Here is a 115343-nt window from a genome sequence, read left to right as displayed (position 1 = left end):
TATGCCTACTAGATTCTTTAAAGCCTAGAAGGAGAAAATATTTTAAATTTTAGCCTTATTAGCATAAAAGTTAAAGTTTAGCTTTACTAACTTTCCTTTTTTTAGTTTTTGATAGAGTCTTACTCCCTAATCTCTTGTTTGACCTTAAGTTGCTAGAAGGACTTTTTCTTTTAGCGTGAGCTTGACATCTTAAAATACACTCTAGTTACAAAGCCCAAACTGCCTATAAAATTAATCTGCTTACGTGTAGAACTAGTGCCCAAAGTAGTAAGCATAGTTTAAGGTTATATCGCTTCCGGGAAGTAAGGAGTTTGAGTTAACAAAGTAGTACTGAAACTCAGCTGATACACTTTGGTTGTTTTTTATGAAGTTTATCACTCCAAACTTAGCAGTTGGCATTATGCTAGCTGGCTCATCTACCCCAGCTTGCTGTCTAGCGATGCTACCTCTACCGGCGTTATTGTTACTATCAAGACTTCTTACAGATATACCAGTTCCTAAAAGATAGCCTATCTTTACAGTGCCATCACCTATATCAAAAAGCTGCATGAAAGTAAGGACTATAAAGTACTGTGGGGCATAAGTAGTAACAGAGGTTAGATTACTAGCTCCAACTCCACCAGTTGCCATAAACCCAACATAGCTAGAGTTACCGGGAGCAAAGTAAGCACCGCCTATTTTTAAGTTCATATCTAGCCCAGCAGATGAAGGCGAGTTTGGATTATTAGAGACATTTATACTACTACCAACTCCAGCACTAAGCACTAGTCTAAGACCATCAATGGGAAAGCGTCTATTAGTCTCACGGTTTGACTTAGGTATAAAGTCACTATCATCGTCATCAGTAGCGTCATTTAGAGCTAAGTCTTTGATACTAGAAGCCTTTATGGCTTTATGTGAAAGCACTTCTTTGTGCTGTGCTTTTTGACTTCTTTTAGGCGTGTGCTTTTTGGCAGTTATATCTTTTTTGATAGTGGTTTTTGGTGTAGTTTCAGCCCTAACCTCTCTTGCTAGGCTAAGACTACTTAAGGCAAGTATCATACTAAAAGCTATGGCAGTTTGTTTTATCATATGAGACCCTTTTCAAAAATAATTATTAGACTTTGAGACTTTATCATTATTGTATATATGTGCAAAATGTTTTTTGCCTTTTATGGTTCAAGTTGATACTTATAATGAATATATTTTTATACTTTAGATCTTATAGTATTTTAAAAACTATATAGTTAACCCATACTTGCCCTTCAAAGCCCACATTTAAGCTTTATAATAACCTTCCATAGGTATAATCTAACTCAAAATATCATAAGGCTTATTAAGATCAATGAAACACACAAGATACATATTTGTAACCGGAGGAGTTTTAAGCTCTCTTGGAAAGGGCATAACTTCTTCTTCTATAGGAACACTTTTAAAGCACGCTGGCTTTAGTGTATCCATACTTAAGATCGACCCTTACTTAAACATAGACCCGGGCACTATGAGCCCACTAGAACATGGAGAAGTTTTTGTAACTAAAGATGGCGCAGAAACAGATTTAGATATTGGGCACTATGAGAGGTTTTTAGATACTTCTTTTATAAAAGAAAATAATTTCACAACCGGACAAGTCTATCTTTCAGTTATAGAAAAAGAAAGAAAAGGAAACTATCTAGGTAAGACTATACAGATAGTTCCTCACATCACAGATGAGATAAAGCACAGAATAAAGGCTGCTAGTAAGGGTAAAGACTTTTTGATAGTTGAGCTTGGAGGCACAGTTGGAGATATAGAAGGTATGCCTTTTTTAGAATCTATACGCCAGCTAAAGCATGAACTTGGTGATGATGCTATAAGTATACATGTGACCTTAGTCCCTATGATCCATACTGCTGGTGGCGAGGTTAAGACTAAGCCAACCCAGCACAGCGTTCAAGAGCTTAGGCGTATAGGCATAAGCCCTCAGATAATAGTTGCAAGATGTGAAAAAGCCCTTGATTCTGAGATCAAAAAAAAGATAGCACTTTCTTGTGATGTAGCACATGTTATAAGTGCTTGGGATGCAGCAAGCATCTATCAGTGTCCACTTAACTTCATGCAAGAAAAGATACTTGATGCCATAGCACAAAGCTTTCACATGCCTAGCTTTAAGACTGATATAAGCGAGTGGGACTTGCTAGTTAAAAAGATACTAAGCCCAACAAAGAGCGTAAATATAGGCTTTGTAGGCAAGTATCTAAGCTTAAAAGAATCTTATAAGTCCTTGATAGAAGCACTAACTCACGCAGGGGCTAACTTAGACACTAAGATAAACATACAGTTTATAGATTCCGAAAAGCTAACTGATGCCAATATAGACGTACTTGATGGCGTGGATGCTATCTTAGTGCCGGGCGGTTTTGGAGAAAGAGGAGTTGAAGGCAAGCTTAGGGCTATAAAGTACGCAAGGACTAATGATGTAGTCTATCTTGGAATCTGCCTTGGCATGCAGCTAGCTATGATAGAGTATGCAAGGGATGTACTAGGTCTTAAAGATGCAAACTCTAGTGAGTTTGACCCTAACACAGCTAATAAAATCATCTACTTAATTGAAGAGTTTTTGGACAAAGAGGGCAAGCATCAGTTTAGGACACACAACTCTCCTCTTGGAGGCACTATGAGGCTAGGGGAGTATGAGTGTGAGTTAAAGCCCGGAAGTAAACTTGCTAAAGCTTACTTAGATTCAAAAAAGACAGTTTTTGAAAGACACCGCCATAGATATGAGGCAAACCCCGCGTATAAAGATAGGTTTGAAAAAGAAGGTCTTATAGTTAGTGGGAGCTGTGATGGACTTATAGAGGCTATAGAGCTAAAAGACCATAAATGGTTTGTTGGGGTGCAGTTTCACCCAGAGTTTACAAGTCGCTTGCAGAATCCTAATCACGTAATTTTAGAGTTTGTAAAACAGGCATTAAAAAATAAGCGCGTTTAAAGAAGGTTTATCATGGATAAAAATGTTAGACCTTCAGCCCAAGATCATAGTAGTACCTTTAAGACTAGCACTTTTAGTGCTAGCAACTCAAGTGATATATCTTTAAAAAGCAACTTAAACCCTAGCTTTTTGGATGAAGTGCCCACCCTTAAACATATAAATGACTTAAAAAGAATCTTAGATGGTAGAGTAGAGGACTTTGAGATAAACCATATATCTCAGATTCCAAGTCATCTTGAGATGAAAAATATCAAAGAAGCTTCAAAACTAGTCGCAGAATATATAAAACAAGATAAGCATATAATGATAGCTGGGGACTATGACGCAGATGGAATCTGTGCTAGTGCTATCATGCTTGATTTTTTCAAGTACATTGGCTATGAAAATGTCAGCTTTACTATACCAAATCGCTTTAAGCACGGCTATGGATTTTCTGAAGTCTTATTCTTAGAAGAGCTTGAAAACAATCCAGATATAGCCTTAATCATAACTGTGGATAATGGCGTTTCAAGTTTTGAAGCAGGAAAGCTTTGTGCTAGTAAAAATATACGTTTTATCATCACAGATCATCACACTTTGCATCAAGACGAAGATGGCAAAGAGCTAATACCACCTTGTGATTTTTTAATAAATCCTAAGCAAGAGACTTGCAACTTCCCTTATGAAGAAGTGTGTGGGTCGCTAGTTGCGTGGTACTTTACTAGAGGTATAGCTAGTAGTTTAGATATAAAGTTAGAGAATTGGCAAAGATCAAGCCTTGTATTTTTAGTAGGCATCTCTATCATCTCAGATGTTATGCCTCTTAATGCGCTAAATCACACTATATGTAACTATGCCATAAAGAGTTTTCATCATCAAAAAAGACCTTGCCTTGAGACCTTTAAAAGAGGCTTTTATATATCAAAGGCAGATTCTACGATGTTTGGCTTTAAGCTAGCCCCTCTTTTAAACTCAGCTGGCAGGATGGATGATGGTAAAGTGGCTTTGAAGTTTTTGCTAGCAAGGGATGAAAAAGAGGCTTACTACTACTTTAAGATTCTAAAAGATCTTAATCAAAAAAGAAAAGTCTTACAAGAAGAGGTCTTTCAAGAGGCTTGTGAGACTATGATAGAGACGCCTAATCTTATAATGGCAGTTGGTAAAGACTGGCATGAGGGCGTTATAGGTATAGTTGCAGGAAGATTAGCTGATAAGTACAAAAAGCCAGCCTTTGTTTTAACTAAGTCAAAGATTGAAGACTATAAAGGTAGTGGTAGAAGCTTTGAAAATGTAGACTTAATAGCAAGCGTGCAAAAGCTTTCTCATCTTTTAAACCGCTTTGGTGGTCATACCGGTGCAGTAGGACTTGCTTTGAAGTTTGAAAATGTACAAGCCTTTGTAGAAAGCTTTCAGCCAGTTTACTTTGAAAATAAAACTGAAACTAGCATCATAGGTAAGATCTCTCATAACCTTATAAACATGAACACCTTAAGGCTTTTAGATAAGTATGAGCCCTATGGTAACTCTAATACTATGCCTACATTTTATGCTGAGCTTTATATAAAGTCTTTTATCATGAAAAGTAAGTTTATAGAATTTCTTCTTTATAAAGGAGACTTGGAGTTTAAGGCTATGATGTTTGGGATAGAACAAAAGCCAAGGCATTTTGAGATAGGTGATATCTTGAGGTTTAGTTTTACTTTAAATCAAGATAGCTTTAATGAAAATAAAGTCGTACTTTTTATAAATAATCTATTTTAATGCCCTTTGTAAGAAGACTGCTAGATGTAAAAGAGCCTTGTAAAGCAAGCTTGTTTTTATCTAGGCTTTATGGGACTAATGAAGCTCAAAAGATACTTGATAGAGGGAGATTCTATCAAGATGGAGTTATTATAAGAAAGGGTATGGAGTTAAAAGCTAGCAAGGCTACTATGCTAGAGTTTGAGCCTATAGACCTTGGAATCTTGCCTTTTAGCGAGGGGCGATTTACTCCAGTTAAAGAGGGTGATACTAAAGATATAAACTTTATCATCTATAACAAACCACCTAATCTTTTAAGTCACCCAAAAAAGTTAGATTCCACTCCTAGCTTGCTAGACCAAGTGAAGTTTGATAACTTAGAGGCTAATCTCGCCCATAGGCTAGATTATGAGACAAGTGGCTTAGTGCTTTGTGGGAAGGATAAAAAAAGCGAAGTCTATCTTAAAAACCTCTTCCAAGAAGATAAGATATATAAGGAGTATGTAGCCTTAGTTAAAGGCAGTCTTACTAAGGCTTTTATCATAAATAAGGCTATAACTAATAGGGAGCATAGTGGCGATTTATGTGTTAGAGGTAGGGCTTATGATGGGGAAGTGCTAAGGTTTGATCCTTATGAGTATAGTAAAGAAGAGCTTTTTGGCTTAGCTAAGACTTTGACTTTAAAAGCTGAGATAAACGCTAAAGGGGCCTTAACTATAGTCTATCCGCTAAAGTGTAATAACCTTTTTACAAGGGTGCTTTTAGTGCCTTTAACTGGCAGAACCCATCAGCTTAGAATCCATCTAGCTTCCATAGGCTATAAGATAGTTAATGACTTTCTTTATGGCGTAAGTGATGAAGAGGCAAGAAAGTATCTTGATACAAAAGAAGTCTATCTTGATTCTAAGGCTAAGCCTAAGGCAAGGCTTATGCTGCACTCTTATAAGCTTGGGTTTGAAGGCTTAGAGTTTTGTGCTAAAGAGGATTTTTAAGAATCTATTTATAAAACTATAAGCTTAAAGTTATATAATTATAGTTCGTGTAAAAAACACACATACTTTCCTAATAGGTTGAGCGTAAGCTTTAAAAAGTATGGAGGAAAAAACCTTAACACAAGTTACAAGGAGAAATTATGGTAACAATGAAAGACTTACTAGAGTGCGGCGTACATTTTGGACATCAGACAAGAAGATGGAATCCAAAAATGAAAAAATATATCTTTGGTGTTAGAAAAAACATACACATCATAGACTTACAAAAAACTTTAAGATATTTTAGATACATCTACAACGTAGTAAGAGATGCTTCAGCCCAAGGCAAAAGCATAATGTTTGTGGGTACTAAAAAACAAGCAAGCGATACTATAAAAGAGTATGCTGAAAAAGTTGGCGCACCTTATGTAAACTACAGATGGCTTGGTGGTATGCTTACAAACTTTAGTACTATCAAAAAGTCAGTTAGAAAGTTAGAAGCCATAGAAGCTATGGAAGCAAGCGGGCAAATAGACTTACTAACTAAAAAAGAAAGACTTATGATAGAGCGTAAAAAAGATAAGTTAACTAAGTATCTTGGCGGTGTTAGACATATGAAAGCAGCCCCAGATATGATCTTAGTAATAGACGTAGTAAAAGAAAAAATCGCAGTTGCTGAAGCCAGAAGACTAGGTATGCCTGTAATTGCTTTACTTGATACTAACTGCGATCCTGATGTTGTTGACTTCCCAGTACCGGGCAATGATGATGCTATACGTTCTATCCAGCTTTTCTGCAAAGAGATGAGTGATGCCATCATTGAAGGTAGAGAGATGAGTGGTGAAAAAGATAAGCAAGAAGAAGATAGTGAAGTTGAAAGTGCATCTGAAGAGAAAGAAGCAACAAAAGAAGAAGAAACTTTAGTTTTAGACGCTATAGAAGAAAAACCACTTTAATAAAGGAAGCTGGATGGAAATTAGTGCAAAATTAGTAAAAGAGCTAAGAGATAAAACAGATGCTGGGATCATGGAGTGCAAAAGTGCTTTAAAAGAAGCCAGTGGTGATATAGAACAAGCCGTAGAGATACTTCGCAAGAAGGGTCTAAGCAAGGCTGGTAAAAAAGGCGATAGAGTAGCAAGTGAAGGCGTTATAGCTATGAAGATAGCACCTGATTTCAAAAAAGCTACTTTGATAGAGTTAAACTCAGAAACTGACTTCGTTGCTAAAAATGATGGTTTTAAAGACCTAGTGGCTAAAACTTTAGACCTAGTTTTTGAAAACTCAATCGATGATGTTAGCAAGCTTTTAACTCAGCAAATCGAAGGCATGAGCTATGAAGAGTATCTAAAAAGTAAGATTGCAACTATTGGTGAAAATATAGTTGTAAGAAGACTAAGAACTTTTACTTGCGATGCAAATCAAATAGTAAATGGTTACGTACATCACAACTTTAAACTAGGTGCCCTTATCAAGATAGAATCTCCCAAAGCTTCTGAGTTTATAGAAGTAGCTAAAGGTGTGGCTATGCATGCTGCTACTATGAAGCCAAGTTATCTATGTCCAAAATGCGTAAGCGATGAGGTTATAGCTAAGGAAACTGAGATAGCAAAAGAGTTGCTAGCAAAAGAAGGCAAGCCAGAAAATATGTGGGAAAAAATCCTACCGGGGAAAATCGCTAAGTTTTATGAAGAAGTTACTTTGCTAAAACAAAAATATATCTTAGATGATAAAAAAAGTATAGAAGCTTTTGTTAATGACTCTGCAAAAGCACTTCAAACTACTGCTAACATAGTTGACTTTGTAAGATTTGAACTAGGTGAAGGCATAGAGAAAAAAGTGGATAACTTTGCTGAAGAAGTTGCCGCACAAATGAAGTAGCGCCATTTAAGCTTTTATAAAACTAAGACTTTAAGAAGTCTTAGTTCTTCTTTCTTTTTTATTTACAATCCATTTCACTTTATAGTTTTTTAGTCTTTTATATTTAAATCAATCCTTATTAAATTTGACTTATTGATATCAAGAAATCTTGATAATATAAAAAGCTTACAAAACTTTTAAAGTGTAATATTATTTTAATTTTTATTGTTAATTCATAATATTAAAGGATAATTATTATTATTAATCTTATTTTAGTAAACTTTTATTTTACTAAAATAAGATTTTTCTTCACTTTTATTTTATAAAGTTCATATTTTTGTGACTATTTTAATATTTTTAAAGATAAATTCCAAAGTCTCCTTAACTTCTTACTTATAATAATTGCTAGCTAGTCTAGTGCTAGTATGCTTTATAGCAGGGTATGGTAGCCATTAGGCTATGCTAAAAATTTTTCAATGAGTGTTTTAATACATTACATTAACAAGGAGTAGGAAAATGAAAAAAGTAGTAATTTCTGTTTTGCTTGGTGCGTTTGCATGTGGCGCTTTAGCTTTTGGAGCTAACGCACAGATGGATATGCATGGCGATAAGTCTATGAATATGGATAAAAAAGAAATGCACATGGATAAAAAGTCTATGGACAAAAAAGACATGCATATGCACAAGTCTATGGAACACAAAAAGATGCATGAAAAAAAGAGCATGAGTAAAAAAGAAATACACATGGATAAAAAGTCTATGGATAAAAAAGACATGCATAAATCTATGTAGTAAGCTAGTCTCATAAAAGTATTTATCCCTAGAACTTTAAAGAGACTAACTTTAAAAGCGTCAAAACCCTTGCAAGCAACTAGCGTTAAGAACGTCTAGTTTTGCAAGGATGAAACATAATATCACTAGAGGTTTAATCTGTTTTATAAACCTACTTTTAATGCTTATAAATAGAAGTAAAAAAGCTTATATCTCTTTAAAAGTTTAAGATAATTTTAATTTTTAGTATATATTTTTTACTATTTTAAAGATGCAGTATTATTCTTTTATATAAAGTTTAGTTTTTATTTACTATTTAGATTCTTTTTCATTAACCAATCTAGCCTTAAAAGTATATTTTTATAGTCAAGATAAGATTTTTTGATAACCACTATTTTTTTAGTCGCCTTTTTGGAAAAAATTCTCACTTTCTTACATATAATACCCCCTAGACTACTACCACATGACAATTGTATAAACCTCTCTTGTTTACTGGTTTATGGGTTGTGTTTGGGCAACTTGCTGTGGTTAGCTTGTCTATATCTTGTTAAGTGGATGCCAAGAAGCATCCTTATTGCTTAGGAGTAATAAATGAAAAAAACAGTAATCTCTGTAGTGTTAAGTGTTATCGCATCTAGTGCTATAGCTTTCGCAGCTAATGCATCTGATATGCATGCTGATAAATCAATGGATATGCACGGTCATCACAAATCTATGTCTATGGGTAAAACTATGGAAATGGATGGCTTAAAAATTAAAGAAATAGACGGTTTAGCATCTCCGGAGAGTGTATTTGTAACTAAACATCACGTTTATGTAACTAACGTTGGTAAATTTGCTCCTATAGCAAAAGATGGCGACGGTTTTGTAAGCTTGCTTGATCATCATGGTAATATCATCCACAAAAAATGGATAACTGGACTAGATGGCCCTAAAGGTATGAATATGATAGGCGATACACTTTACATGGTAGATGTAGGTGTTATCAAAGGCTTTAACATCAAAACTAAAAAACAAGTTTTTAACCTACCAGTTAAAGGTTCAATCTTCCTAAACGACATAGCAGTTCTTAATGACCACACTTTACTAGTAAGTGATACTGGTACTGGTCTTATCTTAAAAGTAGACGTTAAAGCTAAAAAGTACAGCACTTTAGTTAAGATAGATTCAGCACTTGGCGGGCCTAATGGCTTAGTTCTTGATGGTGATGAGCTTTATATAGCTGGCTATGATGCAAGTGGTAAAAACGCAGCTAACCTTATGAAATACAACATGAAAACTCAAAAACTTGAAGTATTTAGTGGTGTAAAAGGTGAGCTAGATGGTCTTCAAAAAGAATCAAATGGAAGCTTCCTAGTAAGCGACTGGAATGGCTTGAACTTCACTTCTACTGATGGAAAACTTTACAGAGTACAACCAGATGGTAGTTATAAAGAGATCAAACTTCCAGTAAAACTTAGAGCACCAGCTGATATATTCTTACACCACGGTGTACTTTGGATACCAGAAATGCTAGGTAACAAAGTTTTAAGAATAGAAGGCATAGAGCACAAATAGTTTTTATAAAACTTTAGCACTTTAGCTAGATTTACCCTAAGTCCCTTAGCTTTAAGGGGCTTAGATCTTAGATACAACCTTTTTCTTCTTTTCTTTTATCCCAATTTTTAGAATCTATTTTTTCTTAAACTCATGCACTAAGAAATCTGAAGTATTAATTAAGTGATTAATTTTTATATGCAGATTGTAGTTTTATTACAAAGATATATTACATCATAGTTTGCTAAGGGCAAACTATGATGTAAGCGGATATGAAAGCTTCCCTAGCCTTAATAATCCTTTAGATTATTCATCCTTTTAAAAGACTTCTCATGCCACCTACTTTAAACCTCCAGTAAGCCTCTATAACATTTCGCTTTAAAAACATAGGACCCTTTCCCACATAAAACTTATTAGGTCCTGTGCCAATACCTATGGCAAAGTCTTCTCCAAGCGAGCAAATCATCCCCTTAGATACAAACTTAAACTCTGCTAGCATCTTGCCTTCTATGATATTACTAAACTCTCCAGCAAGATACTTGCCTTGCTGGATGGCAATTTGTGCGGTTGGAGGTAGGGGCTTACCCTCTTTGTCTTTCATAAAAGAGCAGTCTCCTACTACAAAGATATGGTTAAAGTTAGGGGCATTTAACGTTTTTGTGACTGCCACTTTGTCTCTAAAGCTTTCTAGGATTGGTGAGTTTCCTATGACTGCATTACCCCTTACACCAACTAGCCATATGGCAAGATCGCTTTTTATATTAACCTCACTGCCTTTATAGTCACAAGTGATAGAATCTTGCTTTATCTCTAGAATCTTATGTTCAGTTTTAAGCACTACACCTAACTCAACTAGCTTTTTTTTAGCCACGTCTATTAGCTGTTGCGGGAAGGCTGCTATGATATTTGGCATGGCTTCTATGCAGTAGATATTAATGCTATCTTTTGGTAAGTTTTTATCTTCGCAGACTTTTTGGGCTAGGGATGATACTAGCTCTACTCCACTAAAACCACCTCCACATATAGCGATATCTACCTTTTCGCCCTTACTTGCTTTTATCTTTAGTAGTGTAGTAAGGCGCTCTTTTATAGCTAAGGCTTCTTTGTAGTTGCCACAAGTCATGGAGTTTAACTCAGCGCCTTTAATATTAAAAAACTCGCTATTAAACCCAAGTCCTACTACTAGCTTATCAAAGCTATAAGTGCCATTTTTGGTTATGACCTCATTTTGCCTTATCTCAGTTACTGTGTCTACTATTAACTCTACTTCTTTTGGAAGGGCTTTATCTAGCATAACTATGGCGTTTTTGTCCATGTTTCCAACTGCGACTTCGTGCAAAAGTACTGAAAAATAATGATATGGGTTGTTAGTTATAAGTTGTATTTGCACTTGTTTTAGCAAAGTGTGATTTAAAGACTTGATAAAAGACAAGCTAGCATATCCTGCACCTAGTACTACAATCTTTAATTTATTATTATCCATAACTCCCTCTTTTTGCCTATGGCATATGTTAGATTTACGTAAGCTTACTGATTTTAGCGAGATAAAGAGGATAATTCAGTAAAATATAGCTTCAAATTTTATTTAATTATATAAACAACAAAAGATAGACATGCTAGTAATAAAAGCTAAAAATGAATTAATAACAGTGCTAAATAGCCTAAAAACAGGCACTAAAAAGATAGGTTTTATCCCCACCATGGGTGCTTTGCATCTAGGCCATGCAAGCTTGATAGCTCAAAGTAAGAAAGATAATGACATAAGTGTGGTTTCTATCTTTGTAAATCCTACACAGTTTTTACCACATGAAGATTTAAGCAAGTATCCTAGGCCACTAGAAGCTGACTTAGCAGTTTGCGAAAAGCTTGGGGTTGATGTGGTATTTTTACCAAGCGTAGAAGAGATGTATGAAAAAGACCCTATAAAAGTTAGTGCACCTAAGTTTATGGGCTATGTTTTTGAAGGCTTTCTTAGACCGGGGCACTTTGATGGCGTTTTGACCATCGTTTTAAAGTTCTTTAATCTCATCTTGCCAGATAATGCCTACTTTGGTAAAAAAGACGCCCAGCAGCTTTTAATGATACAAAAGATGGTAAAAAGTTTAAACCTCCCTATAAATGTAATAGGCATGCCACTAATTAGAGATAAAGATAATCTTGCCTTTAGCTCTAGAAACGTCTACTTAAGCAAAGAAGGAAGAAAAGACGCCCTTTGTTTATCAGCTGCACTTTTTACCATAGAAGAGAGGGTAAAAAAAGGCATAAAAGATGTAGAAGCCCTTAAAAAAGGTGCTTTGGAATCTTTAAGTGAGGTTTATGTTGAGTACTTTGAGTTTGTAGATAAAGAACTTCATATAACTACTAAGCTAGAAGATTCTATAGTTATAGCAGTTATTAGGGTAGAAAATATAAGGCTTTTAGATAATCTTTGGATAAGTGATATCATGGATAAAGGAAGGTGTGTTTGAAAAATCTTGCCTTAAAATATATACTGGTTATGATGTGCCTTATAGTAGGCTTAAGTGCTAAGTACAACTCTTTAAATGAAGCTTTGAAAAATGGCACTTCAAGGGGCGAGGCCATGGTCTATGGCAACTACATGAAGCTTTTTAGCGGGCAGGCTGGATTCTATAACGATAACAACTTTGGCACAAAAACCTATCTAGGTGATAACTCCTATGTGCTAAGTTCAGTTGGTCTTGGCTATACTTCAGGCTTTTTTTACAATATAAGGGCTGCTATATCTTTTATGGCTTTGCAGAGTTTTTATAACTCAGGACTTGGTGCAAAAAAAGACTTTGGAAGTGATAGCACTGTGATGCTTGGGCCTAGCTTTTTAGAGTACTTTGATGGTGATACTGCTATAAAAGCAGGGCGTTTTATGCCTCTTAATCCATTTATCAACCACTTAATAGATGGTATATGGGTTAGAAACGCTTCATTTAATAACCTATTACTTGAAGGGATGTATGCTAAAAGTTTTGGTCAAGTGTCTTATTATCAGATACAGCCCTTTACGGACTTAGGACGTTTTGGACTTTATAACTTAGGCGTTAGATACTATCTAAGTGACTCTCAAAATGATATTAAAAACTCAAGCTATGTATATGGCTTTTGGTTTTACTCACCATCTATCTTTAATATGTTTGGAGCAAGGCTGCACGCCTTTACTAGGTTTAATAACTCTAGCTTTTATGTAGGGTTAGATTCAGGGATCGCTGCTAGTATGAAGCCAAGTTTTAGCAGCCCCGGGTTTGATAGCTATCTAGCTGATGTAAAGCTTGCTACTGGCTTTAAGTGGATAGATTTTTCACTAGGCTATGCAAGAAATGGTAAAAATGGCCTTGCAAGCCTTAATCTTTTGGGTATAGGTAACTCTGTGCATGGTGGTTTTGAACAAAGCCTTAATAATGTCTTGCCATTTTTTATCTGGGGAGGCAGGGCTTTTAAAAGCGGGAGTAATGCAAACTTATTGTATGGAGTAGGGCAGGTTAAAGCCTTTTCAGATAAGCTTTCTTTATATCTAGTATATGGTGCTACATTTTTTGACTATGTGAGTAATGCTATATCTAAGCAGTATGTACAAAATGAGCTTGACTTAATGATAGATATGCAAATAGTTAGCAATGTCGGCTTTATCATCTATCTAAGTAGCACTCACTTAAGCAAGTCGCCACTTCCTAATACTTTTGAGGCAACTGGCGGCTTAAGGCTTAGCTTTTAAAAGCCTTTTAGCTAAAAACAAAGTAGCTTAAGCTAGCTTTAGATAAGAGGGGGGTTTCTTTCAAAGCTTGCAAGGCTTGCTACTTCTTTATCAGCCTTTAAAAGCCTTATAGCTTCTATATACTCTCCAACTCCCTTATCCCAAAGCATCCTAGCTATTAATAAAAAGTTTAGTTCACCTTCTGGCATAGAGCTAGGATAAAAGTGCTTTGTATCAACCCCTTCTCCATCTAGCTTAAAAGCCCTAGCTTCATCTATAAGCCTATGTTTTAAAAACTCCAATCTATCATCATCGTTTAAAAACCATACTTGTTTTGTGTGCTTTAAAGCTACTTTATACATCAAGCAAACTAGATTTTTTAAAATCTTTTTCTTAAAGCCTCCTTTTACAAAAACATAACCAAGCCCAGTGACCATAGAGATATGAGGTACTTTTAAAAGTCTTGAGGCAAGGGAGGCATAAATGACTGGCTTTATAGTGTAGTTAAAAACAAAGTCTGGTTTGTGGTCTTTTAAAAGCTTACATAAACTTAAAAGTAGCTTTAAGTCACTTAGTGGATTTAGCCCTTTGCTATTAACTTTTATCTCTATGCATCTTATGCCAAGGGCTTCTAGGCCTTCTGTAGTGGCATCTTTTGGGGCAAAGACTAGCACTTCATGACCTTCATCTATAAAGGATTTTAAGACTTCTTTTCTAAAGTTATACATGCCAAAACTAGTATTTGATATAAAAGCTAGTCTTTTTTTGCCACTTTTAAGACAAAACTTTCTTAGAGCTTTTTTGTAAGCATCTATTACAAAAGAGACTTCAAAGACTTTAGTAGCTAACTCTCTCCCACTCTCTCCCATCTGCTTTCTTTGAAGGCTAGTAAGTTTGATAAAAGCTTTTAGCCCTAGATATAAAGACTTGGCATCTTTTGGCTTAGTTAAGATTCCATTTTCTCCTATAGCAAAAGGCTTATCATCAAGCTTTAGCGTTGGTTTTATAGTATCTTTACAGCCACTTACATCAGTTGTAATGATAGGCTTTTGCATGGAGAGAGATTCTATTAAAACTCTTGGCAGACCTTCTTTATAAAAGCTAGGAAGCACGCAGCATGAAGATTTGGCTATAAAAGGGCGTACATCTTTACTTTCACCAAGATAGTTTACTAAGCCTTCTTTTTGCCACTTTAAAAGTGTCTCTAGAGATAAAGCACTTGGATTAGCGACATTAGCAGCACCTAGTAGATAAAAGTTTAGCTTTAAAGTTTTATCTTGCCTAGACTTAGGAGATAGGCTAGTAGATGCACATAAGTTAGACTGCGATGTTGGTGTGTTAGAGACTTTAGCTAACATCTAACATACCAGCTTTTGTGATTGTTTTCTACAAGACTTTAAGCAGCAAGTTGCATTAAAAACTGTGATGATGATGGATATAAAAAGCAAGGCTATAAATCCACTCTATATATAAAAGCTTTTGATAAAGAGAAGTGGTCTATGTTGTCAAGATTGACATTTGAAGGCACACCTTGGGCGATCTTAGTAAACTTTAAGTTTAGATGGGCAAGCTTATCTTGCAGGTGGGTTATTAGCACATCACTGCTTAAAGAAGGCGCAAAGGCAAAGATTATCTCTTCTATCTTTTCTTTTTCTATGCGTTTTATGAGCGCTTCGAAGTCAAAGTCTTTTATAGATTCTAAAACGCAGTACTTCCCAAAAAACTCTTTTAAACTTTCTATCAAAAAGATATCTTTTGGGTGGCCTACTATGCAAAGCTTGCCATTACTTCTCATAGAATCTACACATATATGGCAGACCTCTCCTTCTGAAAGACCCCCACAGATGTTGCACTTTCTAGTAGAGTGCAAGGCTTCATTGATACTTTCAGCTATATTCAGTCCTAATGCCACGTCATCTATACATAGCGTATAAGCCATCTTAAGGGCACTTTTTTTACCTATACTTGGTAGTTTGCTAAGTGCTTCTACTAGGTTTGAAAAAGAGTTTAGTTGTTTATCCATAGGCGCCATTCTATCAAAAAAGACTTCTTTTTTGATAGAATCTAAGGTTTAAAAATCCATATATTAAGGAAGATAATGTCTTCAGAGACTAGTTATTATGAGATATTAGAAGTAGAACAAGATGCAAGTGAAGAAGTCTTAAAAAAGAGTTATCGTAAGCTAGCACTAAAATATCACCCAGATAGAAATAAAGAGCATGATGCTGAAGAGCGTTTCAAGCTTATAAATGAAGCTTATGGAGTTTTAAGCGACCCAGAAAAAAGAGCCCTTTATGATAGATATGGTAAAGAAGGTATTAGCCAAGGTGCTGGCTTTAGTTCGTCTCAAGGTGGTTTTGGATCTATATTTGAAGATATATTTGGAGATCTTTTTGGAGGTAGTTTTGGCGGGTCAGCTAGAAAGGAAAAAGAGCACTTTTTATTTGAGTCTGACTTGCTTGTAGAGCTTGATGTAAGCTTTAAAGACGCTGTATTTGGTGCTAAAAAAACTATAAGAAATAAATACAAAAGCTACTGCAAAGCCTGCAGTGGCACTGGGGCAAAAGATGGCAAGCTAAAAACTTGTCCAACCTGTCAAGGAAGGGGCGTTATCTTTGCTAGGAATGGCTTTTTGCAGTTTCAGCAAACTTGTCATACTTGTCAAGGTAGTGGAAAAGTGCCTAGTGCTAAGTGTCCTAAGTGTCATGGAGAAGGCTTTGAGGTCTTAGAAGAGGACTTAGAGATAAGCATAAAAGCAGGAGTAGACACTGGGAATCAGCTAGTTTATAGAGGCAAAGGTAACTGTGTGAAAGAGGGCTTAAGGGGTGATTTGTACTTGCAAGTAAGGGTGGCAAAAGATGAGCACTTTATAAGGCATGGCAGTGACTTGTACTTGCAAATACCAGTCTTTTTTACAACTATAGTCTTAGGAGGGAGTATAAAGATACCTTCATTGCATGGTGAGCTAGAGCTAAAAGTCCCTCAAGGTGCGCAAAATGGTCATCAAGTAGTCTTTAGAGGTGAGGGTGTGCCTGATGTTCATAGTGGGGCTAAAGGCAGACTTATAGCTGAGCTTAAAGTCGAGTATCCAAAAAGCCTAACTGAAGAGCAAAAAGAGCTAGTCTTAAAGCTACAAGCCAGCTTTGGAGAGGCTAGTAAGCCTTATAAGTCAAGCTTTAAAAAGGCTTTTAAAAAGTTTTCTGACTGGGTTAAAAGGTGACTGTTTAAGAGAAAAAGCTAAGGTATTTTAAAAATGTGGAATCTAAAAATATCTGCTAGGTTTTATCGTGGGCGGTACCCATTTTTTGTAATGACTTAGCTTTTTAAGTTCCTATTTGTTTTTTTTAAGCGGAAGAGGGGGATGCTAAGATAAAGTGAAGTGGCTTGCTTTTTAACACTAAAGACTACATATTTGCCACAGGGCTAAACCCTTTGCAAATAACATAGCTTTTGGTAAAACACGTATTTTCAATCAAATATATATCATATAGTAATTGCTAGAAGGTATTTAGATAAGCGAAGCAATCAAGCTTTGAAAGTAAGTCTATTATTGAAAGTTTAGGCGATATCTTCTAGCTTTAAGCTAGGCTAGTTTGCTAACAAGTTTTAAGAGTGAAAGTTTTTTAAAAGAAGTAATAAGCTTCTTGGAATCTAAAAAGTCTAGATTCCAAAAAAAAGGACTGAGTGTTAGTTCTTACTTACCAAAGTAGTAAGCATAAGTTAGCATTATGTCAGAGCTATATGGGGCACCAGAGTTTTGTTGAAGGTAGGATACCCAGTCAAGTGAGAACTTTTGGTGGTTGTTAGCAAGGGCAGCTACGCCTACTTTTAGCGTAGGAAGTATGGTATAAGGTGTGCCACTACTATTAGAGTTTCTAACTGTCACACCAGCACCTACTGTATAACCCACTTTTGCGTACTCACCTGCTTGGAAGAGTTGTAAAAAGTCAAAGCTAAAGGCATACTGAGGAGTGTATGAGTTAGCAAAGTCTATATTTCTTACACCTATAGTAGAGTTAGCTTCTAGGCCTACTGTGCTGCCACCAGTTGCAGTTGAAAAGTAGGATATACCTGTTTTAAGCCCAAGGTTAAGACCAGAAGGTGGATTATTAATCGCATTTGGATCTGATGGTGATACACCTGCACCTATACCAACACCTAAAGTACCACCTAGCATGATTTTAAAGCCTTCTAAAGGTTTAGCGTTTTCTTTAGCTATAGCTGCATCTTTTGCAGCCTGCTCAGCACGTGCTTTTTCAGCCTTAAGTCTTTCAGCGCGAGCTTTATCCGCCCTTGCTTTTTCAGCACGGGCCTTATCTATACGTGCTTGTTCTGCCTTCGTAGCAGCTAGTGCAAATCCATTAAAACTAAGTATTAAGCTAGAAGCTAAAAGTATCTGTTTTACCATTTAAAATCCTTTTTTTTAAGTCTTTTGCGAGTTGCAATTTCGTTGTGGATATAATTGTGCCATCTTTTTTTTGGAAAATGTTTTAAGAATTTAAATAAAAAAATGAAAATAGTAAAAAAAAAGTTAATTTTTTGGAGATAATTAAACTTTACTTTCCTTTTTGAAAAATTTTATCTTGTTAAAATAGTTAAAAAAGGAAAGTAAAAGTTATTTATATGCTAGGAAGTTAAGCTAAAACCTAACTTTTAGCATATAAATTATATATAAATCATGATCGTTAAACTTGACCACTTTCATACATTGATCTAAGTTTTTTCTTTTCTTCACGCTTTTTAGCCTTAGCAAGCTCTTTTGCATGGTACTTTTTGATAGAAAAGCCAAAAAGCAAAGCAAGCTTAGGTGCCACAAACATCGAGCTGTAGGTACCAAACACAACTCCAACTAAAAGTGGGAGAGAAAAACCTATGATGATTTGTCCGCCAAAAATGTACAAAGTAAGCACAACAAGGAACATAGTTAGTGAAGTAAAAACTGTCCTTGAGAGGGTATTAGATATAGCTTCATTTATAGCGAGGTTTATATCATCAGTTTTTCCTTCTAGCATTTTCTCCCGTATCCGATCAAAGATGATTATGGTGTCATTAATCGAGTATCCTAGCAAGGTTAGCAAAGCTGCTATGACTTCAAGGTTTAAGTCTACATGAAAGACGATGACACTAGCAGCTGTTATAACTATATCATGCACTAGAGTTATGATGCTTGCTAGGGCAAAACGCCACTCATACCTAAAGCTTACATATGCCATCATGGCGATGGTTGCAAGACCTAAAGAAAGTATGGCACTTTTTGCAAGTTCATTACCCACTTTTGGGCCCACGCTGTCAAGCTTTCTTATATCAAAGCTTCCAGTATGGGCTAACTCTTTATGCAAGATTCCATCAAGGTCGTTCATCTTTACGCTTGCGTTATAAGGTAGCTTTATGATGACTTCTGTTTTGTTTCCAAACTCACTTACTTGAAAGTTATCAAATCTCTTGTCTTTATCAAGGGCTTTTCTTATCTCAGTTATAGGTGCTTCTTGTACGTTGTTATACTTTAACTGCGCCACACTTCCCCCAGCAAAGTCAACGCCCGGAGTAAAGCCTACGCCAAAAAAGAGCCATAGACAAATTATCACTAGTATTACAGATAAACTAAGACCGTACTTACTCCACTTGACAAAGTCAAAAACGGAGTGTTTTTTAAAGATTTCCATGTGCTACCTTTAGGTCTTTTTTATTTTGCTTGGTGAGTTCATTTTTTGTCTCATCTTTTTGTGAGGATTCAGGATGTAAAGTTATACCAAACCAGAAGTAAGTTCTATGGCTTCTAGCCATTTTCTCGCCTAACCATAAATAGATTCCATGAGTACCTATTATGGCTGTGATTATAGAAGCAAGGATACCTATACCTGTAGTTATGGCAAAGCCTTTTATAGCACCAGTTCCATAGATATATAAGAGTAAGGAAGCTATAAGAGAAGTTACGTTTGCATCAAAGATAGCCCTTGAAGCGTTCGCATAGCCCGTTTTGATGGAGTTTATAACCCCTAAGCCTTCTTTTAGTGCCTCCCGTATCCGCTCATTAATGATGATGTTAGCATCTACTGCCATACCAACAGTTAGCACTATACCAGCCATGCCCGGAAGCGTAAGCGTTGCCCCAAAGATAGCCATAACAGCAATTATTAAAAATAGATTTACTATCAAAGCTATACAAGCAAAAACACCAGCCATAGAGTAATAAGCTAGCATAAAGATAACAACTAGCACAAAGCCAGCTACTAAGGCTATAAAAGATGCCCTTATAGAATCTGCTCCAAGACTTGGCCCCACACTTCTTTTTTCTACTACGCTAACTGGCGCAGCAAGGGCACCACTTCTTAGAGTTATAGCTAAGTCGCTTGCTTGCTGCATAGTAAAGCCACCACTTATCTGACCAGTGCCTCCACCTATACGCTCTTGTATAACTGGGGCTGAGAAAACTTTGCCATCTAAGACTATAGCCATCCTCTTTTTTATATTATTAGCTGAAAAGTCAGCAAAGATCTTAGCACCCACGCTATTAAGCTGGAAGCTTACTACTGGTGATCCACTATCATGCCCTATCATAGCTTGGGCATCAGTTAGCATGGAGCCATCTATAATAGGTATGGCTTTAACTAAAAGCTTAGCTTGGCTTTGGTCGCTATAAGGAAGTATGGTATCTCCATAGCTTGTAGCCTCTGCCTCACTCATCTGTGCTACGCGTGGATTTCTATCCTCATCCACTGCCATTAACTCTAACTTTGCACTTCTTGATATTAGATCTATTAGCCTTTGTTGTTCGGCATTGGTTTTTATGCCGGGCATTTCAACAAGGATTTGATCTTCTCCTTGCCTTGAAACGCTAGGCTCACTTAGTCCAAACTTATCAAGTCTGTTTCTAATAGTAGCTATGGCTTGATCTAGTGCACTTTTTGCTGTCTTTAGTCTTTCTTCGTCACTTAAGGTTATGGCATAAGAGTTTGCATTTTTCTTAACTACTATGCCTTGTATATCACTAAGGATAGAATCTACTTTTTTAGATTCACTAGAATCTAAGATATTAAAAGTTAGTGAGTTGTTAGTTGTTTTAAGACCAGAGATTAGTACATTTTTATCTTTTGTTTGGAAGTTGATAGCACTTGCCATAGATGTATACTTACTTTTTATAGCAGCCTTAGTATCTACATTTAAAAGCAGACTTAAACCACCTTGTAGATCAAGCCCAAGAGTGATCTTAGGCATGTCTTTAAACTGATTACCCCCTTGGAAAAAAGAAGGTATGCTTAAGACTACACCTAAGATAGCAGCAATTATTAGAGTAAGAAGCCTATAGTTAAAAGGCTTCTTTTTAGCGGGTGAGTGAGGTTTTAGCTGTGCCATTTACTTGCGGTCTTCATCTTTAGATTCTACACTTTTAGAATCACTTGCTTCTTCTTCAAGCTTTTTAGCTTTAGCCTCTTTCTTTTCTTCTTTTTTCTCTTCTATGGTTGCTATTTTTTCTTCTATAGCTTTAGCCTCTTCTTCTTGGTGCTCTTTAGCACCTAGTTTGTGGTGTTCTCTTTTAGCTTCTTTTTTCTCAAGCTTTTTTTCCTCTTTGATTTTTTCTTTGTCTTTTGTAGGCTCAGAAGCACTTGGCAAGTCATTTATATCATCTATCTTTGAGGCAACGTACTCTCTAGCGACTTTTACTTTTGTGTCTTCGTTAAGTTTAACTGTGATGAAGTTTTCTTCTGCTTTTATTACTTCGCAGATAAATCCGCCATTAGTTATTATCTTATCTCCCTTTTTCAGATTATTAATCATCTCTTTATGTTTCTTTTGATTATTTCTTTGCGGCCTTATAATAAGGAAGTAGAAAATCAAAATGATGATTATTAGAGGTATGATTGAGGTGAGAAACTTAGTGTCCATAAAAGTCCTTTTTGGTGATGTAAGCTTTTATTCTATCAAATCTTAGTTTTGATTTTGTTATAAAAGTATAAAAATATAGCGCCAATTATTCCAGCGACGACTGAAGCTATAAGAATTGAAATCTTAGCTAGGTCTTTTGAATCTTCTGGGACAAAGGCTAGATTTGAGACAAATATAGACATAGTAAATCCAATGCCAGCTAGTATACCAGCCCCTAAGATGTGCATCCAAGATATGCCTGTTGGCCTTTTTGCTATGCCTAATTTTTCGCATAAAATAGTAGTTATGATGATACCAAGAGGCTTTCCTACCACAAGACCAAGCACTACACCTAAGAATATATGATCGATTCCAAGATTAAAGCTAGAGCTTATAGTAACTCCGGCATTTGCAAAGGCAAAAACTGGCATGATGAAGTAAGCAGACCAAGGTGCTATCATATGTTCTAGCCTTAAAAGTGGGCTTTGTACTTCTTTGGAAGTGTTTCTTAAGTCATGCAGGGCGTGATTTTTCTCATCATCTAAAAGCACAGAGTTGCTATCAGGGCTAATCTTAGCCGCTTCTTTTAACTTAAAACTAAAAAAGTTAAAGTCTTTTTTAGCAGTTGCAGGTATGCAAAAGGCAAGCACAACTGCGGCAATGGTTGCGTGTATATGGCTAAAATGTACACTAAACCATAAAAGCACGCCAAAGATTAGATACACAAAAAGGTTTTTAACACCGAGTCTGTTTATGATTATTAGTATGATAGTTATTATGACTGAGATTCCAAGCCAGATAAGATTTAAGTCATTAGTATAAAAGATGGCTATAACTAAGATAGCACCTAAGTCATCTGCTACTGCAAGGGTTACTAAAAAAAGCTTTAAGCTAGTAGGGACGTTTTTCCCTAGCATCATCATAACGCCTAAGGCAAAGGCTATATCTGTAGCCATTGGGATTCCAAAGCCATGATAACTACCTGTGCCCTTATTTAAAAAGAAGTAGATTAGACCCGGGGCTATCATACCGCCAATGGCTGCCATGACTGGAAAGGCCGCTTTTTTAAAGCCATTTAGCTCGCCAAAAAGTATTTCTTTTTTGATCTCAAGCCCTACCATAAGGAAGAAAAAGGCCATCAAAACGTCATTAACCCAGTGGTTTAAACTAAAGCCATAAAACACTCCATGAAAGGTTACTCCAAGGTCGCCTTCAAAGAACTCATGATATAAGTCTTTAGCAGGGGAGTTAGCAACAATCAGTGCTAAAACACCGCAGATGAATAAAAAAATACCGCCAAAAGATTCACTTGTTATAAAGTGATATAAAGCTCTTCTTAGTTTCATATTACTCCCTCTAGTCCTTAGAAATTGGGTTAACTTCTTTTTAATTTAGCATAAAGCCTATAGATTTGCTACTATCAAAGTTGCCATCTCTTTCATTTTGGATAGATTCTAAAAAGTCGCTTAGGCAAAATGTAGAATCTTTTCTCGCTGCAACTTTATAGGCTGTGTTTTTAACTATAAGGCTTATTTGCCCACCACTTAACTCATAAGCACTAAGCTCAGCTAAAAGTTCATCTTTGCTTTTATCAAACTTGGCATTTTTTGGAAGGTGAAGTTCCCAGATTTTTAGTCTGTTTTCCTTAGTTGGGCTGTCAAATCTTATCTTATAGTTAAAACGCCTTGAAAAAGCACTATCAAAACTATCTAGTAAGTTAGTAGTGGCAATTAGGATTCCATCAAACTTTTCAAGCTGCTCTAAGAAGATATTTTGCATTTGATTATGCATCTTATCTACTCCACTTAAGCCACCTCTTGCACTTAAGAACTGATCTGCTTCATCTAAAAGTAAGATAGGGCTTAGCTTTTTGTCTTGCTTTATGTAGTTGTACTCATCAAAAACACGCCTTACATTTTTTTCACTCTCTCCTACATACATTGATAGAATCTTAGAGCAATCTAGGCTTAGTAAGTCTCTATGAAGACTTTTTGCTAAGGCTTTTGCACTTAGGGTTTTACCTGTGCCACTTAGGCCATGAAAGAGTATGCGTGCGTTTATGCCTGATTTTTCTACTAGCTTCCAAGCTTTTAGCTTTTTGTGGATGTTAGCATCCATGTGCTCTACTAAGACATTTAACATCTCTTTAGTCTTAGCAGGCAAGATGACGTCTTCAAGACTTACTTTTGGCTTTATAATCTCAAAAAGATCATGGTTTTCTAGGCCTTCATAGCTTTTAGTTTTTATATTAACTATACGGTTATAGATGTTTCTATCTATACATAAGTCTTCTATTTGCGACTTTGTAGCACCTAGGCTTATAAAGTCAACTTCTACTAGTCCAAGACGCACTAGCTTATCATCTAGCATATTAGATATAAGTAGTTTTTCACCTTCGTTTTGCCCAAGTATATTTACTAGCTCCCAGATATAGTTTTGATTACCTTGGTCGTATTTAAGCTTAGTTAGCCCCAAAAGTAAAAGCCTTTCTTTTTCGTTTAGCTTAAACTCTTTTGCTATGCGGGGTAGCTCAAGTGGGATCTTAGTTAGCTTAAGTCTAGAATCTATTTGCTTTTTAAGACCTGTGACTAAGTTGTGCTTTGCGTTTCTAGTCTTAAAGATTAGATCTATTAGGCTAAATTCATCTTTTAAATATTCAAGATTATTTTTATAACCGCTATGAGGTAACTCAAAACTTGTGCCACCTTCAAGTAGTTTTAAAAAGCTATGACTTAAATAAAGCTCTTCTTTTAGCATGCTTAAAAGTGCTGCATTATTAGTGTTTACTATCCAGCCTAGATTCATTAGGGTTTGTAGGTCTTTTAAGTAAGGAAGCACTTCAGCGCCACTTGCTTTGTAGGTGTTAGTTACAAGCGTTAAAACACTTACTCCATCTATACCACTTAAATGCATCTGTAATAGCTTTCTTAAAATACTAGCTAGTGAGGCGTTACAGTTTAAGAACTTAAAAACTGTTGTTTTTGTTATATCATCTTCGGATAAGAACTCTAGCAAGTTGTTCATTATAGTTTTGCCTTTGTAAAAGTTGCTAATCTCTACTTCAAAGTAGATTAAGCTTTGAGTTTAAAGATTAAGATTATTCTAATGATAGAATCTTTTTGCTGATTTAATTTTTATGGAGAGGGATATTTGATAAAACTAATCTCTAAAATCTTATCTGTCCCAGCTAATGACTTTAAAATCCTAATTATAAGCTTTGCTTTTCTTTTTAGTATATTTTGTAGTTATAGTATCTTAAAACCACTTAGGGATGCTCTAGCCACAGTTGGGGCACTGCATGATATAAAGTGGCTTTTTATGGCGACTTTTATCTTTAGCTTAGTAGCAGTTTTTGCTGGGATGTACCTTAGTGCTAGAGTTAAAAGAGGGCACTATATAGTTATCATCTTTTTATTTTTTACATTAAATATATTTTTGTTTTATATCTTTTTTATAAATTATGGAGAGACACTTTGGGGGGCTAGGGTGTTTTTTGTCTGGGCTAGTGTTTTTAACCTCTTTGTTATATCTACTGGTTTTTTGCTTTTAGCTGATAGATTTGATAAAGAGACTTCAAAGCGCCTTTTTGGCATAGTCTTTGCCGGGGCGTCTTTAGGCTCTATTATAGGGGCACTTTTTACTTCCTTGCTTTCTAAAGTCTTAGGTTTAGAAAACCTCCTTTTAGTAAGTGCACTTTTATTATTAATGTCTGCTTTTTTATCTACTTTGATACTTAAAGGAGCAAAAAGCAAAGACTTAGTTATAAACCCTAAAAATCCTTTTAATGGAATCTCTTTAATCTTAAAGTCTAAGTATCTACTTTTAATAGCCGCTTTTATCCTTCTTACTACTGCTGCTAACACCTTTTTGTATTTAGAGCAAGCTAGAGTTGTAAAGCTAGCTTTTGCATCTCGCGAAGAAAGAGTAAGCGTTTTTGCTAATATAGATTTCATAGTCCAAACCCTAAGCTTGCTAATACAAATCTTTTTTACCGGCAAAGTTGCTAAGCGTTTAGGCATAAGCTTTTTACTAGTTATAGTGCCACTAATCCTTGCTTTTGGCTTTATAGTCATAGCTTTTACCCATCCTATCTTTTATATATTTGTAGTCTTTATGGTCATAAGAAGAGTTGGAGAGTATGCTTTTATAAAACCCGGCCGTGAGATGGCTTTTGTAGTTTTAAGTGAAGAAGAAAAGTATAGGACTAAAAGCTTTTTTGATACAGCCTTATATCGCTTTGGAGATATGGGAAGCTCATGGTTAGAATCTCTCCTTTCTCATATAGGTGTAAAAGTAGCCCTTTTTGGTGGGGCATTTTTATGTTTTGTCTGGGCGTATAATGCTTTTATGTTAAGTAGGTTTTATAAAAGGAAGTAGGGATATTTGGACTAAGTGTAGAAGTGCAAAAAAGAGGTATAAAAACTCTGCACTGCTAAAATTTATTAGTACAGAGTTAGAAAATAGCAAAAAGGATAGTTACTCAAAACTATCCATAAAAGCCTTGCAAGCAAGACTTTTTGATCTGCAGAGGTATTATATCTAGATAAGCTCAATAGTTACTTGTTTTACTTAGCAAAAGTACCGTTTTTCTTAAAAAAATAAACTTTTGTCTTATAAAATCATTATCTTTAAAATATTCATTTTTTCTAGTGCAAAGCTTAAAGAATTTTTTTATATCATCTATTGTGTATTGCCTCATGTGTTTGGATTTGCATATCTTGAAAAACAAAACTATTAAGCACAATATATCATTTACTACTTGATTTCGCATAAGATCTTTATCTAACTTCTCTTGCTTTGTTTTTAAAATATCAGCAAGTTCTTTTTTCAATACTTTTGTTGCTGTATATCTCTTTGATTTTAGGTTGTTTAGTATGCAGTTGTTGTGGGCACTTGCATTACGTATAATTCTTGCAGAGTAGGCTAATGCATAGTTTTTACTACGTTTCATCCCTATCTCCTTATAAAAAAAATCATAAAACTTCAAGAAGTCACCAAAGGTTAAAACCTCTAATAGATTCCATAGAGCCATATTTTCATTATATTTTTCTAGCAAATCTTTTATGTATGAGGAACCATGCTTTTTCTTTGCAATGTTATTTTTCACACTTTCATTAATTTCTAAAAATTTTTTAACTATTTTATATCCGTCTTCTTGATATTGTTTGCAAAAATCTTTATTTAACTCAGTTTTTAATATATGCTCACAATTAAGCCCAATTTTTAATATTAATTGTCTTAGTAGCATATCTAGAACAGAAAGTTCTACTAGGTAAGCAAAGTCTAAGTTTACATACGTGTTTTGTGCAGTTTTTTTATAGTTTTTAGAGTAAGCCTTTACTTTAAAGTAGTAGTTATTGTCTGATAAAAATTGTCTTGCTTTTTGGATATTAATATTTTCATTAAACGTTATCCCTTGATCTATCATGTGGTCAATTTGCTGTTGTATGTTTAACTTTGGTTTTTTGTTCATGCGGGTTTCACTTTATATTTGTTAAGTCTAGATTCTAACAAATCGTTATTTGCAAAGATGATTTCTATCAAAGATGGTTTATTGTTCGTGTTTTGTTGGCATGTAAATACATAGCAATAAGATTTTGATTTTTAGGAGCTTTTGTGTTAAGTCGCCTTTATAAGCAAACATAGCCTTTGATATAATTTTAAAATATTCAATCAATCACATATAAACTTAACGCACATAAGAAGGAAGGCTAGATGCAAGATTCTCAAACACAAGATTTAAATCCTTCACAAGACCTAAAACTCCCCTATGATAGAGACTGGGAAGCTAGGCTTATAAAGACTTGCGAGGAGCGGGGCTACTTTGAAGTAGAGGGTAATAAGCACTTGCAGGCATATCGTGCTAACTTGCCAAAGATTGAACAAAACTTTTGCATCATCATGCCCCCTCCTAATGTCACTGGAATCTTACACATTGGTCATAGCCTTACTTTTACGCTTCAAGATATCATCACCCGCTATAAAAGGATGGATGGCTACAAGATGCTTTGGCAGCCAGGACTTGATCACGCAGGCATAGCCACTCAAAACGTAGTAGAAAAGCAACTCCTAGCAAAAGGCATAAAAAAAGAAGATATAGGCAGGGAAGCTTTTATAAAAAAAGTGTGGGAGTGGAAAGAAGAAAGTGGAGGCAAGATCTTATCTCAGATGAGGACACTTGGCTTTAGTCCAGCTTTTAAAAGGACTCGCTTCACTATGGATGAAGGCCTTGCAAATGCTGTTAAAAAAACCTTTGTATCGTGGTTTGATAAAGGCCTTATCTATCAAGGTAATAGGATGATAAACTGGTGTACGCATGATGGCGCACTAAGTGATATAGAAGTGGACTATGTAGAAAGCGATTCTAAACTTTACTATATGAAGTACTTTTTTAAAGATAGTAAAGACTACTTAGTAGTAGCTACTACTAGGCCTGAGACCTTTTTTGGCGATACTGCAGTTATGGTTAATCCAGATGATGAAAGATATAAAGCGTGCATTGGCAAAAGTGTAGTGCTTCCACTAAGTGGTAAAGAGATAAAAGTTATAGCTGATACAAGTGTAGATTCTACTTTTGGGACAGGCTGTGTTAAAGTCACTCCTGCACATGATTTAAATGACTATGAAGTAGGGCTAAAACATAATCTTGAGTTTGTAGTCATCTTTGATGAAAAAGGAATCTTAAATGACTACGCCTTAAACTTTAAAGGCTTAGAGCGCCTAGAAGCAAGGGATAAGATAGTAGAAACGCTAGAAAAAAAAGGCTATATAGAAAAGATAGAAGACTATAAAAACTCAGTTGCTAAATGCTATAGATGTGGTAATACTATCGAGCCTTACATCTCTAAGCAGTGGTTTGTAAAGGCTGAGGCTGCTAGTCTTGCTATAAAACTTGTAGCAGAAAAACAAACTACATTCTTCCCGCCAAACTGGGAAAATAACTACAATGCATGGATGAGAGACTTAAGAGATTGGTGTATATCAAGACAGCTTTGGTGGGGTCATCAAATCCCTATTTTTTACTGTGATAGTTGTAATCATGTCTTTGCAAGTGAAGAGATTCCAAGTGCTTGTCCAAGGTGCTCTAGTGCTAAACTCCACCAAGACCCTGATGTATTAGATACATGGTTTAGCTCAGCCCTCTTTGCGCACTCAACGCTTGGCTGGGGTAATAAGGACTTTGGCAAAGGCACTTTGTGGCAAACTGATGACTTAGAAAACTTCCATCCTAATAGCCTTTTAATAACTGGCTTTGACATCCTTTTCTTTTGGGTAGCACGCATGCTACTAGCTAGTGCACAAAACCTAGGACAGATAGCCTTTAGACATATCTACTTGCATGCTTTAGTGCTTGATGAAAAAGGCTTTAAGATGAGTAAGTCTAAGGGTAATGTCATAGATCCTTTAGATATCGCTAAAACCTATAGTGCTGATATATTACGTTTTTCACTTAGTTATATGTGTGCCCAGGGGCGCGATGTAAGGATGAGTTTTAAACAGCTTGAAGTGACTAGAAACTTTACTAATAAACTAGTAAATGCTAAAAACTTTTTAGAGCTTTATGCCACGCAGCTAGATCCTAACTACTCTTTTAACCCTGAGCTTAAGGAGTATAAAACTAGTGTAGGAAGGTATATGAAGTCTCGCTTTAATCTTTGTGTAAAAGAGCTAAGAGAGGCTTTAGATACTTATAGATTTGATAGTGCAAGTAGTGTGATGTACCGCTTTTTGTGGAGTGAGTTTTGTGATGTTGGAATCGAGCTTGCTAAAGTTGAAAAAGAAAGCGTTTATGAGCTAGCTTGTATATTTTTAGATTCTATGAAGTTGCTTAATCCTTTCATGCCTTTTATTAGTGAGTATATCTATCAAAGCCTTTTAAAACATGATGTAGATTCTATGGACTGGGAATCTATAATGATTAAAAGCTTCCCTAAGGTAGAAAGTCAAGACTTAGATATAGAATCAAGTTTTGCTGTCTTACTTGATGTACTAACTACTTTAAGACGTCTAAAACTTAACTCTAAATCTAATAAAGCCTATGTAAAGCTAAGCAAACATGAAAAAGACTTTGAGTTTTTTAAACCCTTTTTATACAAGCTTACCAAGCTAGAAGTTATGCTAACAGATACCAAAGTACAAGGTTGTGTTGGTGATGTTGGGGTGTATTGTGAGTGCTTTATGGTCTTAGAAAAAGAAGACTTACTAAAACTAAAAGCAAACTTAGAATCTAAAAAAGTAAAGCTAGAAAAAGAAGTCTTAAAGTTAGAAAATATGCTTAAAAATCCCTCTTTTATCCAAAACGCAAAGCCAGAAGTGGTACAAAACTCAAAAGATAGTCTAGAATCAAATCTAGAGTTATTAAAAAAAGTAACCATAGAGTTACAAGGGTTATAATGAGTTTTGAAAATCACATAAAAGCATTAAAGAAAGCCAACCGATTTAGGTCTAAAAGAGTTATAAACCCAAAACTAAAAGACCTAGGGAGTAATGACTACTTAGGTCTAACTTCAAAAAAAAGCCTTTTTAAAAAGGCTTATAAACTATGCCTTAAAGAAGGTTTTAGCCAAAGTTTAAAACCTAGCTTGCAAGGCGAGCCTAGGGCTTCTATGCTAGTTAATGGTTACTACAGTTTGCACAAAAGATTAGAATCTTATCTCGCTAGGCTTCATAAAGCTAAAGCTTGTACTTTAGTGGGGTCTGGCTTTTTAGGGAACTTAAGTCTTTTTGATACTTTAGTGCGTAAAAATGATGTACTTTTTATAGATGAGAAGTATCACGCAAGTGGACTTTTTGTAACTGAAAAGCTAAAAAATGCCTATATCTTTTCACATAATGATGCTTATGACTTAAAGCTAAAAGTAAAAGAGTTTATGGAATCTAATCCTAACTTTAAGGGTGAGGTTTTTGTAGCTATTGAAGGGATTTACTCCATGGATGGAGATTTAGGCGATGTTAAAATCTTTGAATATGTAAGGGCTAAAAACTACTATATGATAGTTGATGAAGCCCATAGCATAGGGATTTTAGGAGATAAGCTTTTAGGTATCTTTGAACACTACCACTTAAAGTTAAGAGAAAAAGACATCATCCTTGGCACTTTAAGCAAGGCTTATGCAAGCTATGGGGCTTATATCTTAGGAAGTAAAGATGTGATAGATTTCTTATGCGCTAAGGCAAGAAGTATCATCTATACTACTTCACTTAGTCTTTTTGATACAGCCCTAGCCTTAGTTAATGTTAAATACATACATAAAAATGCAAGTCTTTTAAGATTAGAGATAGAAAAAAGACAAAGGCTACTAGAATCTATACTAGGCGTTAGGATAGATTCTTTAATCTTTATGTTTAAGTGTAAAGATATAGCCACGCTTTTAAGCTTGCAAAAAAAGCTAGAAAAAAAAGGCTTTTTTGTTGGGGCTATAAGACCACCAACTATTAGCACTCCTAGTCTTAGGATAAGTTTAAGACTAAAAACTACTATATTAAAAGGCTTCTTTTTGGACTTAAAAGAACTAAGTAAAAGCTTTTCAGTTAAGGCTGCATGATGGTACGTACACTTAAGATTATAGGCTATAGCATACTTACTATCATCATCATAGTAGTAATCGCTGCTGACATTTATGCTTATAAATTATATAAAGAGCTAAGCCCGCAAATTGATTCTATAGTTAACTACAACCCTCCAGAAGTAACACAAATCTATGATAGAAAAAATCGCCTTATAGCAAACATCTATGACACAGACTGTAATGCTAACTCAAGCAAGTATTGTGGTCAGTTTAGATTCTATGCAAAGTATGATGAGATACCCGGTCGTATGGTAGAGACGCTTTTAGCTGTTGAAGATACACTCTTTTTTGAACATGGCGGGGTTAATATAGATGCGATCTTAAGAGCTGGGCTTAAAAATATCATACATATGAGATATGCAGAAGGTGGTAGCACCTTAACCCAGCAGCTTGTGAAAAACATCCTTTTAAATAGAGAAAAAAACTTAGAGCGTAAGTTTAAAGAGATGCTTTTATCTATCAGGGTAGAGCAGGTTTTAACTAAGGAGCAAATCTTAGAGCGCTACTTAAACTCAATCTATTTTGGTTCAGGCTACTATGGGGTAAAAACTGCAGCACTTGGCTACTTTCATAAAGACTTAAAAGACTTAAGCTTAAAAGAGATGGCTATGCTTGCAGCCTTGCCAAAAAGCCCAGTTCACTATGACCCAACGCGCCATCTTGGAGAAAGCCTAAAAAGGGCTAATGTCATATTAGAACGCATGAAGTCTTTGGGCTGGATAAGTGAGGGTGAGTTTAGAGAAGGTATAAGTGAAATCCCAACAGTTTATAATCAAAATCTAACTAAAAACAAAGCACCTTACGTAGTAGATGAGGTTTTAAGAATCTTAAGTCCTAAGGTTAAAGACTTAAAAACTGGTGGTTATAAGATCTATTTAACACTTGATTTAGACTATCAAAACCTTGCACAAGCAAGCTTAAAAAAAGGCTATGAAAACATCATCTATAGACATATAGAAAAGGTAGCTAGCTATAGAAAACGCCATAAGTTAAAGCCTTTAAGCGATGAAGAGATAGCAGATATTAATGCAAGCTATCAAAACTTAAATGGTGCTTTTGTAGCTACTAACCCTCATACTGGAGAAGTCTTAGCCCTTGTTGGCGGTATAGATCACGCTAAAAGCCCTTTTAATAGGGCAACTCAAGCCAAACGTCAACTAGGCTCAGCTATAAAGCCTTTTATCTATCTAATGGCTTTAAATGCAGGCTACTCAACAGCAAGCCATGTGCCAGATGCTGCTAGACGCTTTGATGCAGGCGATGGCAAGATATGGCAGCCTAAAAACTACTCACGTGGCTTTTATGGCTTTGTGACCCTGCAGTATGCACTGCAGCACTCACTAAATATCTCAACTATAAATCTTTCTTCAGCAGTTGGGTTTAATAACATCTATAAAAATCTAACTGATTTTGGCTTTTATGGATTCCAAAAAGATCCTTCAGTAGTGCTTGGAAGTCTTTCTATCTCCCCACTAGAAGCCGCTAAACAATATAGCCTTTTTAGTAATGGAGGGGTTATAGTAGATACCTATCTAATAAGAAAGATAGTTGCAAAAGATGGTACTGTAAGGGAGTTTGTGCCTATTAGCAAAGACATTACAACTAAAGAGCAAGCCTACCTAGTAACTTCTATCTTAAAAGATGTGGTTCAAAGTGGCACTGGCAAAAGGGCTAGGGTTGAAGGTATAGATATAGCTGGGAAAACTGGCACTAGTAATGATATTAGAGATGCATGGTTTTCAGCCTTTACTCCAAGTGTACAGCTAATAGTTTGGTATGGACGTGATAATAATACTAGCATAGGATCTAATGACGCAGGAGGCGTGATAGCAGCACCAGTTGCTGGAAACTTTATAAAAAATCTCTTGCTTTTAGACCCTAGTATAGATAGGCGTTTTAAAAGGCCACAAGGCGTACACTCTGCTACGATAAATGGAGTGAAGTATGACTATACTAATATCTCACCACTCCCGCGTAATAATATAACTGATACAGATAAGGTCTTATTTTAAGTGCTAGCAAGTGAAGTAGTGCATATGGCTTGGATCTTTTAGGATGAAAAGGTTAATAAGTTACTGTCTAGAAAACCCAGTAGTTATCATGGTGGGCATGATATTTTTACTGCTTTTTGGTTACTTAAGCGTTATAAGGATGCCTTATGCACTTACACCAAAGATCTCTCGTCCAATCATCTCCATAACTACAACTTGGGCGGGGGCAACTCCTTATGAAGTAGAAAAAGAGATAGTCCAAAGACAAGAAAAGTATCTTAAAAATCTTCCTAATCTTTTAACCATGACTTCAAGCTCTAGGCAGAGTGCTGGCTCTATAGTGCTAGAGTTTAAGATAGGGACTAATACTAATGAGGCTTTTTTAGATGTAAGCTCTAAGCTTAATGAAGTTAGGGGCTATCCTAGTGATATAGATAGGCCAGTTATAAGACCTACTGGGGATGATGTAGCACCTATTGTGTTTATGTTTGCTAGGAGTTTAGATAAGTCTTCAATCCGTCATAAGTATCTTTTTTTGATGGATGATGTAGTTAAGTACTATGAAAGACTACCCGGGGTTGGAAGTGTGACAGTTTCAGGTGGCGTCCCACGTGAGATACACATAGCTTTAAATACTAACTCGCTAGCTTTTTATAATATTACTGTAGATGATGTAACTAAGGCCTTACAAGCACAAAACATCAACGTCTCAGCAGGCACTATAGACTATGCTCAAAGGACTTATAGAGTAAGGACTGTAGGGGTTTATGGAGATGTGCAAGATATATACAACACAGTTATAAAAGCAAGTGGTGCTAAGGTAGTAAGGCTAAAAGATATAGCTAGTGTTATAGATACTTTTGCTAAGCCAACTTCGCCAAATATCCATGATAATGACGAAACAGTAACTATGCTTATACGCCCTACAAATGATGGCTCAGTGCTAGAAGTAGTAAAAAGCGTTAAAGAGTTAACAGCTAAGTTAAATAAAGGAATCTTAAAAGATAATCATATAAAAATAGACCTTGGAAGAGATAGCTCTTCTTTCATACAAGATGCTATAAATCTAGTCAAAGAAAATGTCTTTGAAGGGATAATCCTTGCAGCCATTGTGCTTTATCTTTTTTTGCGAAGTATTTATACTGTCTTTGTTGTAAGTTTAATCATACCTCTTTCTATCCTTAGCTCTTTTATCATTTTAAACGCACTTGATAGGACATTAAATGTCATATTACTAGCTGGAGTTAGTTTTGCTATATCTATGATAATAGATTCTAGTATCGTGGTAGTTGAAAATATACACCGGCACCATAGTATGGGCAAAAGGATGTTTGAGGCTTGTAAGGATGGGGTTTCAGAAGTAGCTGGTGCACTTTTTGCAAGCACTGTAACAACTATTGCTATCTTTATACCTATCATCGGGCTAAAAGATGAGATGGGGCAGTTTTTTGTTGATATAGCCCTAGCTTCATCTTCAGCATTAATAATCTCTTTTATAGTTTGTCTTTTTGGACTGCCTATGCTTTATTACACCATGGCTAAGTACTTTTTGAAGAAGAAAAAAAAGACTAAGATCTTACAAAATAACGAAGTAGAAGAACTAGCGATAAATTCAAAATATAGATTCTATAACCCTAAGTGGCTTTTTGATACCATGCTTGGGATAGTTGGCAAGTTCTTGTTTAATATAATAGATTGGATATTAAGACTAGTTTTAAAAAATGTCTTTACAAGATTAGCTGTTATCATAGTTTTTTGTGTGTGCAGTGTTTTTATATCTATAAAAATCTTTCCTAAGCTTGATTATCTCCCTAAGGGCTCACAAAACTTTATCCTAGGCTATGTAAGCATACCTAATGGCTTAAGTTATGCTGAAAGACTAAAGATAACTGATGCAATATATAACTACAATAAGCCTTATTTGCAAGTAAATGGCTTTAAGGGCGATGATAAATACCCAGCCATAAAAGACTTTTTTGTAACTGCAAGTCCAACTTTAGTTGAGTTTTATGAGATATCAGCTGATCCAAAAAGGGCAAAAGATCTAATCCCACTTATGAGAGATACTATAAACTCCATACCCAATATCACAGGAACTGTAGTAGAGCAGGGTATGTTTAGTGCAAGCAGGATAAGTTCTAGTGTAGATGTAAACATCATAGGCTATGACTTAGATTCTATGATAGATAGCACTAGGGCTTTTATAAACCTAGCCCATAAGTATCTTCCGGGTGCTAGGATAAGAGCTATACCTAGCTTAGATTTAGGTAATAAAGAAATAACGCTTTATCCAAATGAGAGGGCTTTAAGTATAAATGGCCTTAGTGTAAAAAGCTTTGGCAATATAGTAGATGTGCTAATAGATGGGAAAAAAGTAGGTGACTTTAGAGATAACTATGGACGCTTAAGTGACATCATGCTAACTGCTAATCAAGAGGCAAAAAGTCCAGAAGATATGCTTTATACACAAATCTATACGCCTTCTAAAAGGATAGTGCCACTTAGCTCATTAGCTGATATTAAATACACTCAAGGAGTTTCTCAGATTCGCCACTATGAGCAAGAAAGAAACCTTCTAATCTCAATTAACCCAAGTGATAAGATGCCGCTTCAAAGCGTACTTGAAACCATAAGTGATAAGATAATCCCTGAGCTAAAAGCAAGTGGGGAGCTAGAAAACAACAAAGTAGTTTTTAGCGGTAATGCCAATAAGCTTTATAAGCTAGCAAGCGAGCTAGGCTATGGCTTTTTACTAGCACTTGGTATAACCTATCTCATACTTGCAGCCCTTTATGGAAACTTCATCTATCCTTTTATCATCATATTTACCGTGCCTTTTGCTGTTGCAGGTGGGCTTTTAGGGCTGTGGTTTGTAAATAAATATATAGCTGTGCAAAACCTTGATGTATTAACCATGCTAGGCTTTATCATACTAGTAGGATCAGTTGTTAATAACGCCATATTAATCGTCTATCAAAGCCTTATAAACTTAAAAGAGCATAAAATGGAGATATTTGCTAGTGTGTATGAAGCTACAAGATCACGCATCAGACCAATCTATATGGGCATGCTAACTACAGTCTTAGCACTCTTTCCTTTAATCTTTTCTAATGGGGCTGGAAGTGAGATATATAGAGGATTAGGTGCAGTTATCGCTGGTGGACTTTTAGTATCAACTATCATATCAGTTTTTGTGATTCCATCTTTATTATTATTTGTATTAAGGAAGCCAAATGACGAAGTTGCTTAAGTTTACTTTAGCTTTTTTACTACTTAGCATTTTAGGCTTGCAGTCTGCTTATGCTTTAAGTATGCAAAAGATGGTAGATATGGCACTGCATAATACTTATAAGCTAGAAGCCCAGCGCTACAAAGTAAAAAAAGCACAAAGTGATATTAAAAATGCCTATGCTTCATTTTTACCAAGTATAAACTTTGGCTATCTTTATAGCTATAACGCCCCACAAGATAGACTTGCTTACCAGCAAAACAACCTTCAACTTACCTCATCTTTTAATATCTTTAATGGCCTTAAAGACTACTATACTTTAATGATAGCTAAAAGCAACTATAAGCAAGAGCTTAATACCTTAGAATCTACTAAAAACGATCTTGTATTAATGACAAAGATTGCCTACTTAAAGGCTTTGGAAAACAGAGAAGCACTAACTATCTCAAAAGATTCCATAGACTTGCTAAACGTGCAGTTAAAGATAGCTAAGGAGTTTTATAAGCAGGGCGTTGCAGATAAAAGTGATGTTTTAAGCATACAAGTAAATATAGCTAATGCTGAGATTGAAAATCTCAAAACTAAGTCTGACTTAGATGCTAACTTAAACACCTTAAGAGTGCTAACTGGTGCACTTATAGACCCTTCAGTTTTAGAAGATATAACAGTTCCAACTTTCAATATAGATAGAGATGAGCTAATGAAAAATATCTATCAGCACAACATCTCATTGCAGCAATTTAACACAGGAGAAGAGCTTATAAGACAAAATATCAAGCTTTCAAGATCAGGCTACTATCCAAAGATAAATATTAACACTAGCAACTTTATAGCCCTAAGTGATAGCAGGGATAATAACATCTTACAAGCCGCGGCTAATCAAAACCAAGTAAGACTAAGCCTAACTTGGAACTTTTTAGATGCAACTAAAAGCTTTTATAACACTCAGGCTTTAAGTGCAGACTTGCTATCTTTAAACTCATCGAAAGTTGACTTAAAAGAAGATATCTTACTTCAAGCAACTAGTTTGATAAATGCACTTAATATCGCCAAAGCCCAGATTAACCTAGCTACTGTCGCCTTAGCCCAAGCCCAAGAAAACTACCGCATAGTTAGCAATAAGTACAAGCAGCAAGTTGCAAGGTATGTTGAGCTTTTAGATTCTGAGTTACTTTTGACTAATGCAAAGTCGCGCCTTAGCGTGGCAAAGTATGAATTAGCCATCAGCATAGCAAGAATTTATCACCTTGAAAACACCCAGTTTTAAGATATACTATCGACTTATATTTTTTGCAAAAGGATGTTCATGGCTACAGTTATAAGACTAACTAGAATGGGGAGAAAAAAGAAACCATTTTATAGGATAGTGGTTACAGATTCTAGAAAAAGAAGAGATGGTGGATGGATAGAATCTATAGGCTACTACAACCCTCTAACTGAACCAGCTAGCTTTAAGATAGATATGGAAAGATTTAACTACTGGAAAGGTGTTGGTGCTAAGATGAGTGAACGTATAGAGGCTTTAACTAAGCAAAAGTAGCTTTTAAGTGGTAGAAGACTTTTTAAAACACTACGCCCAAAAGATAGTTCAAAACAAGGATGCAGTGAGCATTCAAAAGACTATGAAAGATGTAGACTTTTGCGAGATACAGATATATGTCGCAAGCAGTGATGTTGGACGTCTGATTGGAAAAGATGGCAAGATGATAAGTGCTATAAAGACTTTTATCTCAGCTTGTAAGGCAAAAGATGGCATCAGCTATAAAGTAAGCGTACAAAGTAATACCTAGTCTATGTTACTTGTCTTAAAGCTTGGTGCAAGTGTTGGCGTAAAAGGTCTTATGCGTTTTACTTTAGCTAGCGACTTCCCAGAGTTTTTAAAACTAGGCAGGATCTTATACTCAAAAGCCCTTATCCCCTTTGAGATAAGCTATATAAACTTAGAAAAATCTCACATAGGCTTTAAAGATGTAAACTCTTTAGAATCTGCAAAACTTCTAACTAACACTGAGCTTTTTGCTAGTAAAAGTGAGAGTGAGAGTGAGTTAGTTTTAAAAGAGGATGAGTACTTTTATGATGATGTAGTTGGGCTAAGTGTGATAGAAGATTTTAAAGTGCTTGGCAGGGTTGTTGATATACAAAGGATTAATACAACTGACTATTTGCATGTTAGGACTGAGGAGGGCAAGATCTTTTTGCTACCTTATATAGATAGGTTTGTTTTAAAGATAGACTTGGAATCTAAAAGCCTTTTTAGCGTTGATGCAGTCTATTTGCTACCTTAAAAGACTTTAAAGTTCTTACTCAAAAGAAGCCAAGCCATGAAGTTTAGTTTTATAACCCTTTTCCCAGAGCTTATAGTGCCTTACTTTTCTTATAGCATCTTAGGTAGGGCTTGTGAGCTAGGACTTATAGAAGCTAACTATATTAATATAAGAGATTATGCGCTTAATCCATATAAAAAAGTTGATAGTGCTTTGGTTGGAGGAGGGGCTGGCATGGTCTTGCTTCCTAATCTTTTACATAGGGTTTTGGGCGAGGTTAAAGATTCTAGGATACTTTTCATGGCACCTTGTGGGGCACGTTTTAGTCAAAAAGATGCTAAACGCTTAAGCAAGTTTTCTCATATAAGCTTTGTGTGTGCAAGGTATGAAGGCTTTGATGAGAGAAATATAGAGCTTGATGCCCATGAGGTTTTTAGCTTGGGGGATTTTATACTAACTGGAGGTGAGCTAGCTGCTAGTGCTATGGCAGATAGTATAGCTAGGCAGGTAAAAGGAGTGCTTGGTAATGAGACTTCTTTAGAAGGTGAAAGCTTTGAAAACTCGCTTCTAGAAGCACCAAATTTTGCTGCGAGATTAGATAGTGCGGCTAATATGGATTCTAAAAAAAGCTTAGATTGTGATACTAAGCTAGATTTTTTTGATAAAGGAGGCGTCCCTTTAGAATATTTAAAGGGAAACCACGCTAAAATTGCGGATTTAAAACTAAAACTATCTGCTTTGAAGACTGCTTACTTCAGACCGGATTTACATCAAAATTAAGGACTACAAATGAAAAATCGCTACATTCAAGACTTTGAAAACGCCCAGTTACAAGGTAGAGATGTTCCTAGCTTTAAAGCTGGGGATACTTTAAAGGTGGGTATAAAGATAACAGAAGGTGATAAGACTAGGATACAAAACTTTGAAGGTATCTGCATAGCAGTACATGGAAACGGAGTTGATAAGACTTTTACTGTTAGAAAGATGTCAGCTAACAACATAGGCGTTGAGAAAATCTTCCCACTTTATAGTGACGCCCTAGAAAGTATAAAAGTGCTAAGAGTAGGACGCGTAAGAAGAGCTAAACTTTACTATCTAAGAGATAGAAAAGGTAAAGCAGCAAGGATAAAAGAGCTTAGAAAAGTAGTTACAGCCTAAGTTTATAATGCACAAAAAAGCAGCCGCTTTAGCTTATGATAAAGATAAAGATAGTAGTCCTAGGCTAGTTGCTAGTGGAGTAGGGCAGATAGCACAAGCGATAATCCAAAAGGCAGAAGAGTTTGATGTACCTTTGTTTAAAAACGAGGTTTTAGTTGACTCTTTAGTGCATATGGATCTTAACGCTAATGTTCCTCCAGAGCTTTATCAAGCAGTAGTTGAAGTCTTTGTATGGCTTCAAAATACTGAGAAAAACACTCAGATAAGTAGGCTTTAAAAAGAGATTCTGAAGCCTTTGCCTTTGAAAAGTTGTAATCTAACTTTTATAAGATTAGTTTTTTGTGATGTATGTATCATCACTAAAGTTTGATTTTTACAAAAGTTACCTTGCATGTAAATTTTAAGTGTAATTTATATGCAAAAAACTTGATTTTATTAAAATTAAAAAGTACAATTGTAATTCTTTTTTAAATTAATTCATGCGGGAATAGCTCAGTGGTAGAGCACAACCTTGCCAAGGTTGGGGCCGCGGGTTCGATCCCCGTTTCCCGCTCCAAGTTTTTGCCCAGATGGTGGAATGGTAGACACAAGGGACTTAAAATCCCTCGGACATTGCGTCCGTGCCGGTTCAAGTCCGGCTCCGGGCACCATTTTACCTAGTTGGATGGTGGCGACATAGCCAAGTGGTAAGGCATGGGCCTGCAAAGCCTTGATCCTCGGTTCGAATCCGAGTGTCGCCTCCAAATCTAAGTAATCTTTATTATTAAAAAATACTTTTTAGACTTTATGGTTCTTGTTCTTGTAAGAGGCTTTAAAGGCTTTTTATAGTTGTCGGGAGATGGCTGAGTGGTCGAAAGCGGCGGTCTTGAAAACCGTTGAAGGTAACACTTCCAGGGGTTCGAATCCCTTTCTCCCGGCCAGAAGCGATTTGTTAGATTTGCTTTTTGAAATCCTTTTATCTTTAAAGACTTACTTTAAAGATTTTATTTACTTTTTAATACTTTCTTAATGTTTACTGTACTTTTAGCTTTTATTTGTTTTGATGCAAAACTCTTAGCTAGATTACAATCCTCCAATAACGATTATGATGCTTAAGATATTAGCCTTAGGCTTAAGGTCTAATATCTTAAGGTTGCTTACGCCTTGTTTTATTTTAAATGTAAACTTAAATCCTTATTTATTAATTTTACTTTGCAGGCTTGCTTTTTTTTTTTTTTTGATTACAGTATCCAAATGATGTTGATTTAGCGTCATTAATTAATTTTAAAGGTTTATCTAATGAGAAAAAAGACCCTTCTAGGTGTGTTAGGTTTAGTAATAGCCCTAAGTTCTGCAGGTTATGCAAAAAGTGGTGTTTTTGTAGGTGGTAATCTAGGCTTACCTATAACAGCAGCTACTGATATCCCATCTTTAGTTCAGCCATTTATCCCAACAACTGGCGTAGGCTATACAGTAGGTGTCAATGTAGGTTATAAGCAAGATTTAACTACAGAAATGGGTTTAAAATACTATCTAAGCTATAACTTCTCTCAAAGTTTTGCTAGTAAAGCCATAGGACCTATAGAAAACAAAGCTGATATATTAAATCACTTAGTAGTTGCAAATGTAGACTACTTTTATGACTTTGATAAGATGTTTGGTGCTTATGTTGGTATAGGGCTAGGTTACTCTGACTATAGTGGGTCTTTTAATATAGCTAATATTGCTGACTTTGGTATAAGTGGCGGAAGCTTTGCTCTTCCTATAAATGTAGGCGTTAACTTCAATATAAATGAATCTAATACTATATCACTAGGTGCTAAGATACCAGTTCTTGGGACAGATGTAAACGTACTTGGTGCAACTGCACAAAAAGTGCAAGCTTTACAAAATGGTGGAGGGGAAAGTTCTTCTAGTTCAAGTACTACTACTGATGGCGAGCCAGCAGCATTGCAAGTTATAAAAGGTGGCACGCTTAGAAACTACATCATACAGCTTGGCTATACCTATACTTTCTAATACAAAGTAGGTATTTTTTATTTATAACTCCTTCCCTTATGTAGATATTGAAATGGCCACTAGTTTTAAGCTAGTGGTAGCTTTATATTTACACACTTAACTCTTTAAACATAGAATCAAACTTCCCACCCTACAACTGCACATAGCCTGCACCTGCTGCGATTAGATATCCAAAGATACAAGCACTTATAACTCCTATAAGACCGGGGATTATAAAGCTATGATTTATGACAAATCTTCCTATGTGCGTAGTACCTGACCTATCAAACTGTATGGCTGCTATATCGCTTGGATATATAGGCAAGATATAGTAGGCATAGCAAGCTGGAGCAAAGGCTACTATAAGACCGGGGTGTACTCCTATACCCAAAGCTACTGGCACAAAGGCAACTAGTGCTGCGGCTTGAGAGTTTATAAAGTAAGAGATGACAAAAAGCATGATGGCATAAGTCCAAGGATGGCTTATAATAACTCCCCCTAAGACATCTTTCATCATATCAAGGTGGACTGAAAACATAGTATTAGCCATCCAAGAGATTCCAAAGATAGCTACTAGTGCTATCATGCCCGACTTAAAGACGGCATTTTGTGAGATCTTATTAGCATCAGTTTTAGTAAACATTAATATACATGTCCCAGCTAGCAGCATAAAAATCTGGATGATATTAACCATACTCATGCTTTCTGCTTTACCGTGTACTTCAAAGACTGGTCTTAACTCCTTAAAGTAGCCAAGTATCGCAACTATGACTATAGCTCCCAAGAAGATCCACATAGCAGCCCACTGTCTTTTAGCAAGCTTTTTGCCAACTAGTGAGCTTTCTTTAGTATCGCCATAAAGGTGGGCTTTAAAGTCTGGATCTTTTAGTCTTTCTTGAAAGGCTTTATCTTTTTCTAAAGACTTGCCACGAAACATGGAATAGATTCCAACTATAAGCACTCCTATGTAAGTAGCAGGGATGGTGATTTTTAGTAAGTCTATGTAGCCATCAAAGCCTGCAAGATGGGACTTTGAAGCAAGTAAGAGACTAGTTAGGGTAACAACTGCTACACTTACTGGAGAGGCTAAGATTCCAAGTTGGGCTGAGATAGAGCTAGCTGCCATTGGGCGTTCGGGGCGGATGTTGTTTTTTATAGATATATCATAGATTATGGGCAAGACTGTATAAACGACGTGTCCAGTACCACAAAGCACAGTTAGAGTACAAGTTACAAGTGGAGCTAGTATGCTTATAAATCTAGGATTTTTACGCAAGATCTTTTCAGCTATCTGAAGCATAGCTTCTAAGCCTCCACTTGCTTGAAGCGTAGCTGAAGCACTAACTACTGCTAAGATAGTTAGCATAACTTCTATGGCTGGCTTATCTGGGGCTATCTTAAAACCAAAGGCAAATATAAAAAGTGCCACGCCTCCTAAAAGTCCTAGAGCCATACCACCTTTTTTAGCACCAAAAAAAAGACAGAGTATGACTATGATGATTTGGATGATGAGTTGTGTGCCCTCATTTAGACTAGTTAAAAAACTCATGGATGTTCCCTTCAAAAAACTAATATGCCTTAAAAATAGGAAGTAAGTATAAGACGTTTTTTATGATATGGATAGGCTTAAAGATAAAGTTTTTTTACTTATATACTTTGAATGTCAGACTAAAAGGTTACATAATGATAAAAATTATTAAGAAAATATTTTATTTTATTAGAAAAGTTTAGATTAAGCATTAAAGGTTAACTTTTTTATATCTAGTAGAATCAATTTTGTCTAAGAAATTTTTTACCTTCAAAAATACTTTTATATAGCTTAGGCTTAATAAAGTTAAATATTTTTTACTTTATTAATAAAAATTGATATTTTTTAATTATTCTTAACTATATTTTATATGTTAAATTAGCACAAGTGTTAGAATTTGTCATTGCATTTTTAACCAAATCAAAAAAAGGATTGAGAAGATGAGTATCTCAAGAAGAAATGTTTTAAAAGCTAGTGCTTTGTTTGCACTAGTACCACTAGCTCCAAGTTTACTAAGTGCTGCGGAAAAAAGTGAGCAGATGGCAAAAGTCATGAGTAAAGCCTCAGAGATGAAGTATGTAACTAGTCTAGTTAAAAACGGTGAAGTTATAACTGGTGCGCACTGGGGTATCTTAAAAGCAACCATCAAAAACGGCAAGATAGTATCTTCTCGTGGGGCTAATGAAGCTAAAGAAAAGATAAAAAATCCTCTCCAACATGTAGTAGGAGACCAAGTCTATGCTAAGTCACGTATCAAATACCCCATGGTTAGAAAGTCTTATCTAAAAGATCCTCATAATAATAAGCCTGAGCTTAGAGGTAAAGATGAATGGGTGCGTGTATCTTATAAAAAAGCAATAGAGCTTATAGCAAGTGCATTAAAAGAAACGAGGGAGAAAAAAGGTCCAGAAGCGATTTTTGCAGGAAGCTATGGCTGGAAAAGTAGCGGAAATATGCATAATGCCAGAATCTTACTTCAACGCTTTATGTCTATGAGTGGTGGTTTTACTGGAAGCACTGGGGACTACTCAACAGGTGCAGCACAAGTCATCATGCCTCACGTGATAGGGACTATAGAAGTTTATGATCAACAAACTGTTTTCCCTGTAGTGCTAAAAGATTCTAAAGTCATAGTTATCTGGGGAGCTAACCCTATGAGCACGCTTAGAAACGCTTGGACTGTAAGTGAAGGAAGCGGCTTAGAGTTTTTTAACAAGTTAAAAGATAGCGGCAAAAAGATAATCTTAATAGACCCTATAGGCAGTGAAACTGTAGAGTTTTTTAAAAGTGCTAAAGGTAGCAAGTGGATACAGCCAGTGCCTAACACAGACGTTGCTTTAATGCTTGGAATCATGCATACAATGTATATAACTAATAAGTATGATAAAAAGTTTCTTGATACCTACACTACTGGCTTTCCAAAGTTTTTAGACTATATGCTAGGCAAGAGTGATGGGGTAGTGAAAGATGCCACTTGGGCTAGTAATATAAGTGGTGTAGATATTAAGACTATAGAGTATCTTGCAAAAGAGATGTTTGAAAATAGAACTATGATAATGGCAGGCTGGGGTATGCAGCGTGCCCACCATGGCGAACAACCTCACTGGATGTTAGTAACGCTTGCTTCTATGATAGGACAAATAGGACTTCCAGGTGGTGGCTTTGGTTTTAGCTACCACTATGCTAATGGTGGTAATCCAGCAGCAAAAGCAGCTGTAATTGGCGGGATGAATCTGGGCAATACAAAAGGAGCAGAAAGTGGTGCTAGCTGGCTACTAAAAGGATCTACTGTTAGTTTCCCAGTAGCACGTATAGCAGATGCACTTTTAAACCCGGGCAAGACTTTAGAAGCTGATGGCAAAAAGATAAAGTATCCAAAAATTGATCTAATCTACTGGGTAGGTGGGAATCCATTCAGCCATCATCAAAATATAAATCATCTTATAAAAGCTTGGCAAAAACCTAGCCACGTTATAGTTCATGATCCTTTCTGGACTGCTACTGCAAGGCATGCAGATATAGTTATGCCAATAACTACTAGTTATGAAAGAGATGATATCTCTATGAGTGGGGACTACTCTAACCTTAATATAGTACCTATGAAAGCCCTTGTAAAAAGACAGTATGAAAGCGTGGATGACTATGAAGTCTTTAGCGACTTAGCAGTAAAACTTGGAATCTATGAACAATACACTGAAGGCAAAACTCCAAGAGAGTGGATAGAGCAGTTTTATAACACTGCTTTAAGTGCTGCTAAGCCTCAAGGTATCTCTATACCAGATTTTAAAACTTTCTGGGAGAAAAATGAGCCTTTAAGCTTTGAAGTGCCTGAAGAAAGCACTGAGTTTGTAAGATACTCTAACTTTAGAGATGACCCAATCTTAAATCCACTAGGAACTCCAAGCGGCAAGATAGAAATCACTTCAGAGACTATAGCTAATATGAACTATGATGACTGCAGGGCTTATCCTTCTTGGTTTGAACCAGCAGAGTGGCTAGGTATGAAAAATAAACCTGCAGAGTTCCACTTACTTAGTCCACATCCTGAGTTTAGACTTCACTCTCAGCTAAACAATACTAGCTTGCGTAAAAAGTATGCAGTAAGTGATAAAGAGCCAATCTGGATAAATGAAGAAGATGCCAAGACTAAAGGCATAAAAAATGGCGATGTAGTAAGGGTGTTTAACGCTAGAGGTGAAGTGCTAGCAGGAGCAAAAGTCACTAAGGAGATAAGGAAGGGTGTTTTAAAGCTAAATGAAGGTGCTTGGTATAACCCAGATAGCAAAGGGCTATGTAAAAATGGCTGTGCAAACGTGCTAACTATGGATATATCAACTTCAAAACTAGCTAATGGTAACTGCCCAAATACTGCCTTAGTTAACATAGAAAAGTATAAAGGTAAAGTAGAAAAAGTAGATATCTTTGAAGAGCCAAAAAATATGAAGGTTTAAAAACTTAAGCTTTTAAAGAATCTAAATATTATTAGTGCTACGCCTGCTTTGATATTACTTTGCTTAGCAGGCGATGCATTTTTATACTTTTAGATTCTATGGATTTATAGAATCTAAAAAGTGCTAAAAATAAGGCAGTTTTATTTTTATCCCACTTCTAGGTCACAAGGCGTCTACTTATCCCCCCTTCATTGATACTTTTAGGGGTAGGGGTGTGAAAAGATTAGAAAGCAATTAGATATTTTAGTATTTATCATATTTAGGGGCTTGCTTATATTTAGCAACTTATAGCCAATTAACACCTTATACAACCTCAAAGGTTTAATATAAGTAGCCACATTAACTAATGTCCTTATCTTTCGTTTAGGCAGTTTTTTTTAACTAATTTTTTAAAATCTTTTAATAATTAGTTAAATCTTTTTAACCTAAATCAATCAAAATTATATTTTTTCTCATTTTTTAACCACTCTTAATAATTTAAAATATCTCAAGTGCTAAAATACGCCCCAAGCATTACTATTTTCAATCAATTAAAAATTGGGAGTTTAACCATGAGTATTTCAAGAAGAAGTGTTTTAAAAGCCAGTGCTTTATTTGCACTAGTGCCATTAGCACCAAAACTTTTAAGTGCAGCTGAACAAAAAGAGCATATGGACAAAGTGATGAGCAAAGCCTCAGAGATGAAGTATGTAAGTAGTTTGGTAGAAAACGGAGAAGTTATAACTGGTGCGCACTGGGGTATCTTAAAAGCAACTATCAAACATGGCAAGATAGTTTCTTCAATAGGTTTAAATGACTCTAAAGAAAAAGTTAAAAATCCTCTTCAACATGTAGTAGGAGACCAAGTCTATGCTAAGTCTAGAATCAAGTATCCTATGGTTAGAAAGTCTTATCTAAAAGACCCTCATAACAGCAAACCTGAGCTTAGAGGTAAAGATGAGTGGGTGCGTGTATCTTATAAAAAAGCAATAGAGCTTATAGCAAGTGCAGTAAAAGAGACTAGAGAGAAAAAAGGTCCAGAAGCGATTTTTGCAGGAAGCTATGGCTGGAAAAGTAGCGGAAATATGCACAACTGCGTAGTTTTACTTCAAAGATATATGAGTATGGGTGGGGGCTTTACAGGTATAACAGCTGACTACTCAACAGGTGCAGCACAAGTTATGCTTCCTCACGTAGTAGGAACACTAGAAGTTTATAACCAACAAACTGTTTTTCCAGTGGTTATGGAAAACTCTAAAGTCGTAGTTATCTGGGGAGCTAACCCTATGGTAACTTTAAGGATAGCTTACTCAATAAGTGAAGGAAGTGGACTAGAGTTCTTTAATGACCTTAAAAATAGCAATAAGAAAATCATCCTTATAGACCCTATAAAAAGTGATACAGTACAGTTCTTTATGGATAGAAAAAATTCAACTTGGATAACTCCTATCCCTAACACAGACGTTGCTTTAATGCTTGGAATCATGCATACAATGTATACAACTAACAAGTATGATAAAAAATTCCTAGATACTTATACTACTGGTTTTGATAAATTTTTAGACTATATGTTAGGTAAAACTGATGGTGTGGTTAAAGATGCTAAATGGGCTAATTCAATATGTGGTATAGATGAAAAAACTATAAAAGACCTAGCTAAAACTATGTTTGAAAATAGAACTATGATAATGGCAGGCTGGGGTATGCAGCGTGCCCACCATGGTGAACAACCTCACTGGATGTTAGTAACGCTTGCTTCTATGATAGGTCAAATAGGACTTCCAGGTGGTGGCTTTGGTTTTAGCTACCACTATGCTAATGGTGGTAATCCAGCAGCAAAAGCAGCTGTAATTGGCGGGATGAACGTAGGTAAGGCTACTTCTGGTGGAGCAGCTTGGCTTCAAAAAGCTTCAGCTGTTAATATACCAGTTTCTAAAATCGCAGACTGCTTAGCAAACCCAGGAAAAGTTATAGATGCAAATGGCGGTAAAGTCAAATACCCTGATATAGACCTAATCTACTGGGTAGGTGGAAACCCTATCGGTCACCACCAAAATATAAACAACTATGTAAAAGTTTGGCAAAAACCTAGCCACGTTATAGTTCATGATCCTTTCTGGACTGCTACTGCAAGACATGCAGATATAGTTATGCCTACAACTACTAGTTATGAAAGAGATGACATCTCTATGAGTGGGGACTACTCTAACCTTAATATAGTACCTATGAAAGCCCTTGTAAAAAGACAACATGAAGCAAAAGACGACTATGAAGTCTTTAGTGACCTTGCAAAAGAAGCAGGATTTCATGAACAATACACTGAAGGCAAAACTCCAAGAGAGTGGATAGAGCAGTTTTACAACACAGCACTTAAGTCTGGAACACCTCAAGGTATAAAAATGCCAGATTTCAAAACTTTCTGGGATAAAAACATGCCTATAACTTTTGAAGTACCAGAAGAAGATAAAACTTATGTAAGATATGCGGACTTTAGAGATGATCCAATCTTAAACTCACTAGGAACTCCAAGTGGTAGGATAGAAATCTACTCAGAGACTGTAGCTAAGATGAACTATGATGACTGTCGTGGTTATCCTTCTTGGTTTGAGCCAGCAGAGTGGCTAGGTATGAAAAATAAACCTGCAGAGTTCCACCTACTTAGCCCACACCCAGAATATAGACTTCACTCTCAGCTAGCTAATACATCTTTACGCAACAAATATGCAGTAAGTGATAAAGAGCCAATCTGGATAAATGAAGAAGATGCCAAAGCTAAAGGTATAAAAAACGGTGATGTAGTAAGGGTGTTTAACGCTAGAGGTGAAGTGCTAGCAGGTGCAGTTGTTGGCAAACATGTTAGAAAAGGTGTTTTAAAACTAAGTGAAGGTGCTTGGTATAACCCAGATAGCAAAGGGCTATGTAAAAATGGCTGCGCAAACGTGCTAACTATGGATATATCAACTTCAAAACTAGCTAATGGTAACTGCCCAAATACTGCCCTAGTTAACATAGAAAAGTACAAAGGTAAAGTAGAAAAAGTAGATATCTTTGAAGAGCCAAAAAATATGAGAGAGTTTAGAATCTAAGCTTTTATAGCTCTCATGTAAGCTTGACTTTTTGCCATGTTTGCACTCGCAGGCATGGCAATCATATATTTTTGGATTCCATAAACTTATAAAATCTACCTTAGTTCATGGTATTGAGAGACTTAACTTTAATGCTATGTTAGAAAAAAATTAATCTAGAAGTTTTAATCTAATTTCTTACGCAAAAAGCTAAAGCCTTCAAGCTTGTAAGGAAGCCTTACTCGGTTTATATTGCCGCTATGTATCTCTTCTACAACTTTGCCATTTTCTAGTTCTATCTTAGGAAAGCTGATACTTTTAACTTCGCCACTTGGTGAGACTACTTCATAGCGTTCATCTTTAAATATCTTATCTTTACAAAGACAAAACTCCCCATCTTCACTAACTTGGGCGACTACTTGAAAGCTTCCTTCGCTGATAGCAGTTTCTACATTTTGCGTATCTAGTTTTTCAAAAGGTCGCTTTATTATATAGCCATCTGTAAAGCCACGATTTTTGAGAGTTAGTAGCTCACGCTCATAGCTTTTAGTATCTTGGAATCCTTTATAGTAGTCATCAATTGCCCTTCTATAAGTCCTAGTAGTGATACCTGCGTAGTACTCACTCTTAGTTCTACCTTCTATCTTTAAAGCATCAACCCCACCACTATCAAGGATCTCTTTTATATGGCTACTAAGGTTTAAATCCTTAGCATTAAAGATATGAGTGCCTATGCCTTCTTCTTCATGAAGACGCATCATGACGCCATTATCAGGATTTCTAACATAGTATTCATAATCAAATCTGCAGTCATTAGCACAGCTTCCACGATTAGGCACGCGCCCACTTTGAAGACTTGAGATTAAACAGCGTCCTGAAAAGGCATAGCACATAGACCCATGTATAAAGATCTCTATCTCTAGATCTGGCAGGGCTTTTTTTATCTCCATGCAGTCTTTTAAGCTTATCTCACGTGCTGCAACTATGCGTCTAACTCCAAGTTCATAAAAGACTTCAGCATCTAAGACATTTAAGACATTAGCTTGGGTTGAAAGATGTATGGGGATTTGTGGGGCTAGCTTTTTAGCTAGTCTTACAACACCGGGTGCTGCTATGATAAAGGCATCTGGATTAAGACTAGCCATCTCTATTATGTGCTTTTTTAAAAGCTCAAGTTGTGAGTTAAAAGGAAAGCCATTTAATGTTACATAGACTTTTTTACCCCTTGCGTGGGCGTAGTCTATACCTTCTTTAAAGCTTTCAAGTGTGAAGTCTTTTGTGGCTCTATTTCTTAGTGAAAAGTGACTTACCCCACCATAGACTGTATCAGCACCGTAGTTTATGGCTATCTTTAGCTTAGTAAGATTCCCAGCTGGGGCTAAAAGCTCTACTTTTTTATCTGTTTTAGAATCCATAATCTATTAACCTACTTATCATCTACTGAAACATAGACCTTGCTTAACTCTAAGTCTTTTAGCACGCTAACTACTTGCATGAAGTTTTCCACACTGCCATCTTTATCTGTGTTTAAGATGATATTAGTACTTTTATCAAGATTAGAAAGACTAGCTTTTAAGGCGTTTACATCTACTTCTTTATCATTAGCATAAATCTTGCCTTTTTTATCTATAGAGATAGTGAAGCTTTTATCATTACTGGTAGCACTAGAGCTAGCTTTTGCGTCTACTTTTGGGACGTTTAGTGAAACTTTTGGGTGCTGTACAAAGCTAGCTGAAGTTAAAACTATGACTAGTAAAACTAACATGATATCTATGAAAGGCACTAGGTTTAAGGAATCTATCTTTTTCATGAATGTTCACTTTTAGTTTGTGGTATTAGGTGCAAAGTAGTAGCCTTTAGGCTTGAAAAAGCGGTTGTTGTATATGACTTGGTTGTGCTTTATTGGCTCGCTAAAAAACTTATCTAAGTTGTTAACTTGTAAGTCTAAAAACATCTCTACACCTATATCAGTAGCGTAGTTTACCCAGTCATATTTAAGATCACCACTAAGCAAGCTAGTGTACTCCATAAGGGCATCATTAGTTTGACCTATGGCGTTAACTACTAAGAGGTTTTGTACATCTTCTGGCTGAGTTAGGGTTAAAAGCACAGGGTTGTAGTTAATCTGTGTTGAAAGAAAGTACTTAGGAGTGATGTTAAGCGTGCTAATTTGCGGGATGATAAGACCACTTTTTATAGCTGAGGTATTAAAAACTACCATGGAGTTATCAAGTATGGCTTCTTGGTCTTCTAAGCTTTGTTTATAGTTGGCTGCAAGCTTTGAAGTTATAGTGTCTTGATAGATGATACTTTTGTCATCTTTAGCTAGGGTGTTAGCTAGTATCATGCCTATGTAGCTATCATCGTTATAAGCTATTAGAGAGCTATCTTTAGCAAAGTTTGAGATTAGTTTTATCTGGGCGCTATAGTCTATACCACCAAAAACCATCTTCTTAGGCACGGAAAAATCTATCTGGTTGATATTGACAGTTGGCACATAAACTAGCCTATCTACATTGACGTTTTGTACTAAGGCTTTAACCCCACTTTGAGTAAGTATGGCTATAACATAGTCATAGTTTTGTGCTTTTAAGTCATCATAGGCTTTTATTAGGTTTTCTGGGCTTTCATCACTTGAGTTAAAGACCTTAAAGTTAAAGTCTATGCCACGTGATACAAGATAACTCATAACTACATCTGGAGTGGATACTGAGTAGCGACCTATTAACTTTTGGGGCATTAAAAGAGCTATGCGTAAAACCTTATCACTAAGTGTATCTTCGTGATATACAAAAGAATCTAAATAAGAGCTAGCGACTTTAAAATTTGCTTTTAAGGCGACATCGCTTGTGCCTTTATAGTAAGAAAGAAAGCTTAGATAAAGTTTTTTATTAAAAAGATCATGCATGCAGCTTGTATCACAGCTTGATTTCGCAGTGCTTAAGACCTCTTGGGTAGGTGGCAAAAGAGGTGAGATAATGTAGCTTTTAGCTTGCAAAAAGGCAAAAAGCATGATAAATACAACTAGCTTTTGCAACATTAGATCCTTTGCATTGATATAAGAGTAGATTCTAACAAAATATTAAAGTAATCCTTTTTCTCTTTCATCTAAATATAAATCACTTTGAGTGATATATTCACCTTCACTTAGTATGCAAGCACGCTCTATCACAGATAAAAGTTCTCTTATATTACCCGGCCAGCTGTACTCAAGCAGCCTAGCTTGTGCATCTTTACTTAGAATCTTAGTGCTAAAGTCGTAGTTTTTGCAGATATTTTCTATGTGATTTATAGCTATAGGAAGGATTTCTTCTTTTCTATCTTTTAAAAGTGGAATCTTAATAGGCACGGTTTGAAGTCTAAAAAAGAGATCTTCTCTAAACTCATGCTTATTAATCTTATCTTTTATGTCTGCATTAGTCGCTGAGATAAATCTCACATCTATCTTTATAGGCTTAGCACTTCCTAGTCTAGTTATCTCTTTTTCTTGCAAAGCACGAAGTAGCTTTGCTTGGAGGGCTAAAGGCATCTCACCTATCTCATCTAAAAAGATACTTCCTCCTTGGGCGCTTTCAAAAAGTCCTATCTTTTGACTACTAGCATCTGTAAAGGCACCTTTTTCAAAGCCAAAGAGTTCAGATTCTAAAAGGTTTTCTGGGATGCTTGCCATATTTAGTGCTACAAAAGGTGCAGTGCTTCTTTTTGAGTTTTCATGTATATAGCGCGCAAAGACTTCTTTGCCCACTCCACTAGCCCCTAAAAGCAATACACTAGCATCAGTCTTAGCCACTTTTAAGGCCATGTTTTTTGCTTCTTCTAAGGCAGGCGAGCTAGCTTTAAAAAAGTCTTTATTTTTAGAGAGGTTAAGCTTTTTTTTAGGAGTGCTTTTTTCAAACTCAACTAGCTTTTTAGTCCTATAAACTGCATCAAGCAAGTCTTTTGGCTCAAAAGGCTTTTGAAAGAAGTCTTTTACTCCTAGCCTTATAGATTCTATAGCCTTGTTCAAAGTGGCATTACCAGTTATAACTATGGCTTCATAACGCCCTTTTAGTTCAGATAAAAAAGTTAGCCCATCCATATGAGGCATATTTATATCTGTAATGACCAAAGAAAAGCTATCATCAAGAGCTTTTAGGGCATCTTTTGGGTTTTTAAAACTAACTATCTCTAAGTCTTTATAGTCTAGAAAGAAAAACTCTAGCCCCTTTCTCATGTTGATGTCATCTTCTACTATGGCTATTTTCATCTTTAGGCTCCTTTTGGTATGTCATCTAGTTTTGCCTTTTTGGCTTATAAAATACAAGCTCTAAGCTATCGTCATTAAAACTTGCTAGCACGTAAGAAGGCATAAGTCTTAGATGACTAAAAGCGCTTGTTTGGAAGTTGCTTGTAAGGTCATTAGTATTTATACTGGCTTCATTTTGCATTAAACACTTAAGCAAAGAATCTACATGGGCGTTTAAGATTCTATAAATCTCATAACTAACTTGCTTTTCTACAAAAGCTTCTTTTTGCAAGGGGCTAAACTCACCTGGCACGCTTATAGCAAAACTCCTTGCTTTAAAAGGCACACTGCATTTAAAAAGTGGCTTTAAGCCTTCTTTTAAGATGATAGGGACTAGGGGCTTAGAGACTTTTAAGTCTTGCCCTTTTGGGATGTAGTTAAGGGTAGTAAAGTCATAGCTTACTATGAACTCTTGGGGTTTAGAATCTGTTATAAAAACTATATCATCTGGCTTTTTTGTATCTTGTGTCAAATCTAGATCTTGCCTAGCGTGAAGTAGAGCTAAGCTAAGAAATGTCATAAGACACAAGATATAAAATCTCATCTAATTATCTTTTATACTCCAGTCAAAAAGAGTACTTTTTGCAAGTAGGTCATGTTTGTTTAGACTAAAAAATGCCAAATTGACATCTTGCTTGCTTTTTATGCTTAAGGTTAAGCCACTAGTATTGGGAAAGTTTCTAAAAGCTTGTGAGCTTGTCTCATCAAGTAAGCCAGTTACCTTAGCTAAAAATATCAGTGCATCTATGCTATCTTTGGCGTTTTTACTATAGGCTGCTTTTATGTTTTTAGAACTATCAGAGTTACCAAGGGCTCTTTCATAATCTAGTGCATTGGCATTAAACTTATCTATGAAGTTATCCGGTCTTATGATGTTATAAGCAAGTTCTAGAGAAAAAGGTGTGTTTTGGTTTATAGAGCTAAAGGCGTCTACTAAGTTGTCAAAGTTTTGCTTGAAAGTCACTTTGGAATCTATGGTGCTTGTTATATCGCCTTTTAATAGATCACATTTCATAGTGCCTATAGCGTCTTGGGCTTCAAAGTCTATCTTGCAAGTTACGTATTTTGGTTGAAGTGTTTTAAAAGCAGCCAAGGCTACTTTGTTGTTTTGAGTGGCATTAAATACTGAGTTTAGCCTAAAATCTAAAGTCATGTTTAAATCAGTGCTATCTCTTTTAGTTTGTAGTTTTATATTTCTAGATTCTAGTGTTTGGTTATCAAAGCCTAAAGTGATGCCTTTGCTAAAACACTCTATATTCCTAAAGCCACTGCATTTAAAGTCTGAGTACTCTAAGTCTATATTTTTTGCTTTTAGCTTAGTTTTAGTTTGGGCAAGTTTTGAGTTTATGGTAGCTTCACTTCTGTGAGATACATAAAAGTATGAAAACACTAAGGCAATTAATAACACTATGATGATTAGGACACCTACTAAGTTAAGTAAGATTCCTATTTTTCTAAACTTCATTGCAACTCTTCACGCACTAGGATGATTACTAGCTTGTATTCTAACACAGGTTATAATTAAGGTTTATTTAGATTATATGTAATGGCTAAAAGGCAGACTAACTTGAGAGATATAAATATAGCAGTAATTGGCGTAGGTGTAGTTGGTAAAAGTGTAGTAGATATACTACAAAAAAACAAAGATATATTAAAAGCAAGATGTGGGGCAAACCTTATCCCGCGTATTGGCATATCAAGAGATATAGAATCTAAAGAGCTAAAAGATCTAGGCATAAAGCTAAGCACTAATATAGATGATGCCTTTAAAGACCCTAGCATCGAGATAGTAGTAGAGCTTATAGGAGGAGTAGAGCTTCCTTATGAGATAGCCTTAAAGGCACTAAAAAGTGGTAAGGCCTTTGTAACTGCTAATAAAGCCATGCTTGCTTATCACAGATATGACCTAGAAAAGCAGTGTAAAAACTCAGCCATAGGCTTTGAAGCAAGCGTATGTGGTGGCATACCTATAATAAAGATTCTAAAAGATGGACTTGGGGCTAATCATATCCTTTCACTTAGTGGCATTATGAATGGCACAAGTAACTTCATCTTAAGCAAGATGAGTAAAGATGGCTTAGACTTTAAAGTAGCACTAAAGCAAGCACAGGAGTTAGGCTATGCTGAAGCTGACCCTACACTTGATATAAGTGGAGGTGATACAGCCCATAAGCTTTTAATTCTAGCAAGTATTGCTTATGGCATAAATGCTAGGTTTGAAGATATCTTAGTAGAAGGGATAGAAGAGATATCACAGGTTGATATTTTATTTGCCAAAGAGTTTGGTTACGTAATAAAGCTTTTAGGTATAGCTAAGAAAGAGGCTAATAGCGATGAGGTAGAACTTAGAGTGCATCCTTGCTTAGTCTTAGAAGATAAGCTTTTAGCAAAAGTAGATGATGCTATGAATGCTATAAGTGTAGTAGGTGATATGGTAGGAGAGACAGTTTATTATGGTGCTGGTGCGGGTGGGGCGCCAACTGCTAGTTCGGTTGTAAGTGATATCTTAGAGATAGCAAGAAGTAAAACTTCGCCTATGCTAGGTTATATGAGTTCTTATGAAAATAACTTAAAGCTTAAAGCTATAGAATCTATTTCTAGTAAGTACTATATAAGACTACATGTCATAGATAAGCCGGGCGTTTTAAGTGATATATCACTAGTTTTTGCTAAGCATCAAGTCTCTATTAGAACCCTTTTACAAAAAGAAAATCTAAGTGATGAGTGTGTGGATTCTAAGCCAAGTCACGCAACTCTTTTACTTTCAACCCATATCTGTGCTGAGCTAGATATACAAAAAGCACTTAAAGACATAGAAAGTTTAAGCTGCACGGTTTGTAAGCCTTATATGATAAGAATCTTGGGGTAGGTTTATTAAGATATAAGCTTAAGGAAGGAAAGTAACAAAGCCTACTAGTGTAAAAACTTAGCATTTTTGACATCTTGCTTTTAATACATCAAGAAAGTAAAATTTTTATTAAATGTTTAGTTTTTCCTAACATCTCTAGAAATTGCACTAAACTTACGAAATATTACAAGCCAAAACAAAAGAGGTTGAAGATATGAGATTTAATATCAAAGCAAAACAGATCTTACTTGTTGTCTTTTTACTAATCATAAGTCTAATCTACTGTGCGATGCTACTTACTAAGCATTTTAGTCTTTATAAGCAGTTATCTTTAGTGCCAGAAAATATTTACTATGCTAAGCAAGTATCAACTTTAGTGCATGATGTGCAAGTTGAAAGAGGGCTTGGTGGGATGTATGTGACTAATGCAAGTGATGCTACACAAAGGCCTTATGATGAACAAAAGACTAAAGTAGATGCTTCATTTGCCAACTTATTGGCTTTCATGGCAAATGATAATAGTGCACAAAGTAGCCAAGACATAGAGCTAGTAAAACAAGACTTTAACAGCATAAAGACTTTAAGAACTAAGATAAATGAAGGCTACTATGTAACTGAAACTGCTATAGCTGCCTACTCAGAAACTATAGATAAGCTAATAAGAATAGTAAATAGAAGCATAAGTAATAGCCTTATAGATGAGCGTATAAACTATGCTTTGCTTGGAGCTTATAACTTAGTATATGCAACTGAGGCTATGGGACTAGTTAGGGCTAATGTCGCTGGGGTTTTTGAGATAAATGAGCGCATGAATGTCGATCAATCAAATCTTACTTTTTCTAGCCTTGGGATCTTTAACTCTAGCCTTGCAAAAGCTATAGAATCTTTAAACTACTATAGTGCATTTAGAGGTTTAGACACACAAAATAGTGCGCAGTTTGCAGCCACAAAAGCTAAGATTGATGTCCTTTATCAAAAATCAGACTATGGCAAGTATGGACAAGATGCTAAAGAGTGGTTTAAGATCTCTAGTGCTTATATCAACTTTTTAAACTTAGAGATTAATAATATCTTGGATTTTTCGCTAACTCAGACTAAAGCCATAGTTAGAAATGAAGTTAACTCCATCATCTGGGTTATAGTCATAGCTGTTATAACTTTAATAATAGGTATAAGCCTAAGCGTATCTTTTATAAGAAGCTTTTCTAACTCGCTTAATAAGATACAAAGAGGGATATTTTCCTTCCTTGATTACGTAGGGCACAAAAAGAAAACTTTAGAAGAGATAAGGATTTACTCAAAAGATGAGTTTGGCGACTTAGCAAATGTCATAAATCAGTCCATATCTGGAGTAAGGATAAACTTAGAGCAAGATGAAAAACTAGTTAATGAGATAACTATCGCACTAGAGCAAGGAAGGCTTGGGAACTTCCAAGGCAAGCTAGTTGCAACTTCTAATAATGAACAAATCATGAAGCTTAAAGATAATCTATGTGAGTTTTTAAACCTTATAGGACAAAACTTCTCTTTAATCTCAAGCACTATGGAATCTTACTCACAAAACAACTTCTTATCCTCAGTTGCTTCTACAGGCTTAAAAGGAGGCTTTTTAGAACTGGCTATAAATCTAAACAAGCTAAGGGATACTATAGTCTTAAATCTAAACTCCAATCTACAAGTTTCAAACAACTTAGCACAGAAAGCTGAAAGCTTAAATGACGTCACAGCTAAGCTTAATGACTTAACAGCCAATCAAGCTAAAGCCATGGAAGATAGTGCAGGCAATATGAATAATATAAGTGCGTCTTTACAAAGTATAAATGAAAAAAGTGAAAACGTCCTAGCACAAAGTGAAGGCATAAAAAGCATTACTAAGATGATACATGACATAGCTGATCAGATAAATATCTTAGCACTTAATGCAGCCATAGAAGCAGCACGTGCAGGAGAGCATGGACGTGGATTTGCTGTTGTTGCTGATGAGGTTAGAAAGCTTGCTGAGAAAACTCAAAAGTCTTTAAATGAGATAGAAGGAAGTATATCTTTGCTATCTCAAAGTATAGATGAGATGTCTCAGTCTATCTCTACTCAAACTCACAGTGTCTTAGAGGTTAATAACGCCATAGCAAGCCTTCAGCATCAAGTAAAAGACACTTTAAGCATAGTAGATGAGTGCAGTGCTATAGGTAAAAATATAGATTCTGTTTCTAAAGTCATGATAGAAGATGTTAAAAAGAATAGGTTTTAAAAGCTAGTTTTTTAAAAGCTATTTTAAGTGATGCCATATTTCTATCAAAGCGGCTTCTTGCTTGTTTCGTGCTTGATAAAATGGCATTAAAAGATAAAGTCAGTGCAGACTTAGTCATTTTACTAGCGAGGGAAATAAGCTTTCATCTTTCCTTTGATTACGATAAAAGCAAGGCTTTCTTGAGATAGTTTTACTTACTTGTGAGACTTTTTAAAGAAAGGCTTTTTAAAAGCTAAGGGGAGTGAAGAGGGATTAAGCCCCTTTATTCTTCTCTCTCTTTCTCCCCCTTTTTTGTCTATTCCCTTTTTTCAAAAAAAAAAAAAAACCACGGGCTAAGCCTTGTCTTGAAAGAAAAAATATATAAATAATCATTTATAAAAAAAAGAAATTGTTTAGATATGGAATCTAAAAATTAGATTCCATAGAGGCAGAAAAGTTTTTTAAATATATGATTGGCGTGACTTTATATCAACGCCTAGCTTGTGAGAAGAAGTAGATTCCATTAAGCCATAGAATCTACTTTTATAAAAACTTACTACCTTGCAAAGCTAAGATAAGGATAGATAAGATTGATATAAGGCATGCCTATGACCATAAAGATGATTAGATAAAGCATGCCAAAAGTTATACCAAGACGCCAAAAGTCACTTGATTTAATATATCCGCTTGCATACCACACAGTAGTTGGCCCTGTAGTATAAGGTGCTAAGATTCCAACAAAGCCCATAGGTAGTACTAAAAAAAGCACAGTTTTTACTGGGTCAGTACCCGGGATGCTTTGAGCAAGTATTACAAAGATGGTCATAAAGGCAGTGGCAAAGGCTGTATTACTAGCAAAAAAGTAACGAAGAAAGCTAAAAAGAAGTAGTAGGCCAATGATGGCTACAAAAGGAGGGAAGCCTATAAAAAGATGATCAAACTTAGTTGATATCCACTCTATAAACCCTACATTTTTTAGCCCTCCTGCCATGGTGACTAAGGTAGCAAGCCAGACCATAACATTCCACGCGGGCTTGTTGGATAAGAAGTCATTCCAAGTGATAACTTTTAAGATAACCATGGCTATAGCAACTACTAGGGCTGTTGTAGTTGAGTGTATGTGAAAGTAGCTTCCACCTATCCAAAGAACTAAAGCCACTACTGATATAAGGAGCATGAAGTATTCTTCTTTTTTCATCTTGCCTACACTTTTTAACTCATCTTTTGCCCAAGTGACTATTTCAGGAGAGCCTTTTAGGGTAGGTGGGTAAAACCAGTAAACTAGCAAAGGAGTTAGTAAAAAAAGGATGATACTAACTGGTAACATGGCCACAAACCAGCTTAGCCAGTTAGGCACCACCATGCCAGCCTTACTTATAAAAGCTAGGGCTAGGGAGTTAGAAGAAGAAGCAGTTAGGAAGATAGAGCTACTTACGCAGCCTGCAGCACAAGCAGTATAGGCAAGATAGGAGCCTATCTTTCTAGGGTTATTTTCAGGCGTGCTATCAAACATAGGCGGTATGCTTGATATCATGGGGTACATGCTGCCACTTCTAGCGGCATTACTTGGGATGAAGGGCGCTAAGATTCCATCAATTATAGCTATGGCGTAGCCTAACCCTAAAGTCTTTTTACCAAGCTTGCTAACTAGATATAAAGATATACGCCTTCCTAATCCACTTTTAGTAAAGCCTATACCTATCATAAAAGCTGAAAAGATAAGCCAAACTACAGTGTTAGCAAAGCCGCTAAGTCCCCACTGTACTGCAGTTTGTGCGTTTACGTGTCCATACTCTGTGCCTACTGGTCCTATCTTAAAAAGTATGGCTATAGCTATGGTTATAAGGCTTAATAAGGCTGGGGCTATAGGCTCTAAGATAAGACCAACTATAAGTGCTATGAATAAGGCTAGATAGCCCCACGCATGCACGCTTAAGCCTTCTGGAGTTGGCAAGACAAAGATTACTATTCCTACTAGGATAGTTATGATCATTTTTATGATTTTTGATTTGGCGGATGCTTGCTTCATGCTAAAAGTTTTCCTTGTGTAAAAGTAGGGCGAAATAAGCCTTTAGTTAAAAGCTTATTTGTAGGTACTTAAGAATATTGGGCTTGCACTATAAGACATAGTTATGGAATGGATAAAAAACACTAGGTAGGATTCTACTTCTTGCTAGCTTTTATAGACTTTATTTTTTATTAAATATGACTTGAAAAGAGTAAAAAAGTTACATTTATATCTAAAGGATAGAATCTAGTGCTTAAGTTCATATGGGACTTTTAAGGGGCTTGGGGGGGGGTAGAATATGAGATTTGTAACTACAAAAAGCTAGGCTTTTTATAGTCTTAGATTCCATATTTACAAAACCTAGGCAAAAGTCTTAAGCAACATGTGCACTTATCCTTCTAGCAGCCTCGGCATCTTGCTTAGCTATAGTCTTAGCAAGGATGGCTGAGTAAAGTGGCTTACCACCAACAAACTGGGCAACTAGTGTGGCACCAAGGCAAGTAATTATCATAGGTAGTATTAGTTGATAGTTAGCAGTCATCTCTAAAACTAAAACTATCCCAGTAAGAGGTGCTCTAACAGAAGCTGCCATCAAAGCACCCATGCCAGCTATGGCAAACACACCTGCATCTAAGTGATAGCTAGGTAGCAAGTGCATAGAAACTAAGCCAAAAGCTGTGCCAAAGACTGTGCCAAGTGCTAGCATAGGAGCAAAGATCCCACCTGGTGCACCTGAAGAAAAACAAAGCACAGTTGTAAAAACCCTAATGATAAAGATGACTATTAAAAATAGCACGCTGTATTTGCCAGCTATAGCTAGTGGTACTATCTCAAAGCCTCCACCTACTACTTCAGGAAGTGCTAAGGTTAAAACTCCACAAAACCCACCTATAAAGCCTCCAAAGATTATCCATTTGATAGTGTTACCTTTGTGTATCTTTTGAAATAAGTCTTGGGCTTTAAGCACTATTGTGTTAAACACTGGGCCTATTAGACCAAAGATTATGCCAAGGATTAGATAAAGCCAAAGAGTATAAACAGGGGCATCTGAAAGTCTGCCTATCTCTATGATAGGGGCTTCGCCGTTGAAGTATCTAAAAACGACACTAGACATGATGACGCCTGTAAAAACTGCCCTTAGTGAGATGAAGTTGTAGTGAAACTGAGGGCGCATCTCTTCGATTATAAAAAGTATGCCAGCAAGGGGTGCATCAAAGGCAGCTGAAAGACCCGCTGCAGCACCAGTTGCAAGCAAAGTATGGCGGTCTTCTCCACCCTTAGCTCTAAAAAGGCTTAAGACCATGCGACCTAGATTGCCACCTATTTGTACGGTTGGGCCTTCTTTACCTAAGACCATGCCTGAGCCTAAAGTCCCAAGCCCTCCTATAAACTTAACTGGCAAAACACGCCACCATCTAACAGGGCGAAGCTCTGCTAGTGCACCTTCTATCTCTGGTATACCTGACCCTCCTGCTTCTTGTGCAAACTTCCTAACTAAAAAGTAGCCTATCATAGCAAGCACTGCAGAAAAGCAAAAAGCTACTATCCATATAGTTATGCTATCTTTTGCGAAGTGGTGGATAGAATCTACCCTCAAAGTCTGCACAAGGTGTAAGAGTTTGTTAAACGCAACTGATACTAAACCAGTTAGGATTCCTACAACAGCTGCCATTAATATAGTAGCAATGGGCGTGCTGCCACGTTGCAACATGCGGCGCATAACTACTTTTTTGCGAAGATCTGAGATGCTGTTTTCTTGTGGGCGGGTTTTCATAAACTTAGTGCTCCTAGTAACTTTGAGTAGTAACTTGAGCTAGGATTTGCTAAGCAAGATAGAAGGCAGATTCTATCTTTATGGAATCTAGATTCCATAAAGGTTTTTCATAACTTTTAACTCTTAGTTATAAACTCAAGTCAGACTTTGGATAATGCAAATATTTTGAGATGTTAAATAATGCCGATATGCCCGCTATGTTACTACCAAGATTTTAATTTATGCTTAAAGTTTGTCAATACTTTTTAGTTTTTGATAAAAGTTATTTATAAAGGGGCTAATGTAGGTAAAAGATGTTAACTTTTTTCGTGCTTTTTTTGAGTTTGGATATCAAGCTTTATCTCTAGGGTGATAATACGTAAAATATTAGCTTACTTAATATTGCTATGGTCTAAGATATAAAAGGCTTTTAAGAAAAAGCCTTTTATGTGTGAGTTGGGTATAAAACTTAGTTGTTTGTTGGCTGGATGGTGGCGTTACTTGGAGTGATGTCTTTTAGAAAATCTATTAGCTTATCTGCTAGGTTCATATAGATTTTAGAAGCTAAAGAGTCTGGACTATAGTAGCTTATAGGTCTTCCATCATCACTACTTGTAACGATGCTAGGCTGAAGTGGGATTCTAGCTACTACTTCAGTATCAAAGTTACTTGCTAGCTTATCACAGCCGCCACTTCCAAATATGTCATAGACTTTATTAGTATCTGGGCAGACAAAACCACTCATGTTTTCAACTACACCAAAGATAGGGATGTTTAGCTTTTTAAACATATCTAGGGCACGCGCACCATCATCTATAGCTACAGCTTGAGGTGTGCTTACATTGACACCTGCACTTACTGGGACATTTTGTGCTAAGGTAAGTTGTGCGTCTCCAGTACCCGGAGGCATGTCTATAACTAAGACATCTAACTCATCCCAAACTACATCTTTTAACATCTGTTCAATCGCCCTCATAACCATAGGCCCACGCCATATTAAGCTTTCAGCACTTTCATATAAAAGCCCTATACTCATAACTGAGATTCCAAGTGCTTGTATAGGAAGTAAGTTTTTACCATCTTCACTAACACCTGGCTGCATATCTTGTATACCCATCATTCTAGGGATATTAGGCCCATAGATATCAGCATCAAGCAAGCCAACTTTAAGTCCACTTTTAGCTAGGGAGATAGCAAGGTTTACACTAGTAGTGCTTTTACCAACGCCTCCCTTACCGCTACTTATCATGACAAAGTGCTTGATGGTTGGTGCTATATTTTTAGCACTAATTGGTGCTTTTGTCTCTTGCTTTAAAGAAGGCATCTTTATATCTATATTTGCATTTTCTATGCCTAGCTTATCAAGACCTGCTTTTATGCTATCTTCTAGCTCTTTTGCAACGGCTGGGTTAGATGAAGGTATCTCAACTCTCAAAGCAAGGCTATAGTCTTGCAAAGTGATATCTTTTACAAAGCCAAAACTCACTATATCTTTTTGGAATCCGGGATATATAATAGTTTTTAGTACGGCGAGTACTTGCTCTTGCGTTATCATTTAAATCCTTTAAAATTATGATCTTGTTTCATTTTATAATAATTTGTTCTATAAAAACATCAAAAAGAGTATCATAAACTACCTATAAATTAAAACTAAACAAGAGGGCTTTAAGTGATTTACTTACTAAAACATGGCAAAGATGATAGCCCTAAAGTTTGTTCTTTTTCACTTTTAAAGATAGCTTATCTAAAGGCTAATCTTGGCGATGTTAGGGAGTATGAGTACTTATTACTTACTTCAAAGTATGCACTCTTTTGGATTTTAGATTCTAATAATCTTGAATGTTTAAAGGGGCTAAAAATCTTAAGTGTAGGTAAAAAAACTAGCAAATTTTGCAAAGAGGCTGGCTTAAAAGTCTACTTTAGTGGGAGTGGTGGGATAAAAGAGCTAAAAGATGCCCTAAAAGATGGCCTAAAAGATAAAAGCATCTTATATCTAAGGGCTAGCAAGACTGCTTTTGATGCTAAGGAAGTGTTTAAGAAATCTAGGCTTAAAGAAGTAGTAGTTTATGAAAGTGTAAAAAGCCCTTTTTTTTATATAGCAGGCCTTAGAAAGCAAAGTCCGGTTTTAAAGCTTACTCCTTTAAATAGCCTTTTTAAAAAAGATAGTATTTTTATATTTAGTGCGCCAAGTCATTTTGAAAGTTTTTATAACGTCTTTGGATGGAGAAAAGACTTTTATGCTTTAGCAATTGGCACTACTACTTTTAGTGCTTTAAGTAAGTGTCTAAAAAGCAAAAGGGTGTTTTGTAAAAATGGTCTTAGTGAGTGTCTTAGCCTTGCTAGGGAGATAGAAACTAGTAGGGATTAGGAGATTAAATTTATAGATAGTTTTTTATATATTAATACTAGAAGTGTTTTAATAGTCATGCTAATCATGTATTTCTAGATTCTATATTCCAATGCTTTCTTTTTATACTTTTTCTAACTAAAACAAGCGTTTTGTTTTTAATCCATGATGCTTGCATGACATTTTGGGAGCACATAGGGTTGGTAAAGAAAAGATAGCTTGCTTTTATGTCATTGTCATAGATCATCAAAGACAAACTGTGGCAATAAAATAAAAATATAAAAGACTATGACTAAGCACAGAGTGCTAAAAAGCTTTTTGCTTTAAAGCACATGGCATAAGCCTTATGTTTAAAAAGTGGCGTTTTGTAGCACCTTATGACATCTTGGACAAAGGCTGTCTTCAGAAGTAGCGTTAAACTGCCAGCATCTTGGACATTTATGAAGACTGGCTTTATAAACCTTAAAGTTAAAGCCTTCTACTTCAAAGCTAAAAAGTGGCTCGCTTTTAACATCTTTAGAAAAATGAGAAGTCATCAAAAACCCTTCTAAATCACCCTCTGTATAGTTAGATTCTATACTTAACTCAAGGCTTGATTTCACTACTTTGTCTTTTTTAAGACCATCAACTCTTTCATTAAAAAGCATCCTAGCTTGCAGCAAGATATCAAGCTTAGTTCTTGTCTTTTCATCTAGAGTAAAGTTTAGTTCTTGCTTAGTTAGACTAAAGACATCAGTTGCATGATTTTTCACTAAAGGTGTTGCGTGAGTCAAGGCTTCATCAACAGTGTAGGTTAAAAACGGCGCTAGGGTAAAAAGCATACGCCTCGCTATAAGACACATAGTGCTTTGTATGGCTAGTCTTTTGTTAGAAGCTGGACTATCACAGTATAGGCTATCTTTGCACAAATCAAGATAGATACCACTTAGCTCTACTGTTATAAAAGCATTTAGAATCTGAAAAGCCTTTGAAAAGTCATAGTTTAAAAAGCTTTCCCATACGCTTTCAAAAGTGTCATTAGCCTTAGCTAGTATCCATCTATCTATATCGCTTAAGTGATTCATATGAAGTTCACTCAAGCCTTCAGTGTTAGCTAGTAAAAAGCGCAAAGTATTTCTTATCTTTAAGTAGTTATCGCTAACTTGCTTTAAGATGTTATTAGAGATTCTAATATCTCCTTGATAGTCAGATAAACCTACCCAAAGTCTTATTATCTCACTTCCTAAAGTCTTTGAAACAGTCTCTGGTGCTATGACATTACCCTTAGACTTACTCATCTTCTCGCCTTTTTCATCAAGGGTAAAGCCGTGAGTTAGTAGGGTTTTAAAAGGTGTGGTTCCTTTTAGTGCTGCACTTAGGATTAAAGAGCTTTGAAACCAGCCTCTATGTTGGTCGCTTCCTTCAAGGTAAAGATTAGCAGGATAGTTTCCTGCATCATATTTTTTATCTTGCGTAGCGTACCATACACTTCCACTATCAAACCATACATCAAGTATATGCATGCTTTTTTCTAAGTTAGGTGCTAAGTGCTTATAAGATTGCGGTAGTAAGTCTTTTGTCTCATAACTCCACCAAGCACTAGTTCCTTCTTTTTCAAAGATGGCTGCTATGTGATTAAGCACATTTAGATCTAAAAGGGCTTTTTTGGTGTCTTTTTCTATAAAAAAAGCTATAGGCACACCCCAAGATCTCTGCCTTGATATACACCAATCAGGCCTATTTTCTATCATAGTCCTTAGGCGATTTTCCCCACTAGCTGGGTAAAACTTAACATCATTTAAGGCATCAAGTGCTACTTGCCTTAAAGTCTTACCTTCCATAAAAGGCTCATCCATAAGTATAAACCACTGAGTAGTTGCTCTATAAATCACTGGCTTATTAGTACGCCAGCAGTGAGGGTAGGAGTGGGTTATCTCAGTGTGATTTAAAAGGCTAGTGCCTAAAAGCTCTAAGATTTTCTTTTCAGCTTTATAGATGTGAATGCCTACAAACTCATCTACTACATCATCTCTAAATAGTTTTAAAGACTTTACTTGAGTATCAAAGCAGCCAGTATCATCTACTGCCATGATAACTGGAAGCTTGTATCTTAAGCAGACATAGTAGTCATCTTCACCATGACCTGGGGCAGTGTGGACAGCACCTGTACCATCACCCATACTTACATGGCTTCCTAAAACCACTAGGCTTTCTCTATCATTTAGTGGATTGATAGCTTTTAGGTTTTCTAGCTCTTTGGAGTTAAACTCTTTTACTTTTGCACCTTTTAGGATTCCTTTTTCTAATAAGGCAGAGTAGAGTTTGCTAGCTACTATATAGCCATCTTCTGTGAGTGTATAGGCTTCATCTTCTGCTAAGGCTATAGCTTCATTGCTTGGCAGGGTCCAAGGCGTAGTAGTCCAGATGATAAAGCTTGCATCTTTACTAAGACCAAGTTTAGTCTTAGAAGTCTCATCTAGCTTAAAACTTACATAAACTGAGTTAGACTTTTTAGGCTTATACTCAACTTCAGCATCAGCTAAGGCACTTCTTGCAGCCCAACTCCAATAAATCGGCTTACTTCTTTGGGCTAGTAAGCCCTTTTGTGTAAGCTCTATTAGCACTTTATAGATATCAGATTCAAACTTATAGTCCATAGTTTTATAAGCATGTGCAAAGTTACCTATGATCCCAAGGCTTTTAAACTCTTCTTTTTGTATCTCTACGTATTTAGCAGCATGCTTTCTACAAAGCTCACGCATCTCTATCTTAGTAGCACTTTTTTTCTCTTCTTGCAGTGTGGTGTCTACTTTTTGCTCTATAGGCAAGCCGTGACAGTCCCAGCCCGGGGTGTACTTGATAGCTTCGCCATTAAAGTAGTGGATTTTCACTATGCAGTCTTTTAGAATCTTATTAAGTGCGTGACCTATGTGAAGATTCCCATTAGCATAAGGAGGGCCATCTATAATGTTAAAGCTAACTTTTGCTTCTTGTCTTAACTCTTGCATCCTATCATAGGCAAAACCATCCCACTTTTTATAGACTAAGGGTTCATTTTGAGGAAGACTTCCTTTCATAGGAAAGCTAGTCTTAGGTAGGATTAAACTATCTTTATAGTCGATTTTCTCACTCATAATTAGGCTTCTTCTTTTAGGATTTCTACTTTTTCTATGGTGTCACCTTGCTTTATGGAATCTAGCGTTTTAAGGCTAGCTTCATCATCTGGGTTTATGCGGCCAAAGGCGGTGTGTTCACCATCAAGATGAGGGCAAGGCACAAAGCAGATAAAAAACTGACTTCCGCCCGTATCACGTCCAGCGTGAGCCATAGAGATAGTGCCTCTTAGGTGTTTTACAGGATTACCTTTTAACTCACATTTAATCTTATAGCCAGGCCCTCCTGTGCCAGTGCCGTGAGGACAGCCACCTTGTGCCATGAAGCCTTGGATAACACGGTGAAATTTAAGATTATTATAAAAGCCTTTTTTTGCAAGGTCTGCAAAGTTAGCTACTGTGTTTGGTGCACTTTCAGGGAAAAGTTTTAGTTTTATAACACCTTTGTTTGTATATATGTTTGCAAATTGCAGTTCATTTAGTTCTTTTTCAGTAAGGTTGTATTCTTTTAAATCTTCCATAACTTAGCCTTTTAAAAATGTGATAAGATACAATTTTATCATAAAAGGGCGATATCAAAGCAGGCAAGACACGGCTTAATGATAGGTCAAAAGCTAGCAAATTTGCGACATTAAATACAAAGATAGGAAGCCATGAAAAAGTCTCTATTAGCACTAGTCATGTTAGGTGTAGCCTTTGGTGGGGAAAGCATCTTGCCTAAGTCTCATGACTTATTTTCCACGCCTAATGAAAACATTAAAAGAAGCTATGATTCTAAGCCTTTTGTAAAAGAAATCTTTACTACTAATAAAAACACTGCTAAGTCTTTATCTAAACCTAAAAGTGAAAATCCACTTGTGTACTCAGTAGTTGTGCTTAATGTCTTCTTTAAAAATGGCGTCCAAAAAAGAGGCTATGGAATCTTACTTCAAGATGGCTATGTGCTAAGCTCGGCTTCTTTGGTTAATGAAAGCGATAGCTTTGCTAAGACCATAAAAGCTAGGATGCAAGATGACGTAGCCCACTCTTTGATGTGTGTGGCGCGTTTTGAAACTGTGGCTAATGACTTAGATACTAACCTTAGCTTACTTGCACCAGTAGCTTACACTGATATAAACTGCCTTCCTAGAAGTGAAAGCTTTTATCATGAACGCATAAATGTAAAATATGGGCTTAATATAAGTAAATCTAGCCAAGATATCACTCTAGTAAAAGATGCAAGTAACAATAAAGATAGTAAAGATGATATAGCTCTTTATCCAGCTATCAGTTTAGATGATTCCTTATTTATGAAAAAAGAAGACTTTAAAGACTTGCTTAAAAAGCAAGATGCTTTATCCTTGCCACTTTTTGCAAAGGATGGGAACTTTTTAGGTCTACTAAGCAAGGCTAGTTATGGAGGTGAAAAAACTAGGCTAGTTAGTAACCAAAGTGTTTATAAGTTTGTCTGTGAAAGCACTAAGTTTAATCAAATCAAAAGTCCAAATATAAGCAGCCACTGCAGATGATAAAAAAAAGCCTGCTTTGTATAGCTTTACTACTTGTGCTAACTAAGCTTGGTGCAGCACCGTTTGATATAGGCTTAAAGCCTAGCCCTAGCACAGCATCTAGTGATACCTCTAGTAAGCCTGCTAGCCCTAAAGATTCTATAGACTTAGATACGCCAGCTAGTTCTAATCTTTTAGAATCTAGCAAGCCTTTAAAAGATAGCAAAGCCTTAGAATCTAGTAAGCCTTTAAAAGCTGATAGCATAGACTCTACTAAAACGCAGCCTATATTAGATAACTCTTCAAACTATGATGATATAACACAGCCTAGCATTACTAACTTAAAGCCTAGATCCATAATACAAAATGTCAATCAAAACCTATCTAAAGCCTTCATGCAAGAGGCTAATCCTTACAATATAGACTATGACAACCTAGACCCAAAGTACTATAAGTACATAAGATACTATGCTAAGTACTATGATAGCGATATAGCTAGGCTTATAACTGCAGTTGATGCAGGTGAGCTTAAAAGCGGCTTTTTTGTAGGTGGTAACTTAAACCTTAAGGCTAACAAACCGCTAAATGCAGGCTTAGAGCTAGTAGCGGGCTTTGTGAATCTAAAAGGGGGTGGTAGACTTGGGCTTTTTACTCCTAATGGCCCAGTTGGTTATAGGTTATATATAAACTATGTGCAAAACTTTGGTGCAGGCTATATAAGCTACTTTGGGGGTAATGCTGACTTGCTAGTACATCTTCCTTTTGCTTATAAAAAAGAGCAAGGCATAGAGCTAGCACTAGGCTTAGGACTTGGCAATATGCTAGCTAGTAGCACTAAAGATTCTAGCTTTAAGCTAGGTGGTAGTATAAATCTTGGCTTAATCTATGTCTTTAAAAAGCAAAGAATAGAGCTTGGCACTAAAGTGCTAGCACCTATTAACTTAACTAACTTTTCTACTTACTTTATAGTACCAAGCCTAGGATACTCCTATGTTTTCTAGACTAGATATCAAGGTAGTTTTAAGCCTTTTGGTCCTAGCTTCTTTAAGTGCTTCTTTTGGCGTGGAATCTAGCCTTAATACATCTAATGCCAATGTAGATAGTTTTATAAAAAACAGAGAAAATATAAATACCATAGCCCCAGATGATACTAACCAAAGATACAAGCTTCAAGGTGGGCTTTTTTCAAAGTATCAAGACCAAGATTCTATAGCTAAAAATGTAGATGCAGGTCTTAGTAAAACGCAAGTTTTTATAGGTGTGCTAACTGGAGTAACACTAACTAGTGTCAGGGATAATAAGCACGCCCTTCCTAATATCAACATAAAGCTAGGCTATCAAAACTTTTTAGGCACTTATGGCAACTACTTTGGCATAAGAGTATATGTGGATAATCTTTATGCTAGCAACTTACTTGATAAATTCTTCTCCTTGCCAAATCTTAGAGGCTTTGTAGATACTAGCTTAAATCTAGCCTCTATAAACCTAGACTTAATGGCAGATATACCACTAAGCAAACGCGTAAAAGGCGGCTTAAGTGCTGGCTATGGCATAGGTTATATGCAGTATAGTGATGAGTACTGGGACTCTTTAAAAGGCCTTAGTGCTAATGTCAACCTAGAAGCAAGCTTGCTGCTTTTTGATAGACATAGAATCTCTTTTAGGATAGGTAAGATCTTTTACTACTATGGGACCTTTGTCACAAGACGCTTAAGCGTAACTAGCGACTTTAGACAAGCAGACTTTGCCTCCCCATTAAATATAGACCTAGGATATAGCTATGCGTTTTAAGTTGATGTCTTTACTTTTAGTAAGTGCTAGCGTGGCTTTTGCAAGTGGAGTTAAAAATCTAGAATCTAGATTCTTAGTGGCTGATAGCTTTATAGACCCAAACCCTAGCACAGGAAGCTTTGATAATAGTGGGCTTAATGAAGATAGTCTTAATAAAAGTGATACCTCTAAGACACAAATCCAACCAGCCGCTATAAAAAGCCCTACTGCTTTAAGCCCTAGCGACCAAGGCAATGGCACAAAAAATATAGATGAAAACTTAAAAGCAAAGCCTCCTTTAGTGCAACGACTGCCAGTTAGTAATAATCCTCTAGAAGACTCTAAGATTAGCACGCCTACTAGCACTACTGGTAATGATTTTGTAAACATGACTAGCATTCCTTTTATGGGTGTAACTAAAGATAGCAAAGACTTGAAGCAACCAAGCCAAGCTAGCAAGCCTAGCACTGATACAAGTGATATGGAATCTAAAAGCGAGCTAGATAAAAAAGCATCTAGTAAAGCTAGTGTTAAAGAAAAGCCTAAAAAGCAAGAAGAGGGCGTAAAGATCCCAGAAAAAAGAGCAGAGAGGAAGGCACTTGAAGAAGAGTATAAGGCTAAACTTCAAAAAGATATAGAATCTTTTAAAAGTGATGAAGATAAAGATTATGAGGTTTTAAGCTTAGAGCAGGCTAGAAAGATTCACGAGCTTAAGAAAGAAAGATATATGCTAAGGGCACAAGTTTACTATAAAGACTTAGGTGTATTAGAGCAGCTTAAAGCTAAAGATAAAAGTGGCTACTACGTTGGCATAAGCTACCTTGCTAATCTTTCAAAGATAGCTAGTTTAGATTCTAACTTTTTGGGTTTAAATGTAGGCTATATAAGCTATATAACCCCAAGACAAGCCTTCTTTGCGGAAGTTAGAGGTTTTAGTAATCTTACTTTGGCTTCTAACTTTTATAGTATAGATTTACGTTTTGCTGCCTTGCAAGAAATAGGGCAAAGCTTTTTTGAAAGTAATGATGTAGGTATATATGGAGGGGTATCTTTAGGCAAAAACACTTTAGAAGACTTTACACCAAGTGCCTTTTTTGGACTTAGCATCCTAGTCTATAAGCATAATAGGATAAATCTAGAGTGGAGCGTGCCCTTCCTTAGCACAAGTGCTTCTTTTGATAGTCTTTATGCGACTAGCTACTCTTATAAGTTTTAGGAGGCTAGGGTGATAAGATATATCTTTATAGCACTAAGTTTGTTTGGAGCCCTTTATGCACTAAAGCCACAAAGCACACAAGAATCTAGTGCAACTAATGAGTTAACTACGGATATAGCTAAGCTAAAGCTAGAGCTTGGAAGTGACTATAAGCCAAGCCTTCCTCATGAGGTATATATAGACCCAAAAGATAACGACTTTGCCACTAGAAATGCCTTGCAGAAAATCTATGATGACGCTGATGCTAAAAGTGGCTTTTTTGTAGGTGCTAATATAGGCTTTGTTAATCTCTACACGCAAGATTCCAAAAAGCTAGCTATAGCTTCTCCATTTTTATTTGGCATGAAGGCTGGCTATCTAGGCTTTGTTAATCAGTACTTTGGTGCTAGGCTAACAGGCTTTATGAGTGCTTCTTTGCCACTAAGTGGTGTTAGTCTTTATAATGTAGGTAGTGGTGATAAAACACCAGCCTTAAGTGATGCCCAGCTAGAATCTTTTTATGCCTTAGCAGGTCTTAGTGCAGATGTACTTTTTGAGTTTCCACTAAACTATAACTATAAGCACTATCTTGGTGGCTTTGCAGGGATAAATATAGGCACGATGTATTATAGAACTTATGTTAACTACAAAGCACGTCCTTTTATCTGGGACTATAACTTCCAAGTGGACTACTCTTTTAATCTAGGCATCAGCCTAACTCTTTTTAATAAAAATAGAATCGAGTTTTACTACAACATCCCCTTTGCTTTCTTAGAGCTTCCGGGCTTTGCAAAGGCAGATAGTGCTTCAGAAGGTTCTACCTTTTATCGCTCTCCTGTTCTTTTTATCAGCTATAGCTATGTTTTTTAGTGATGTAGTTATATAAGGATATATCTCATAGGCGTTTTTAAGCTGTTGCATATTTTATATTTTTTTGTTTCATAAAACCCATATACTTTTAGTTCAAAGCACAGCATCTAGTAACTGCATCTATCGTAACAGTTTTTTCTAGAGTGGTGTTTATATCTGTTACTAGTAGTTGCTTAATCTTTTCACTTATAGATTCCAAAAAAGCTTAAGTTATAGACTAGATAGACTTAGTTTTGTATGCTTCATTTTTCTAGAATGATACATTTAGTTAATGATACTTTACCTATTTTAAAAAAGTTTTTATTTTTATATGCTATTTTTTATATTATTTGCTACTTTTTGCTTTATTCTCTATATTTTTCAATTTATAAAAGTAAATGCAGTATTAATATGGCATTTTTTTCGTTTTGTTTGTATAATGTTTACATTAATTATTAGAAGGAGTTTTAGTATGAAAGGCAACCTACTAAAGAGTAACAAAAAAGGCAAAATAGTAACTAGTGTAGTTCTTGGTGTGATGATAGGAGCTGGATTCTTACACGCTGCTGAAGATACTAGGTATACAAACCCAAAGGCTGATGAAAGGGTTAACGCTGAAAGTAACCTAAGTGCCCCAGTTAGAGAGTTTACTGAAAACCACGACGTGATAGAGGCTATAAGACAGTCTAAGTTCACAGGATTTGCCGCTGTTAGACAAGTCTCTGTTGGAGGAAATGACGCTAAGGGTAATGCTTGGCAAACTATGATAAAGCTAGATGCTACTTCAGCTAGACTTTATGGATTCCAAGCTCAAGTAGGTATCTATATGTCTCAAGGTACTACAGCTCCAGATAATAGCACTAGTGATGGTAGCGTACAAGGTTCTCGTGCTATAAGGTTTAATGGTGGAGGTGTAAGTGATGCCTTTAACTTTTCAAACATTAACTTTGGCTATCACCTAGATGCGGGTCCTTTAAAGTCTGAGATAGTACTAGGTCGTATGAATATGCGTAGTGCCTTAGTTAACCAAAGCACAGACTATGGTCTTGGTGGTATGTATAAAGGCGATCTTTCAGGCTTACAGTTCTCACTTGCCTACTATGATAGTTGGGTAACTGATAATATCTATAAGTCTTTACTAACTAGAAACTGGGATACAGCTACCAAAGCAGGTGCCACTCAGTTTGGTATAGGCAACAACCTTATCCGTGTATCAATTGCTAATAGTGGTAGCTTTGTAAAAGGTCTAAGCTTTGAAGCTACCTACTTAAAAGCAGTTCACTTAGTAGATATAGGCTATCTTGATGCTAGATATAAGCTAGGGTTTATGGAAGATAAAGCTAGCTTTGATGTTTATGGTCAGCTAGGCTATCTTTACCTAAATGATGGCGCGCAGTTCCAAGTAGGTGGGGCTACAGGTGATGCTGCTAATGCTAATAAGGAGTTGCTAAGTGGACCTATAGCAGGTCAAGCACAAAGTGTTGCTTGGGCTAAAAACGCTGGTCTTTATAACATCCAAGCTAACTTAAACTTCAACTTCTTAGAAAAACAAAGTGCTGGTGGTACTATAGGCTTCATGGGTAGCTTTGGGCAGGGCTATGGTGTGAGCCTTGCAAATGGTACATTTAAAACAGCTGGAAGCCTATGGCAAAGCTATACTACCTATCTAGAAGGTACTCACTTTACTGGAGCTGGTAGTAAAAAAGGAACTTCTATAAATGTAGCCTATGCTAAACTTCACTATGCACCTATCAAACCAGTAACTGTTGGTCTTGACTTAGCTTACATAAAAGGTAAAACTAACATGCCTTTACTTAAAAAAGCACAGGCTAATAGAGGTATAAGTAATGATCAGAAAACTTATCGTTACTCTTCTATAGATACTAATAACAAAGGTCTTTTTGAGATAACTCCAAGAGTAGTCTTTAAGTATAAAAAAGGTATAAGCTTTACAGCTGAGTACTCTCAAATACTTGGTGATATGCAGATGTGGAGAGCTTACTTTGAAGCAAGATTCACACTATAGAGTTTAGTTTAACTCCCTTGCATCAAACATCTAAAGGCAGACTTAGTCTGCCTTTAAGGCTTCTAAATACTTTTATCTTTATGATATAAATAGTCCTTACTATCATGTGCTTTTTACAAATACATAAAAACATCTTTTATAGAATCTAAAATACATTATTACCACGCTATCTTTTAGTCTCCTAGCATAGTCATAGTATAAATAGAAGTAAGTACCAAAACTATCCTAGGCCAATAGGGCTAATCATATATTCATATAAAATTTTTATTAGGCATTAAGGCGTAAGGCTTAGAGGTTGTATTAATATAGCTATGCCACATTGAAGGTTGTGCCTTTTTTTCATAATGACAGAAGCTAAGATTGCCATATTAAATTACACAACTTTAGCGTCAAGGCGTGGAAGCTAAGACTTAAACTAAGTTTATGCCTTCTTGATGCAAGGCTTAAAAAGGCCTTTTAGCTAGCTAAGCTTATACTTTGTTTCATCTTCTTTTAGCTTTGGTCTTTCTTTGGAGCTAGTTGTAGGAGGGTTTTTATAGATGTCCCAGTTTGTCATTATCACATCTGCTTTTCTTAAAAGTAGGTTATAAAACACTATGCTAGGGATGGCTACTATTAGCCCAAGTGCTGTAGCTTTTAGGGCTAGGGCAAGTCCACTCATGATGCTTATAGTGTCTATGTTTGCATTAGTCCCTATATTAAAAAAGGTTATCATTATCCCTACTACTGTACCTAGTAAGCCTACATAGGGGGCATTAGACCCAATAGTTGCAACTAGTGTTAGGCGTCTATGTAAGTCTAGCTCAAGCTCTCTTTTATCATCATAGTCATCAAGACGGATGATAGAGTAAAACCACACTCTTTCTATAGCTATGGCGATAACTACTATGCTTAGAAATCCCAAAAACGCTAGTATAGAGTAGTCTATGATATGAGCATAAACTATGATGTTTTGCATTTGGTTATATCCCTTTTGTTTAAGTTTTTACAGCAGCTTATATTCTACTAAGTATTTATATGTTCTTATCTATTTGTAGTCTTTCATAGCTTGGGCGGCTTCTTTATCAAGGGTCTTTTTCTTTAAAGTCTCTCTTTTGTCATACTCTTTTTTACCTCTAGCTAGTCCAAAGAGCATCTTAGCCTTGCCTTTTTTGTTAAAGTGGATTTGTAAGGGGACTAGGGCAAGTCCTTTGGTGCTTACAGATCCAAAAAGCTTATCTATCTCTTTTTTGTGTAAAAGTAGCTTTCTAGCCCTTTTTTCATCTGGCATAAAGTAGCGATTAGTAGTAGCAGAGTAGGTTATATGCATGTTAAAAACCCAAGCTTCATTATTTATGATTCTAATAAAGCTATCTTTTAAGTTGCACCTTCCAGCCCTTATGCCCTTTACTTCAGAGCCAACTAGCACAAGACCTGCTTCAAGGGTACTAAGGATAAAGTAGTCAAAGTTAGCTTTTTTATTTTTGATAACTTTTGTATTACTAGCTTGCATCACTTTGCCCTTTCTAGACTAAAAAAACTTGCGCCACTACCACTAAAGTAAACCTCTTTATACTCTTTTATAAGACTAGCTTTTATCTCTTTTAACTCAGGGTAGAGTTTTAAGGCTGGGGCTTCTAGGTCGTTTAGATTGGAGAAGCTTTTTAATATATAAGGAGATAGGTTAGTTTTGGAATCTAAGTCTAAGCTTTCATAGTCTTTTTTATCATGGCTAGAGTTTTTAAAAGAGTGATTAAACTCCTTATATACGCTTGCAGTGTTGCAAGATATGTGATTAGTATGGAGTTTTATCTTAAAGCTTGGTTCATGAAAGGGGCTTAGGATATCTCCAAAATTATAAGCATTAGCACTTAAAAAAAGATCTTTTTGCTTAAAGTCTACTAACTCAAACTTGCCAGCTTGAGTATAGATACAGATAAAAAAGCATACATCCATGCCCAAAGTCCTAGCGTGAGCTAGCAAAGTCTCATAAGGAAGCTTTAAGGCTTCAAGGTAGTTTAATGCTAGCAAAGTAAGGGCTGCGTTGATACTACCTCCACCAAGCCCAGCGCCAAAAGGTATGCACTTTTTAACAGCTATCTTGTAAGGCGGGATGTCATAGCTATCTTTTAGAAGTTTATAGGCTTTATAGATAAGATTAGATTCCATATCAAAGTTAAAGCCACTAAGACTAAAACTAGTATCTTTACTAAAACTTAAAGTATCAAAAATGCCATCAGTCACAAGGTGCATCCTAGAATCTATTTTGTGCAGTTTGGCTTTTTCATCAAAGCCAGTTACTTTAAGGCTTATGTTTACTTTTGGGTAGGCATAAAGCAGCAAGCTAGACATTAGCTTTTATGCCCTTTGCTTATCTGTGCCCCTAGTGCATTTAGGCTTTTTTCATCTTCTGGAGAAAGCGAGCTTGCTTTTTTGTTCTCACTACTTATGGCTTCTTTTAACTCAGCTCTTAGGATAAGGGTCTCTACTGGTGCATCAAAGCCTAGTTTTACGCTACCTCTATCTATACTTATGACTTTTAGTACTATGTCATCGCCTATGACTATACTTTCTTCTTGTTTTCTAGATAAAATTAGCATTTGCCTATCCTGTTTAATATATATCTAATCTCTTTGTTTTCCATTACTTCTATGAGACCAAAGCTTTTTCCAAAGTCTGCTAGGTAGATTCCAGCTTCTTTGTCTTCTAACTTGAACTTAGCGCCATTTAAGGCGAGATCTTCGTGACTAAAAAGCTTAATTGTAACATATGGCAGTGTCTTTTCTAAGTCTAGGGGCAAGAGTTTTATGTCTTGCTTGATGCCATAACTACTAGGCATATTTATACTTAGGCTTATAGGCTTATTGGTTTTAAGCTTACTTTCATAGCTAAGACTTCCCTCACTAAGGCGTTCTAGACTACAAAGGGCACCACTTACTTGTAATCTAGCACAGATTATCTCGCTTAGGCTTCTTATATAGCCTCCTTTGCTGACACTTACTTCAAAGCTTAAAAAAGGGTGCGTGTAGTTTAGTAGCTTTAAGTTAGAAACTTCCATACTAGCGGCTTTTAAGCTTACTTCTTTTCCTTCTCTGCTTAGTGCATAAGCTCTTTTGCCATCAACTAGCTTAGCACTAAAGCTAGGAGGAGTGTAGCTTAAAGTGCCATTTAACTCATGCAGTGTTTTTAAAACTAAGTCTTTTTTTAGCTTTTTTTCATCTTTTAAGCTAGTGATGTTTTCAGTATCTAAGCTCTTGCTTTCTAGTCCTAAAAAGATGGTGGCTTTATAGGTTTTAAAAGGCATTTCTATATGAGATAAGAATCTAGTATAAGAGTTAAAAGCAAGCAAAAGCTGCCCTTTGGCGAAAGGATCTAGTGTGCCACTAAAGCCTACTTTATCTATAGCAAAGCCTTCTTTATTTAAAGCTTTTTTGACAAGCTTTGCAAAGTAGAAACTTGAAATATTAGGCGGTTTATAAGCAAGGGCTAGCATTAATCTTAGCCTTTGTTAGTTTAGTATAGTTTTTAGTTTGGCTTTTCCTAACTCTACTGCTGGTTGATTGTAAGTGTTTATATCAAAGATGCAGCCAACGGCTGAAGTTAGCAGTTCATAGTACATTATAAGTGATCCTGCACTTTCTTCATTTAAGTGATCTAGCTCTATAGAATCTAAAGGGATGTTAGCTTCTTTTATGGTTTGCATGGTGGCGATTTGCTGGGCACTTAAAAGCTTTGCAAAAGAGATACCATTAACAAAGTTAGTATTTTCTAACTCTTTAAAGTTTATATCAGGTATGGAAGGCTCACTGTAGCTATCTTTATGTATGCCTAAAAAAGTCACAGTTTTATCTTTTAGCCCTTGAAGTATAAGCTGCAAGAATGAGTGCTGATCTATACTCCCTATAAGGCCAATAGGCGTAAGCCCTATATTTTTGCCATCTTTGTTTATCTTACCTAGGCTTTCACCCCAAAGTTGTGCATACCAAAGATTAAAATCGCTAAATGAACTTGAGTAGGAAAATAAGATATTGATTCTATAAGTGCTGGCGTGTTTGGCCATAAAGAGTGCTTTTTGTAGTATGTGCTCTTCGCGTCTTTCAAAAAAGTTAGTAGCCATAACTCTAGCGCCTCTTAAGATGGCATTAACATCATAGCCTAGCAGTTCTAAGGCTAAGATTCCAACACTACTTAAGACACAAAATCGCCCACCGATATTAGGCTTTATGCAGACATGTTCTACTTCGTGATTTTTAGCCCACTCATGAAGCTTTGAATCTTTATCAGTGATGACTAAAAGGCGTTGCTTGAGGTTTTTGTCAAGTAAAGAAAAGGTATGCACAGCATACTTCATAAGAGAGGTTGTCTCTATAGTAGTACCACTTTTAGATATGACTATAAAAAGTGTGCTTTGAAGCTTTATCTTTTTTATAGACTTTTTTATCTTAACTGGGTCAGTGTGTTCTAAAAACTTTAAAGAGATGTCTTTTCTATTAGGCAGGTGATAAAGCATATTATCTAGTGCTTTTATGCCAAGAGAGCTTCCACCTATGCCAATTATGACTATGTGGGAGAGAGTACTTAAGATGTTTGCATTTCTTTTAATATAAGCGGCTGTATCATCAAGGGCTTTGGTTTCAAAAGGTAAGTTATAGTAGCCAGTGATGTCAGTATCTTTTTCAGCTACTATCTTATCAAAGACAGAATCTAAGTCTTTTTTCTCATAACTCTCTGGAAAAAACTGCTTAAACCCTATCATCACTTAACCTTTTATCTATAAGCTTATATCTTATTGCTACTGCCTAAAAGTTCCATTCTTTCAACCATGACTTTTACCATAGCTTCTTGGGCAGGTGTAAAAAACTTTCTTAAATCAAACTGAGATCTATCATTGTTAGCTACTTTTCTAACTTCAGCCATGAAAGCTATCCTTAAGTCTGTGTCAGTATTAACTTTGTTGATACCGCCACGTACTGCTTCTTGCAGAAAAGAAAATGGCACTCCTTTACTATTACCAAGCTCGCCACCACTTTCTATAAAGCTTTCTCTTACGTAATCAGGTATAGCACTAGCACCGTGCAAAACTAATGGAATCTTAGTTAGCTCTTTTACCTTTTTTAGTCTTTCAAAGTCTAGCTTTGGCTCACCTTTAAACTTAAAAGCACCATGACTTGTGCCAATTGCCGGGGCTAAAAAGTCAACCTTGCTTTTTTCTACAAAAACCTTTGCTTCATCAGGATTGACTAAAACTGCATCTTTTTCATCAACTGATATATTATCCTCTATGCCCATCAAACGCCCAAGCTCAGCTTCTACACTTACGCCATAAGAGTGTGCCATATCCACTACTTTTGAAGTCATCTCTAAATTTTTATCAAAGTCATAGTGAGATGCATCTATCATAACTGAGCTAAAGCCTGCTTCTATGGCTTTTTTACAAGATTCAAAGCTAGTCCCATGATCAAGATGTAAGCTAACTGGTATGTGCGGATATCTTTGTGCTAGGGTTTGAACCATACTTACAGCGATATCTGCGCCCATATACTTTATAGCACCTTCACTTGCTTGTACAAATATAGGAGAGTTAGCGATATTTGCAGCAGTAAAGATGGCGTTAAGCATCTCAAAGTTTACAAAGTTAAAAGCACCCACGCCGTAGTTTTCTTTATTGGCCTTATCTAAGATCTCATGTCCAAATACCAACATTAAAAGTCCTTTTTAGTATGTAATTTTTGCACTATCGCGGAATTTTTTCACCTTGTCTTGAACGATTTGTTGAACTTTAACTTCTCTAAGATTGTGCATGATCTCGTTTTTAGCTTCATCAAAGCTTACAACTTCAGGTTTTTTAATAGAATCTAGATAGATGACATGGTAGCCAAACTGAGTTCTAACTGGAGTTTTAGTGTAAGTTTTAGGTTTCATATCTTTAACAGCATCTGCAAAGGCTGGCACCATACTGTTTAGGTTAAACTCACCTAAAGACCCACCATTTTGATATTGTTTTGAACTTGGGTCAATTGAAAGCTGGTTTGCTAGCTCTTTAAACTTATCTTCTACTTTAGTTTTAGGCTGTTTGTTTAGCTGATCTATGATGCTTTTAGCTTCTGCTTCAGTTGATACTAGGATATGTCTTGCTGTAGCTTTTTGTTCTTCAAATTTGGATTTATTATCATTGTAGAACTTTTTAGCTTCTGCTTCAGTTACAGCAGGTACTTTTTTAGCAACACTTGCTATCCAAAGTTGGACTAAAAGTTGACTAACGGCTTGTTTGTACTCTGGAGTTTCATCAAGCTTTTCTTTCTTGGCTTCATTTGATATTAAAACTGTGTCTATTAGTTGATCTAGGATTTTGCCTTGCTCTTGAGGGGATAGTGCATCGTAGTTAAATCTTGGATTTTGCTTTTTAATCATTTCAAAAATCTTATCATCTATAACAGTTCCATTAACTGTGGCAAGAGTTCTTGCAGTTGCAAAGTTTAAAGCTAGTGTCCCAGCCATGGCTAATGCTAGAGTGCATTTCAACATTTTGTTTTTCATATAGTCTGCTCCAAGGTGTTTTTAGAATTTAGATTCTAAATGATACAATACTTTAATGATGCAAAATTATGTTTTTGCTTCCTTTTAGACATACTTGGATGCGATTTTTATAAATTTTCATAATAAATCTTAAGGGAGACCATGAAACTCTTTTTACTAAAACAGTTGCTTGGGGCTGGGTTTATAGGTAGGACATTAAGTGATTTTTTCTCAAAAAAGATGCTGCTTTTAAACTTCATATCTTTTGTGATTTTAATCATAGTTTATGTTCTTAGTTTTATCATTTTGTATGAAAATTTTGATCACTTAGTTAATCTCTTCCCACAGTTTATAGTCTCTTACATGCACAGTAGTGGTAGTTTTAACGTCCTTACTCTTCTTTTAAAGCTTGTAGTTTGGATAGAGATAATATTAATTAGTGCTTTTGTGCTAGTTGTAGTAAATGTCATAATGTCTATGTTTTATACACCCATAATTGTAAGTCATATACATAAGACCTACTATAGTCATATCAAACTTACTCCTGCTTCTTTTGGCGATAGCACGCTTACTTCTATAAAAGTGCTAATTGCTAGCGTGGTAAAGCTTTGTATTATAGGGGCTATCTTTAGCTTGCTTCACTTTATAGGACTAGGATTTATAAGCGCTTTAGTTTTGCTTTATCTCTTTTTTAGATTCCAAGCCATAAATCTAAACTATGAAGTAGCCTTATCTTTGATGGATTCTAAAGACTGCAAGCAGTTTTTAAGGTTTAATGCCTTAGCACTTTTTTTCTTAAATATACCACTTTATATACTTAGTCTTATACCTATAGTTAACTCACTAACCGTCTCACTAAAAAGCCTTTTGATAGCCCATTATATGTTTTCAGCACTTGAGTTAAGATCACCTAAGGGTAAAAATGAAGAAGATGTTATAGATGTTGAGATATTAGAATCTTAGAGTAAGAAAGAAGGGTAAAAGCCTAAAAGTTTAGGCTTTTAAAAAGTAAAGCTTTAAAGCTTGCTATTTGGTTACTTCATTTGCAACAGTAGTTAAAAAAGTCTCTATGTTGTCTACTACTTTTTGATTTTTAAGATTATAGATTTTTTGTAACTTTTTCATATCATTGATAGCGATAAAAACTTGCCCTTTAGCATCTTGCCATATAGCCATTCTTAAAGGTAGTTCAAAAGCTATCTCTTGATTATCTTGCATTAAAAAAGTGCCCACTTTTGGATTCCCAAATATTACAACGCGAGTTGGGTTTAGCTCTAGTTTTACATCAACCGCGTTTTGTTTGTGGTCTATGTCTGCAAATATAGGTATATTTTTAGCCTTTAGGAAGTTTACTAAGGCGTTGTAAGTGTCTTCAAAGCTTTTATTACTTTTTTTAACTAGTAAGTCATACTTTGGAGTGAAGTCATTAGCCATAGCCATACCTTGCCATATAAATAGTCCTACGATTAGTGCTTTTAGCATTTTCATGTTATTAATCCTTAGTTGTGATGTAAATTTACCTCTTTTTTAAAGTGCTACTTTAAAGCTTAGGCTAATTTAAGCCATGATATCAAAACATCAATAATAATTCACAGCATTAGAAGTTAGGGCAAGGGTTTTTATAAAAATAAAGCTAGAAGTTAACATAATCTATCTTGATTGATGGTATAAACTATAAGAGTGACCCAGCCTTTTACAAGGCTAGATTCTATACATTAAATTAAGATTCAAAAAACTACATATGTGAAATCATAACATCAGCAAACTCAGAGCACTTAACTTCTTTTGCTCCATCCATCAATCTCGCAAAGTCATAAGTCACTTTTTTAGATTCTATAGACTTGATCATAGAATCAACTATCAGTTTTGCTGCTTCATGCCAACCCATATGTTTTAACATCATCTCAGCACTTAGTATTATAGAGCCCGGGTTAACTTTATCAAGTCCAGCGTACTTTGGAGCTGTGCCGTGTGTTGCTTCAAACATACCTACAGTATCATTTAGATTAGCCCCTGGTGCTATACCTATACCTCCTACCATAGCAGCTAGAGCGTCACTTATATAATCACCATTTAAATTCATAGTAGCTATGACATCATATTCTGCTGGGCGAAGTAAGATCTGTTGTAAAAAGGCATCAGCTATAACGTCTTTTACTACTATTTCTTTGCCAGTTTTTGGACTTTTAAACTTACACCATGGTCCTTTATCTATCTCAACTGCACCAAATTCTTTTTTAGCTAGTGCGTAACCCCATTTCATAAAAGCACCTTCAGTGTACTTCATGATATTACCTTTGTGTACTATCGTAACAGAATCTCTATCATTATCTATAGCGTACTGCAAGGCTTTTCTTACTAGTCTATCAGTGCCTTCTTTGCTTATAGGTTTGATGCCTATACCGCTAGTATTAGGGAATCTTATCTTAGTTACGCCCATGTCTTTTTCTAAGAAGTTGATTAGCTTTTTGACTTCTGGAGTACCTTCAGCAAACTCTATCCCAGCATAGATATCTTCGCTATTTTCACGGAATATCACCATATCAACCTTGCCCGGCTCTTTTACTGGACTTGGACTTCCATACCATCTAACTGGCCTTAGGCAGACATATAGATCCATAGTTTGTCTTAATGCCACATTCAAGCTTCTAAAGCCTTCGCCTATAGGAGTAGTTAGTGGTCCTTTTATAGATACCTTATAGTGGTTTAGTGCATCTATAGTATCTGGTAAAAGCCACTGCTCCATTGGAGTAAGAGACTTTTCGCCCTTAAACTTATTGAAACACTTTTCTCCCGCATACACTTCATACCAAGTGATCTTTTTAGTGCCTTTGTATGCTTTTTCTACTGCTGCATCTACCACTTTTATCATAGCTGGTGTGATGTCAACTCCGATTCCATCGCCTTCTATGAAAGGTATAACTGGGTTGTTTGGGACATTTAGCTTGCCACTAGAATCTACTGTTATAGTTTCGCCACTTGTAGGCTTTTGTAAAAATTTTGGACTATAGGTACTCATAAGTTCTCCTAAAAATAATATATGTCTTTAATTGTAACTGCAAAAGATATAAACTTGTTTAAAAAGGTTATGTTTTTGGGCTTTTTTTATCTTTAGCGTGTAGAATCAAGTTCAATTCAAATTTAAAGGCAATATGATGGGTACTGTAACTCTCACTAATAATGAAACACATGAAAGTTTTGATTTTGATCTAATAAAATGTACTAGAGGGCCAGACGCTATAGACTTTAGCAAACTTTATGAAAAAGCAAAGATTTTTTCCTATGATCCAGGTTATGGGTCAACTGCCGCCTGTGAAAGCACTATAAGTTATATAGATGGAGCAAAAGGTGAACTTTACTATAAAGGAATCCTAGTTCAAGACCTAGTTAATAAATACCACTTTACAGATATATGTAAATTTTTAATAAGTGATGATGACTTCTTGCCAAAGACTGCTGATGAATCTAAACTCTTTGACCTTGAGTTAAGACACAGAAGCTTTTTGCATAGAAGACTAAAAGATATATTTAATGTTTTCCCAGATAAAGCCCACCCTATGGCTGCTTTATCTGCCATAGTAAGCGTATTAGCAACTGTTTATCATGAGCACGTAAGACTTAATCTTCCAGATAGTGAAGAAGAAGATGCTTACCAAGTCATGGCAAGAAGGATAATAGCTAAGATTCCAACCATGGTTGCTTACTGCTATAGAAACTCAGTTGGCGCACCTTTTATAGATCCAGATATAACTAAACCTTATGTAGAAAACTTCTTATATATGTTAAGGGGCTATCCTTATGGCAGGTTGAAGCAGACTTTAAAAGGCGAAGAAGAGATAAGTCCACTTGAAATCCAAGCACTTGATAAGATTTTTATCCTTCATGCAGACCATGGGCAAAATGCATCTACTACAACTGTTAGAAACGTAGCAAGCACAGGCGTTCATCCTTATGCTGCTATAAGTGCTGGTATTAACGCACTTTGGGGACCATCTCACGGTGGGGCTAATGAGAGCGTACTTTCTCAGCTTAAAATGATAGGCGATGTGAAAAATGTAGATAAGTACATAGACATGGCAAAAGATCATAATAATCCTTTCAGACTTATGGGCTTTGGACATAGGGTTTATAAAAACTATGACCCACGAGCAAAAATCCTAAAAGGACTAAAAGATGAGCTAGCAAGCAAAGGTATTAAGATGGATACTAGACTTAGCGATATAGCTGATAAAGTAGAAGAAGTAGCACTTCATGATCCTTACTTTATAGAGAAAAAACTATATCCAAACGTAGACTTTTACTCAGGTATCATCTTAAGCGCACTTAAGATTCCAACTGAGCTTTTCACACCTATCTTTGCTATAGGTAGGATGCCGGGTTGGTGTGCACAACTACTTGAGCATATGAAAAATCCAAAAGCTAGAATCACTCGTCCAAGACAGGTTTACTTAGGTAAGTAGTGAAGCGCGCATTAATTGATGCATTAAACTATAAGCTAGGCTTTTAGCTTATAGGCCTTACTTGTCCTCCTATAAAGCCCTTTTGTATCCATAAGGGCATATGCTAAAATCTTAAAAAATCTATTATTAAGTTTTATGGAATCTAGATTCTATAAAGTAAAGCTATAAGTCAAAAAAAGAAGTATTAAGATGTTTGAAAGTTTAATGGTTTATCTAAGAAGTAAAAGTTTAAAAGAGCTAGTTATATTTTATGTGCTTAGTTTGGCATTTTTGTTAGTACTATCTTCTAAGTTTGATTCTTTATTGCAGCAAAAGTTTAACTATTTCTTTCATGATGAAAAAATAAGTTTAAAAAGCGATACAAAAAGTATAGATTTAGAGGCAAAGTTAAAAACTTTTATGCCGACTATTTTGCAAGATGTTATTTTGTTAAACAACTGTAAAGAATCTTTTTGCAGTGCTAAAAAGATAGATTTATCTCCAACTTTAAGCATACAAACTTATGAGCTAAACTACGAAGGAAGCCTACAAGACGCTATGGAAGCACTAAGAAAGCTTGAAAATCTTAACTTTGTTTACATTAGCCATTTAACTACAAAGAAAGATGGTGATATGATAAAAGTTAGTCTTAGATTTATTTTATTATAAAGCCTTTGGTGCTTAATCCCTTCAGTCCTTAAAGGATCGAACTTCTGTTATAATCTAGACTTACATATCACGTATTTACGCATAAAGGCAATAGATGCTCGATTGGATGCAGAGGCATAAGAAATATCTAGTTATTACCGTTTGGATTAGTGTTATTGCATTAGTAGCTGCTGGTGTTGTTGGCTGGGGGGCAAATGCTTTTAGTTTTGGTCACCCAGGGTCAGTTGCTAGGGTGGGTGATATCTACATATCAGATGAAGAGTATCAAAATGAGTATCAAAACGTTATGAGTACCTTTTCACAACATGGAAATCAGATAGATGATGCAGAAGCTAAGTCTTTAGGTCTTGATAAGGTAGCACTTGATAGGCTTATTAGCGAAGCTTTGATTCGCTCTTATGCTGAAAAACTTGGCATAAAAGTAACTCCAGAACAGATTAGAGGCTACTTACAAAACATACCAGAGTTTCAGACTAATGGAGTTTTTGATCCTCAAAAGTATAAAGAGTATGTAGCTAGCACTCATAGAAAGCCAAGTGATGTAGAATCTCAAATAGCAACTGAACTTTTAAGACAGACTATGATCTCAATTAGCCTTTTTCCAGCTTCTAGCTATGAAGTAGATGCTTTTTTAAGTGCTTTTAATATAAAAGATGAGTTGCAGCTAAAGTATCTAGATGCTAGTAATATAAAAGTTAGCGTAAGTGAAGATGAAGTTAAAAAGTACTGGGAAGGTCATAAAAACGCTTATACCACTCCAATAAAATATAAGGTTGCTTATATAAATATTAATGCAGATTCTTTGCCTATAACTGATGCTGAGATACAAAAGTTTTATGAAGAAAATAAGTTTAAGTATCTAGATTCTAATGGAGAAGTTTTACCTTATGATGAAGCTAAAGATAAAGTCATATTAGATGCTAAAAAGCAGCTTGCTAGCAACCTTGCAAAGTTTGCAGAAGTCTATTTAAAAACTGCTGATCTTTCTAAGACAAAAGAAGAAAATCAAAACGATATGAACTCTATTATAGATGCAAGCTCTTCAGAAATAAAGGCTTTAAAAGATGCAAGGGATAATGGTGTAGATATAGCAAAAGGCTCTATAAAAGTGCATGCCTTAAGCTTTGATGAAAACACTAAAGCCCTTGTGCCAGCTATCATAACAGAGTTAGATAAGATGCATACGACTAAGGCTAAGCTTTTAGAGCCACATGTTAATAATAACTCATATATAACTATGAGTATTTTAGATTCCAAAGATAAAGAGCCTTTAAGTTTTGAGTTAGCTAAAGATGCAGCAAAAAAAGACTTGATAGTAAAAAAAAGGGCAAGCTATATTAAAGATGTGGCTAATAAAGAGCTAAAAGATACAAGCGGACTTATAGACTTTGGGTTAGTAAGTGCTGCTGATGCAGGCAAGATTAATATAAATGGGTTAAGTAAAGATGACATTAATGTAGCTTTGAGGAATATTTTTCAGTCATATAATAAAAAAGGCATAGTGTGGCTGGCAAATAATACTAAAGCTTTGATTTATAATATAAAATCTCAGCAACTACCAAGTTACTCAGAGCTTATGCATCTGGTTAATTCAAATGGTAGTGAGCAGGTTCAGCAGTTAAAAACCTCTATGATTTTAGATTCTTTGATACGATATGCTGAGCTGCATAGTAAAGTTACTAGATATTAGGAGTAAATTTTGAGTAGAGTTATTTTAGGCATAGATATTGGGTCTACCAAGATTTGTTCTGTTATTGCAGAAGTCAATTCTCAAGGTGCCCATATTATAGGAACTGGTATCTCTAGGTCACAAGGGATAAGACGAGGTGCGGTAGTTAATATAGAGCAAGCTAGTAAGGCTATAAGAAGCAGTATTGAAGATGCTAAAAGGATGGCAGGAGTTGATATATCAAAAGCTATCATCTCTTTATCTGGAGCGTATACTAAAAGCTATATAAACTCTGGCGTTATTAATGTGAGTAATTCTGAGATTGACTTAAAGATTATAGATAGGGCGATTGATAATGCACTATATGTAGCACAGATACCAAATGACTATGAAGTTATACATATCTTGCCTTTTAGATTTAAGCTAGACAACCAAGATGATGTAGAAGATCCTTTAGGTATGATTGGTGCTAGGCTTGAAGTTTTTGTGCACATAGTTACGGCACAAAAAGCAAGTATAGAAAACTTAAGACGTGCTGTTAGGCTAGCTGGGGTTGATATAGAGACTATGGTGCTTTCATCTTATGCCGCAAGCATTGCAGTTTTAGATGATAGAGAGAGAGAACTTCCAGCAGTTGCTTGTATAGATATGGGTGCTAGTACTTGTGAGCTTATGATTTATAATGGAAACTCTATGAGATACAATGACTTCTTAGGGGTTGGGTCAAGTTATATAACTAATGATATAGCCACCATCCTTGGCACTTCTTTAGCCGTAGCAGATGAGATAAAGATAAAGTATGGCAATCTTATCCCTAGTGAAAGTGAAAAGCAAGGTGCCTTAGAGGTTCCAAGTATCGCAGATGAGAGAGAGAAAAAAGAAGTAAGGCTTGATATAGTTCAAGATATCATAAGCACTAGGGTTGCAGAAACTATTACCATACTTAATAAGTCTTTAGAAAAAAGTGGATTAAAAGATGTCATCTCAGGCGTAGTTTTAACTGGAGGCATGGCTAATCTTCCGGGCATGAGAGAGTTTGCTTCAGCTCTTTTTAGAACTTTTTCAGTAAGAGTAGCAAAGCCTATAGAAATAGGCGGCCTTTTTGATAATCTTAAAGATCCAGATAGCTCAGTTGCAGTGGGTTTAATACTTTATGGTTCAGGAAAGTTTACTAATTATGAAAAAGATTATCAAAGAAATATTAAAAGCAGGCATACTGATCTAAATATGTTAGAATCTGATCCAGTACCGACTGGTGCACCTTTAGGGGAGTTTGAGGTGGATTTATCCAACCTAAATCAAAAAGTCGGGGGAGAAGAAAAGATAGAAATTGACATAAGAGAAGATGTACAAGAAGCAAAACGAGATGGATGGTTTAAAAGATGGATTACAAACTTATTTTAATAAATAGATTTTATAGGAAGTGGATTGATGGATGATATAGTTTTAGAAGAAGTTGCACCTAATATGAATGCAAACATAACCGTAGTAGGCGTTGGAGGTGGCGGAAACAATATGATAAGCCACCTTAAAAGAACGGGGGTTAATAGCTCTGTGAAGTTAATCATAGCTAATACTGATGTTCAACACATGGCTAAGTGTAAGGTTGAAAACAAGATAGTTTTAGGTCAAAAGCTTACAAAGGGCTTAGGTGCTGGTGCCAATCCTGAAGTTGGCAAAGAGGCTGCTGAAGAAAGCTATGAGGGTATAAAAGAAGCCTTGCAAGGTTCAGATCTAGTAATAATATCTGCTGGTATGGGTGGAGGCACTGGGACTGGTGCCGCGCCAGTTTTTGCTAGGGCGGCTAAAGAAGTTGGTGCTTTAACTGTAGCTATAGTTACTAAACCTTTTAACGTGGAAGGAAGAAAGAAGTCTAAGCTAGCAGAAGAGGGCCTAAAAAGGCTTTGTGATAGTACAGATTCTATAGTACTAGTGCCTAATGAAAAACTTATGTCTGTGATTGGTAAAAACGTAGGTTATAAAGAGGGCTTAAAGCTAGTTGATGATGTACTATCAAGAGCAGTTAATGGCATAGTTAATATCATCTTAAAAAATAGCGAAGATGGTATGAATGTTGACTTTGCAGATGTTACTACTGTTATGAAGTATAAAGGTCTTGCTTTGATGGGTATAGGTGAGGCTAAAGGTGAAGATGCCGCTACACAAGCAGTTAGAGATGCTATAGAATCTCCTCTTTTTGATAGTATGTCTATAAAGGGATCTAAGGGAGCTATAGTTAACTTTGAGTTTAATCCTAACTATCCTTTAGTTTCTATCTCTGAGGCTATGGCTATAGTAGAAGAAGCAGCAAGTGAAGATGCAGATATCATCATGGGAACTATGACTACTGAAGATCTTGATATAGATGAAGTTAGAGTTTCTATCATAGCCACTGGTTTTGATGAAGAAAAAAAAGCTCCTGATACTACTTTGCAAACTGTGAGTACTGAGTCTGGTTCTGATATGGACAGTGTGTTACACAAGATGGTAAGAAAAGTTAGCAGTGGGGAAAACTTCGATGATGTGGACTTATCCCTTCCTTCATATCAACGCTATAAAAAAGACTAGCTTTTAAACTAGCTTATCCACAAATCACCATCTAGAAAAAGTAAGTCTCTTTTAAAAAGAGTGCTTATCTTTTTTGATTAAAACTTCTCCTAGCTTTTTAAAATTTCTTCTAAGACTTTTTACTTCTCTTAAGATTTAAAAGCATTTTTTAAAACCTTTCTTTGCAGGCATTAGATTTAAATTTTTGCTATTATGTATAAGCAGAATACCTATTTTTGATTTTTACAAAAGGATAGTTTATGTACAAAGACATAGAAGACATTATTAAAGTAGAACATAAAGTTCTTAGAGTTTTAGTCACTGGAGCAGCAGGTTTTATAGGTTCTAATATCTTAAACTACCTATCAAAAAACTATCCTTTGATGCGCCTAGTAGCACTTGATACTTTTGGAAGCAACAAGTTTCATCTAGGCTCTTTTAAAAATATAGAGTTAAGACCTAATATAGAAGTACTTTGCATGGATTTAAGCAAGAAAGAAAATCTTAAATATCTAGAGTCTAATTATAAATTTGATTGTATCTTTCATCTAGGTGCGATATCTGATACAACCTGCACTGACACAGAGCTAGTTATGGCTACAAACTATACTTCTTTTAGTTCTATCTTAGAACTTGCTAGCACCCATAGAGCAAAGCTTATCTATGCTAGTAGTGCTGCAGTTTATGGCAAGACTTCTTCACCAAACACAGTTGGTAAGGGTGAGATTCCAGAAAATATCTATGGTTTTTCAAAACTAGCTATGGATAATGATTTAAGACGTATAAATGCTAATAATGTAGTTGGTATAAGAATATTTAATGCTTATGGAAAGGGTGAGTACTTTAAGAAAAGCACAGCTAGTATGATTTTACAACTTGGCATGCAGGCTATCAACAAGGGTGAAGTAAGACTTTTTGAAGATGGAAGTCAAAGCAGGGACTTTGTATATATAGATGATATAGTACAAGGTTTTTTAAAAGCCATGTCGCCTAACGCCCAAGGTATATACAACCTAGCTACTGGGGTTAATGCAAGTTTTAATGATGTTATAGATGCTTTAAAATCCCATCTAGGAGATTTTAAGGTTACATATATACCTAATCCTTACCCCTTCTTTCAAAGTAAGACCTTAGCTGATACTGCTTGCTTTATCCCAGACTATAAGCCACTTTATGATATTAAAACTGGCATAAGTGCTTATATATCGGATATAAAAGCTTGTGCAAATCTTCAAAAGTTAGGATTATAGATGCAAACAAAAAGCATTTTAGTAATAGGCGATTTGATGCTAGATAGCTATATCTTTGGCAGTGTAGATAAGATCTCTCCTGAAGCACCAGTACCAGTGCTTTTGGCTAAAGACAAAAGTTTTAGTCTAGGGGGTGCTTGCAATGTGGCTAATAATCTTGTAGCACTTAAAACTAAGGTTAAGATTTGTGGCGTTATAGGTCATGATGAAAATGGTAAAAAACTTTTAGATATCTTAGAATCTAAAGGCATAAACACAGACTTAGTTTTTAAAGATGAAAGACCTACGACACTAAAATGCAGGATAGTTGCTAAGACCCATCAGATGCTAAGATTTGATGAAGAAAAGATCTTGCCTATAAGCAAAGAGTTAGAAGATAAGATCTTAGATGCCCTAAAATTAGAAAAAGTTGACTGCGTTATATTAAGTGACTATGCAAAAGGTGTGTTAAGTAAGTCTTTTGCACAAGCAATTATTTCTTTTTGTAATGCCCATAATATCTTGATTGTATGTGATCCAAAAGGCAAAGACTTTACTAAATATCTTGGTGCTACTCTCATAACGCCCAATATCAAAGAAGCAAGCTTTGCTACAGATATAGATATAAAAGATGACGAAAGTCTTAAAAAAGCACTAAATTATATGAAAGATGTTTGCAAGCTTAAGTATCCGCTAATCACTCTTAGTGAAGATGGTATAGGCTATATGAAAGATGGAATCTTTGCTAAGTCAAGGGCTAAGGCTCAAGAAGTCTATGATGTAAGTGGGGCAGGGGATAGTGCAATTGCCGCTATTGCTTTTAAGCTTATAGAAGATAGAGAAGATATAAAGCAAGCTTGTGACTTTGCCAATATAGCAGCAGCTATAGTTGTAGGAAAGTTTGGCTCTGCAGTTGCTAGCTTAGAAGAGATAGAAAACGCACTTAGCCGCTCCATAGTAAGTCATAAGATTTTAGATATAAACTCTCTAAAATATAGAATCTTAGGGAAAAAGATAGTTTTTACTAATGGCTGCTTTGATATCTTGCACGTAGGTCATGCAAGCTATCTTCAAAAGGCAAAAACTTTAGGTGATGTGCTAGTAGTTGGGCTTAATAGCGATGCTTCAGTTAAAAGACTAAAAGGCAAGGCACGCCCGATAAATAGTGAATATGATAGGGCTTATCTACTAGCAAGTTTGTCTTGTGTGGACTTTGTAGTGGTATTTGATGAAGATACTCCTTTAAAGCTTATAGAGGCTTTGCATCCTGATGTCTTAGTAAAGGGTGCAGACTATGAAGGCAAAGAAGTAGTAGGAAGCAACATCGCAAAAGAAGTAGTTTTGCTAGAGTTTATCAAAGATAAAAGCACGACTAATATAATTAATAAAATTAAAGGATAAAACATGTCAAATATACTAGAAGATAAAATCCAACAAGAGCTAGATAAAAACCTAGAAGCTATGCAAAAAGCTAGCCTTCTAAAAGGTCCCCTTGCAAACGCCGCTTCACTTTTAATAGATGTCTTAGTTCGTGGCAATAAGATCTTAATCTGTGGTAATGGAGGCAGTGCAGCAGATAGTCAGCACTTTGCAGCTGAGCTTACTGGTAGATATAAAAGAGAAAGAAGAGGCCTTCCTGCCATAGCTTTAAGCACAGATACTTCAGCTTTAACAGCTATTGGCAATGACTATGGCTTTAAGTATGTTTTTGCACGTCAAGTCGAAGCTTTAGCAAAAGAGGGTGACTTGCTGTTTTGCATCTCAACTAGTGGAAACTCTGAAAATATATTAGAGGCTTTAAAAGTAGCAAAGGCTTTATACTGCCCAAGCATAGGTTTAAGTGGTAAAGATGGTGGGTTTATGAGTGAGTACTGCAACATTAACCTAATAGCACCAAGTTCTGATACTCCTAGAATCCAAGAGCTACACATACTTTATATCCATATACTTTGTGAGCTTATAGAAGAGCACTTTGCAAACTGTGGTTGTAATAAATAGTAGGCTTTGCTTTAAAAACTAGCCTTTTTAAGCTATCTGCTAGCATTAAGTTTAAGGCTAGCAAAGTTTTAAAGCCTTAAGCTTTAAAGTTTTAAGTTAGGTGCTTTTAGATTCTATTTAAACCTTCTTTTTTAGCGACATTAACCACTGCTTGGGCGACATGAGGGGCTACTCTTTTATCAAAACTTGAAGGGATGATGAAGTCTTCACTTAACTCTTTTTCATCTATTATATTAGCTATAGCTTTAGCAGCTTCTATCTTCATGCTTTGGGTTATAACCTTTGATCTAGCATCTAGTACTCCACGAAAGATGCCCGGGAAAACAAGCACGTTATTTATCTGATTAGGAAAGTCACTTCTACCTGTTGCTACTACTTTAGCACCTGCTTTTTTGGCTAAGTCTGGCATAATCTCAGGCACTGGGTTAGCCATGGCAAAGACTATAGAATCTTTTGCCATAGAAGCTACCATCTCTTCATTTACAGTATTTGGTCCACTAACTCCTATTAATACATCTTTGCCCTTTATGATATCTTTTAGGCTTCCTTTTTCATTATGCTTATTAGTGATAGTTGCCATGTGCTTTTGTTCATCATTAAGCCAAGCTTCTCCTTTTGCTACAGCACCTTTTCTACCTACTAAGACGATGTTACCCACGCCAAAGTCAAGTAGAAGCTTAGCTATGCTTATACCTGCAGCACCCGGCCCTGATATAACTATATTTAACTCACTCATTTTTTTATTAACAACTTTTGCTGCATTTATTAGCCCAGCACAAGTAACTATGGCAGTTCCATGTTGGTCATCATGAAAGATTGGTATATCTAGTTCATCTTGAAGTCTTCTTTCTATCTCAAAGCATCTTGGCGCACTTATATCTTCAAGGTTTATACCACCAAAGCTAGGGGCTATATTTTTAATAGTTTTGATTATCTCTTCAGTATCTTTGGAATCTATACAAAGCGGTATGGCATCTACGTTTGCAAACTCTTTAAAAAGTATAGACTTTCCTTCCATAACTGGCATGGCAGCACTTGGTCCTATGTCGCCAAGTCCAAGCACTGCAGTGCCATCAGTGATAACTGCTATCATGTTACCTTTTGTAGTGTACTTATAAGCATTTTCTTTATCATCTTTTATAGCTAGGCAGGCAGCGGCGACTCCGGGTGTGTAAGCTAGGCTTAAGTCGTAGTTGTTTTCAACTTTCACTTTTGAAGTTATCTTAAACTTCCCTCTATTATTAGCGTGTAAATCTAGGCTTTTTTCATAAACTGTTTTTTCTGGTTTTTCTAAATCACTCATTTTTGTTTATCCTTTTTGCTGAAAATGTATAAATTTTACATTATTTTAAATTAATCTAAGTAAGTATCTTTGTTATTTTGTAACGTTTTTTATATGTTGTGGCTTTAAGAAACCAAAAAGGCTTAGTAGTAGATTCTAACTCTTAGTCCATAGTCTTTTTTTATGCTGAAAAATATACGCCAGCCATGAAGCTTAACTATCTCTTTGACTATAAAAAGCCCAAGACCTAAGGAGTGGTCACTTACTTCTTTTGAAGTTTTGGTTTTATAAAACTTTTTGCCTAGTAGTTTTAAAGAATCTTTATCTATCAAACTTCCATCATCATAGATCTCAAGAAAGCGTGACTTTATCTCTATGTAAACTTTTTTCTTAGCATGCTTGTTTGCGTTTTGAAGGAGGTTTATTAAGGCTTGTTCAAGTAAGATTTTATCAGCTAGAAGGGTTTTTGGAATCTTTTTTAAAACTACATTATCTTTACTAAAAATATTAAAACTTAGCTCTTCTAAAAGCTTATCAAGTCTTATGTTTTCTAAGTTGATATTTAAAAATCCCTGCTCTAGAGATGAAGTAAGAGAGAGTTTTGTAAGTATTAGATTTATCTTTTTGCTTCCATTTTCTATCTTTTGCAAGAAGGCATTTTGCAGTTTTTGCTCTTTTGAAAGCTCTTTGTTAGGAAGGCTTTCATCTTCTAGGGGAAGGGTGTTTTTAAGAGAGTGTACTGAAGCATTTATAATGCTTAGTGGGTTTTTTAGCTCGTGAGATATGGCGTGTAAGCTTTTTGCTTGTTTCTCGTTTAAGGCTTTTAGCTTTTTAGTTCGCTTTTGTATTTTTAAGTCTTGCTTTTCTAAGGACTTAGATATGGCTTTTAAGTCGGCACTAAAGGGGCTTTTTATAAGCTTTAAGTCATCATATCTTCTTGAGGCTAGGGCTTTTAGGTCATCTTTTATGGCAGTTATAATTTTTAGATTAAGGTTTGATTTTTTGATATAGATATAGCAAGTTACACTTAGTACTATACCTAGGATGCAAAAAAAGATTATCAGATAGACTTTTTGAAAAAGCACTAGTATTAAGATGATGCAAAATATAAGCGTGATTAGGGCTTGCAAGACTAGCAAAGCTTATAGCCTTCACTTCTAATAGACTTTATCTTTAAGTCTATGCCCTTATCTTTTAGCTTAGATCTTAGGCGCTTTATAGCGACGTTTACACTGTTTTCTTGGTAGTCTCTATTACCCCAGACTTTTTCTAATAAAAGCTCTCTTGTTAAGATTAGATTCTTATTTTGAAAGAAACATGCTATTAAGTTGCACTCTAAAGCACTTAGATCTAGACTTACTTTAGGACTACTTAGCTCTCTTGTGCTTAGGTTTAAAGTTAGATCTTTATATTTTAAAAGCTCGCTTGCAGGTGTGCTATATCTTCTTAGCACAGCTTTTATCCTAGCTAGTAACTCATCCATATCAAAAGGCTTGGCTATGTAGTCATCAGCAACCTTTAAGCCATCAACTTTATCTAGTGGCAGGCTTAGGGCACTTAAAAATATAGTAGGTATCATGTAGCCTAGTCTTTTTAGTTCTAGGATGAAGTTTAAGCCATTTTCATTTTTTAGATTCCTATCCATGATTATTAGGGCTACTTTTTCGTTTTCTATAAACTTCATAGCCATCTTAGTATCAAGTGTAACTGCTACTTGGAATCCTGCGCGCTCTAAGTTGTACTCTAGCAACTCTAGCAAGTCTAGTTCATCATCCACACATAAAATAAGATCCATAGTCAATCTTTCTTGATAAATTTTGTAATATTTTAGAGTAATTTTATAGTCATAATAGCCTATTACAATTTAAAAAGTTAAAATGAAACTTAAAGGAGACAGGCGTGCAGATTTTAAAAAAGGGAATTTTCAAAAATATGAGAGTTTTAAAACTTAAGCCTTTTAAAGTGCTTTTAGTTTTTCTTGTAGCTTTTATATCAAGTCTAAGCCTTGTGCAAGCTAGGGACTTACAAGGAGCAGGGGCGTCTTTCCCGGCTGATGTATATTATGCGTGGGTGGCTAACTATAGAAAGGTTATGCATAAAAATGTAAACTATCAATCTATTGGCAGTGGGGGCGGTATAAGGCAGGTAAAAGCGCGTGTTATAGACTTTGGTGCAAGTGATGAAGCCTTAAAAAGTGAAGACTTAAAGAAGGCTAACTTATATCAGTTTCCAACTGTTATAGGTGCTATAGCAGTTGTTTATAACATTGAAGGCATTAAAGATGGGGAATTAAAACTAAGCAATGAGGTTATAAGTGATATCTTTTTAAAAAAGATAACTAAGTGGGATGACCCGCGTATCAAGGCGTTAAATCCAAGTCTAAAACTACCAGATGCGGCTATATTTGTAGTTCATAGAAGTGATGGAAGTGGCACTACTTATAACTTCTCAAGCTATCTAGCTAGTATTTCTAAGGAGTGGAAGGATGTAGTTGGTGTTGGTAAGTCTTTGCCTTGGCCAACAGGAGTAGGCGCAAAGGGTAATGAAGGCGTAAGTCAGATTCTAAAACAGACTAAAAACACTATAGGCTATACTGAGTTAAGCTATAAAGTATCACTTAATCTAAATGCTGCTAAGCTTCAAGATGGAGTACAAAAAAACTATGTTTACCCAAACCCTAAGTCTATAGAACTAGCTGCTAGTAATGCCACTTTTAGTGCATCTAATGACTTTAAAACCTCTCTTATCTCTATCAAAAAAGAAGGTGCTTATCCAATCACTAGCTCAACTTTTATCCTCCTACCAAAGCACTCAAACCGATCTCCTAAAGTGAAGGAGTTTTTTAGATTTAGCTTTGAGCAAAGTGCAAATATAGCTAGTGATATGGGCTTTTTAGTCATACCTAAAAAGGTGCAGGATGAAGTTATGGAGTATCTTAAGTTTTAAGTAGTGAACTAAGGCTTTTAAAGCCTTAGTTTTTTAAAAAGCAGAGGTTATATTAAAGATATAGAATCTAGTTTTTATCTTTATCTATAAGCTTTCCTTTAGAAATATGAGGCATGGAAGCCCTTAGCTTTTTGCCTACTTTTTCTATAGGGTGATTTTCAAGCATATTACGCTCTGCATTCATCCTAGCGTAGTTTGCTTTTTTCTCTAAGATAAAGTCTTTAGCAAACTTACCATCTTGGATATCTTTTAAGATATCTTTCATAGCTTTTTTGCTTTGAGAGTTTATAACTCTTGGCCCACTTACCATATCACCATACTCTGCAGTATTAGATATAGAGTATCTCATATCAGCTAGACCACCTTGATAGATTAGATCTACTATAAGTTTTAGTTCATGTAAGCACTCAAAGTAAGCCATCTCTTCAGGGTATCCTGCTTCTACTAGTGTTTCAAAGCCTGCTTTTACTAAGCTAGTAAGTCCACCACAAAGCACAGCCTGCTCACCAAAAAGATCAGTTTCAGTCTCATCTTTGAAAGTAGTTTCTATGATCCCACTTCTTCCACCACCTATGGCTGAAGCATAGCTTAGGGCTACTTCTTTTGCGTTATTTGCACTTACATCTTGGTGTACTGCTATTAAGTCTGGGATACCACTTCCGTTTACAAACTCATTTCTAACAGTGTGACCAGGTGCTTTAGGAGCTATCATGATAACGCCTACTCCTTTAGGAGCTTTGATCTGACCATAGTGTACATTAAAGCCATGGGCAAATGCTATAAAGTTGCCATCAACTAAGTTTGGTGCTATATCTTTTTCAAAAACTTCAGCTTGAAGCTCATCAGGTATTAGCATCATAACTATGTCAGCATACTTGCTAGCTTCAGCAACGCTTAGCACTTTAAAGCCTTTATCGCTTGCTTTTTTAGCACTTTTAGCACCAGCGTGCAGCCCTATAACCACGTCTACTCCGCTATCTCTAAGGTTCTCAGCGTGGGCGTGACCTTGAGAGCCAAAGCCTATGATGGCTACTTTTTTACCTTTGATGATGTCTAAGTTACAGTCTTTGTCATAATATATTTGCATTAAGTTGATCCTTTTTTCGAATGGAATGTTATATTATAATGAACATTTATGTGAAAATTAGAGGTAAACAATGCAAAAATACAATGAACTAAATGCATTATTGCTAGATGCTATAGAGATATCAAATACTAAGCTTAGAGCACAGTTTGAGGCTTTTAGCAAGGCTTTAAGTTTGTATAAAAACGATTCCTTAGAGCTACAAGACACTATAGCTAGCATTAGTAATGGCGATGATATGCTAGCTATCATAAAAGCTTTTTCTTTGCAAAACATACTTCTAAACACTTATGAAGAGCTAAAGTTCTCAAAAGAAGACTGTATATCATCTTTTAAAGAAGTCTATGCGAACTTGGAAAAAGAAGGATTCCAAAAAAGTCACTGTGATAGGCTTTTAGAAAAGATAAAGTTTTACCCAGTCTTTACTGCCCATCCAACAGAATCTAGAAGGAGAACCTTCCTAGAAGCCCACCAAGAGATAAGTAAAGAGCTTGCAAATATCGAAGAATACAAGCTTTTAGATACTCTTAAGGCAAAAGAGCTTTTAGAAAAAAGCTATAAAAACATTAAGTACAGGCTTCACTTACTTTGGAAAACCCACCTAGTAAGAAGTGAAAAGCTTGAAGTACTTTTTGAGCTTGATAACCTCTTATACATTGTAGAAAGTAGCATCTTACCTTCAGCTTTAAAAACCTTAAATGAAGTCTCAAACATACTAGAAGCCCCACTTAGTGTCTCTCCTATAAAGCTAGGAAGTTGGATAGGAGGAGATAGGGATGGGAATCCAACTGTGACTAATGAGCTTTTTACTAAGGTTATGAAAACCCAACATGAGCTAATAATAAATATCTATATAAAAGAGATTAATAAGCTTATACGCGAGCTTTCCATATCAGTTGACTTTTGTAAGCCTAGCAAGGAGCTTTTAAAATCTTTGCAAAAAGAAAGAAGCTATCTTGATACAGATTCTTTAAAGCTTTTTGATAGGGAGCCATTTCGTGCAAAGCTTAGTCTTATAAAGCTAAAGCTTAGAAACCACCTCTTAAAAGTGAATGTGCCTAATACCATAGACTTTACTTATGAAACCCCAAAAGAGTTACTAGAAGATATAGATATGCTTATACACTCTCTTGATGACTTGGCTAATATGAGGCTTAAAAGTTTTAGGAATCTTGTCTTGCTTGGAGGATTCCATCTAATGGAGCTTGACTTTAGAGAGCATAGAGACTTATATATGGAAGCAGTAAGTGAGGTCTTTTGTATGCAAGGCTTTGCAGATAGTGACTTTTTAAATCTTAATGAAAGCAAACGCCAAGAAGTACTTAATGTGGCTTTAAGAAAGCCACCAGTTAACCTAAATATGATTCTTTGGGAGGTAAGCCAGCCTACAAGACGCGTTTTAAATGCCTTTTTACGTATAAGCTGGGCTAAGCAAACTATAAGTAAAAACGTCCTTAAGTCAGTCATCATCTCTATGACTAAAGAGCCTAGCGACATGCTAGCTGTGCTGTGGCTAGCATATGCTAGTGGACTTTGGGAGAGAGGAAAGGTAAGGCATAGTGAAGGTGGTGATGTGACCATTAAAAAAGGCAAGGCAAAAATCCATATAACTCCTCTTTTTGAAACTATAGATGACCTTGAAAGGGCACAAGATATCTTAGAAGTGCTTTCTCAAAATAGCCACTATGGACAGTACCTAAAAGACTGCGATATGGAACAAGAGATAATGATAGGTTATTCGGATTCTAGTAAAGATGGAGGGATCTTTACTTCTAACTTCTCTTTGAATAAAGCCATTTATGACCTAATGAAACTTGAAAATAGACTAGGGGTAAGATTCTTACTCTTCCATGGTAAGGGTGGGAGTATAAGCCGTGGAGGAGGTCAGCTAGAAAGTGCTTTGATGGCCTTCCCAACTGGAAGTGTAGGCACTACTTTAAAAACTACTGAACAAGGTGAGGTTATAAGCTCAAAATACTTAAATGAAAACATAGCCTATAACAACTTTGAATCAACCCTCTCAACCCTGCTAAAAAAAGTGGTGATAGATAACTACTGTAAAAGCGAACATAAAAGAGATTCTATAAATAGTATGAAGCCTTACTGCAATGTTGATCCTTATATGGTAAGACTTGAAGAGCTTTCTCGTATGTCCTATCTAGCTTATAGGAATCTAGTTTATGATACAGATGGTTTTGTAGAGTACTTTAATGCTGCTACTCCTATTGAGTTCATCCAAAAGCTTAATCTTGGCTCACGCCCTTCAAAACGTAAAAACTCTAAAAGCATAGAAGACTTGCGCGCCATCCCTTGGGTTTTTGCTTGGACACAAAACCGCTGCATAATCCCAGCTTGGTATGGTCTAGGAAGTGCTTTAAGTGGGCTAAATGATAAAAAAATGCTTCAAGAGTGCTATCAAAACTCGATATTTTTTAAAACGACTATAGATAACATCGCCCAAGGCTTTTTAAAAGTAGACATGGATATAGCTAAGCTTTATAATGACTTCGTAGGCGATATAGCTACAAAAACTGTCATATGGAATAAGATAAGTGATGAGTACGCTAAGACTAAAGAGTGGCTACTTTATGTTAGAGATGAAAATGAGTTGCTTGAACAGCAAGCTGATCTTCGTGAGACTATCATGCTACGCATGCCTAATCTTAGGGCTTTAAACTTACTGCAAATAGAGCTTATAAAACGCTATAAAACTGCAAAGTATGAAGGTCTAAAAACTAGTCTTATAGAGCAAATCCATAGCACCATAGTAGGTATAGCCCAGGGTGTTAGAAACACTGGATGAGGTTATAAGCCTATAAAGCCTAAAAGTCACTAAGAAATGTATGGTAAAGTTACATTTAAACTTCTAGCTTAAAGGTAGACACATGAAACAAACCGAACCAGTAGGCTTTTTCGTAGACCTTCCCATGGTGTTTTCAGTTGTGAGTTTGGACGATTTAATAAAAGCTGCAAACAGCTACTATAACACTAATATCGTAGCACCAAAACAAGGCAGCTTTGTAGAAAAACTAACTTCAAATGGCGATACATCAGGCGAGCTTAAGCCTTTATATCTTTATGAGATCATAGTTAGAAGGTCTAGTGGCAAGGCTAATATTGGGCTTAGTGAAAGCAAGATAGTTAGGGTTGGCGAGTATAAAAGCATCTATGAAGTTTTAAATAGTGCTAAGACTACTACTATCTTTCAAGATGTAAAAGAAGCAGATATATTTTTAAATGCCATGTTAAAGTTTGATAAAGACTTATTTGAAGCTAGGGCTTTTGTGGTAGTACCTAGTGAGATAGAAGGAATCTTAGAGTAGATACTTATTAGTATAGTTGGCTTACTTTAGTTTGTGGACTTAAGCTTTTTGCACTCTTTTTGGCGACTGCTGCAAGATTTTATATTTTACAAAAAGGCGAAATTTTAGCTATAATTTCGCACCTTCTTAATTAGCCCACTGCAATTGAGTATGTGAACAACGCTTCAGGGTAGGAATACAGCAGAGCATTTATATACTTGGTGTGCCATTGGTCTCTGATTAAGGGGGCTTTTTACTACTAACTACAAGACAAATCATGTATAAGCAAGATTTAGATAAATACCTTCAAACAAAGATTCCAAAAGCTATATTTTTATACGGTGAAAGTGAGTTTTATATAAGCCATTATGGTGAGCTTATAGCTTCTAAGATAGGTGGAGAGGTTAATAGAATCTATTTTGATAATAATTTTAATAATGTATTAAATCTACTTTCTGGTGCCTCGCTTTTTGGTGATACAAATATAGTCTTACTTAGAACTTATAATACCATCCCATCTAATACCCTAAAACAAATCTTAAGCAGCATAGAAGATAAGTCATTTTTAATAGTTGAGTTTTATAAAAATCCTAGCATATCAGATACTGAGTATGCTAAGCGTTATAGAAGCATGGGGACTACTTTTAAGCTTTATCCTAACTGCTTGGAAGTGCGTTTTTTTGCACCAACTTTTAATGAGGGCTTGTATCTTTTAAGAGATAAGGCTAAAAAGCTAGGACTTGAAGTCCATGCAAACGCCTTAGAGTTTTTGCTAGAAGTACAAAATAATGACATTGGCATAGCCTTAAACGAACTAGAAAAATTTGCAATTGATAAAAAGATAACATCAGAGTTAGTTGAAAAACTAAGCTATGGCATAGCTTCACTTAATATAGAAGCTTTGATAAATGCTCTATTTGACGGGGAAAATATAGCCTTAATCTTAGAAAAGTTAGAAGAAGAAGGCATCGAAGAGATGGACTTATTAAGAGAGGTTCAAAGGCATTTTTATATACTTTTTAAGCTTTATGCTTACTCTAAGGCCTTTGGAAGACTAGACTATAAAGAAGCACTTGGCTACACTCCACCGCCTAAGGTTGCAGAAGGTTTAAGTAGGAGGGCTTTAAGGCTAAAAAGTGAGCAGTTTGTAAAAATCCTAGATACTTTAAGCCTCTGGCGTATAGATTCCATGAGGGGAGTGGCAAACTCCAAGCTTATTAATTTATCAAATATTAAGTTTTGCATAGATAGAATGTAAGCTTACATTCCTTGACTTAGGCTTAAATAAAGCAGAAGTTAAAATCCAGAAGGAGCAAAATGCGTCACTACGAAACTATGTTCATAGTAAAACCTACTTTAGTAGAAGAAGAACTTAAGGCAAAGATAGACTTTTTTAAAGAAGTTATCACAAAAAATGGCGGAGTTATAGAAACAACTCTTGATATGGGTGTTAGAACTCTAGCTTATGAGATAGAAAAAAACCTCCGCGGCTACTACTATGTCATCTACTTTAAGGCAGAGCCTTCATTAATAGCTGAGTTAGAAAGACTTTATAGAGTTAATGAAGACATTTTGAGATTTATAGTTATCAAGTATGAATCTAAAAAAGAGCAAAAAGCTTGGGCTTCACTAGTAGACAAGGCTAATAAAAAAGACACTAAAAAAAGAAGTGAAAGACTTGGAAGTGAAGAAGAAGTTAAGCTAGCAGAGCCTAAAATCGAAGAAACTCCTGCCCAAAGTCAGCCACAAGAATAAATCTTAAAGGTCATAAATGTACAATAAAGTCATAATAGTAGGAAATCTAACTAGAGAAGTTGACTTTAAGCACCTTCCTAGTGGGACAGCCTTAGCTACTATAGGATTGGCAAGCAACAGAAGATATAAGCGTAGCGATGGTACCACACAAGATGAGGTTTTATACATCGACGCAAAGCTTTTTGGGAGAAGTGCAGAAGTTGCTAATGACTACCTAAAAAAGGGATCAAAAGTACTTATTGAAGGTAGGCTAACTTTAGAAACTTGGAAAGATCAAAATGGCAACAATAGATCAAAACACACCATAGCTGTAGAAACTATGCAGATGTTAGATTCCAAGTCTCAAAGTAGTGACTACCCTCAAAACCCTTCTAGTAACTCTGGAGCTTCTAACTCCTATAGCCAGCCAAAAAATGACTACAAGCCTCAGCAAGAAGAACAACTACCAGTTGTTGATATAGATGATGATATACCATTTTAAAGGAAAGACATGGAACGCAAAAAATATTCAAAAAGATACTGCAAATACACAGAAGCAAAGATAGAGTTTATAGACTATAAAGATATAGAGATGCTAAAACACTCTCTATCTGAGAGATATAAGATAATGCCTAGACGCCTTACAGGTAATACTAAGAAGTGGCAAGAAAGAGTAGAAGTTGCTATCAAAAGAGCTAGACATATGGCTTTGATACCTTATGTAGTTGATAGCAAAAAAGTTGTAGAAAACCCTTTTAGACTTTCATAAGTCTTATATAAGTTATAACCCTAGTCTCCTTTAAAACCAAAAAAAGACAAATGTTATAAGTTGCTATCTAGAAGTCTTTAAAAGGCTTTTAGATAGTTGTATCCCAAACTAGCCTTACTAGTACTTCCCTTTTTACAATAGTACCAACCTTACCGCGTGTTTTATTTTTAATATCCCCTAGCTACAAGTATGCTCTAAAAATATAAAAGCTCAATTAAACATAAAACTTATCTTAATTGACTTGATGTTAAAAGATATCTGATATCGACGTAATAATAGTGCACTTTAGTCTTGACGCTAGGCTGTGAAATAGTCAGCCAACATAATAGCTGTGCGTTTGTGTCATCATGGGAGCATAGCAGGTGCGATGAAGGAAGCATAAAAACTCATAAAAAGAATCCATAAAAAATAAAAACATTGATTTGTTATAATTGAAGTAGAGGTTGCCCTAAGAGGTGGCCGCCTCTTAGGTGTATATCTCGTTCCAAAAAGGAAGGAGGTGATGCCTAATGAAAAAGATCCGTAAAATCTTAGTCATGATTATACTGGTTATTTTTTTAACCTGTACTAAATTATACTAAGAAAAAAGCTAAAAACTAGAAAGGCACTTCTCAAAAAGCCTTTTAGCAAGCCTAGTTTTTAGTTAGTCTTTTTCAAAGAAACTTGCACTATCGCTTGTTTTTAACCCTCTTGAAGTTGCTTGCTTACTCTTACTTAAATATAGCTTAATCACTAAACGTGCTTATTTCAAACTCCAAATCTTTCTTAACTCTATATATCTTAACTTCTACATAATTTTTTTAAAAGTTAAGCCTTCCCTTCCTTTCTTTTTATTTTTTAATATTTGATTACTTCATCGTGCATGCTTTTAGTGATGACTTAGAGTCAGACGCTTAAAGTTTGCATAATGCAAACTTCGCAATGAGATAGCAAAAAGATTGCCACGTCTGCTAAAGCATTCTAACAATGACGTAAAGATAGGACTACCACGTGATAGTCTAGAAAGCTTTTAGAATCTAAGCTAGTTCAGTAATCTAAGCTAGTTAAGTGCGTTTTTTATCTTTTCTAAGATATCGCTGCTATCTTCAAGCTGTAAGATTTTTATGCCTAGCTTCATAGCCTTTTGCATCTTAGAGCTTATCTTATTAGAGTTTAAAGCATCTTCCTTGCTTACCCCTTCTATCAGCAAAGAAGTCTCCTTGCTAACTGTGCCTTTTACTTCATAGCCTGCAGTTTCTAGTATGCGTGTTAGTTCACTCCTTGGTATATCAAGAGCACCTGTTAAAACTATGCTTTTTTTGCCTTCACTTAAAGAAGCCTCTTTTATAAGGTCTGCGTCTTCTTTGCTTATATCTAAGGCTTTATAAATCTCATCTAGCAAGTTACTTGTATCGCTTACTTCAAGTATCTTTTTACCCAGTTTTAAAGCTTGGCTAATCTGATTACTCCCTTTTGTGCTTTGCACTAAGAGATTTGTTTGCTTACTAACTGTTTTAGTAACCTTAAAACCTTTAGATTCTAAAAGGCTAGCTAGTTCGCTGTATCTTTTATCAAAGCTGCCACTTAAAGTAATCTTAGTTATATCTAGGCCGCTATTTTTATAGCCAAAAGTTACTATGGGCTTAGTTATCTCTAAAAGCTTAGTTATCTCACATCCATACTCTTTGCAGTACTCACTAAAAGAAGTGCAAGTATCACTGCTTAGATCTGGCAAGGTCTCTAAGACTTCAAGGCTAGCTTCAAAGCACTTTAGCCCTAAAGTAGATTCTAAGACTTTAGAGCTTTCTTTACCGACAAAGGCTATGCCTAGGGCGTTTATAAAACGCCAAAGTTCTCTTGTGCCTATGCTTGCTTTTATGGAATCTATAATCTTTAGTGCCTTTTTGTCTTTAAAGCCTTCAAGTTTTAATAAGTCTTCTGGTCTTAAAAAGTATAAGTCTTTTATAGAGTTTACAAGCTTGGCATCTACTAGGGCAGATATAGTGCTACTTGCAAGGTTTTCTATATCCATGCAGTCTTTTGTGGTATAAAAGCTAAGCCTTGCTTTTAAGATACCAATGCAGGCTTTATTAGTACATATTATCCTTGTGTTGCCACTTTTTGGATCTTGCACAAAGCTTACTTTTTCGCCACAAACTGGGCAGTTAGTAGGTAGGCTTATAGGGCTTATGTCATGCCCTCTTTTTGTAATCACCACACTTTCAATCTTAGGTATAACATCTCCACTTCTAGTTAGCAAAACTGTGTCATTTAGCTTTAAATCTAGTCTTTTTATCTCATCTATATTATGTAAAGTTGCCCTAGAGATCAAAGCACCTTGAAGCATGATAGGGGCTAATATCGCCACTGGAGTTAGCACGCCACTTCTTCCTAACTGCCAAGTCACATCAAGCAATTTAGTTTCAACATATGTTGCTTTAAACTTATAAGCACAGGCAAAACGAGGGACTTTTACACTAAAACCAAGACGCTCTTGTAAAATTCTATCATTTAACACTATCACAGCACCATCTAGCTCACAAGCAAAGCTTTCTCTTTGTTTTTGTATATCAAGGTAGGCATCTTCTAAGGGTGTATGCAGGCTTTCATAGTCGCTTTTTAAAAGCCTTTTTTTCTCTTCTTGTGAGTTTTGAAAGCCTAGTAAGTTAGATTCTAACTTGTGCTTTGGAAGCTCAAAGTAGCGCATAAAGTTATCTTTAAAGCCAAGACTTAACACTTCTTTCATTAATTCATAAAGACTAGTAGAGCTAGATTCTACGTAGCCTATACCCCAAGGGATAAACTCTAGCTTCCTTTCAGCAACTACTTTTAAGTCTAGCTGGCGGAGAGTGGCGTTGGCTAGATTCCTAGGATTAGCATAAGTTTTTTGGTTTAAGGAGGCTTCTTTGGCGTTGTAGCTTTCAAAGTTAGTCTTAGATATAACTACCTCGCCTCTTATCTCTATAGTCTTAGTAAAAGCTATATTTAAAGGTACTCCTTCTACAAGCTTAGCCTGTTCTAACACCACTTCGCCAACTTCTCCATCCCCCCTAGTAGCAGCACTAACTAGCCTTCCTTCTTTATAAAGCAGATTAAGACTTAAGCCATCAAACTTTGGAGATACACAAAAGCTATAGTTTTCTAAGTCATAGTTTAAATCGCTTATATTTTTAAGCAAGGTTTTTAGCCACGTTGCAAACTCTTGCTTGTTAAAAATATCATCTAAACTCCACATCCTATAGATGTGTTTGCTTTTTTTAAAGTCATTTAAGAGTTTATCTCCTACTCTTTGTGTTGGGGAAAGGGGGTCTATAAGTGTAGGGTTGCTTGCTTCAAAAGCCTTAACTTTTCTATAGAGTAAATCATAACTATCATCACTTATTAATGGCGTATCACCTGTATAGTAAGCTCTTGCATAAGTATTTAGCAAGTCTAGTGCATCTTTATAATCTTTTATAGTTTTTATCTTGTTAGTTTGTGTATTTGGCATCTAAGTTAACCTTTAATATCCATGTAGTAAATCCTAAGCTTATGCTAGAATCTTATCAATTATTTACATAAAAAAGGGCTTAATAACATGACTGTTAATATGCTGTACTCTAAGATCCACCGCGCAACCATCACTGATAGTAATCTAAACTACGTAGGATCAATCAGCCTTGATAAAAGACTTATAAAAGCTGCTAACTTACTACCGGGCATAAAGGTTGATATAGTTAATGTTAATAATGGTGCTAGATTTAGCACCTATGTTATAGAAAGTGAAGTTGAAGGCACAGTTTGTGTTAATGGTGCTGCAGCAAGGCTTGTTCAAACTGGCGATGTGGTTATAATCATAGCTTATGCACAGATGTCACTTATTGAAGCAGAAAGTTATGAGCCAAAGATAGTAAAAGTAGATTCCAAAAATCTAATAGTTTAAAAAAGGAAAAGTTTATGTTTGATCCAAAGATACTACAAAACCTAATGGGTAGCGTGCAAGAGCAGATTCAAAACTATGAAGATGAGGCTAAAAACAAAGTCTTTTCTACAAAAAGTGGCGGTGGCTTAGTAGAAGTTAAGATGAATGGTAATGGCGAGGTTATAGATATAACTATAGATGATGAGCTTTTAAGTGATAAAAGCAGCCTTCAAGTGCTTTTAATAAGTGCTATAAATGAAGCCAATAAAGAAGTGGAGAATCTTAAAAAAGAATCTGCCATGAGCAAGCTAAAAGATTTCAATCTATTTACATGAAGACTTTAACTTTTAGTAAGGCTTTGTTATGTAGTTTGCTTTTAAGCACTCTTAGCGCACAAGATGCAAGCCTTCAGCCTAGCACAAATCCTAGCAATTCTAATATGGGCGCTAGCTTGCAAAGCATTGATGTTCCTAATACTACTGCTATGGAAGAGTTTAAAAGTGGTAACTTTAGTGCTGGGAAGTTTTACACTAAAGAGCCTGTGCTTTTAGATTCCATGACTAAAGAAGAGCTTAGCTTAAAGTCTAGTCCTACTGGTCCTAAAAAGCAAAGAGCAAGACAGGAAAACACAAAAGAAGATAAAGACTTAAATGTTAGTAATGCTTTGCTTGATAGGGCAGAGCATAAAATGCAAGATAGTGCAAATAGCATGCAAGTAGATTCTAGACAGATAGATTCTAAGTTGGAAGATTCTAAGATGCAAGATTCTAAGTTGGTAAAAGGTTCTCCTGCTATGGAATCTAGTCTTGCTACTAAAAAAGTAAGCACTAAGCAAGACTTAATGACACAAGATTCTAAAAAAGAGCCTATGCTTCATGATAAGTCTTTTGGTATGCAAGAAGTAAAAGACCTCTATCCAGTGAGCACTACTAAAGAAAGGCTAGACTATGCAGCTTGCAGTGACTACTATCACCAAGCAAGTATAAGACTAGATGATGGCACCTATGCTGTATATATAAAAGGGAAAGGCTTTGTTGGCTTTAGTAAGACTAGGCCAAAAGATGTAAGGGTTGAAAAGTATGATCCTTTTAGTGGGCTTTTTTTACTTAAAGACAGTTTGAAAACACCTCTTGGCTACACTTTAATGGACATAGATAACTACGCTAGGAGTAGAGAGCTTGTAAGTGCTGATATAAAAGGAGCTAGAGGCGTTAGGCTACTAAAAGGGCAGGCTGGCTTTTTAGACTATGGGCGCATCAAAGGGCAGATAGGGCAAAATGGCGTTTTGAGTAATATCTGCTATCAGATTTATGGCATAGGAGTTGGTGGTAACTCTTTTATAGAAAAATCTTACATCATGCGCTTTTTAGATTCTAAGGGCGTGCACTATGGTGATATAGGTGTTAGATTTAAAGAGACTGATCCAAAAAGTGCAACTTTTGAAGTGCTTTATGTTGATCCATTTTTTAAAAGTAATCCTTTCATGCAAGGTGATGTCTTGATATCAGTTAATAATATAGCACCTAAATCTTTTAAAGACTTAAGCGAGATGCTGCTTAACTTAAAAGAGGGCAGTTTAGCTAAGGTTGATATAAGGCGTGATGGCAAGGTGTTAAGCTTTGAGGTAAAAGCTGGTAAAAGATATGGAGGGCTTTTGCTTCCAGATAGCTTTTTGGAGCGTTTCCACCTTAGGCTAAGTGATAGCTTTACAGTTTTAGATGCACCAAGTAGTGGTAGATTTAGCGAGTTAAAAAAAGGCGATAAGATACTTAAGATTGATGGGCTTGACCTAAAAGACTACCTAGCTTCTATGTATACTAATAGAGATAAAACTTTAAGAGAGCTTTTTACTAAGCTTTATATGATGAAAATTAAAGCTAGCACTAAAGTACAGATTCCATCAAAAACTAAAGAAGATGAGCTAGCTAGCTATATACAAGAGTTTGCTAATAAGCACTCTTCTAAAGAAGATATAAAAGCAAAGGCTAGTAAAGATTCTATGCAAGGGTCTGGGGGCACAAAAGTTAGCAGTTTGAAAAGTGGTGATGACTTAGAGGCTTTTTTAAATATGAACTCACCTAAGATTAATTCAGAATCTAGTTCTATAAACATCATTAAAGATGACACCAAAACAAGTAAGCAAGAAAATGCGAATAAAACTCCTAGTTTTGAGAATCTTGATATGCTTATTAGCAGGGATGGTTTTGAGTTTAGGCTTATCGTAAAGTAAGATAGGGTGGATTTTAAAGCAAGGTGGAGTTTTTAAAATTAACTAAAGGAAGCAGAGTTGCAAGTAAAAGAGATAGAGTTAATGGATGAGATAAATAAGGCAGGCGAAGAGTTTGAAGAGTTTTTAAAGGCAGCTAAGCCAGCTATAAAAAGCTTTCATCCTTACTTTGAAGATGCCATCTGGGAGATGGTGCTAAATGGCGGTAAGCGTTTTCGCCCAAGACTGCTTTTTGGAGTAGTTTTAGCAAACGCACCTGAGCTTCTTTCTAATAGCTTTGATGCAGCCTTGGCTTTAGAAGTCTTTCATACCTACTCTTTAATCCACGATGACCTGCCTTGTATGGATAACGCAGACTTAAGAAGAGGACACACTACCTTGCACAAAAAGTATGATGAAACTACAGCTGTGTTAGTTGGTGATGCTTTAAATACTTATGCTTTTAATCTTTTATCAAAGTCTGCACTTAGTGCTGAAGTAAGGATAGAGCTAGTTAGAATCTTAAGCTTTGATGGAGGTTTTAGTGGGATGGTGCTTGGGCAAGCACTTGATTGCTTTTTTGAAAACCAAAAACTACCTTTGGATAAATTGGAATTTATTCACATCAACAAAACTGCAAGGCTTATAAGTGCATCCCTTAAGATGGGTGCTTTGATCTCAGTTTTAGACCTTAAAGCTATAGAAGTTTTAGAAAAATTTGGCATGCTTTTAGGGCTTTATTTCCAAGTGCTAGATGATATTATGGACGTTAGTTTGAGTGAAAAAGTAGCCGGTAAAACTACTCATAATGACGCTAGTAAGAACAGCTATGTAAACTTGTTAGGCTTACAAGGAAGTATCAAAAAGCTAGAAGAGATAAAAAAAGGCTTAGAAAATCTTCTTTTAGACATACAAAGAGATGTTAATCCTAAAACTAAACTTGCCTTAGAATCTATATTTTTACAGTACAGTAAAGACTTTGATACTAAACTAAACTCACAAAACTAAAACTACAAGGACTAATTGTTTGCAAAAAGTTATATTACTTACTAATGATGATGGCTATTTTAGCCATGGTATAAAAGCTTTAAAAGAGGCCTTATCTCCCTTAGGTAGAGTAGTAGTTGTAGCCCCTGCGTCTGAAAAGTCAGCCTGTGGGCATGGGCTAACTATAACTAAGCCTTTAAAACTTATAGAAGTAGAAAAAGACTTTTATAAGCTTGATGATGGAAGTCCAACTGACTGTATCTATATGGCATTAGCTACTCTTTTTAAACACAAAAAGCCAGACCTTGTGGTATCAGGCATTAATCTTGGTGCAAACATAGGTGAAGATGTAACCTACTCTGGTACGGTAGCAGGGGCTATGGAGGGTGCACTCCATGATGTGCCAAGTCTTGCTATATCCCAATACATCCAAGATAAAGACCTTAATGCCCAAAATCTCCCACTAGACCTAAGCGTAGGGCAAGACTTTATCTACAAGCTAGTAAAAAAGATTCTAGAAGAGGGCTATAAGTTTGGCACTAGGAAGATTTTAAATATCAATATACCTCATGCTAATGCCTATAATGGTCAAACTAAAGTCACACAACTTGGTTATAGGCACTACCAACTAAGCTATGAAGAAAACTTCAATCCAAGAAATGTCAGATACTACTGGCTAGGTAACATGAAACTAGTCTTAAGTGAAAGGGAAGATGGAAGGGGCTTAGAGTCAGATTACAAGGCCATAAAAGAAGGCTTTATATCTATCACACCTTTAAGCCTAGATCTAACAAGCTATGAAGACATAAAAGCACTAAAGGACTTAAGCCTCTAAGATGCCTTTAGATAAAAAGCCTAGTGAACTTAGTCTTTTATATCTTGCTTTAGATGTGCCAAAGAGGTATATATCAACTTTTGAAGTTACTAAGCCAGCTTATAACTCTTCAAGTATTGGGGCTTTTAGTGCTACTATCCTTTCTCTTAGAGATAGCAGAAAGTTTCTTTTTATAGAAGCTTATCTAGCTAAGCTAGACTTGCCACTTACTATTTATATATTCAATCACAAGCCTTTTCATAAAAGCACTTTTAAAGTAGGAAGCACTTTAAGTCTTTATGGTAGGGTAGAAAATAAGCTTGGCCACTTACAAGTGAGTAATCCTAAGCCTATAAAAGCACTAGATTCCATAATCCCTATCTTTAATGGTAAAAAAAATGATGCTAGAGAAAATCTAAACGCTTTTAATCTAGAAAGGTTAGGGCTAGATTCTAAAAGGGCACATTTAATAGAAGAGATATATAAACCAAACCTAGCTTTTTTTAAAGCTTATGAGGCAAGTGGAACTATCCCAAAGCCTAACATGGATGCTTTAAAGTATGTAGAAATCTGGCTTTATCTATACAGACTTAGCCTTAAAAAAAGAGACTTTAAAGCTAAAACTACCTTTTTGCTTACTGCTAGTGCTAAAAACTTAAAAGCCTTTTTATCTAGCTTGCCTTTTAGCCTAACTAGTGGTCAGATGGGGGCGATAAAAGATGTGCAGCTTGATCTAGCTAGCCCTTTGCAGGCTAGACGTATCATCATGGGTGATGTTGGCTGTGGCAAGACTATGGTTATATTAAGCATTGTGGCTATGAGCTTTCCTAAGCGTGTTTTACTTATGGCACCAACTACTATACTTGCAACCCAGCTTTATAATGAGGCAATAAAGTTCTTGCCAAGTGATATACAAGTAGTGCTTAAAACTAGTCAGCAAGTTAGTTCTAGAGATGTGTTTTTGTTTGAAGATAGTCTAGCAAACGCCCACTTTGTCATAGGCACGCAAGCGCTTTTATTTTTAGAAGATGAGGTTTTTAAAGACTTTAGCATAGTTATGAGTGATGAGCAACATAGATTTGGCACTAAACAAAGAAGTAAACTTGAAGCACTAACATCTCAAAAAAGCACACTTAAGTCTCATATCTTTCAGTTCTCAGCCACTCCTATACCCCGCACCATGGCTATGATAAAAAGTAGTTATATAAAGTTTAGCTTTATACGTGATCTTCCTTTTAAAAAAGATATCACTACTTCTATAGTTGACACAAAAGGCTTTCCTAAAGTCTTAGAGACTATAAAGCAAGAACTAGCTAAGGGTCATCAAGTAGCCATCATCTATCCTTTAGTCCAAAAAAGTGAGGCTAAAAGTGAAGGCTTTAATACTAGATCAAACTACCTCTCACTAGAAGAGGCAAAAGAGTACTGGCTAAAAAACTTTGAGCATGTCTATGTAACTCATGGCAAAGATAAAGAAAAAGATTCTATCTTAGAGCAGTTTAGGGAGACTAAAGGTGCTATCTTGCTAGCTACTACTATGGTTGAAGTTGGTCTTTCTTTGCCGCTTTTAAGTGTTGTAGTTATCATGGGGGCTGAGCTTTTAGGGCTTGCAAGCCTTCATCAGCTTAGAGGTAGGGTAAGCAGGAATGGTCTTAAAGGCTACTGCTTTTTATGCACTAAGCTAGACACTAACTCTAATATGGAATCTAACTCACAAAAAGAAGCCCTTACAAGACTAGAGCGTTTTGCTAAGACTTTAAGCGGTTTTGATATAGCTGAGCTTGACTTGGAGTATAGAAGTAGTGGAGATTTGATAGATGGGGTGGAACAAAGTGGCGATGAGTTTAAGTTCTTTAACATAAAGCGAGATAGTGATATCTTGCAAGAAGCCCTAAGTGATATAGAATCCTTAAGGCAAGAAAAGAGTGTATAGGAGTGAAAGAATGTTGTGAGGAACATAGAATCCACTCCCTATAAGAAGAGAATCTCTTCTTACTATTTATTCTTATTCTCTATTTATTCTTATTCTCTATTTATTCTTATTCTCTATTTATTCTTCTAGATATTCTTTTTACTATCTCTTTTTACACTTCTTCTTCTAGATATTCTTTTATATCCTCTTCCTATTAGCATCATTCATTATCTCATCTGCTATATGAGTTACAGAGTTAGAAATCTTAGAAGCATCATCTGCTATGTTTACATTACCTTGAGTAGATTGCTCTAGTAAAGATATAGCATCATTTATCTGAGTTATACCATTAGCTTGTTCTTTTATAGATTCAGCCATGTCATTAATTGATTGAACTAAGATATTAGTATTAG

92 protein-coding genes, 4 tRNA genes, 1 other RNA gene and 3 pseudogenes are annotated in these 115343 nt (G+C 35.8%); 61 read left to right on the top strand and 39 right to left on the bottom strand.

Features of this window, described 5'->3' with window-relative positions; all coding sequences use genetic code 11:
• Positions 1-252 precede the first annotated feature (252 nt).
• Positions 253-1071 carry a hypothetical protein gene (locus tag BKH40_RS03230; RefSeq protein ID WP_095276910.1) on the bottom strand — a complete coding sequence of 273 codons (819 nt, stop codon included), beginning with the start codon at positions 1069-1071 and terminating at the stop codon, positions 253-255.
• 253 nt (positions 1072-1324) lie between these two features.
• Here BKH40_RS03230 and pyrG point away from each other — a divergent pair, with 253 nt between their 5' ends.
• From pyrG to BKH40_RS03195, 7 genes are all read left to right on the top strand, one after another.
• On the top strand, positions 1325-2950 hold the full coding sequence (gene pyrG / locus BKH40_RS03225) for a CTP synthase (glutamine hydrolyzing) (protein WP_095276908.1): 1626 nt from the start codon (positions 1325-1327) through the stop codon (positions 2948-2950).
• 12 nt (positions 2951-2962) lie between these two features.
• Complete coding sequence (locus BKH40_RS03220; protein WP_095276906.1) at positions 2963-4690, top strand: DHH family phosphoesterase; 1728 nt, start codon at positions 2963-2965, stop codon at positions 4688-4690.
• Complete coding sequence (locus tag BKH40_RS03215; RefSeq protein WP_095276904.1) at positions 4690-5661, top strand: RNA pseudouridine synthase; 972 nt, start codon at positions 4690-4692, stop codon at positions 5659-5661. The genes BKH40_RS03220 and BKH40_RS03215 overlap by 1 nt, the downstream gene beginning before the upstream one ends.
• A gap of 140 nt (positions 5662-5801) precedes the next feature.
• Complete coding sequence (gene rpsB / locus BKH40_RS03210; protein ID WP_095276901.1) at positions 5802-6596, top strand: 30S ribosomal protein S2; 795 nt, start codon at positions 5802-5804, stop codon at positions 6594-6596.
• A gap of 13 nt (positions 6597-6609) precedes the next feature.
• Positions 6610-7518, top strand: coding sequence for a translation elongation factor Ts (gene tsf / locus BKH40_RS03205; protein WP_095276899.1), 909 nt, complete (start codon positions 6610-6612; stop codon positions 7516-7518).
• A gap of 495 nt (positions 7519-8013) precedes the next feature.
• Positions 8014-8289 (top strand): hypothetical protein, encoded by a 276-nt coding sequence (locus tag BKH40_RS03200; RefSeq protein WP_095276897.1) that lies wholly within the window; start codon positions 8014-8016, stop codon positions 8287-8289.
• Between the two features lie 570 nt (positions 8290-8859).
• On the top strand, positions 8860-9825 hold the full coding sequence (locus BKH40_RS03195; protein WP_257842492.1) for an ATP-binding protein: 966 nt from the start codon (positions 8860-8862) through the stop codon (positions 9823-9825).
• Between the two features lie 289 nt (positions 9826-10114).
• Here BKH40_RS03195 and BKH40_RS03190 read toward each other — a convergent pair whose 3' ends face one another.
• Positions 10115-11287, bottom strand: coding sequence for an FAD-dependent oxidoreductase (locus BKH40_RS03190; RefSeq protein WP_095276895.1), 1173 nt, complete (start codon positions 11285-11287; stop codon positions 10115-10117).
• Positions 11288-11417: 130 nt separating this feature from the next.
• Between BKH40_RS03190 and panC the strand changes: the two genes are divergently transcribed.
• Together panC and BKH40_RS03180 are read left to right on the top strand one after the other, a co-directional pair.
• Positions 11418-12272 (top strand): pantoate--beta-alanine ligase, encoded by an 855-nt coding sequence (gene panC / locus BKH40_RS03185; protein ID WP_095276893.1) that lies wholly within the window; start codon positions 11418-11420, stop codon positions 12270-12272.
• On the top strand, positions 12269-13528 hold the full coding sequence (locus tag BKH40_RS03180) for a hypothetical protein (protein WP_095276891.1): 1260 nt from the start codon (positions 12269-12271) through the stop codon (positions 13526-13528). Before panC ends, BKH40_RS03180 begins: the two co-directional genes overlap by 4 nt.
• A 38-nt stretch (positions 13529-13566) precedes the next feature.
• Here BKH40_RS03180 and BKH40_RS03175 read toward each other — a convergent pair whose 3' ends face one another.
• Positions 13567-14865, bottom strand: a complete 1299-nt coding sequence (locus tag BKH40_RS03175) for a glycosyltransferase (protein ID WP_095276889.1) — start codon at positions 14863-14865, stop codon at positions 13567-13569.
• A gap of 92 nt (positions 14866-14957) precedes the next feature.
• Positions 14958-15539, bottom strand: a complete 582-nt coding sequence (recR, locus tag BKH40_RS03170) for a recombination mediator RecR (protein WP_257842491.1) — start codon at positions 15537-15539, stop codon at positions 14958-14960.
• Positions 15540-15605: 66 nt separating this feature from the next.
• Here recR and dnaJ point away from each other — a divergent pair, with 66 nt between their 5' ends.
• Positions 15606-16727 carry a molecular chaperone DnaJ gene (gene dnaJ, locus BKH40_RS03165; RefSeq protein WP_095276885.1) on the top strand — a complete coding sequence of 374 codons (1122 nt, stop codon included), beginning with the start codon at positions 15606-15608 and terminating at the stop codon, positions 16725-16727.
• 474 nt (positions 16728-17201) lie between these two features.
• Here dnaJ and BKH40_RS03160 read toward each other — a convergent pair whose 3' ends face one another.
• The 6 genes and pseudogenes from BKH40_RS03160 to BKH40_RS03135 all read right to left on the bottom strand — a co-directional run bounded on the left by BKH40_RS03160 (position 17202) and on the right by BKH40_RS03135 (position 24394).
• The gene (locus BKH40_RS03160) at positions 17202-17915 is read right to left on the bottom strand and encodes a hypothetical protein (RefSeq protein WP_095276883.1); all 714 of its coding nucleotides are present in this window, start codon (positions 17913-17915) and stop codon (positions 17202-17204) included.
• A gap of 277 nt (positions 17916-18192) precedes the next feature.
• A complete protein-coding gene (secF, locus tag BKH40_RS03155) occupies positions 18193-19170 on the bottom strand; it encodes a protein translocase subunit SecF (protein WP_095276882.1) in 978 nt (325 codons plus the stop codon).
• Positions 19157-20860: a protein translocase subunit SecD gene (secD, locus tag BKH40_RS03150; RefSeq protein WP_095276880.1), complete on the bottom strand. Its 1704-nt coding sequence runs from the start codon at positions 20858-20860 to the stop codon at positions 19157-19159. Before secD ends, secF begins: the two co-directional genes overlap by 14 nt.
• A gap of 267 nt (positions 20861-21127) precedes the next feature.
• A pseudogene (gene yajC / locus BKH40_RS08940) lies at positions 21128-21391 on the bottom strand (preprotein translocase subunit YajC); the annotation flags it as partial.
• A gap of 35 nt (positions 21392-21426) precedes the next feature.
• Positions 21427-22716 (bottom strand): Na+/H+ antiporter NhaA, encoded by a 1290-nt coding sequence (nhaA, locus tag BKH40_RS03140; protein WP_095276877.1) that lies wholly within the window; start codon positions 22714-22716, stop codon positions 21427-21429.
• A 40-nt stretch (positions 22717-22756) separates the two neighbouring features.
• Positions 22757-24394, bottom strand: coding sequence for an ATP-binding protein (locus BKH40_RS03135; protein WP_095276875.1), 1638 nt, complete (start codon positions 24392-24394; stop codon positions 22757-22759).
• 126 nt (positions 24395-24520) lie between these two features.
• Here BKH40_RS03135 and BKH40_RS03130 point away from each other — a divergent pair, with 126 nt between their 5' ends.
• Positions 24521-25747: an MFS transporter gene (locus BKH40_RS03130; protein ID WP_257842490.1), complete on the top strand. Its 1227-nt coding sequence runs from the start codon at positions 24521-24523 to the stop codon at positions 25745-25747.
• 172 nt (positions 25748-25919) lie between these two features.
• Here BKH40_RS03130 and BKH40_RS03125 read toward each other — a convergent pair whose 3' ends face one another.
• A complete protein-coding gene (locus BKH40_RS03125) occupies positions 25920-26843 on the bottom strand; it encodes an Abi family protein (protein ID WP_095276873.1) in 924 nt (307 codons plus the stop codon).
• Positions 26844-27085: 242 nt separating this feature from the next.
• Between BKH40_RS03125 and BKH40_RS03120 the strand changes: the two genes are divergently transcribed.
• From BKH40_RS03120 to BKH40_RS03045, 16 genes are all read left to right on the top strand, one after another.
• Positions 27086-29764 (top strand): valine--tRNA ligase, encoded by a 2679-nt coding sequence (locus tag BKH40_RS03120; protein WP_095276871.1) that lies wholly within the window; start codon positions 27086-27088, stop codon positions 29762-29764.
• The gene (locus tag BKH40_RS03115; RefSeq protein ID WP_095276869.1) at positions 29764-30915 is read left to right on the top strand and encodes a pyridoxal phosphate-dependent aminotransferase family protein; all 1152 of its coding nucleotides are present in this window, start codon (positions 29764-29766) and stop codon (positions 30913-30915) included. The genes BKH40_RS03120 and BKH40_RS03115 overlap by 1 nt, the downstream gene beginning before the upstream one ends.
• On the top strand, positions 30915-32951 hold the full coding sequence (locus tag BKH40_RS03110; protein WP_095276868.1) for a PBP1A family penicillin-binding protein: 2037 nt from the start codon (positions 30915-30917) through the stop codon (positions 32949-32951). Before BKH40_RS03115 ends, BKH40_RS03110 begins: the two co-directional genes overlap by 1 nt.
• Positions 32952-32994: 43 nt before the next feature.
• Positions 32995-36180, top strand: a complete 3186-nt coding sequence (locus BKH40_RS03105) for an efflux RND transporter permease subunit (protein WP_095276866.1) — start codon at positions 32995-32997, stop codon at positions 36178-36180.
• Positions 36164-37426, top strand: a complete 1263-nt coding sequence (locus BKH40_RS03100; RefSeq protein ID WP_095276864.1) for a TolC family protein — start codon at positions 36164-36166, stop codon at positions 37424-37426. The genes BKH40_RS03105 and BKH40_RS03100 overlap by 17 nt, the downstream gene beginning before the upstream one ends.
• Before the next feature lie 39 nt (positions 37427-37465).
• Positions 37466-37699 carry a 30S ribosomal protein S16 gene (rpsP, locus tag BKH40_RS03095; protein WP_095228536.1) on the top strand — a complete coding sequence of 78 codons (234 nt, stop codon included), beginning with the start codon at positions 37466-37468 and terminating at the stop codon, positions 37697-37699.
• A gap of 7 nt (positions 37700-37706) precedes the next feature.
• Positions 37707-37949 carry a KH domain-containing protein gene (locus tag BKH40_RS03090; RefSeq protein WP_095276862.1) on the top strand — a complete coding sequence of 81 codons (243 nt, stop codon included), beginning with the start codon at positions 37707-37709 and terminating at the stop codon, positions 37947-37949.
• Positions 37950-37952: 3 nt separating this feature from the next.
• Positions 37953-38444, top strand: a complete 492-nt coding sequence (gene rimM / locus BKH40_RS03085) for a ribosome maturation factor RimM (RefSeq protein ID WP_095276861.1) — start codon at positions 37953-37955, stop codon at positions 38442-38444.
• A 36-nt stretch (positions 38445-38480) separates the two neighbouring features.
• The gene (gene trmD / locus BKH40_RS03080) at positions 38481-39203 is read left to right on the top strand and encodes a tRNA (guanosine(37)-N1)-methyltransferase TrmD (protein WP_095276859.1); all 723 of its coding nucleotides are present in this window, start codon (positions 38481-38483) and stop codon (positions 39201-39203) included.
• Between the two features lie 9 nt (positions 39204-39212).
• Positions 39213-39581: a 50S ribosomal protein L19 gene (gene rplS, locus BKH40_RS03075; RefSeq protein ID WP_095276858.1), complete on the top strand. Its 369-nt coding sequence runs from the start codon at positions 39213-39215 to the stop codon at positions 39579-39581.
• Between the two features lie 7 nt (positions 39582-39588).
• Positions 39589-39858, top strand: a complete 270-nt coding sequence (locus BKH40_RS03070; protein WP_095276856.1) for an EscU/YscU/HrcU family type III secretion system export apparatus switch protein — start codon at positions 39589-39591, stop codon at positions 39856-39858.
• 204 nt (positions 39859-40062) lie between these two features.
• Positions 40063-40137, top strand: a tRNA-Gly gene (locus BKH40_RS03065).
• Between the two features lie 7 nt (positions 40138-40144).
• Positions 40145-40231: transfer RNA gene (locus BKH40_RS03060), tRNA-Leu, on the top strand.
• A 19-nt stretch (positions 40232-40250) separates the two neighbouring features.
• Positions 40251-40324: transfer RNA gene (locus BKH40_RS03055), tRNA-Cys, on the top strand.
• 89 nt (positions 40325-40413) lie between these two features.
• Positions 40414-40501: transfer RNA gene (locus BKH40_RS03050), tRNA-Ser, on the top strand.
• 358 nt (positions 40502-40859) lie between these two features.
• On the top strand, positions 40860-41579 hold the full coding sequence (locus BKH40_RS03045; protein ID WP_095276854.1) for an outer membrane beta-barrel protein: 720 nt from the start codon (positions 40860-40862) through the stop codon (positions 41577-41579).
• 130 nt (positions 41580-41709) lie between these two features.
• Here the strand turns inward: BKH40_RS03045 and BKH40_RS03040 are convergent, their stop codons facing one another.
• Positions 41710-43107 (bottom strand): anaerobic C4-dicarboxylate transporter, encoded by a 1398-nt coding sequence (locus tag BKH40_RS03040; RefSeq protein ID WP_095276852.1) that lies wholly within the window; start codon positions 43105-43107, stop codon positions 41710-41712.
• Positions 43108-43526: 419 nt separating this feature from the next.
• On the opposite strand from BKH40_RS03040, the gene BKH40_RS03035 reads away from it, so the two are divergent.
• Both BKH40_RS03035 and BKH40_RS03030 read left to right on the top strand, forming a co-directional pair.
• The gene (locus tag BKH40_RS03035) at positions 43527-46037 is read left to right on the top strand and encodes a molybdopterin guanine dinucleotide-containing S/N-oxide reductase (RefSeq protein WP_095276850.1); all 2511 of its coding nucleotides are present in this window, start codon (positions 43527-43529) and stop codon (positions 46035-46037) included.
• A 551-nt stretch (positions 46038-46588) separates the two neighbouring features.
• Positions 46589-49102: a molybdopterin guanine dinucleotide-containing S/N-oxide reductase gene (locus tag BKH40_RS03030; protein ID WP_095276848.1), complete on the top strand. Its 2514-nt coding sequence runs from the start codon at positions 46589-46591 to the stop codon at positions 49100-49102.
• 164 nt (positions 49103-49266) lie between these two features.
• Here BKH40_RS03030 and BKH40_RS03025 read toward each other — a convergent pair whose 3' ends face one another.
• The 6 genes from BKH40_RS03025 to BKH40_RS03000 form a co-directional block, all read right to left on the bottom strand.
• Positions 49267-50496, bottom strand: coding sequence for a U32 family peptidase (locus BKH40_RS03025; RefSeq protein WP_095276846.1), 1230 nt, complete (start codon positions 50494-50496; stop codon positions 49267-49269).
• 11 nt (positions 50497-50507) lie between these two features.
• Positions 50508-50891, bottom strand: coding sequence for a biopolymer transporter ExbD (locus tag BKH40_RS03020; protein ID WP_095276844.1), 384 nt, complete (start codon positions 50889-50891; stop codon positions 50508-50510).
• A 12-nt stretch (positions 50892-50903) separates the two neighbouring features.
• Positions 50904-52118, bottom strand: a complete 1215-nt coding sequence (locus BKH40_RS03015) for a hypothetical protein (RefSeq protein WP_143428450.1) — start codon at positions 52116-52118, stop codon at positions 50904-50906.
• Between the two features lie 45 nt (positions 52119-52163).
• Positions 52164-53327 carry a sigma-54 dependent transcriptional regulator gene (locus tag BKH40_RS03010; RefSeq protein ID WP_095276840.1) on the bottom strand — a complete coding sequence of 388 codons (1164 nt, stop codon included), beginning with the start codon at positions 53325-53327 and terminating at the stop codon, positions 52164-52166.
• A 25-nt stretch (positions 53328-53352) separates the two neighbouring features.
• The gene (locus BKH40_RS03005; protein ID WP_143428449.1) at positions 53353-53838 is read right to left on the bottom strand and encodes a hypothetical protein; all 486 of its coding nucleotides are present in this window, start codon (positions 53836-53838) and stop codon (positions 53353-53355) included.
• Positions 53839-53910: 72 nt separating this feature from the next.
• Positions 53911-54831: a hypothetical protein gene (locus BKH40_RS03000; RefSeq protein ID WP_095276836.1), complete on the bottom strand. Its 921-nt coding sequence runs from the start codon at positions 54829-54831 to the stop codon at positions 53911-53913.
• A gap of 102 nt (positions 54832-54933) precedes the next feature.
• Here BKH40_RS03000 and BKH40_RS02995 point away from each other — a divergent pair, with 102 nt between their 5' ends.
• Both BKH40_RS02995 and BKH40_RS02990 read left to right on the top strand, forming a co-directional pair.
• Positions 54934-56235, top strand: coding sequence for a homoserine dehydrogenase (locus BKH40_RS02995; protein ID WP_257842489.1), 1302 nt, complete (start codon positions 54934-54936; stop codon positions 56233-56235).
• Between the two features lie 193 nt (positions 56236-56428).
• Complete coding sequence (locus tag BKH40_RS02990; RefSeq protein ID WP_095276832.1) at positions 56429-58462, top strand: methyl-accepting chemotaxis protein; 2034 nt, start codon at positions 56429-56431, stop codon at positions 58460-58462.
• 535 nt (positions 58463-58997) lie between these two features.
• Here the strand turns inward: BKH40_RS02990 and BKH40_RS02985 are convergent.
• The 3 genes from BKH40_RS02985 to BKH40_RS02975 all read right to left on the bottom strand — a co-directional run bounded on the left by BKH40_RS02985 (position 58998) and on the right by BKH40_RS02975 (position 63757).
• On the bottom strand, positions 58998-60470 hold the full coding sequence (locus BKH40_RS02985; protein ID WP_219350148.1) for a DASS family sodium-coupled anion symporter: 1473 nt from the start codon (positions 60468-60470) through the stop codon (positions 58998-59000).
• A 352-nt stretch (positions 60471-60822) separates the two neighbouring features.
• Positions 60823-62223, bottom strand: coding sequence for a H(+)/Cl(-) exchange transporter ClcA (gene clcA / locus BKH40_RS02980; protein ID WP_095276830.1), 1401 nt, complete (start codon positions 62221-62223; stop codon positions 60823-60825).
• 448 nt (positions 62224-62671) lie between these two features.
• Entirely contained in the window at positions 62672-63757 is a 1086-nt protein-coding gene (locus BKH40_RS02975) for an Mrp/NBP35 family ATP-binding protein (protein ID WP_095276828.1), read from the bottom strand.
• 114 nt (positions 63758-63871) lie between these two features.
• Between BKH40_RS02975 and BKH40_RS02970 the strand changes: the two genes are divergently transcribed.
• Positions 63872-64570 carry a uroporphyrinogen-III synthase gene (locus BKH40_RS02970; protein WP_095276827.1) on the top strand — a complete coding sequence of 233 codons (699 nt, stop codon included), beginning with the start codon at positions 63872-63874 and terminating at the stop codon, positions 64568-64570.
• 329 nt (positions 64571-64899) lie between these two features.
• On the opposite strand, the gene ileS is transcribed toward BKH40_RS02970, so the two are convergent.
• A complete protein-coding gene (gene ileS / locus BKH40_RS02965) occupies positions 64900-67650 on the bottom strand; it encodes an isoleucine--tRNA ligase (protein WP_095276986.1) in 2751 nt (916 codons plus the stop codon).
• A 14-nt stretch (positions 67651-67664) separates the two neighbouring features.
• Positions 67665-68162, bottom strand: a complete 498-nt coding sequence (locus BKH40_RS02960; RefSeq protein WP_095276825.1) for a peptidylprolyl isomerase — start codon at positions 68160-68162, stop codon at positions 67665-67667.
• Positions 68163-68294: 132 nt separating this feature from the next.
• Between BKH40_RS02960 and BKH40_RS02955 the strand changes: the two genes are divergently transcribed.
• The 6 genes from BKH40_RS02955 to BKH40_RS02930 all read left to right on the top strand — a co-directional run bounded on the left by BKH40_RS02955 (position 68295) and on the right by BKH40_RS02930 (position 74968).
• Entirely contained in the window at positions 68295-69149 is an 855-nt protein-coding gene (locus BKH40_RS02955) for a hypothetical protein (RefSeq protein ID WP_095276823.1), read from the top strand.
• Positions 69146-70129 (top strand): hypothetical protein, encoded by a 984-nt coding sequence (locus BKH40_RS02950; protein ID WP_095276821.1) that lies wholly within the window; start codon positions 69146-69148, stop codon positions 70127-70129. Before BKH40_RS02955 ends, BKH40_RS02950 begins: the two co-directional genes overlap by 4 nt.
• Positions 70119-70919 carry an outer membrane beta-barrel protein gene (locus BKH40_RS02945; RefSeq protein WP_095276819.1) on the top strand — a complete coding sequence of 267 codons (801 nt, stop codon included), beginning with the start codon at positions 70119-70121 and terminating at the stop codon, positions 70917-70919. The genes BKH40_RS02950 and BKH40_RS02945 overlap by 11 nt, the downstream gene beginning before the upstream one ends.
• Positions 70909-72114, top strand: a complete 1206-nt coding sequence (locus BKH40_RS02940) for a hypothetical protein (protein WP_095276817.1) — start codon at positions 70909-70911, stop codon at positions 72112-72114. Before BKH40_RS02945 ends, BKH40_RS02940 begins: the two co-directional genes overlap by 11 nt.
• Positions 72115-72123: 9 nt before the next feature.
• Positions 72124-72963 (top strand): outer membrane beta-barrel protein, encoded by an 840-nt coding sequence (locus tag BKH40_RS02935; protein WP_095276815.1) that lies wholly within the window; start codon positions 72124-72126, stop codon positions 72961-72963.
• Positions 72964-73414: 451 nt separating this feature from the next.
• Entirely contained in the window at positions 73415-74968 is a 1554-nt protein-coding gene (locus BKH40_RS02930; RefSeq protein ID WP_095276813.1) for a hypothetical protein, read from the top strand.
• Positions 74969-75428: 460 nt separating this feature from the next.
• Here the strand turns inward: BKH40_RS02930 and exbB are convergent, their stop codons facing one another.
• From exbB to BKH40_RS02890, 8 genes are all read right to left on the bottom strand, one after another.
• Positions 75429-75926, bottom strand: a complete 498-nt coding sequence (exbB, locus tag BKH40_RS02925; RefSeq protein WP_095276811.1) for a TonB-system energizer ExbB — start codon at positions 75924-75926, stop codon at positions 75429-75431.
• 69 nt (positions 75927-75995) lie between these two features.
• Positions 75996-76460, bottom strand: coding sequence for an SsrA-binding protein SmpB (smpB, locus tag BKH40_RS02920; protein WP_095276809.1), 465 nt, complete (start codon positions 76458-76460; stop codon positions 75996-75998).
• Positions 76460-77299 carry a hypothetical protein gene (locus tag BKH40_RS02915; protein ID WP_095276807.1) on the bottom strand — a complete coding sequence of 280 codons (840 nt, stop codon included), beginning with the start codon at positions 77297-77299 and terminating at the stop codon, positions 76460-76462. Before BKH40_RS02915 ends, smpB begins: the two co-directional genes overlap by 1 nt.
• Entirely contained in the window at positions 77299-77547 is a 249-nt protein-coding gene (locus tag BKH40_RS02910; RefSeq protein ID WP_095276805.1) for a carbon storage regulator, read from the bottom strand. The genes BKH40_RS02915 and BKH40_RS02910 overlap by 1 nt, the downstream gene beginning before the upstream one ends.
• The gene (locus BKH40_RS02905) at positions 77541-78440 is read right to left on the bottom strand and encodes a tRNA pseudouridine synthase (protein ID WP_095276803.1); all 900 of its coding nucleotides are present in this window, start codon (positions 78438-78440) and stop codon (positions 77541-77543) included. The genes BKH40_RS02910 and BKH40_RS02905 overlap by 7 nt, the downstream gene beginning before the upstream one ends.
• 15 nt (positions 78441-78455) lie before the next feature.
• Positions 78456-79703 (bottom strand): glucose-6-phosphate isomerase, encoded by a 1248-nt coding sequence (locus tag BKH40_RS02900; protein ID WP_095276802.1) that lies wholly within the window; start codon positions 79701-79703, stop codon positions 78456-78458.
• A gap of 23 nt (positions 79704-79726) precedes the next feature.
• Positions 79727-80650 carry a class II fructose-bisphosphate aldolase gene (locus BKH40_RS02895; protein WP_095276801.1) on the bottom strand — a complete coding sequence of 308 codons (924 nt, stop codon included), beginning with the start codon at positions 80648-80650 and terminating at the stop codon, positions 79727-79729.
• Between the two features lie 12 nt (positions 80651-80662).
• Positions 80663-81484 carry a peptidyl-prolyl cis-trans isomerase gene (locus tag BKH40_RS02890; RefSeq protein WP_095276800.1) on the bottom strand — a complete coding sequence of 274 codons (822 nt, stop codon included), beginning with the start codon at positions 81482-81484 and terminating at the stop codon, positions 80663-80665.
• A gap of 141 nt (positions 81485-81625) precedes the next feature.
• Between BKH40_RS02890 and BKH40_RS02885 the strand changes: the two genes are divergently transcribed.
• Positions 81626-82426: an EI24 domain-containing protein gene (locus BKH40_RS02885; RefSeq protein WP_095276798.1), complete on the top strand. Its 801-nt coding sequence runs from the start codon at positions 81626-81628 to the stop codon at positions 82424-82426.
• A gap of 63 nt (positions 82427-82489) precedes the next feature.
• On the opposite strand, the gene BKH40_RS02880 is transcribed toward BKH40_RS02885, so the two are convergent.
• Both BKH40_RS02880 and icd read right to left on the bottom strand, forming a co-directional pair.
• Complete coding sequence (locus BKH40_RS02880) at positions 82490-82951, bottom strand: DUF302 domain-containing protein (RefSeq protein ID WP_095276795.1); 462 nt, start codon at positions 82949-82951, stop codon at positions 82490-82492.
• A gap of 247 nt (positions 82952-83198) precedes the next feature.
• Complete coding sequence (gene icd, locus BKH40_RS02875) at positions 83199-84482, bottom strand: isocitrate dehydrogenase (NADP(+)) (RefSeq protein WP_095276794.1); 1284 nt, start codon at positions 84480-84482, stop codon at positions 83199-83201.
• A gap of 136 nt (positions 84483-84618) precedes the next feature.
• Between icd and BKH40_RS02870 the strand changes: the two genes are divergently transcribed.
• The 8 genes from BKH40_RS02870 to gmhA all read left to right on the top strand — a co-directional run bounded on the left by BKH40_RS02870 (position 84619) and on the right by gmhA (position 94014).
• A complete protein-coding gene (locus BKH40_RS02870; RefSeq protein ID WP_095276792.1) occupies positions 84619-85923 on the top strand; it encodes a citrate synthase in 1305 nt (434 codons plus the stop codon).
• Between the two features lie 189 nt (positions 85924-86112).
• Complete coding sequence (locus BKH40_RS02865; RefSeq protein WP_095276790.1) at positions 86113-86571, top strand: hypothetical protein; 459 nt, start codon at positions 86113-86115, stop codon at positions 86569-86571.
• 94 nt (positions 86572-86665) lie between these two features.
• A complete protein-coding gene (locus BKH40_RS02860) occupies positions 86666-88261 on the top strand; it encodes a peptidylprolyl isomerase (protein WP_095276789.1) in 1596 nt (531 codons plus the stop codon).
• Positions 88262-88270: 9 nt separating this feature from the next.
• Entirely contained in the window at positions 88271-89644 is a 1374-nt protein-coding gene (gene ftsA, locus BKH40_RS02855) for a cell division protein FtsA (protein ID WP_095276787.1), read from the top strand.
• A gap of 27 nt (positions 89645-89671) precedes the next feature.
• Positions 89672-90808 carry a cell division protein FtsZ gene (ftsZ, locus tag BKH40_RS02850; RefSeq protein ID WP_095276785.1) on the top strand — a complete coding sequence of 379 codons (1137 nt, stop codon included), beginning with the start codon at positions 89672-89674 and terminating at the stop codon, positions 90806-90808.
• Positions 90809-91047: 239 nt separating this feature from the next.
• The gene (locus BKH40_RS02845; protein WP_095276784.1) at positions 91048-92037 is read left to right on the top strand and encodes an NAD-dependent epimerase/dehydratase family protein; all 990 of its coding nucleotides are present in this window, start codon (positions 91048-91050) and stop codon (positions 92035-92037) included.
• Positions 92038-93417 carry a D-glycero-beta-D-manno-heptose 1-phosphate adenylyltransferase gene (gene rfaE2 / locus BKH40_RS02840; RefSeq protein WP_095276782.1) on the top strand — a complete coding sequence of 460 codons (1380 nt, stop codon included), beginning with the start codon at positions 92038-92040 and terminating at the stop codon, positions 93415-93417.
• A 3-nt stretch (positions 93418-93420) separates the two neighbouring features.
• Positions 93421-94014, top strand: a complete 594-nt coding sequence (gmhA, locus tag BKH40_RS02835; RefSeq protein ID WP_095276780.1) for a D-sedoheptulose 7-phosphate isomerase — start codon at positions 93421-93423, stop codon at positions 94012-94014.
• A 106-nt stretch (positions 94015-94120) separates the two neighbouring features.
• On the opposite strand, the gene BKH40_RS02830 is transcribed toward gmhA, so the two are convergent.
• The 3 genes from BKH40_RS02830 to BKH40_RS02820 all read right to left on the bottom strand — a co-directional run bounded on the left by BKH40_RS02830 (position 94121) and on the right by BKH40_RS02820 (position 97091).
• Positions 94121-95317 (bottom strand): NADP-dependent malic enzyme, encoded by a 1197-nt coding sequence (locus BKH40_RS02830; protein ID WP_095276779.1) that lies wholly within the window; start codon positions 95315-95317, stop codon positions 94121-94123.
• Positions 95318-95439: 122 nt separating this feature from the next.
• Positions 95440-96435, bottom strand: a complete 996-nt coding sequence (locus BKH40_RS02825) for an ATP-binding protein (RefSeq protein ID WP_095276777.1) — start codon at positions 96433-96435, stop codon at positions 95440-95442.
• Positions 96429-97091, bottom strand: a complete 663-nt coding sequence (locus BKH40_RS02820) for a response regulator transcription factor (protein WP_095276775.1) — start codon at positions 97089-97091, stop codon at positions 96429-96431. Before BKH40_RS02820 ends, BKH40_RS02825 begins: the two co-directional genes overlap by 7 nt.
• Positions 97092-97195: 104 nt before the next feature.
• Here BKH40_RS02820 and pstS point away from each other — a divergent pair, with 104 nt between their 5' ends.
• Positions 97196-98242, top strand: a complete 1047-nt coding sequence (pstS, locus tag BKH40_RS02815; RefSeq protein ID WP_095276773.1) for a phosphate ABC transporter substrate-binding protein PstS — start codon at positions 97196-97198, stop codon at positions 98240-98242.
• 67 nt (positions 98243-98309) lie between these two features.
• Here the strand turns inward: pstS and ilvC are convergent, their stop codons facing one another.
• The gene (gene ilvC, locus BKH40_RS02810; protein ID WP_095276772.1) at positions 98310-99329 is read right to left on the bottom strand and encodes a ketol-acid reductoisomerase; all 1020 of its coding nucleotides are present in this window, start codon (positions 99327-99329) and stop codon (positions 98310-98312) included.
• Positions 99330-99399: 70 nt separating this feature from the next.
• Here ilvC and BKH40_RS02805 point away from each other — a divergent pair, with 70 nt between their 5' ends.
• The 7 genes and pseudogenes from BKH40_RS02805 (at position 99400) to rpsR (ending at position 105131) form a co-directional block, all read left to right on the top strand.
• Positions 99400-102129 (top strand): phosphoenolpyruvate carboxylase, encoded by a 2730-nt coding sequence (locus tag BKH40_RS02805; RefSeq protein WP_095276770.1) that lies wholly within the window; start codon positions 99400-99402, stop codon positions 102127-102129.
• Positions 102130-102211: 82 nt separating this feature from the next.
• Positions 102212-102649 (top strand): hypothetical protein, encoded by a 438-nt coding sequence (locus BKH40_RS02800; protein WP_095276768.1) that lies wholly within the window; start codon positions 102212-102214, stop codon positions 102647-102649.
• 127 nt (positions 102650-102776) lie between these two features.
• Positions 102777-102874, top strand: an RNA gene (gene ffs, locus BKH40_RS02795) — signal recognition particle sRNA small type.
• Between the two features lie 31 nt (positions 102875-102905).
• Complete coding sequence (gene holA / locus BKH40_RS02790) at positions 102906-103886, top strand: DNA polymerase III subunit delta (protein ID WP_095276766.1); 981 nt, start codon at positions 102906-102908, stop codon at positions 103884-103886.
• A gap of 59 nt (positions 103887-103945) precedes the next feature.
• Positions 103946-104281, top strand: a pseudogene (gene rpsF / locus BKH40_RS02785) (30S ribosomal protein S6); the annotation flags it as partial.
• 118 nt (positions 104282-104399) lie between these two features.
• A complete protein-coding gene (gene ssb / locus BKH40_RS02780) occupies positions 104400-104864 on the top strand; it encodes a single-stranded DNA-binding protein (protein WP_095276763.1) in 465 nt (154 codons plus the stop codon).
• 9 nt (positions 104865-104873) lie between these two features.
• Positions 104874-105131 carry a 30S ribosomal protein S18 gene (gene rpsR / locus BKH40_RS02775; protein ID WP_095228657.1) on the top strand — a complete coding sequence of 86 codons (258 nt, stop codon included), beginning with the start codon at positions 104874-104876 and terminating at the stop codon, positions 105129-105131.
• Between the two features lie 1039 nt (positions 105132-106170).
• On the opposite strand, the gene ligA is transcribed toward rpsR, so the two are convergent.
• Positions 106171-108600 (bottom strand): NAD-dependent DNA ligase LigA, encoded by a 2430-nt coding sequence (gene ligA, locus BKH40_RS02770; protein ID WP_095276761.1) that lies wholly within the window; start codon positions 108598-108600, stop codon positions 106171-106173.
• 87 nt (positions 108601-108687) lie between these two features.
• Here ligA and panD point away from each other — a divergent pair, with 87 nt between their 5' ends.
• From panD to recG, 6 genes are all read left to right on the top strand, one after another.
• On the top strand, positions 108688-109032 hold the full coding sequence (gene panD / locus BKH40_RS02765; RefSeq protein WP_095276759.1) for an aspartate 1-decarboxylase: 345 nt from the start codon (positions 108688-108690) through the stop codon (positions 109030-109032).
• A gap of 14 nt (positions 109033-109046) precedes the next feature.
• A complete protein-coding gene (locus tag BKH40_RS02760) occupies positions 109047-109346 on the top strand; it encodes a YbaB/EbfC family nucleoid-associated protein (protein ID WP_095276757.1) in 300 nt (99 codons plus the stop codon).
• Positions 109343-111241: a PDZ domain-containing protein gene (locus BKH40_RS02755; protein WP_095276755.1), complete on the top strand. Its 1899-nt coding sequence runs from the start codon at positions 109343-109345 to the stop codon at positions 111239-111241. Before BKH40_RS02760 ends, BKH40_RS02755 begins: the two co-directional genes overlap by 4 nt.
• An 81-nt stretch (positions 111242-111322) precedes the next feature.
• On the top strand, positions 111323-112225 hold the full coding sequence (locus tag BKH40_RS02750; protein WP_095276984.1) for a polyprenyl synthetase family protein: 903 nt from the start codon (positions 111323-111325) through the stop codon (positions 112223-112225).
• Between the two features lie 19 nt (positions 112226-112244).
• Positions 112245-113039 carry a 5'/3'-nucleotidase SurE gene (gene surE, locus BKH40_RS02745; RefSeq protein WP_095276753.1) on the top strand — a complete coding sequence of 265 codons (795 nt, stop codon included), beginning with the start codon at positions 112245-112247 and terminating at the stop codon, positions 113037-113039.
• A gap of 1 nt (position 113040) precedes the next feature.
• Positions 113041-114951, top strand: a complete 1911-nt coding sequence (gene recG / locus BKH40_RS02740) for an ATP-dependent DNA helicase RecG (protein ID WP_095276751.1) — start codon at positions 113041-113043, stop codon at positions 114949-114951.
• Between the two features lie 177 nt (positions 114952-115128).
• Here the strand turns inward: recG and BKH40_RS08690 are convergent.
• Positions 115129-115343: pseudogene (locus BKH40_RS08690) on the bottom strand (methyl-accepting chemotaxis protein); the annotation flags it as partial.

The organism is Helicobacter sp. 11S02629-2, from assembly GCF_002272875.1.
In the GTDB taxonomy this organism is placed as follows: Bacteria; Campylobacterota; Campylobacteria; order Campylobacterales; family Helicobacteraceae; genus Helicobacter_I.
Note: the sequence above shows the minus strand (reverse complement) of the source record. Positions and strands in the feature narration are given on the sequence as shown.

Excerpts from the sequence above, each read along its gene's own strand:
- BKH40_RS03230 (WP_095276910.1), bottom strand. The coding sequence starts at position 1,071 with ATGATAAAACAAACTGCCATAGCTTTTAGTATGATACTTGCCTTAAGT.
- pyrG (WP_095276908.1), top strand. The coding sequence starts at position 1,325 with ATGAAACACACAAGATACATATTTGTAACCGGAGGAGTTTTAAGCTCT.
- BKH40_RS03220 (WP_095276906.1), top strand. The coding sequence starts at position 2,963 with ATGGATAAAAATGTTAGACCTTCAGCCCAAGATCATAGTAGTACCTTT.
- BKH40_RS03215 (WP_095276904.1), top strand. The coding sequence starts at position 4,690 with ATGCCCTTTGTAAGAAGACTGCTAGATGTAAAAGAGCCTTGTAAAGCA.
- rpsB (WP_095276901.1), top strand. The coding sequence starts at position 5,802 with ATGGTAACAATGAAAGACTTACTAGAGTGCGGCGTACATTTTGGACAT.
- tsf (WP_095276899.1), top strand. The coding sequence starts at position 6,610 with ATGGAAATTAGTGCAAAATTAGTAAAAGAGCTAAGAGATAAAACAGAT.
- BKH40_RS03200 (WP_095276897.1), top strand. The coding sequence starts at position 8,014 with ATGAAAAAAGTAGTAATTTCTGTTTTGCTTGGTGCGTTTGCATGTGGC.
- BKH40_RS03195 (WP_257842492.1), top strand. The coding sequence starts at position 8,860 with ATGAAAAAAACAGTAATCTCTGTAGTGTTAAGTGTTATCGCATCTAGT.
- BKH40_RS03190 (WP_095276895.1), bottom strand. The coding sequence starts at position 11,287 with ATGGATAATAATAAATTAAAGATTGTAGTACTAGGTGCAGGATATGCT.
- panC (WP_095276893.1), top strand. The coding sequence starts at position 11,418 with ATGCTAGTAATAAAAGCTAAAAATGAATTAATAACAGTGCTAAATAGC.
- BKH40_RS03175 (WP_095276889.1), bottom strand. The coding sequence starts at position 14,865 with ATGTTAGCTAAAGTCTCTAACACACCAACATCGCAGTCTAACTTATGT.
- recR (WP_257842491.1), bottom strand. The coding sequence starts at position 15,539 with ATGGCGCCTATGGATAAACAACTAAACTCTTTTTCAAACCTAGTAGAA.
- dnaJ (WP_095276885.1), top strand. The coding sequence starts at position 15,606 with ATGTCTTCAGAGACTAGTTATTATGAGATATTAGAAGTAGAACAAGAT.
- BKH40_RS03160 (WP_095276883.1), bottom strand. The coding sequence starts at position 17,915 with ATGGTAAAACAGATACTTTTAGCTTCTAGCTTAATACTTAGTTTTAAT.
- secF (WP_095276882.1), bottom strand. The coding sequence starts at position 19,170 with ATGGAAATCTTTAAAAAACACTCCGTTTTTGACTTTGTCAAGTGGAGT.
- secD (WP_095276880.1), bottom strand. The coding sequence starts at position 20,860 with ATGGCACAGCTAAAACCTCACTCACCCGCTAAAAAGAAGCCTTTTAAC.
- nhaA (WP_095276877.1), bottom strand. The coding sequence starts at position 22,716 with ATGAAACTAAGAAGAGCTTTATATCACTTTATAACAAGTGAATCTTTT.
- BKH40_RS03135 (WP_095276875.1), bottom strand. The coding sequence starts at position 24,394 with ATGAACAACTTGCTAGAGTTCTTATCCGAAGATGATATAACAAAAACA.
- BKH40_RS03125 (WP_095276873.1), bottom strand. The coding sequence starts at position 26,843 with ATGAACAAAAAACCAAAGTTAAACATACAACAGCAAATTGACCACATG.
- BKH40_RS03120 (WP_095276871.1), top strand. The coding sequence starts at position 27,086 with ATGCAAGATTCTCAAACACAAGATTTAAATCCTTCACAAGACCTAAAA.
- BKH40_RS03115 (WP_095276869.1), top strand. The coding sequence starts at position 29,764 with ATGAGTTTTGAAAATCACATAAAAGCATTAAAGAAAGCCAACCGATTT.
- BKH40_RS03110 (WP_095276868.1), top strand. The coding sequence starts at position 30,915 with ATGGTACGTACACTTAAGATTATAGGCTATAGCATACTTACTATCATC.
- BKH40_RS03105 (WP_095276866.1), top strand. The coding sequence starts at position 32,995 with ATGAAAAGGTTAATAAGTTACTGTCTAGAAAACCCAGTAGTTATCATG.
- BKH40_RS03100 (WP_095276864.1), top strand. The coding sequence starts at position 36,164 with ATGACGAAGTTGCTTAAGTTTACTTTAGCTTTTTTACTACTTAGCATT.
- rpsP (WP_095228536.1), top strand. The coding sequence starts at position 37,466 with ATGGCTACAGTTATAAGACTAACTAGAATGGGGAGAAAAAAGAAACCA.
- rimM (WP_095276861.1), top strand. The coding sequence starts at position 37,953 with ATGTTACTTGTCTTAAAGCTTGGTGCAAGTGTTGGCGTAAAAGGTCTT.
- trmD (WP_095276859.1), top strand. The coding sequence starts at position 38,481 with ATGAAGTTTAGTTTTATAACCCTTTTCCCAGAGCTTATAGTGCCTTAC.
- rplS (WP_095276858.1), top strand. The coding sequence starts at position 39,213 with ATGAAAAATCGCTACATTCAAGACTTTGAAAACGCCCAGTTACAAGGT.
- BKH40_RS03070 (WP_095276856.1), top strand. The coding sequence starts at position 39,589 with ATGCACAAAAAAGCAGCCGCTTTAGCTTATGATAAAGATAAAGATAGT.
- BKH40_RS03045 (WP_095276854.1), top strand. The coding sequence starts at position 40,860 with ATGAGAAAAAAGACCCTTCTAGGTGTGTTAGGTTTAGTAATAGCCCTA.
- BKH40_RS03040 (WP_095276852.1), bottom strand. The coding sequence starts at position 43,107 with ATGAGTTTTTTAACTAGTCTAAATGAGGGCACACAACTCATCATCCAA.
- BKH40_RS03035 (WP_095276850.1), top strand. The coding sequence starts at position 43,527 with ATGAGTATCTCAAGAAGAAATGTTTTAAAAGCTAGTGCTTTGTTTGCA.
- BKH40_RS03030 (WP_095276848.1), top strand. The coding sequence starts at position 46,589 with ATGAGTATTTCAAGAAGAAGTGTTTTAAAAGCCAGTGCTTTATTTGCA.
- BKH40_RS03025 (WP_095276846.1), bottom strand. The coding sequence starts at position 50,496 with ATGGATTCTAAAACAGATAAAAAAGTAGAGCTTTTAGCCCCAGCTGGG.
- BKH40_RS03020 (WP_095276844.1), bottom strand. The coding sequence starts at position 50,891 with ATGAAAAAGATAGATTCCTTAAACCTAGTGCCTTTCATAGATATCATG.
- BKH40_RS03010 (WP_095276840.1), bottom strand. The coding sequence starts at position 53,327 with ATGAAAATAGCCATAGTAGAAGATGACATCAACATGAGAAAGGGGCTA.
- BKH40_RS03000 (WP_095276836.1), bottom strand. The coding sequence starts at position 54,831 with ATGAAGTTTAGAAAAATAGGAATCTTACTTAACTTAGTAGGTGTCCTA.
- BKH40_RS02990 (WP_095276832.1), top strand. The coding sequence starts at position 56,429 with ATGAGATTTAATATCAAAGCAAAACAGATCTTACTTGTTGTCTTTTTA.
- BKH40_RS02985 (WP_219350148.1), bottom strand. The coding sequence starts at position 60,470 with ATGAAGCAAGCATCCGCCAAATCAAAAATCATAAAAATGATCATAACT.
- clcA (WP_095276830.1), bottom strand. The coding sequence starts at position 62,223 with ATGAAAACCCGCCCACAAGAAAACAGCATCTCAGATCTTCGCAAAAAA.
- BKH40_RS02975 (WP_095276828.1), bottom strand. The coding sequence starts at position 63,757 with ATGATAACGCAAGAGCAAGTACTCGCCGTACTAAAAACTATTATATAT.
- BKH40_RS02960 (WP_095276825.1), bottom strand. The coding sequence starts at position 68,162 with ATGGAAGATTTAAAAGAATACAACCTTACTGAAAAAGAACTAAATGAA.
- BKH40_RS02955 (WP_095276823.1), top strand. The coding sequence starts at position 68,295 with ATGAAAAAGTCTCTATTAGCACTAGTCATGTTAGGTGTAGCCTTTGGT.
- BKH40_RS02950 (WP_095276821.1), top strand. The coding sequence starts at position 69,146 with ATGATAAAAAAAAGCCTGCTTTGTATAGCTTTACTACTTGTGCTAACT.
- BKH40_RS02945 (WP_095276819.1), top strand. The coding sequence starts at position 70,119 with ATGTTTTCTAGACTAGATATCAAGGTAGTTTTAAGCCTTTTGGTCCTA.
- BKH40_RS02940 (WP_095276817.1), top strand. The coding sequence starts at position 70,909 with ATGCGTTTTAAGTTGATGTCTTTACTTTTAGTAAGTGCTAGCGTGGCT.
- BKH40_RS02930 (WP_095276813.1), top strand. The coding sequence starts at position 73,415 with ATGAAAGGCAACCTACTAAAGAGTAACAAAAAAGGCAAAATAGTAACT.
- exbB (WP_095276811.1), bottom strand. The coding sequence starts at position 75,926 with ATGCAAAACATCATAGTTTATGCTCATATCATAGACTACTCTATACTA.
- smpB (WP_095276809.1), bottom strand. The coding sequence starts at position 76,460 with ATGCAAGCTAGTAATACAAAAGTTATCAAAAATAAAAAAGCTAACTTT.
- BKH40_RS02915 (WP_095276807.1), bottom strand. The coding sequence starts at position 77,299 with ATGTCTAGCTTGCTGCTTTATGCCTACCCAAAAGTAAACATAAGCCTT.
- BKH40_RS02910 (WP_095276805.1), bottom strand. The coding sequence starts at position 77,547 with ATGCTAATTTTATCTAGAAAACAAGAAGAAAGTATAGTCATAGGCGAT.
- BKH40_RS02905 (WP_095276803.1), bottom strand. The coding sequence starts at position 78,440 with ATGCTAGCCCTTGCTTATAAACCGCCTAATATTTCAAGTTTCTACTTT.
- BKH40_RS02900 (WP_095276802.1), bottom strand. The coding sequence starts at position 79,703 with ATGATAGGGTTTAAGCAGTTTTTTCCAGAGAGTTATGAGAAAAAAGAC.
- BKH40_RS02895 (WP_095276801.1), bottom strand. The coding sequence starts at position 80,650 with ATGTTGGTATTTGGACATGAGATCTTAGATAAGGCCAATAAAGAAAAC.
- BKH40_RS02890 (WP_095276800.1), bottom strand. The coding sequence starts at position 81,484 with ATGAAAAACAAAATGTTGAAATGCACTCTAGCATTAGCCATGGCTGGG.
- BKH40_RS02885 (WP_095276798.1), top strand. The coding sequence starts at position 81,626 with ATGAAACTCTTTTTACTAAAACAGTTGCTTGGGGCTGGGTTTATAGGT.
- BKH40_RS02880 (WP_095276795.1), bottom strand. The coding sequence starts at position 82,951 with ATGAAAATGCTAAAAGCACTAATCGTAGGACTATTTATATGGCAAGGT.
- icd (WP_095276794.1), bottom strand. The coding sequence starts at position 84,482 with ATGAGTACCTATAGTCCAAAATTTTTACAAAAGCCTACAAGTGGCGAA.
- BKH40_RS02870 (WP_095276792.1), top strand. The coding sequence starts at position 84,619 with ATGGGTACTGTAACTCTCACTAATAATGAAACACATGAAAGTTTTGAT.
- BKH40_RS02865 (WP_095276790.1), top strand. The coding sequence starts at position 86,113 with ATGTTTGAAAGTTTAATGGTTTATCTAAGAAGTAAAAGTTTAAAAGAG.
- BKH40_RS02860 (WP_095276789.1), top strand. The coding sequence starts at position 86,666 with ATGCTCGATTGGATGCAGAGGCATAAGAAATATCTAGTTATTACCGTT.
- ftsZ (WP_095276785.1), top strand. The coding sequence starts at position 89,672 with ATGGATGATATAGTTTTAGAAGAAGTTGCACCTAATATGAATGCAAAC.
- BKH40_RS02845 (WP_095276784.1), top strand. The coding sequence starts at position 91,048 with ATGTACAAAGACATAGAAGACATTATTAAAGTAGAACATAAAGTTCTT.
- rfaE2 (WP_095276782.1), top strand. The coding sequence starts at position 92,038 with ATGCAAACAAAAAGCATTTTAGTAATAGGCGATTTGATGCTAGATAGC.
- gmhA (WP_095276780.1), top strand. The coding sequence starts at position 93,421 with ATGTCAAATATACTAGAAGATAAAATCCAACAAGAGCTAGATAAAAAC.
- BKH40_RS02830 (WP_095276779.1), bottom strand. The coding sequence starts at position 95,317 with ATGAGTGATTTAGAAAAACCAGAAAAAACAGTTTATGAAAAAAGCCTA.
- BKH40_RS02820 (WP_095276775.1), bottom strand. The coding sequence starts at position 97,091 with ATGGATCTTATTTTATGTGTGGATGATGAACTAGACTTGCTAGAGTTG.
- ilvC (WP_095276772.1), bottom strand. The coding sequence starts at position 99,329 with ATGCAAATATATTATGACAAAGACTGTAACTTAGACATCATCAAAGGT.
- BKH40_RS02805 (WP_095276770.1), top strand. The coding sequence starts at position 99,400 with ATGCAAAAATACAATGAACTAAATGCATTATTGCTAGATGCTATAGAG.
- BKH40_RS02800 (WP_095276768.1), top strand. The coding sequence starts at position 102,212 with ATGAAACAAACCGAACCAGTAGGCTTTTTCGTAGACCTTCCCATGGTG.
- holA (WP_095276766.1), top strand. The coding sequence starts at position 102,906 with ATGTATAAGCAAGATTTAGATAAATACCTTCAAACAAAGATTCCAAAA.
- ssb (WP_095276763.1), top strand. The coding sequence starts at position 104,400 with ATGTACAATAAAGTCATAATAGTAGGAAATCTAACTAGAGAAGTTGAC.
- rpsR (WP_095228657.1), top strand. The coding sequence starts at position 104,874 with ATGGAACGCAAAAAATATTCAAAAAGATACTGCAAATACACAGAAGCA.
- ligA (WP_095276761.1), bottom strand. The coding sequence starts at position 108,600 with ATGCCAAATACACAAACTAACAAGATAAAAACTATAAAAGATTATAAA.
- panD (WP_095276759.1), top strand. The coding sequence starts at position 108,688 with ATGACTGTTAATATGCTGTACTCTAAGATCCACCGCGCAACCATCACT.
- BKH40_RS02760 (WP_095276757.1), top strand. The coding sequence starts at position 109,047 with ATGTTTGATCCAAAGATACTACAAAACCTAATGGGTAGCGTGCAAGAG.
- BKH40_RS02755 (WP_095276755.1), top strand. The coding sequence starts at position 109,343 with ATGAAGACTTTAACTTTTAGTAAGGCTTTGTTATGTAGTTTGCTTTTA.
- BKH40_RS02750 (WP_095276984.1), top strand. The coding sequence starts at position 111,323 with ATGGATGAGATAAATAAGGCAGGCGAAGAGTTTGAAGAGTTTTTAAAG.
- recG (WP_095276751.1), top strand. The coding sequence starts at position 113,041 with ATGCCTTTAGATAAAAAGCCTAGTGAACTTAGTCTTTTATATCTTGCT.